Genomic DNA, 115343 nt, shown 5'->3' with positions numbered 1-115343 from the left:
ATACCTATATGATACTGGAATTTTTAGGCACTTTGCCCTGCCAGGAAGAACAGGAGTATGCAGCACACGGATTTATGCTATGGGGTAATAATAATTTTGTGTACAACCAATGTACTATGGGGTATACAGCCAATTCAGATATCTCCCCCGTAGTATACAGCGATGCAAAAAAAGCGTTTAACAATCCTGCCGAAGTGGGCTATATGGAAAGCCATGATGAGGAGCGTACCATGTATAAAAATCTGAATAACGGTAATTCATCCGGTAGTTATAATGTAAAAACATTAAATACAGCATTGGCCAGGGAAGAAGCTGCAGCAACAGTGTTCTTTACTGTGCCCGGCCCTAAAATGATCTGGCAGTTTGAAGAAAGGGGTTATGATATTCCACTAACTTTCGGAGGTTCGAACTTAGCTAATAAGCCCCCGCATTGGGAATATATGGATGATGTTAACCGCAAACATTTATATGATACTTACAAAAGTATCTTACAGCTAAGGTTAACCAATACTGCTATTTTCAATAATACCAGTTTTACGTACGATTTTAATGGAGGATTAGTGAAAGTGCTTCAGATTGCAGACCCCAATGCCGGAGGTAAAAAAATTACCATAGTGGCCAACTTGGATGTTGTGCAGCAAAATAAAACGATCACTTTTCAAACCACCGGCGACTGGACCAATTATATCAGCAATGGAACAACTACCGGCATCAATGGTGCAACCGGGGCTAATTTTACATTAACAACAGCCGCACAAACCATAACATTGCAGCCTGGCGAATACCACATTTATATAAGCGTTCCGGCATGCGCTACACTGGCGCCCACTGCAACCACTCCGGTAAACTATTGCCAGAATGCTGTTGCTGTGCCATTAACAGCAACCGGCACCAACCTGTTATGGTATACTGCTGCAACAGGAGGCACAGGGGCTGCTACTGCTCCAACACCATCTACTGCAACGGCCGGTACTATTACTTACTATGTTAGCCAGACCATAGGTTGTGAAAGTGTGCGTTTACCCGTAGTGGTAAGTGTAGCAGCTATATTAACTGCACCCACCGCAACCAGCCCGGTAAATTATTGCCAGAACTCACCGGCCACTGCATTAACAGCAACGGGTACTAATTTATCATGGTATACTACTGCAACAGGCGGTACTGCTAGCGCCACAGCACCTGTACCATCTACCACCGCAGCAGGTACGGTTACATATTACGTAAGCCAGAAAAACAATTGCGGCGAAAGTGTCAGAACACCAATTAACGTAGTGGTAACGGCGCCAACTGCTGCATCCGGCCTTAATGTTACAGGTATAACAACCAACTCTGCTATCCTGAACTGGACGGCTACTGCCGGTAATTATTACACTGTGGATTATAAAGATGCTGCCTCATCTTCATGGATAAATGTAGTGAGTGCTATTACAACAGGCACTATTACACTAAATAACCTTAGCTCAGGTATTGCATACGACTGGAGGGTGAGTGCTAATTGTTCCGCATTGCCTAATGCCAATTATGTAACTGCACAGTTTACAACAAACGCCCACAACAGCACTATTACCAGGGTTAAAGACGGTTTGGGAATCAAAATATCTCCTAACCCGGTTACCGGCAGTGCTTCTATTGATTACATTGTGCCGGGCAGTGGAAAAGTGGTAATTACTTTGATCAACTCTTTCGGTCAGCAGTTACAGATTTTATGCAATGCCAGTTTAAGCGCTGGGCAATACAGGATACCGGTTACCAGCCAGTTGAATACATTGGTTAAAGGCAGTTATTTTTTAAAGATTGAGCAAAACGGGAAGCGCAATTTTACCCAGTTTTTAAAACAATAAAATAGCTTTACATTTAAAACAATAAAACCGCCTCAAATGTCTGCTGAATTAAATACTGATAAGGGGAAGAATATTAAAACCCTCTTAGCCATCCAGTCTGAAGTAGAGAGCAGCAATAAGATTGCTTTATCTGTAGACTGTGTGATTTTTGGATTTGATGAAAACAAGCTGAAAGTATTACTGATCAGAAGTGATCTTAAAAAATACCTGGGTAAATGGTCCTTGTTAGGCGACCTGGTAAGGCCTAGTGAAGACCTGGATGCTGCTGCTTACAGAATATTAAAGCAACGTACAGGATTAAGCGATGTATACCTGGAACAGGTGCATACTTTTGGTTCTGTTAGCCGCCATCCGGCAGGCCGTGTGGTTACAGTAACCTATTGCTCACTGATAAATGTGCAGCATCATAAATTAAATATCCTGGATAATGAACTGCACTGGCACGATATTGTAAATGTTACCGACCTGGCCTTCGACCATCAGCAAATATTTGAAACCTGTTACAAACGTTTACAAAAAAGAATACAGGAACACCCATTGGGCTTTAATCTTTTACCCAAAAAATTCTCTTTACGGGATCTGCAGAATTTATACGAAGCTATACTGGACACTAAAATGGACAGAAGAAATTTTCGTAAAAAATTCTTTTCCATGGACTTTTTAATTGACATTGACGAAATGGAACAGGATGTGCCGCACCGGCCAGGTAAGCTCTATAAATTCAATTACGAAAAGTACGAGAAGAAAAAGAAAAAATGGGTGGGTATTGATTTTTAAAGCCGGGGATGCATAAAAAAGCGCCACTCCTGCAAGTACCCGTAAAATATCCTGCTACAGTTTATTAAAGCTGCCTGAAAACCGGCTGAAAAAATGATAAGAATCATATTTTTCGACCTTGAAAAATGATTGTAACACAAAACCAGCCTCATTTTGCTGCGCCATAATCTTTTATGCAGCACTTTCAATATGCCGGTTGCCTTTTAATGCAGCAATAAATTTTTTTACCCCAAAAAATTGCCAAAAAAATATTTAACAAAATGTTTGTAATATAAAATAAAGGCTTACTTTGCGTAATATTTACACATCTTGCTTTGTGTAAAAAATACACATTATAAGATTGCTTCTCAATTTTTTTAAAACGATACAAATTGCATGTATGAAAAAAGTCATCCCACATTTCTTACGGATCATCCCGCAAACGATTGCGTTACTGTGCTTATCAGTAGTGGCGTTTGCGCAAACCGCTGTTACAGGTAAAGTAACCGACAGCAAAGACGGCACTCCTGTCAGCGGAGTTACAGTAGCCGTTAGGGGAACAACTACGGCTACAAAAACAGCCGCCGATGGTACCTTTAAAATTAATGCAGCTTCAACTGCAACATTACTGTTTACATCAGTTGGTTTTGCAACGCTGGAAGTTCCGGTTGCCGGCAAAACTTCTTTAGAGATCAGCCTTGTACAGGCAGACCAGCGCTTAAACGAAGTGGTGGTAGTGGCTTATGGTACTAAAAGAAGAGGCGACCTTACCGGATCGGTAACAGCCATTACTGCCAAGGATTTTCAAAAAGGTAATATTAACTCATCAGAACAATTACTGGTGGGTAAAGTTGCCGGCCTGGAAGTTACAACAGGCGGTGGGTCTGCCGGCGGCGGAAGTAAGATCCGCATCCGTAGCGGCGCTTCCCTGAATGCCAGCAACGATCCGTTAATAGTAATTGATGGAGTACCTGTTGAAGGCAATGGTATTGCAGGATCGGGCAATTACCTCAACACTATTAACCCAAATGATATTGAATCTATAAGCGTATTAAAAGATGCTTCTGCAACTGCTTTATATGGTTCAAGGGCATCAAATGGTGTGGTGATCATTACCACTAAAAAAGGTTCCAAAGGAAAAGTAAAATATAATTTCAATACACAAAGTTCTGTAGCTAATGTAGCTCAGACGGTAGATGTGCTTTCCGGTGACCAGATCAGAAGTATCATCAATGCGGATGCAGCTGCTACCGGTAATAATACCTACAAAAATTTATTAGGTGCTGCTAACACCGATTGGCAGAAACAAATTTACAGGGCTGCTTTTGGCAATGATAATAATATCAGTGCCAGTGGCAATATCGCCGGTTTACCTTTCGACCTTCCTTTCAGGGCGTCATTAGGTTACCTTAACCAGGCAGGTATTTTAAAGACCAATAAATTTGGCAGGGTTTCCACCTCGTTAAATCTTTCACCTAAATTATGGAACGATCATTTATCTGTAAACGTTGCTTTTAAATACAGTCATACCAACAACCAGTGGGCAAATGAAGGCGCTATTGGTTCGGCTGTTTCATTTGATCCTACGCAACCGGTTTATGCCACAGGAGGCAAATATGGCGGCTATTACGAATGGTTGCAGGCTGATGGTAAACCCATTGATCTTGCCACAAGAAATCCATTGGCATTACTGGAATTAAGAGATAATACATCTGATGTAAACAGGGTGATTGGTAACGTGCAGATAGATTATAAAATGCACTTTTTACCCGACCTGCATTTATTAGTTAACCTGGGTATTGATAATGCCGGTGGTAAAGGCAATGATAATACAGATTCTTTATCTGCTACTGTTTACAAAACAGGCGGTTCAAAATCTTATTACGAACAAAAGAAAAAAAATACACTGGCTGATGTACAATTATTTTACAGCAAAGAAGTAAAAAGCATAAAAAGTAAAATAGATGTTTTGGTAGGTCATAGCTACCAGGATTTTGTTACAGAGGTAAAAAACTTTGCATCGTTTAGTTACAGGGCTATTGCAAATCCTGCAAAACCTGCATTAAAAGATACACTGGAAGGTTCTCAACCTACTTTCCTTACTGATAAACCGGAATACAGGTTAGAATCTTATATCGGAAGGCTGAACTACACTTTCAACAACAAATATTTATTAACGGCTTCTTTACGTCGTGATGCCAGTTCTAAATTTGCTAAAGAGAACAGGGTAGGTTATTTCCCTTCTGTAGCAGTGGCCTGGAAAATGAAAGAAGACTTTTTTGCACACAGCAACCTGGTAAGCGATTTAAAACTGCGTTTAAGCTGGGGTGAAACCGGTCAGCAGGATGGTATTCCTTATTATTCTTACCTGCCTTATTACTCTCAGAGTAATGCTTCGGCACAGTACCAGTTTGGTAATACCTATTATAGTTTCTTACGTCCTTCTGCTTATGATAAAGACAGAAGATGGGAAAGCACTACTACTTCTAACATCGGTATGGACTTCGGCTTCCTCAATAACAGGATCTCTGGTTCTGTTGATGTGTATCAAAAGAAAACAAAGGATTTGTTAAGTGTGATTCCTGTTGCTCCCGGTTCTAACTTCGATATTACCCTGTTTACAAACGTAGGTAATATGGAAAACAAAGGGATAGAGTTTTCTTTGAATACTATACCTATTGCTAAAAGAGACCTGAACTGGAGTTTTGGTTTCAACGTTACTTACAACCAGTCTAAAATTACCAACCTGCAAAAATTCCCTGATCCTAATTTTAAAGGAATTGACGTAAGCAGCATTGGTGGTGGTTTAACCAACTACATCGGCAAATTTGCGGTAGGTTATTCTCCTTATGTATTTAATGTATACAAACAAGTGTACGATAAAACAACCGGTGCACCAATAGAAAATCTTTTTGAAGATTTAAACCGTGACGGACAGATAACAGAAGCCGATCGTTATTTATACAAAAAACCTGCTGCTGATATTTTATTTGGTATCAACACACAGGTAACCTATAAAAAATGGAATTTTGGCCTGGCTTCTCATGGCGCTTTAGGCAATTACCTGTACAACCAGTTTAACTCTAACAATGGTGTACTAAGGGCTTTAAAAAACCCGATCAATTTTATTCAGAATGGAGCACCTGATTATATGGCCACTAAATTCAGCGGTACATCCACCAATGAATATTTATCTGACTATTATATTGAGAATGCTTCCTACCTGAAATTAGACAATATCAATATTGGCTACAATTTTGGAAAGATCATTCATAATAAAGCTTCATTACGTGTAAGCGGCAGCGTTCAAAACGTATTTACTATCACCAAATATTCCGGCCTTGACCCTGAAAATGCCAGCAGCTCTGGTGTAGATTATACCATCTACCCACGCCCGAGGATCTATTCAGTAGGTGCAAGTCTTGATTTTTAATTTAATAAAATAAGTTTTATGAAAAATAAAATGATCAATAAAATATTATTAGCAGTAGTTGTGGCTGTTGTTGCAACATCCTGCGCAAAAAAACTGGACCTGTATCCGGTAAATGATTTAACGCCGGAAAAAACATATTCCACAGCAGCAGGTTACAAAAGTGTGCTGGCAAAAATTTACGGTACATTATCTATCACCGGCAACTCAGGCCCTGCAGGTAGCCCCGATATCAGTGGCGGGCTGGACGAAGGATCGCAGGTGGCTTTTATACGTATGTTGTTTAACTGCGAAGAATTGCCAACCGATGAAGCAGTTGTAGCCTGGAATGACCAGACCATTAAAGACTTCCATAATTTAAAATGGACAGCCGATGATCCTTTTTTGAAAGGGATTTATGCAAGGCCTATTTATAACATTACTTTGATTAACGAATACCTGAGAGAAGCAACTGATGCAAAACTGGCAGAACGCAACATCACAGGTACTGCAGCCGATGATATTAAAAAATCAAGAGCAGAAGCAAGGTTTTTACGTGCTTACAATTATTGGGTAATGCTGGACCTTTTTGGTAAATCTACTTTTATTACTGAAGCCAATGCAGTAGGCACAGAGTTACCAGGTGAAAAAAGCAGGGCTGATTTGTTTGTCTATATTGAATCTGAATTAAAAGCAATTGAAACAGACCTGGCAACAGTAAAAACAATTGAGTATGGCAGGGTAGACCAGGGTGCAGCATGGGCTTTACTGGCAAGGTTATACTTAAATGCACAGGTATACACCGGTACCGCTAAATATACCGAAGCCATTACTTATGCTAAAAAAGTAATTGGCGGCGGCTACTCTTTATACCCCGATTACCGCAAAGTATTTATGGCCGATAATGATAAAGCCAAAGACGAATTTATGTTTGCCATCAATTGCGATGGCTTACGCACTCAGGCTTATGGTAATACCACTTTCTTTGTACACTGTGCCTCCGGCGATGACCATGATGAATATGGTGTTGGTGGCGGATGGTATGGTTACAGGGGTACAAAAGGGTTATCTGATCTGTTTAATGACCTGAGTGGCAATACAGATAAAAGAGCCATGTTCAGTACCACTAAATACGGCACAGCAGCCAGCCAGATAGCAATCAGCGATATCAGCAATTTTGATAATGGTTTACACATCAATAAATACAAGAACGTTCGCTCAGACGGTGGTGCAGTTTCTGATTCCAAGAAAGATTTTTCTGATGTTGATTTTCCTGTATTCCGTTTACCTGAAATGTACCTGATTTATGCAGAAGCAGTATTAAGAGGTGGTGCAGGTGGCGATGCAGCAACAGCATTAACTTATATCAACCTGATAAGAACAAGAGCAGGTGCAACCCCATTTTCAGCATCTGACCTTACACCGGTTGCCAATGGCTTACAAAACATTTTAAATGAAAGAGGCAGAGAGTTGTATTGGGAAGGACATCGCCGTACAGATCTGATCCGCTACGGATTATTAACTACCAACACTTATTTATGGCCATGGAAAGGTGGTGTGGCTTCAGGTACTGCAGTAGATAGCAAGTATAATATTTTCCCTGTTCCATCTACTAACAGAACCGCTAACCCTAATCTGACACAAAATACAGGCTATTAATTTTTAACTGCTAAAATCATTTAAAATGAAAAATATTGTAAAACAAATTTTCTTACTATCCTTACTGGTGGCAGTATTTGCTTCCTGTAAAAAAGATGAGAATAAAAACTATTTTGAAGGAGGTACGGCACCCGTACTTAAAGCTTCTTCCACCGCTGCAATGGTGCTGGACAGTACTAAGAAAAACAACACCGCTGTTGTTTTTACATGGACAAATCCTAACTACCAGTTTAATACCGGTAACAGCTCACAGGATGTGATATACATACTGCAGATCGACACCACCGGTGCTAATTTCAAAAATCCTAATATTCAGGAAGTAGCCATTCCAAAAGAATTAAGTGTTACGTATACTATTAAAGACATCAACACTTTCCTGTCTAAATTAGATGTACTTGAAAATATACCACACAATATAGAGTTCAGGATAAAATCTACCATCGCAGGTAATGCAGTGCCATTATATTCTAACGTAGTTAAAATTGTTATCACGCCTTACCTGGATGTTGCCGTACCAATTCCACCAACCGGCGATTTGTACATAACAGGTGACGGTACACCCAGCAGCTGGACCAACAATCCCCCTGCATCTCAAAAATGTATCAAGGTGAGTAAGGTAGAATATAATATCACCATGAGCTTTACACCAGGCTTCTATTATAAATTCTTATCTACATTAAACAACTGGCAGCCACAATATGGTGGTAAAGTTGCAACAGGTGGAGATATAGGTTTTAATATGGGAGGAGGATCAGATCCTGATGCTATTCCCACACCTTCAATTGCGGGCTCTTATAAAGTAACCGTGAATTTTAAAACCGGAAAATATACAGTTGTAAAACAATAACAAACAATTAAAATTTTAACAATGAAACATATTTTAAAAATATTTTTAGCTGCTGTTACGGTTGTTGGTTTGTTTACAGCATGTAATAAAATAGACAATCTTAAAAAGGTGGATGCCTTACCGGTTTACCAGCTAGGCGTTTCGCCGGTTTTAAGTGCATCGGGCACTACTGTTGCACCAACACTGGCAGATTCTAATAAAGCTGTGGTAACTTTTTCCTGGACCAACCCAAGGTATGCACAGGATTCGGCTGTATACAAATACATCCTTGAAATTGACAGCACCGGCAAAAATTTTGCCAACGAAAATACCAAAACAGTAGTTGGTTTATTAACCACTTCATTAACAGGAAGAGATTTAAATGCGATCCTGCTTAACCTTGGTTTTAAATTGAATACAGCGCAGAGTATCGATGTAAGGCTGATCTCTTCTTATAGTAATAACAACGAAAGGTACATGTCGAATGTATTGAAATTGACAGTTACTCCTTTTATGGATCCTTCTACATTGGTTACAGCCAATACATCAGTTACTTTAACCTTAGCCAATGCCGCTTTAGCTTCCAATACTTTCAGCTGGACAAATGCTTTTACCGGCTACCCCGGTATTGTAACCTACACATTGCAATACGATTCTGCAGGAAAGAATTTTGTAGCGCCGATTGAAATTGCAGTAGGGCCTTCTATTTTAACGAAGGGTTTAACCCAGGGTGAAATGAATGCTACTGCATTAAATTCGGGTATACCAGGTGGTAATACCGGAAAAGTAGAATACCGCTTAAAAGCTGTAACTGCATTAGGGGCCATCGTTTTTTCTAATGTGGTAAATGTAACCATTCAAAGTTATGTGCCCATTGTAAGAATGTATTTGCCAGGTAGCTACCAGGCATCCACAGGTAATGGTAACGACTGGGATCCGCCAACAGCACCTGAATTGATCAGGGATCTACGTGCAGGAGTGTTTAATGATATGTATTATATCTACATCTACTTACCTGCAGGTGCACAGTTTAAAGTTTCAGAAGGCCGCTCATGGAATATTGCTTATGGCACAGGTGCAGCGCCAGGTTCTATCACCAGCAATAATGGTGGAAATTTTTCTGTAACCAATGCTGGTTTTTACAGGATCACTGTTAACCGCACTACTTTAAAATATGATATCCGTGAAGGCAGGATGGGCTTTGTAGGTGGTGCTACCGCAGTAGGATGGAATCCTCCGGGAGTATTCCCCACTTATGCTATGGGAACTGCAGCAACCAATTTATTTGTGGGTATCAACACCTTCCCAAGCAATGGTGGCTGGAAGCTGATTGATAATAACGCCTGGGATAATGGCAGCAAAGCAGTAGATGAAACCAGGAGTTATGGCACACCTAACGGAGATGGCAGCACGCTGGAAGTAAATGGCGCTAACTTTGCCGACATCACTACTTCACCCGTAAGAAACAGGGTGATCTGGGATGGCCGTGATGTGAATAATGTAAAATACTTTATGAGCCCTGCAGCTGAAATGAGGGTAGTGGGAGACGGTATTAACCAGGCCGGTGTAAACGACTGGGATCCGCCAACATCTCCTCAAATGACTTACACGGGTAATGGCGTTTGGACCATCAGTATTACCTTAAAAGCAAATAAGGATATTAAATTTGTAGCCGGTAATGCCTGGGGCGCTTTTGATTACGAAGACAACAGTGGCCAGAGTCAGGCTGTAGGTACCAATAAAAAAATTAAATGGGAAGGCGGGGATAATTTTAAAACCCCTGCAACAGCGGGCACTTATACCATTACATTGAATGAAAATACCCAAACAATGCGTATCAACTAATTACCAGGTTTGCGGAATTTAATAAAAGGGCTGGCCGGAAGGGCAGCCCTTTTTACGTATCAATTTTTTTCTCTTTAGCCTCTGCTCCTCTCTGGGTGCAACTCCCCCATGCATTCATCATCCTTACAAAGTCGAAGAGTGTTACTCACGTCTCACTACTCACGCTTCTCACACACTCACTATCCCATTCTTAATAGCATAAATCACCAAACCCACCCTTGTTTTTACATGCAATTTGTCAAACAGGCCATCACGGTAGCCATCAATGGTACGTGGACTCACAAACATTTTATCGGCAATTTCTTTGTAGGTCATTTCGGTGCAGGCATATTTTAAAAAGTCAGTTTCCCTTTCGTTAAGATTGGCCAGCGTATTTACAGTACTGCCTTCATCCTCTATTTTATTAATGGCATGAATAAGTTTGCCACTCACCAGGTCGCTGTAATAATAACCTTTATTAACCAGGGCATCAATAGCCGCTTTTAATTCTGCCGGCTCACTGTCTTTTAAAATATAGCCTTTAGCGCCAGCTTTCAGCATTCGGATGATGGAGTTTTCGTTATCGTACATGCTTAGGGCTAGCACTTTGATATCGGGGTGGTTTTGTTTGAGCCATAAAGTAGCTTCAAATCCATCCATTACCGGCATATTAATATCCATCAGCACCACATCGGGCAAATTGCTTTTGGCAAGCTTTTCAATAAACTCTTTGCCATCATCAGCTTCAAAATTCACCGCATAGCCAAGGCTTTGCACAAGGCTTGCAAGCCCCATACGAAGGAGCGAATGGTCGTCGACTAGAACAATGGAGGTCATGGCTAAGGGGTGTTGGTTTTCTGTACTAAAATAAAAATAGTGCATTTGTGGCAAAAAAGGGTGAAAACACGGTGGGAGAGTTTTGATGCCGCTGTTAGTTTTGAATATTTGATAAAAGACTTGGTTTTTTCACAACGATGATATATAATTACAATGGAACCTATTTTACAACCTAATAAAATTTTAAATTATGGAATTCAAACCAAAAATTGAATCAAAAAACGAAATTATTTATGATTGCTCCATTGCAACAGGAATAAAAAAAAACTTAGCTGCAAATTCTGGCTCTGAGGAAGTTTTTATTGTTTATGAAAGTTTGACAGATGTTAATGCTACCCTCAAAGACAAACCAACCAATATTAGTTTGGTTGCAAAAAACAGCGCTGGCACCGAAGTAACAATTACGCTTAAATCGCCCAAAAAACCATGGGATACAGGCATTACTCCAGAAACTTTTAACCTAATAGGGAAGTTAATTACAGAAGGAAAGTATGATGATATAAACAAATTGTTTCTTATTCAAGAAAGATAGTGGCAATTAACTTATTGTAGCCGGTAAGATCACTAAAGCTGTTTTCAGGCTTTCTAAAAATGCTTCTTAAGTGCGATAAAAAAGTATAGCGGTGCTTATAAGGGAATAATATAGAAGGATAATCGTCAATGACAGGGTTATGTAATGGGAAAATACTCATTTTACATAACCCTTTTAAATTGTTTATTAAAATAACTGTATCACTATCATTATGCGCAAGCTCGGTTAATAATTCTATAAAATCATAGTGTTGTAACAAATCATCATTACTATTCGGTGAGATAAAATGTTCTTTTTCAGGAGAAAGCATATTTAACTTGTGAATATTAAATGAGCTGTTTTTTGTGTATAGCAAATTAAGTCGTGATATAATCCTAGTAAAGCAATCCATAATGGGTTTAAACTTTTCTGTTTTTACCATTAATATCTTGTATCCGGAGTTTCCTGTCTCCTTCAATGAGTTTGTTATGCTTTGCCTGACTGAATCAGTTATGTTTGTTAAGTTGCTGTTTAATTCAATTGAAGCATAAATACGTTTACAAGCATCTAATCCTTTTGAAATGTTGCCTGCCGAACCCATAATAACTTCACAAAAGCTATTAAAATGATAGATATTTTCAAGTAATAATGCTGCGCAATTGTGCAGAAAAATATATCTAAAAGTTATCTTTTTTTGCCTTAAATACTCCGCTAAATCGTATACTAATATTCCATTCGTACTGTTTGTATCAGGCCACTTTTTAATATGCAATTTTACCGGATGAAGTATTTCATAACTTTTATTTTTAAATGAAATGGTATGTGACAGTCCTTTGAAAAAAAATTTATTTTTCCGTTCATTACTAATTCTATAAAAATACTTCTTGAAGTCAGCTGGTTGATGAGCCGGGATATTATGTTTTCTATGCATAAGTCTCCCACTGCTGTTTAATACAAACCCGGTTTCTGCTGCGCCAATTTGAAAACCATTAGAATGGCTGTATGTATAAAGAATGTAATTATCGGCAGCGTAAGTTTTTAACACATAGTCAAACGCTTTTTGCCAATAATTGAATTTTTTATTTGAAGAGATAAATTTAATCTTGCCTACATCAGATTTTTCACCCGTGTATATTGTTGATATGCAAAGTCGTAGCGGAGTATTTTCTGATGCATTCGTTAAAATTGCTCTTTCAGACTCTGTCATTGTTCGTAAATCAGTAAACGAATTTTTTATTATTACAAGTTTTATTGAATCACAATGCTGGAAATCTAAAAAATTAGTTTCAATTAATGCAAAGCTTTCTTCTGCCGAAAGCTCTGTAAAAGCATGTACAAAAAGTATATATAGCCATGTATTTGTCATAAGTCAAAGTAAAAGCTAAGTTAATATTTGTTATATTTAAAATCAAAATATAAAATGGGCTTTAAATATTTAAGCAGTTTAATACTTTTTGCTGTTTTATGGCTTTCTGCAAAAAGTCAGCAAACCCATTTAATTAGACCAGTTTTTAATTCAGATGCTTATAAAATAACTAATATAAGGGAGATTACACAAGATCAATATGGGTTTATATGGATTGGTACACAGGATGGATTAGTGAGGAGTGGATCAAAAATTGTTGAAAGTTACACAGCGGGAATAAGCGAAAAACATAATCTGAAAACATCAGATATAAGAAGCGTTGTCATTGATAGCTCAAATGGAAAAGCCTGGGTGTCTGGCAGTAGCGGAGGTATTAATGTAATTAATTTGATTACAGGGCAAATTGAATATAGCAACTTACTTTACTCTAATGATAAAGCCATTTCTATTTCCAGGTTATGCAATTATGGCGAGTACATATTAATAGCTTCTTCAACGGGCGTTTTCTATATTAATAAAAAAAATTTTCAGCTAACTAAAATTAAAGAATTCGAGGCGGTAAATATTTTTAATGTTTTAATACAAAAGGATAAGCTCATAGCTTTTACACAAAGCAAGGGCATTGTGTTTTATGACTTAAGACGATCAAGAATAATTCAGCAAATTCCTGTAAAAGAATTTAGCAAATCTACAGATATTGTTTTTTACGAAACTGCAATAACTCAAAATGGATTTATTGTAGCGAGCACTGACGGGCTGAAGCCGTTTAAGATTTTAGAGAATAATATAGTGTACGACGGCAACCTACTTAATTTCATGCCTAACTCTCTAAAAGGTATTGTGTTTGGTATTTGTATTGATCAGCAACAAAATATTTGGTTTTCAACAGAAAATAATCTGGTAAAAACAAACCTATTTACAAAGCAGTATAGCATTATAAGAAATGCAGCTGTTGATAGAATTTCCGACTGGTTAAGCTCTGTTTATACACTTTTTTGTGATGGTGAAAATAACATATGGCTTGGTTGCCAGCAAGGTCTGGCATACCTAAAGAATTCTAACCCATCTATTAAAAGCATATCTTCAAAATTCAATACTTGTTCTGGTAAACTAACACAAGCATACTATATTTATCCGCAAAATGATAGTACTACTTATGTGTGCGCTGAAAATGGACTGTATAAAGCTAATTTTAAAAAAGGTGAAATGGCCGCCCTTTTTTCAGGTACCGCTTTTGATTATTATTACAATGATGAGCAGATTGGAACTCTGGTTTCAAATGCTAACGGGTTATTTACCTATGAGCAAAATAAATTAAGACCTATAACTTTCAGTTATCCTGAATTTAGGATTTTGGGAAAAGTAAGGATTAATAGTATTGTTAGATTTGGGGATAGATACATACTGGGAACCGAAAATTATAAGGGGATTATAGTATGGAATTTAAGAACTGGGATAATTAAAAACTTTGATGGAAAAAATGATGATACATTTAAGGAATCCATAATTAACAATGTTGTGCAAATTTCGAAGAATGAAGTAGCTATTTTAGGGGATACTTATTTTAGTGTTTTTAACATTGAAACTTTTGTAAACAAAACATATACAATAAGTAAAGGTTCTAAATCAAACTATTCAATTTATTTTGATTTAGCGAAACTAAAGCAGAAATATTATGTAGCATGTTACGGTAGTGGAGTAATTGTACTGGATTCAAGTTTTAAATTTGAAAAAGAAATATCAACTCAAAATGGCCTTAGTAACAACGGGGTGTACAAATTATTTTCATGGCATGACAGCTTACTTTTTATTACAACGAATAATGGATTAAATTGTTTAAACATAAGGAATAACAAAATAAAAACTTACTATGAAACTGACGGTTTGCATGACAATGTTTTTGAAGAAACAAGTGGAAATATTTTAAATGACGAAATTTACGCCGGAGGAAAAAGTGGTATTTCAACAATAATACCTGCAAATTTTTCAAATACAGTCTCTGTTCCGAAGGTATTTTTTTATAAACTTAGTACTACTTTAACTAACAATTTAATAACTGATACTGTAAATATAAATACATCATTGTTATATGTTTCAAATAATTCAATTCAAGCGAATATTAACTTTATCGGTATTAATTATTCAAATCCTGAGCGTACAGTTTATCAATACCGTATAACAGAGCAAAGTTCCAGTTGGATCAATCTCAGTACCCAAAATTTCATCACTCTTATAGGTCTTTCACCGGGTAAGTATCACCTTCAGGTAAAGGCCGCAAACGAAGACGGGAGTTGGAGTGAACCTAAAGAATTAATATTAGAGTTTCTTCCCAAATGGTATCAAACCTGGTGGTTCAAACTACTGGTGTTTTTAACAATAGTAGGTATTATCTATGCATTCTATAGGTATCGGATACGCCAAATAGAAAAGCAACATGCCATAAGAAAGAACATCGCCACCGATCTGCACGATGATTTGGGCAGCACACTTAACAGCGTAAAAGTTTTTACAAACCTTGCCATCAGTGGCGTAAAGCAGGAAGAAAGTTTACAACAGGTAAAAGATAATTTAACCGAAGCTACTATGAGCTTGCGGGATATGATTTGGGTATTGGATGACTCTTTGGATACAGTAGATGAATTAATAACCAGGCTTAAGCAATTTGCTATACCGGTGGCAAGTGCTAGTAATATAGAAGCAGTAATTAAAGCAGATAGTGAAGTGAACAGTCGTCAACTTACCAAAGAAGAAAAACGCAACCTGTTTTTAATTTGCAAAGAAGCTATTAATAATAGCATAAAATACTCCGGTGCAGGCCAGATAGATGTTGGCATTACTGCCAGCGGCAAAAAAATAAAGATTGTTGTTGCCGATAATGGCAATGGGTTTAATGTAGATGAAGTTAAAAAAGGTTATGGGCTTAAAAATATGCAGTACAGGGCAGGGCAAATAAAGTATAAAGTTGCACTTACATCGTCACCGGGCAAGGGTACTCAAATAAATATATTACCGGTGTAGCATTTTCTACAGTATTTTCACCTTCTTTTTTCACGTTATTACACCGTTGATCCGAAAGTAAATACTTATCACCTTTACATAACACTTATTTGATCTTTGCCGATTTTATTTAAGTTAATTTGAATTTATTACTAAATAACAACACAAGAAGCTTGTGGGTGTAAGAATAAGGTATTATGTTAGTGTTGTAATCTATTCCTGTGAATAATTTAATTGCTGCTATTAATAATTCTTATCGTCCGTCTTTAACAGAAAGCTCAATACAATGAATTACTGAATATATAAGTTCTGCCTTTTTATAGTAAAGGCTGTAGTGATGCATTCAAGTAATAAAAAATAAAATAGGCAATTCGGTATTTGGTATTGTTAATTCGGTAAGTAAATCCAGGTTTGTATGTTTAATAATATTGTTTTAGATGTTTTTATTGGAATGATATTTATCTTCCTTTTGTATAGCCTTTTGGCTAGCATTTTACAGGAAGTAATTGCAAGATGGTTCAATTTAAGAAGCAGGATGCTGCAAAAAGGCATACGTAGAATGCTGGAAGATGATAATAAATATTCTATATTCACAATAGTTAACGCTGCAATAGAAATCTGGTTTAGTTTCGTCCGTTTCTTCTATCCCGCTTATAAGTCCACCAATAATTTTACCAAAGTTTTCTTCGAATATCCTTCTATTAAATATTTAGCTGAAAGCAGCTGGAATAGTAAACCATCTTATATGGAAGCTGGTAATTTTTCTAAAACAATTATTTATTTATTACGGGGAGAAAATTTTGATGGCACAATGCCGCAGATAAACTTAATCAGAGAAGCATTGTTTACAACTAAACAATTTCAAGCTGCATCTGACGGGGCCAGGCTTATTGATCAAGAAACACTCAAGCGACTCCAAAAATTGTTTCTGGATTCAAACAACGATATCGACAGGTTTAAAAATCTTTTGGAAAATTGGTTTAATGATACAATGGATCGAACTACCGGGTGGTATAAACGTCAAAATAGGTTAATGCTTTTCTTACTTGGGCTTTTTCTGGCGTATAATTTTAATGTTGATACCATAGCTATCTATAATTTATTAGCAAAGGACAAAACTGCCAGGACAAATTTAGTGCAGCTGGCAATTCATTCTATACCTAAATACGACTCACTGGTAAAAAGTTTAAAAGATACTTCAGTCAACAGTAAACGAGATACTGTAAGGGTAAACGATTCAGTTATAAAAATTATCGATAAAGTTTTTATAGCCTTACCCGACAGCACCTTACTGGCAGCTCAAAAGCTTGTCCGGGAGGATATCGACAAAGCAAGTAATATTGCTGCATTAGGTTGGCCTGATAAGGATAGTTGTAAGATTTGCGATTCATTAAAACAACGGTTGGCTTGTTGTTGCGATAAGGATAGTGCGGCGGCCGCCAAACTGAAAACTACAATAAAAAGCTATGACGAAATTTATCACTGTAGTGGAAACCCGTATCAAAATAAAAGTAACAGGTGGATTGGATGGTTATTAACTGCCTTTGCCATTTCATTAGGTGCGCCTTTCTGGTTTGATCTGTTGAACAAATTTGTGGCATTAAGAAATACTGGCAATAAACCTGAAGTTTCAAATAGTGATATACAAAAAAGTAGCCCAGGTTCTTCACCAATAAACAGGGTTGGATAATGAAGGTTACAGTGAACAAATATTTAAATGCAAGAGCTGAGCAGGCGTCAACAAATGCAGCATGTTTTTTTTATAAAAGCCCTGGCGATACTATTGAAATAGATGATGTATTGATTGGTACCGAAATAGATGGGAATTCGATATGGTATCACTGTAAAGATGATGGATGCTTTTATTGGAGTGGTGGGATAGAAGAACAAGAGTTTGAAATCCCTGGTAAAGCGACAGCCAGCAATAAAGATTTAATAGCAATAATAAATACAATAAAAAACGACCGGTCCTTCTATTTAAGCAAGAGAGTTATTGGTTATAAAGGAATTGGCGTTGGATTAAAAAATGATAGTGGCAGTTTACCCTTATGCCTGGTAATATTTGTGATTGAAAAAATAAATTTAAACCAATTAGATGCCAGTAACAGTGTTCCAACGTCAATCAGTTATAAAGGCTTTCAAATAATGACCGATGTAAAACCTGTCAAAGAACCTGCTACGCATAATTTTATACAACATCAAAATCACGAAGAACTAAAACCAGATATAAATTTTAATCCAATTGCAATTGGTGCAAGTATATCAAACAACACACCGAATAAACCATCTTCAGGATACGGTACAAGAACGATGAGGGTAAAGAAAAACAGTAAGGATTATCTGTTGAGTTGCTTTCATGTACTTTTATATAACAGGATTTTTAGTGCTGGTGATTTTACTTACAATGGTTCAATTGATGAACAAGCCGTTTTTCCATCACCAATAAAAAACACAGCTTTTCCCCGGAATAGATTTACTCATCCGGTAGTGGAAGGAGAATTAAATGGATTTTATGACTATGGATTAGTTGAGTTGCAAAGCCCCTTTGAAATAGCTAATAATTTTGATGGCACAGCAATAACAGAATTTGTTAAAAGAGCGGAAGTGGATGAATATATTGATACACAGGTAACGATTATCGGAGCTACATCTTATAAGCAAACCGGAAAAATAACATCGATAAAAGCAGAAATAGAAGTTGAGTGTCGTGGATTTCAAAGAAAATATTTTGATGTGCTGGTTTCCGAAAAAATATCAATGGGCGGAGATTCAGGAGCGCCCGTTATTACTACAGACAATAAACTATTAGGCTATGTGATAGCAGGTAATGAACGTGATGTGTCTTTTATTTTACCTTTCTACTACTTATTTTTAAACAAAGGAATCACTATCTAAATTTATAAAAATGAAAAAAGGAATTATTTATTTGTGCATGTTAGCAACTATTTTATTAACTACCATAAAAACATTGGCAATAGGTCCGGGAGATACATTAAAGATACCGGTGAGTAGCTTTCCACAAATAAAAAATATTCTTGCTGCAGGTAATGATACTTTTAGATACTCAAAGGAAAAAACTGCCATCTTGCTTGTGGTAGATAGTATTCCGAAAAAGGATAGGGATAATTTTCTTAAATTTTCGGGAATTAAAACTAAAGACGGCTTTAAAAGCCTTGCAACTACTTTAGATAAGATTGCCGATACAGCGGCAAGAAGAAAATGGTTAAATAATTTTAATGCAACAGGAACTTACAATTATGATATACTGGATTTTTTAACCACCTTAAGAGAAGGAGACAGATCAACCATATACCTTGCAACACAAACAAGTGACACCGCCAAACAAAAGATACAATTAATTATGGTAGCAAAAAGTATCAATGCTGCAACTAATCCGCCAGGTAAAAACCCCACTGGCCCATCACTGGCGGAGTTAGTTGCAAAAATAAAAATAGATTTAAAAATACAATCGCCACCTGCCGGCAATTGCTGCGAAGATGACCTTAATCCATGTAACTGTAATATAGGTAAAGGCAATGATGATATTAATAGCCTTGTAACTAATAAGATCATTTACCTGGCAAATAAAAACCTGACTGTTTATTATGATGGTGGAGGAAGGGCTAATATAATTGGAAAGAAATCATATACAAAAGAACTGTATAAAAAATATTTCTTTAACACAAGAAAATTTGAAACATCCATACCGAAAGTGTCAAGTAAAGTTTTATTTAAACGGCACATAACAGTACCCTCGGGTTCACCTTTGTCATTAGAGATTGTAAACATAAACCCCACTGCATTTAAGGTGGAAATATCTGATACCGCAACAAGTTTTAACCTGGAAACAGATAACTTAATTGACTTTTTAGATCTGGGGAATAAACTGGCTGCTAATGCAAGCCAGGTAGGTGGCACAGAAGAAAAAGCTTACATCCCCAATAGGATTGATAGTATTCGTGTAGCCCTTTACAGAATTACCGAGGAGTTAAACGTTTTTTTCAGGAATGCAAGTAACGCCTGTATTTACCAACACTATGCACTTATTCAGAGTAAGATCAATGCGAAAAAAGCAATTGATATTTTTATGGAAAATAATTTCGGCAAAGCAAGTTTTGAAAGCCTTAACAATTTCATGAGAAATAATCTTGATTCTACGAAATTAGATACTACATTACTTACTGCTGTTAACAAATTATATAACGAATTGCCTGCTGCATTTTATCCTCTTGCCAGTTATATCCCGGAAGTATCAGGCAACTTTGATAGGGTAACTTTTAGGTTCAATATTCTTGCCCGGGAAAATACACCCTACATATCTTTGGTAAAAGCAAAGGAAATAAACACCTATCCTGTTGGTGGATTTAAAGTGGATATTAGTTCCGGATTATACTATTCCCCGGAATTGGCTAATGAAGATTATTCGATAAGAGCAGATAGTAATGTAGTGAAAAGTTCTACCGGCGCTGATTCAACAACCCGCCGCGGAAATAAATTATATAGAGAAAACAGCGAAAAGAAAGGCGAATTTGGTTTTGCAAGTTATCTTCACTTTTATCCCAAAATTTCACCAGACTTTAATGTCTCGGCAACAATTGGCGCAGGCGTGAATTTTAAAGAAAAACCTCAAATCAGGTATTTTCTTGGAGCTTCAGTATTGCTGGGACGTGAAAACAGGCTGGCAATTACCGGAGGATGGATTTTTGGTAATGTTAATCAATTGAGTAATCAATATGACAGTATTTCAAAACATGACTATTGGTTGCCTGGTTCTGAAACTTCTGTAACATATAAAAAATCTTTTGTTTCAAAACCTTTTATAGGGATAAGCTATAACATACCCTTCATTAAAAAGAAAAAAAATACGGAACAAGTTGTAACTCCGGATACTACCCCTAAACCTAAAAATCCGGGAACTGGAACTACTAAAACAGACAGTACTAAAACAGCTGGTTCAGCATCAACACAGTCAAGTAATTCTGGTATTGGAATAGTTAATGCAGCTGCTTTAAATAATGGGAATGTGCAAGAAAACCGGGTTCTTGCACAACCAGCAAAAAAGGAAAAAATCAAGAGAAAATTTCACTGATTAGTTCCACGAACTTAATATCTGTATTCCCGCAATAAGTCGTGGTAATTTTATAAATGAAAAATTTTACCAGACACATAATTTCTCCGATTTTGGAACTACTTTATTTTAGCAAAACGTAAGATATTCCCAGTGTTATCAAGTACTGTTGGGGCGCCCCGTCTTTTCCCCTCCCCATTCTCCGTTATAACACCCTTGTATCAAACAAATGCCTGCCCCATATTTGTACAACCAACAACGGTACACAAAAGGGGTATTGCCTCAACTAATGGTATCGTTTATTTTTAACTGTTATAGCATGGTGAAATCAACAAGGCTTTTAACTAAAAGAGAAGAAGAGGTACTGGCTGTACTGGCAAAAGGTCTTTTGTATAAAGAGATGGCTGTACAACTGGGCGTTTCACTTGATACCGTTAAAAAGCATTGTAAGAACATTTACCACAAACTAAAGGTCCGTAACCGAACAGAAGCCACCAATTATTTCAATACCCTGAAAGCTGCATAGCACCGCACCTGGTGTTGTGGCTAAATATTTTCAAAAACTTATCAGTATGAAAAGGACTCTACTTACCTTAATGGCAGGCGCATGCATGTACGCCGGCATCGCACAACCCACTGCAGGCCTGCAGGCTTATTTCCCCATGAATGGCAATTTTAATGATGCCGGCCCCAATGGTATTGTGGTAACCAATACCGGTGCTACAAGTTCTACTAACGGCAGCGGGGCAGCGAATACCGCGATGTTCTTTAACAATCCTACCAGCACGGTGGTGCAGTATGCCACACACCCGCCCGCCGCCAGCCTTAACTTTGGCACAGCACAGGATTTTAGTGTGGACTTTAATATGTTTATCACCGGCCCTTTTGTGCATTCCGCAGGTATTTATGATAATAATTTAAATTATGGCGGCTATGGCATCTGGCTATGGAACTCACCCGGTTACCTGCAGATCAATCTCAACTTTAAAAATGGTAATGTAGGTACTACCAATGGTGCATTAAATGTAAACACCTGGTATCATATCTGCTGCCAGAGGTCTGCGGGTACTTTAAAGATTTATATTAATGGCGTATTAAATGCTTCTGCCGCAGAAGGTACTACGGTACCGGCGTATACCTATGCAGCACGTTTTGGCACCATGTTTTTTAATGGTATTGTGCCACCCAATTATAACGGCCTGGTGGGTAAAATAGATGAAATGCGAACTTACAACAGGGCATTAACACAGGCAGAAATAACTGGGCTGGTGCTGCCCGTAAAACTAACCAGCTTTACCGCAACAAAAAACAATACCGATGTATTGCTGCAATGGCAAACCGAATTTGAACAAAACAGCAGTCACTTTAATCTTCAACGCAGTACCGATGGTACTAACTTTACTACAATTGCAAAAGTAAATGCAGCAGGCAATAGCTCAGTAAAAACAAACTACCAGTTTACCGATAACACGGCAAAAACTATTGCTGCAGGCAAAAATATCTTTTACCGGTTAGAAGAAAATGATATGGATGGCAGAAAAGATCTAAGTGCGATTGTACTGGTAAAATTTGGTATAGCTGCAAATGAATTGGTACTCTTACAAAATCCGGTTACCAACGAATTAAGGCTGCAGTTAAGTATGCTGGCAAAGCAAAATGCCAGTATACAGGTAACCAACGCACAGGGCCAGCAGGTAATGGTAAAAAACCTGCAACTGAATGCAGGCGAAACATTTACTGCTTTACCGGTAAGTACATTGGCTAAAGGAACCTATTATATCAGCCTGGTAAAAGCAGGTGGAGAAAAGCAAACCCTGTCATTTATAAAACAATAGGCAGCTACTGCACCCGAATAAAATCCAACACGATAATTCAACCGCCGGACTGAAAATGTCTGGCGGTTGAATTTAAATGAATAGAACATTTCTCTGGCGGCTCTGGCTTATGCTTCGCAGCAGTTTCATGTACCTGCCCTCTTTGGCTCCTGGTATATTTATATCAAAGGGAATGTTTGTAGCGCTGTATTATTTTATTGCCACATTTTAGTAAGGCCCGAAACTGTATAGTAAAACCAATACAATATTATCTGGATAGCTATTTAGGTCTGTCACAAGGCCAACACATATCCGGGTCAGCGCCATAGCAAAGTCGTAGCAACGTCATGGTTACTCCGTAGTGAAGCCTACATGAAGCCCACATGAAGCCTGTCTTGAAAGAGAGGCATCTTACTTGATAATAATGTAGCAACCTGCTGTATAAATAGAACCTCTTTAGGCTAAAAATAGTCCTATCGTGGCTAAATAAGACTGGTAAATAAAATTGTAGTCAAAATTTTTACTGAAAATCAACTACTTACAAAGGTACTGTGAAAAATACTGTTCCATTTTGTTGGAAATGCACCCTAAACGGCCTTACCTTCGCCGTCCCAAAAAAGCAACAGCAATTTTGCAGCTGCTTAAAGGGCGGAAGTACCGGGATGGCGATACTCCGAACGTTTATAAACCGCTTACTGACTGCAGCATAAAAACTGTGGCAGGGGCAAAAAAAGAAAAAAATGAGCAAATTACATTTCACCACCAAGCATGCTAACGAGGCTACCGTTACACACAACTGGTACGTTGTGGATGGTACTAATCAAACCGTAGGGCGCATGTGTGCAAAAATTGCAGCTGTTCTTCGTGGAAAGAACAAAGCCTATTACACCCCACACGTAGATTGTGGCGATTTTATTATTGTGATCAACTGCGAAAAAGTTAAGTTGACCGGTAACAAAATGGATGAGAAAATTTACGACAACTACACTGGTTACCCGGGTGGCCGTAAAGAAGAAGTGGCAAAAGATCTTCAGAAACGCAGACCGGAAGTACTTATCGAAAGAGCAGTAAAAGGGATGTTACCTAAAAACCGTTTAGGCCGCCAGTTATACAAAAAATTATTTGTGTACGCAGGTGCAGCACATCCGCATGGTGCTCAACAACCAAAAGAATTAAAATTTTAATTAGTAAACATCAGTTACGCAAGCGGCTAAACCCGTAACCCGTAACCCGAAACATAAATAAGAAATGGAAAAGCAAAAAAACGCAGTCGGCCGCAGAAAAGAAGCTGTAACACGTGTTTTCCTTAGCAAAGGAGAAGGCAAAATTACAATCAACGGCAAAGACTATAAAGCCTACTTTCCCCTGGTATATTTACAAAACCAGGTAGAAGCGCCTTTTAAAACTGTTGAAGCTACTGACAAATTTGATGTGGTTATTAATGCTACCGGTGGTGGTGTTAAAGGCCAGGCAGAAGCTGCTAAGCTGGGTATTTCCCGTGCTTTACTGGAAGTTAGTTTAGACTATCGTCCGGCTTTAAAAGCTGCTGGCTTGTTAAAACGTGACCCTCGTTCTGTTGAGCGTAAAAAACCAGGTCGCAAAAAAGCAAGAAGAAGCTTCCAGTTCAGCAAACGTTAAAAATGCAGCTTCAAGTTATCAGTTACAAGGGACAAGATTTTATACTCTCTCTTGCAGCTTGAAGCTTGCAGCTTGATAACAATAATAAATAACAACATTAATAATATACAATGGAAAATAATACTTCCTTACAACAACAGTTACTCGAAGCAGGTGTGCACTTTGGCCATTTAAAAAAGAAATGGAATCCAAAAATGTTGCCTTACATCTTTGCTGAAAAGAAAGGTATCCACATTATCGACCTTAACAAAACTGTTGAGGGTTTACAGGAGAGTGCAGCAGCATTAAAAGCTATTGCACGCAGCGGTAAAAAAATAATGTTTGTAGCTACTAAAAAACAAGCTAAAGAAATCGTAAGCGAATGTGCAAGAAAAGTGAACATGCCTTATGTTACCGAACGCTGGTTGGGTGGTATGTTAACTAACTTCAACACTGTTCGTAAAAGTGTTAAAAAAATGCAGAGCATCGAAAAAATGCTTGCTGACGGCAGTGCTGAAAGCCTGACTAAAAAAGAACGTTTAACATTAGCACGTGATAAAGATAAACTGGAAAAAGTATTAGGTGGTATTGCTGCAATAAGCCGTGTACCAGCTGCTTTATTCTTAGTAGATATTGGTCACGAACATATTGCATTAGCCGAAGCAAAAAAATTAGGCATCAGCACTTTTGGTATGGTAGATACCAACAGCGATCCTAACAAAGTTGACTTTGCTATTCCTGCAAATGATGATGCTACAAAATCTATTTCTATCATCGTTAATTATTTAACTGCTGCAATTGTAGAAGGTTTACAAGAGCGCCAGGCAGATAAAGACAGCGAAGATGATCATAACGATGTAGAAGAATCAGCAGAAGCAAAAGCCGCAAGGTTTGAGCAGAAAGTTGACGGTGGTGATGACAGGAACAAACGTGGTGGTGGAAGAGGTCCTGGTGGTCCGGGCGGTCAGCCAAAACGCAGAGTAGCTGGTCCTGGCCAGGGTGGCAGAAGGCCAGCAGGTGGTCCTGGTGGAGCAAGATAATACAACCCCTCAGTGCCCAACTTGTTGGGGAGAACTGTAGAGGAGATGAAAGCGAAGATGATGTTTGAAATTTTATGAAGTATGTTGTAACAAATGCACTTTAAGATCTAAAACATTATTCATTATTAATTTTTAATTATTCATTACAATGAGTGTTACTATAACAGCAGCAGACATTAATAAATTACGTCAGACTACCGGAGCAGGTATGTTAGACTGCCGTAAAGCTTTAACAGAAAGCAACGGCGATTTTGAAGCAGCTATTGATTGGTTGCGTAAACAAGGACAAAAGGTAGCGGCTAAACGCAGCGACCGTGAAGCTAAAGAAGGTGTGGTAATTGCACAAACTACCGCAGATAACAAAAGTGGTATTGTTCTTTGCATTAGTGCCGAAACTGATTTCGTAAGCAACAATGCAGATTTTGTAGCTTTTGTAAAAAGTATTGCAGATGCAGCTATCAGCAATAATGTAAATACAGCAGACGAATTATTAGCAGTATCTATCGGTAACGAAAAGGTTGCTGATATGATCAATGATAAACTGGCTTCTATCGGCGAAAAGATCGGTATCACCCGTTTTGAAAGAGTGAACGCTCCGTTTGTAGCTTCTTACATTCATGGTGCAAACCGTATGGGTGTTTTAGTAGGCCTTACAAAAGAAGCAGCTGAAGCTGGTAAAGATGTAGCGATGCAGATTGCTGCAATGAATCCTTTAGCAGTGGATGAATCTTCTATTGCTCCTGAAACAATTGCAAGAGAAAGAGAGATCGCTATCGACCAGATTAAAGCAGAAGGCAAACCAGCTGAAATGGCTGAAAAAATTGCCGTAGGCAAAGTGAACAAATTTTTAAAAGATAATACTCTGGTGCATCAGCCTTTTGTAAAAGACAATGGTAAATCTGTTGCTGATTACTTAAAGAGTGTAGATGCTGATTTGAAAGTTATCGAATTTAAAAGAGTAGCATTAGGTTAATTTTTTTAACCGGAATATTATACAGCGAAGCAATGAATAATTGCTTCGCTTTTTATTTATGAGTGTTTGCTCTTGTTAATCAGATCTGAAGTAAATGTTTTTACCGGATCTCTGCCATTAATAATATCATCAATTGAAGGAATGATTTCGTACGTTGGTACAATACCATGCCCATCATTATCCGCTGCCCTGATGCGGTATTTCCTGGTAGAAATTTCAGCAATGATCTTTGTATTGGGTAAAATAAAATCTCTAGGCTCGCCACTGATAATATTTTTATTGCCTGCCGTTTCTTCTCCAATAAAAACAGCTCTTTTGGTAAGCTCTACATAAGAACTTACAATACCTGAATTGGAAAAACTTCCACCATTCACCAGCATATATAAATTTCCTTTAAAAGCATTGGCATAAGGTGTTACTGTCCTTTCCTGTCCACTGCCTTCAAGAAAGACAACAGGTTGATTAAGCAGGTAAGACAATAATATAACACCGGGTTTAAAATCACCACCCTGGTTATCACGAAGGTCAACAATAAGATTACTGATATTATTGTCACGTATTGTGGCAAATGCTTTTGTAACAGCACTCTTAAATTCCTGTTTGTAAAGTGATCTTAAAATACCATTATCAAAACTTTTAATAGTAAGTGTTGCAGTATTCAGTTGTTTGTCTATAGTACAAACAATTCCCTCTCCTTCGGTTGCTGCTGCAGCTTTGTTAGGATAACGTAATTTTTTGTAAAAAAGAATACTGTCTTTTGTAAGCGCTGTAACATCGGCAAATTGTACGGTGTTATTTTTTTTATAAGCAATAGAAAATTTTGGAGAATGCCCGAATGAAAAACTATAATATGCGGCAAAATAATTGGTTAATATCCATGCAGGGTAAGTTTCATTGTTGCCATCTCTTATCTGCCTGGATGTAAGTTGCGTAAGAAGATCATTTGCTGTAATTCCATTAATGCTTACAATTTCTGCACCTTCTGGTATTGCTGTATCGCCGGAACAATTCATACGGACATACATTTTATTTTTTATAACAGCAATGTAAAAGGGAAAGAACCCGGCATGCTCATTATAGTAATTGGTTAATTGCTCACCGGGAAGAAACATAGTATGCCCGTCTTTTATTATGGAGTTAAGTAAACTGATATGCTGATAAAATTCCTGTGCTGTTAAAGGCACCGTAATAGTTTGATAAAGGCTATCTAAAAAAAGGGAAAGTTTTTCTTTAGCAGTATACAAGTATAATTGAGGATGTTTTTTTTCAAGCTTAGTTCTAAGAAAGTTAAAATCATTTTGTAATTGTTCAATAGAAAAACGTTGCTCAGGATTAAAATTATTATTCTGGCAAAACGCAGCAACATGGCAGCATATCAATAAAGAAAAAAACAGTATCCTCATAAACCTACAGAATTCTTTAATGGTAAGTTAAGTGAATGTGGCTTAAATAAAAAACCGTTGCTGATCATCGGCAACGGTTTTTATTAAAAAATGTAACATCATATCATCTTGCATATACACCATTAGGGCTCACCACACTTGCAGGCCCGCCGGTAATACCCACGGGAGGTACAATAATATTTACAGCTTCTCCATTTATTTTTAAAGAAACTTTTCGTGCATGAATTTCCACACCCTGCTGATGAAAGGGTGGCATAGCTGCAGGCTCACGGTTAATTAAATACGGCGCAGTAAAATCACTCATCTCCACTTCAAAAGTATAACCAGCCACAACACATTTGCTTACGGCTTTATCTGCACCAATCTCAATGTCGAATGTGGCATTTAATACAGGCGCCTGTTCAAATGGTGTGCCCGCAAAAATATTAGGGCCAAAATATTTTCCTACAGTTTCATCGGTACTTACAAAACCCATCACCGCAGGCATCGTTGCAGGATCTGGTTGCCAGAGTATCATACCACTTGCGGCATTGCCCACCGGCGTATTTACCATACGGCCTAAATGCACAATTACATTTGGCATCTGCAGGTCAGGAGAGGTAACTGCTACTAAATCAATACCACCTTCCCAGCTCATCCATTTTGAAACGTTGCTCATAAAATAGTTTTAAGTTGATATAATTTTAAGTGAAAGTAATATTGCTTATTAACTGCAGTAATACCCTGCAGTGGGTATTTTGCAACCTGGTGACTGGTTTACTTTCATTTATTTGGTTTTAAAATTTATCTTTCAGGCAATTAATAACCGGATGAGAAAAGTAGCATACCTTTTTTTTGTGCTGATGCTGTGCGGTAATCTTATAACTGCACAAACCGATACTATTCCCCAATTGATAGAAAGGCTTGAGGCCACAAGTGATAATAAGGCAGCAATAACAACCATCGGCCAGTTGCTTACAAACAAGGCATTAAACGAGGCCAGCCGGCTGGCTTTGCAAACCACCTTAATCCATAAATACCAGGAACTGCAACAATGGGATATATGCCTTAATTATTGCCAGCAACAGGTTACTGAGGCGCATGCACAAAACAGTTCATTTGCCGAAGCCACTTTTTATAAAATGATTGGTAATACTTATTATCATATCCCGGATAAGGATAAGGCAATAGCCTACTGGAAAAAGTGCATTGCTATAAGTGAGCCGGCCAGGTTTAATTTATTGCTGGAGCAATGCTATCACAACCTGGGCTCGGTTTACCTGGAACGTTCAGAACATTATGACTGGGCAGAAAAATATTTACAGCAATCGGTAAAGCTAAGTATTGCCAATAAAACAGACGAACAGGCATTGGGCCGGTTGCACTACAGGTTGCTGGCAACCTTATACGAACGTACCAATCAATTGGATAAAGCATTAAAAGCATATGCGGATGTAATTGCCAAAAGCAGGCAGTTAAAAGACTCTTCCAATCTTGCCGAAGCATTAATGTTTTCTTCGGATGTGCTGGTAAAGCAGAAAAAATTTACTGAAGCTTTGCAGGTAAGTAGTGAAGCACTTGCTATAGCAAGAACGGTTGCAAAACTTGATATGGTTCGTACCGCACTGGATTTTCATGCAATGAATTTATATGCCGCAGGAAAATATAAAGAGTCGTATGAGGTTAAAACCGAAGCAGCTAATATCATTATTACACGCTATAACAACGACCTTAATAATAAACTAAGCGAAGCTGAAGCAAAATTTAAAACTGCCGAAGCAGCACACGAACAGCAACTGGCACTTGTTAAAGAGCGCAAAGAAAAACAACTGTATATACTGGGTTTAATTGGCCTGTTTTTAGTAGCGGCATTATTATTTTATAATTTTTATCAAAAGCGTAGTGCCAGGCAAAAAAACCAAATGCAACAACAGCTGCAGGAAGAAAAAGAAAGGCTGAGCCGGGATTTGCATGATAATTTAGGGTCACAAATGGCCTTGCTGTCTAACAATATCGAAAACCTGGATAGTAATTTTAAAAAGCAGCAGCCGGTTGATGACAATATTGAAAAAATAAAAGGCACATCCAAACAATTACTGCAAACCTTAAGGGAAACCATCTGGATATTGAATAAAGAGCAGGTAACAGCCCAGGAATTTTTTGATAAACTGGTGGATTATACACATCGTTATCTGCAATCTTATCCTGATATACAATTGCAGATAAAAGAAGATTTTTCACTTCAGAAAACACTTAACTCTAATGAAGCGCTACAGCTTTTTCGTATTTGCCAGGAAGCTATTTCCAATGCCTGCAAATATTCAAAAAGCACAAGTTTATTATTGCAGGGAAATTCGCAACAAACATTTTTCGAAATTATCATCCGGGACTTTGGAAAAGGATTTGCCATAGCGCAAATACATGAAGAAGGGCATTACGGGTTAAAAAATATGCAACAGCGGGCAACAGCCATTAATGCAACGTTGGTAATAAATACAGCTGCAAATGAAGGCGTTACTGTTGCAATAAAAATATGAAATGCCTTACAGAGGGTATAGGTAAATTTAAATATCTTTTTAATTTTGTATGATGTTAATTGCCATTGTTGACGATAAACCATATTTGCGGCAGTCGCTTAAGGAAAAACTGGCTTCTATTGAAAATGAAGTAACGGTTATTATGGAAGCAAGTGATGGAACAGACTTTCTCAAAAAGATGAAAGTTGCCCAGCAAAAACCTGATGTGGTATTGATGGATATTGAGATGCATGAATTAAACGGGATAGAAACAGTGCAAAGGGCTGCGCCACTATACCCTTCGGTAAAGTTTATTATGCTTACGGTGTTTGATGACGATGAAAGAATTTTTAACGCCATTAAAGCCGGCGCACACGGGTATTTATTAAAAGAAGAAACAGCACAAAATATTATTGATGCCATTTACCAGGTACACCAGGATGAAGGTGCACCCATGAGCCCCGGAATTGCACGTAAAGCATGGAAATGGCTTACTGCAATAACATCACAGCCCTTTAGCGAAAAAAAAATGACCGCAACAAATACTATAGAACCACTGAGTGAGAGAGAAAAGGAAATTTTAAAATTCAGTATGGAGGGTAAAGAGTATACACAAATTGCAGAACAACTTTTTTTAAGTAAACATACGGTGCGCCAGCACATGAAAAATATTTACAGCAAACTCCACGTAAGCAGTAAAGTAGAAGCATTGCAAATAAGCTTGAAAAATAAATGGATCTAATGTAATCCTGTGCTTTTTGCCTGCTAAACATAAAGTATACATTCTTACCACAAAATCATCTGCTGCTAAAATGCCTCACAGAGGGTATAGTTTAAGAAATTAATAAGAAAGATTTTTATACCATAAAATCAATAAATATGGTAAGTACAGTTATCGAGGTAAATCCAGCAACAGTACAACAAGAATCTTATGCTGATTATTCTGCATTACTGCTTTTGCCGGTGGTAGCAGCATTGGCTTTTCATTACAGCAAAAAACAAATGCGAAAAGCAAAAAGAAAAATGTTTTGGCAGTTTGTGAAAGAAGAATGGAAATCAAAATTCTCATCTAAGAACGGAAAAAAAAGATCGCCACTGCTGAAAGCTCTATTAATTCTTATTGGTGTAACTGCAATTTTCGGATTAATATTCGGTACTACAACAGCAGCCATTGCTTTTGTGATCACACTGCTGTTTTTAGCTATATATGGTTCGGAATTGTAAGCAAAAAACTAATTCATTTGTATTGGTTAAAATGTGTGCAGTGTATAAAGAAAAACAGCAAATAAATTATGAAAAAAATAGTAACGTTTTTTGTAGCCATTGTTTTTAGTCCATTGCTATTTGCGCAGGTACCAAAAATTTCGCCGGAAGCTGAAATGCAAGCAAAGCAGCAACTGGAAAAAACACGCCAGGCAATTTTAAAATGTAAAGGGCTAAGCAAAGACAGTGTAGAAAAATTAGTGCAGCGATGTGCAAAAGCATTGGAGAAAGACCCGAAAACTAACGCTGTAAGTTTACAGGATTATATTGTGGCCCTCAATTATTACGGCAACAACAATGAAAATATTGGAGACATGCAATCATTGGTATTGCAAATAAATACACTGGACAATACTTTATCTACAAAAGCTGAACTGGAAGCAGCAGCAATAGCCTACAATAAAGCAGATTCATTTTATTTTAGTTTTGCCAGGAATGCTGAAATATCTGCCAATGTGTTAAGTAGTAATGACCCGATACCCGGGTATTACTATAATAAAAGCCTGTTTGATTATGCCCGTTGTTCATTCAAACAAAAACATTATAAAGCCGCATGGATATATTACGATGCTGCAGCAAAATATTATTTGCCCGATTCTTCTTACTACCTGGCTGCAAAAGCAATGATAAAAGATAATGAAAAGGCAGAGGCGTGGGCAATGGCTGGACTTAATAAACAAGTAATTGAAGAATTTAATAAAGCCATACAGCTAAACCCTGCTAATAAATTATATGTTGGCGACAGAGGCAAATTTTATTTGCTGAACCTTAAAGATACAGTCAGTGCTTTAGCAGATTTTGCCACAGCAGTTCAGCTTCATACAACTGATGATGAATTGTATTACCATCTGGCCTTACTAAATTATTTTAAACAAAAAAATTCACCCGAGGCAGTTAAAAATCTGAGCACCTGCATAAATCTGAAACCCGAAAATGCAGATTACTATTACATAAGGGCAGCACTTTATAAAGAGATAAAGAATTACGCAGCGGCATTACCGGATTTTAAGAATGCCATAAAATTTGGTAAGGCCAATCCTGACTATTACAATGGTAGTGCATTTTGTAACGCACAGCTGGATAATTACATAGCAGCTTACGACGATTATAGTGTGGCGTTGCTGCTAAACCCTAAAGATGATTATGCAAGAAAAAGCTTAAAAACATTAGACCCGGTTTTACAAACTGAATATGCCAAGATGGGATTTACACCACAAAATGCATTTCAGTTTTTTATGAAGATCGCTGATGATTATGTGAAGAATAACGACAAACTTCATGCGGCTTTAAATTATGTAAAATGTACCCAGGCAGATCCTAAAAATCCACAGCCCTTTAATAAAGCAGGTAAAATTTTCAGCAATTATAAAATGAATACTTATGCTGAACAATTTTTGCGATATGCGGCTTATGCCGATGGCAAAAACCCGGAATATTTTTCTGACCTCGGCAGTTTTTATTTAAGCAATCTGCAAGATTATAAAAAAGCATCTGGCGTTTTTGATACAGCTGCTTTGCTGGGTTCGAAAAATGCGGAGGTCTATTTTTTAAATGGAGTATGTAAACAGTATGCACTAAACAATATAGCGGCAGCTTTAAAAGATTATTCTACAGCACTAACGTTTAACCCAACTTTTATTGGTGCATTAAAAGCAAGAGGCAACTTATTTTTTGAAGAACAAAAAAATTACACAGCGGCATTGTCAGATTACGAGGCCTTACAAAAGCTGGATCCTGCTAATGAGCTGTATAAAGAATATATTAAAAAGGCTAAAGAAAAACTGAAACAATAAGTAGTTGTAGTTAAATAGTAAAAACAAAACGACAATACGAATAGTCCATGAAAATAAGATTGTTAATACTAATGATATGCACCTGCAACTTTTTGCATGCACAAGATACCACCCGTGTAAGAGTACTTTCTATAGATTCTCTAAAAAAATACCATATCGGTATTGCTAAAACAGATAGCAATACAATACCGCTTGCAAAGATCACTGAAAAAACCTGGCCGCAGATGAGTGTGGGAGAAAAGGCTGCTTACATTGTAAAACTTGTAGTTAATGATTATCGGAAAAACTATCCATTTACATTTTGGATATTGGTAACACTTTTAAGTTTATGGATACTCAAACAAATTTCCAGGGCAGTTAAAAAATTTAATCAATAGTGTAAAACTTATAGTATGAAAAAACTCCTTTTCTCCTTATTGTTTAGTTTATTGGCGATGGTGTCTTTGTCGCAACACCAGGGATATGATAAAATACGGAGAGATTATCCGGGAAGGGATAATAGAGAAATAAGAGAGGCGAAAATAGCCGAACTGGATAAACAATACAGGATAACAATAGGTACCAGCAAACTCAAAGCATCGTATGATCCGGATGGTATAGAATTAAAAGATGCTGATTTACGTCTTGTTGGTCTTTTATTCAGAGGAGGTAAACTGGATGTAGATGAATTATATATAGTAATTAGAAAAGATGGTGCAGTAGTTGATTCCTTAACTACATCCTGCAGATCAAATGCAAAATGGAAAGACTTTTATTTTCACCTGGATAATGTTGTGCAGGGTGACAATTATAAGATTGATGTTTATTCTAATAAAGACAGAGTGTTCCTGGGTAGCAAAAACTTTTATTTAAGAAAACCGAAAGAATAAATTTCTTCACCATACTAAAATTTTTTTACGCTAAAAATAAAATCAGAAAATGAAAAGAATATTTTTAACAGGCTTATTGTTCCTGGCTGCTGCTGTAGCATTTAGTCAAAAAAGCAAAAAAACTTCAATTGAAGCAAAAGCATTTAACATTGGTGCTTTTTATTTAAATCCTTCTCGTGCACAGTTTGATAAATACATCAACACAATTAGTACTACGCTTGGTTTAGCAAATACAATTAAACCTGCCACAAATGTAGGAGGAAGCTTTGCCTTTTCTATACGCAATAATAAAAATGAATTTGAAGTTGGCGGAGCCTTGGCTATTGGCTTAAGGCAAAAAAGCAGCAATGCGGCTAATACCGTTACTGCATCACTAAGTACTAAAACGATTGATATACATTTTGGCTACTGTAATTATGTTGGCGGTCCGTTGTTTATAGGCTTTGACTTGGGGGCAGTGAATAACGATGGCAAACTGGAACAGGTAGGCGCACCATCAAATTTATTTGAAGCCACACCCGGCAGCAGCAATCCTTTTAAAGGCTATATTTTTTCTGTAAAACCAAAAGCAGGATTATTTTTTCCATTTAAAAGCAAGGGATATTCCGGTTTTAAACTGACTGCTTTTTACGATCTTGGCATATCGAAGTACCAGTTTTATACCAATGATATTTTTGATATCAGGTTAAAAAATTATACCGGCGAGACAAAATCTTCTTACAATGCCTTTGGTGCACAGGCTGCAATTGTTGTAGGGTTGGATTAAGAAATGCGTATAAAAAATATTTGTCTTAAGTATTGCATTTAGTGATATAAACAACATACAAGCCCGTTGACTTTTACATTATCCTGCTTATTCTTATTGCAAAGCTTCCCATAAAATCTCTACCGGGTGTTTTGCTTTTGCACCAGTACCATCTTTTATTTGATGGCGGCAACTGGTGCCGGGTGCAGCAATAATTGTTTCGGCAGCGGCATTACGCACAGCAGGAAACAGAACGAGTTCGCCTATTTGCATGCTTAATTCATAATGTTCTTTTTCGTAACCGAAGCTACCGGCCATACCACAACAACCACTGGGTATGGTTTCTACAGCATAATTTTTTGGTATAGATAAGATTGATGCGGTATCGGCTAATGCACTCAGCGATTTTTGCTGGCAATGGCCATGCAACTTTATTTTTTTTGTTGCAGAAGAAAATATTGCAGCATCAATTTTACCGGCAGCAAATTCACGGGCAATAAATTCATCAATATAAAAAACATTTTTGCTTAAGGCTTTTGCTTTAGCCAGATTGTCATCTGTTGCCAGGTCAATATACTCATCACGGAAAGTTAATATCGCCGACGGTTCAATCCCAACCATTGGTGTTGCTTCACTAACAACCGGAGAAAGTAATTCAATATTTTTATTGATGATTTCTTTTGCCTTACGTACCAAACCTTTACTTAGCCAGGTGCGGCCGCTTTCTAAATGTGTAGGAATATTTACTTCGTAACCTAGTTTTTCTAATAACTGAATGGCTTTAATGCCAATTTCTGTATCGTTATAATTCGTAAACTCATCGCAAAATAAAAATATCTTTTTGCCCGACGTAAATGGATTTGCCTTTTTATGTTTTACAAACCAGCTGTGCAAAGTGGTTGTATACATTGTTGGCATGCTTCGTTTTGTTGCAAAGCCAGATAGTTTTTTTATTGCGCCGCCAATTACTGCATTGCTTACGGCAAAATTGTACAAGCCAGGCACCATTGCTCCTAATTTAGCAGATGCGGTAAAGTTGGCGATCAGTTTACTTCTAAACGGTACACCATTAGCATCATAATAATGTTGTAAGAATTCTGCTTTTAATTTGGCCACATCCACATTGCTGGGGCATTCACTTTTACAACCCTTGCAGCTTAAACACAGGTCCATCACTTCATAAATCTCCTTATGATCAAAACGATTGAGTTTATCACTATTGGTTAAAAACTCACGCAGAATATTTGCCCTTGCCCTTGTAGTATCTTTTTCATTTTTAGTGGCCATAAAGGATGGGCACATGGTGCCACCGCTTAATGCGGTCTTTCTGCAATCACCACTACCGTTGCATTGCTCAGCATGTTGCAATACATTTTGATTGTTGAAACGAAAATGCGTTTTAAATTCAGGTGTTTGCTGGCCGGGTATATAGCGGAGCATGGTGTTCATGCTGGGCGTATCTACAATTTTATTGGGATTGAAAATATTATTAGGATCCCAGGCTTTTTTTACTTCTTTTAAAAGCGCATAGTTTTTTTCACCCACCATTTGCTTAATAAATTCTCCACGTAACCTGCCATCGCCATGCTCACCACTTAATGAACCATCATATTTTTTTACCAACGTTGCAATCTCTTCTGCAATGGTTCTGAATAATTGGTTCCCTTCAACAGTTTTTAAATTGATGATGGGACGCAAATGTATTTCGCCGCTGCCTGCATGTGCATAGTGTACAGAGTATAGATCATGCTTTTTCAGTATCTCATTAAAATCACGGATATAGGCAGGCAGATCATTTACATCAACTGCGGTGTCTTCAATTACGGGAACAGCTTTTGCATCGCCGGGTAAATTACTCAATAAGCCTAAACCAGCTTTACGCAGTGTCCATATTTTTTTACTGTCAGCACCAAATAATAAGGGAAAGTGATAACCTAAACTGGAAGAACGCATATCTTCTTCCACCTGTTTTGCAATAGCAATAATTTCTTCCTTGGTCTCCCTGCAAAATTCAATTACTAAAATAGCGCCGGGATCTCCCTGTACAAAAAAACGATTCTTGCTTTGTTCAATATTATCTTTAGTGCATTCTAAAATATAATGATCGATTAATTCGCTGGCGCTGGGTTTGTATTTTAATGCAATTAAATTAGCTCTTAAACTTTCATCAATAGAATTAAAATGTACACAAAGTAAACCCACTTCTTTAGCCGGCAGTGGTACTACGTTTAATTTTATCTCTGTAATAAAAGCCAGGGTGCCTTCACTTCCGGCAATCAGTTTACAAAAATTAAAATCTTCTCCACCTGCATTAAAAGGAGCAGCATCTAATAAAATATCAACAGCATAACCTGTATTTCTTCTCTCCACAGATTTTTTAGGAAACTGTTTTTTTATTTCTACCTGGTTATCATAATTACTTAATAAACCTCTTACTGTTTTATAAATAGATGCTTCCAGATTATTGCCTTCGCATTTGTTGTGGAATTCATCTAAACTCAGGGTCTTAAATTCGGCTTCGCTGCCATCACTTAGTAATGCTTTTACTGATAGCAAATGTTCTCTTGTACTTCTGTACACAACAGAATTACTACCGCAACTATTATTACCCACCATACCACCAATCATGGCCCTGTTGGCAGTAGATGTTTCAGGGCCAAAAAATAAACCATGCGGTTTTAAAAACATATTCAGTTCGTCACGAATCACACCCGGTTGTACCCTTACCCAATTTTCTTTGGTATTTAATTCAATGATAGCAGTAAAATATTTTGATACATCCACTACAATACCATTGCCCACCACTTGCCCGGCCAAAGAAGTACCGGCAGTACGTGGAATTAGAGAAGTTTTATTGTGGAGTGCAAATGCAATTAATTTTTTCAGATCATCGGTGCTTTTGGGTATTGCAACTGCCAATGGCATTTCCCTGTAGGCGCTGGCATCGGTGGCATATAAAGTACGCATGGTAGTATCCAAAAATAAATCCCCTTCCAGTTGTTTGCCCAGTTGCAGTAACGCCTCAGTCATGCTTAAAATTTAAGAGTTGCAAAGATAGTTTACAAACAAATAAAATAGCAGACTGTTTCTAAAGTTTGACATGGGTGGGTCACCCCGTTAGGGTGGCTCACCCATGTCAAACTTTTCTTCAATAGGGTGAGCCACCCTTATGGGGTGACCCACCCTGGTTGAAGAAATTTAAGATAGATTTGCAACATGACACCAGGTTACCAACAATATTTTGACGCCAATAAAGATGGCTGGAATAAAAGAACGGCAGTACACAAAGCTTCTGAATTTTATGATCTGGATGCATTTAAAAAAGGCAAAACTTCTTTAAATAAAATTGAACTGGAAGAAGTTGGCGATGTAAAGGGTAAATCATTGCTGCACCTGCAATGCCATTTTGGTATGGATACATTGAGCTGGGCACGTGAAGGTGCAACAGTTACCGGTGTAGACCTGAGTGATGAAGCCATTGCTCTTGCCCGGCAAATAAATGATGAACTGCAATTGAACGCTTCATTTGTTTGTTGCAATGTGTATGATACAGCGGCGCATGTACAAGAGCAATTCGATATTATTTTTACTTCTTATGGTACTATTGGCTGGCTGCCTGATTTAATACCCTGGGCAAAAATGATTGCTGCAACATTAAAGCCCGGTGGCTTTTTTTATATCGCTGATTTTCACCCCACATTATGGATGCTGGATGATGCGATGGAAAAATTGTACTACAGTTATTTTAATGATGAAGTAATTGTAACCGAACAACAGGGTAGTTATACAGATAGAACTGCAGCAATAAAATATACCGAGTACGGATGGAATCATCCTTTTTCAGAAATTTTTGATGCCTTGATCAGCGAAGGATTACAGATTGAATTTTTACATGAGTATTGTTTTTCACCTTATAATTGTTTTGCCAATACTGAGCAGGGGGAAGATGGTATGTGGCGCCTTAAAGGCATGGGTAATAAATTCCCGATGATGTATTCTATAAAAGCGGTGAAAACACGGTAAAATACCTGCTGGTGGGTATGGCAGGTTGTATTTAAAAGATACATATTTACAGCTTACAAAACCACCGCAAAATGAATACCGTATTAAAATCTGCTGCTTCAATAAGCCTGCTATTTTTTTGTGCTGTAAGTATGGCACAACCTGCTAAGCCAAAACTTACAAAGCCCGCTGCCGCAAAACCTGCTGCTGCAAAAACAGCACCTGCAAAAAAAATAGATTACGATAAATTAAAATCAGAAATACGTAGTCTTTACCGTGACGAAAAACATGCGGAAGTAATTACCAAAGCTACACAGTACCTGCAAAAATATCCCAATGATACTACAGTGGTGTTTCAAAAAGCAATGAGCCATGTTTCTTTAAAGCAATACCAGTTGGGCTTTAACATGGTGCGTAAATTTTATCCCAATGCAGATTCTGCCGCAAAATATATTGCTGTAATGAGCTTCTCTGTTCCGCAGGAAGATCTTTTAACAACAGGCATTGCCTGTGCAGATGAAGCTATAACAATGGTAGCTACCAGCCCGTATGGTTATTTTGCAAAAGCCGGTATTTATTCTGATGGCGGCGATCATGAAAAAGCATTACCCTTAATGGAAAAAATGTTTAACACCTGCAGGGATGATTTTGAGAAAAGATCGTTCCGTCATTTTTACGCCAAAGAATTAGCGTTCAACAAACAATATGATAAAGCAATAAACGCTATTAATGATTTGTATATAAGTTATCCAAAAGATAAGGAGATCATTTACAGTTATGCGGCTATTTACCGATTGAATAAATCTTATGATAAAGCCATTGTAAAATATGACGAGTTAACCGCATTATTTCCTGGTGAAGGAGAATACCAGGCGCTAAAAGTGAGTGCATTGGATGCCTGGGGAAAACCAGCTGAAGCCTGTAGCGAAATAGAAACATTAGTTGCCATAGATAGCACTTATGATTTTATGCGCTTTCGCTATAAATGCCCTGCATACTTTGCCACACCTGCCATTGCCGGTTTTAAAACAGCTACCTGGGAAGTAAATGCCAACGGTGCTATCTACGACTTTTTAGTTAGCAATCCTAAAGGAAATGTGGACACCGATTTTGAATTTGATTGGGCAATGAGCAATAAGGATGATATGAAAGGCCATATCAAACTAACTAAAGACGCTATGGAAAAAGCGATAGCACAAAACAATTATTTTGGCTCCGCTTTAAAAAATGCGACACTTACAGATAAAACTACGGTTTGGGTAAGCAAGGCTGTATTCAACGATCTTACAAAAAACAACAGCGCTAAAATGGACGTAGGCAACGGAGAAGAAATTTTTACCGTTGTACCAGATGGGCAGGATAACAGGGATAAAGAATCATTTGAAGATAAAGTACTGGTGAAAGGCAGCGCTAAATATGTAAACACCCTGCATGTGAAAAATGAAGATGGCAGCCGGCAGTTGTGGATATTAAATGATGCTAAAAATCCCATGATCATTAAAATGGATCTGGACTGGAGCATCGTTTTAAAGAGTATTGAATAATTTGTAAAAAAGCCGGCTATTATTTTTGTTGTTATTAAATAAGAATGGTTAAACAACCATAAAAATATATCTTCGCAAAAATTTTAAGCAATGGCTTTAAAGTACAAACGTATTCTGCTAAAACTTTCCGGTGAGGCCTTAATGGGCAAAAGCAATGATGGTTACGAACCTTTGGATATCAGTATTATTGCACAGTATGCTAAGGATGTAAAGGAACTGGTTGCGGCAGGTGCAGAAGTAGCGATAGTAATTGGTGGCGGAAATATTTACCGTGGTATGAATGAAGCTGAAACAGGAATTGAAAGGGCACACGGAGATTATATGGGCATGTTGGCAACTGTAATAAATGCTATGGCATTACAGGCAGGATTTGAGAAAGCCGGTGTGTACACCAGGTTACAAAGTGCTATAAAAATGGAACAGATTGCTGAGCCATATATACGCCGTAAAGCAATAAGACATCTTGAAAAAGGCCGTGTGGTAATTTTTGGCGCAGGCACTGGCAACCCATATTTTACAACAGATACTGCAGGTTCGTTAAGGGCTATTGAAATTAAAGCAGATGTTATTTTAAAAGGAACAAGGGTAGATGGTATTTACACTGCTGACCCTGAAAAAGATCCCACAGCTACTAAATATGAAACTATTTCATTTGCTGAGTGTATACAAAAAAACCTGAAAGTGATGGATATGACAGCATTCACACTTTGCATGGAAAATAAATTACCCATTATTGTTTTTGATATGAACAAAACCGGTAACCTTTTAAAAGTAGTAAAGGGCGAACAGGTGGGTACATTAGTAAGTTAAGATACTACCAATGTTATATAATAAAATTGCCCCCAACTTGTTGGGGGCAATTTTTATGTGTAGTTTCTATAGAGTTTATAAGGTGGCCAGGTAGGCTCGTATATCTGCCAAAGAAGTTTTTACAGGGGTTACTGTTACCTTCTGCACATTGTTAGTATTAGCATTTACACCTGTTGTAATAGTTTCTTTTCCTAAGAAATAATCATTGCCTTGTTTTGAGATCACCACTACGACAGCTGCTTTACCATTGGGTACTTTACCTGTTATAAATCTTCTTTCCGGTACTTCGGCATTCATGCGTAACACCGAGCGAAAATCTTTGAATACTAAAAATGCGGTGGTATTGGCATTGGTATAATTAGAAGGCAGGCTTGCACTTACCTGGGAACGTGTGATAGTAGCTGTATCATAAAAATAATCGCAGTTGATCCAGCGCAGGTGGCTGATGGCCAATTCATAAAACTGAGAACCGATACCAAGTGTATCTGTAGAAGTATTGGGTATCCAGTTAAATTGCCCTGCAACAGATTCATCACCAAAAAATAATTTCATTTGCTGATTAGTAGGCGCATCAGCATAACGCACATAAATTTTTACATTAGGCGCTAATTGCAATGGCTGCCCGTTTTTACTGATGCTGATAAAAATTTCACCCCCGCTTACCAGCATACGGCCGTTTGAAGTAGTTGGTTTATTTAATAGAATCATGTCGCCTTTGGCTTTCACCAGGCGGGCTTCTACATATACCTTACCCGTTACCGGTAGCCCTGCAAGTGTTACACAACTTAATGGCGGAAAAGTTATTTGTAATCCGTTTGAAGCAGTTATGGTTACCGTATTGGCATTAATTTCAAAGCTATCTCTTACGGGTTCAGATAATAAACTGCTTTGTAAAGAAAAAACGGGTGCGGTAGTTGGTACTGTAGTATTCCAGGTGGTATCAGCACCATTAAGCTGCCCGGCATCCGGTACAAAAATGTCGGTATTTTTCTGGCAGGCATTTAATAAAAATGCCGTGCTGATTAATAATATGGTTACTATTTTTTTGTTCATTGTCTTTTTAATTGTGGTTAGTACTGTATAGATGCTTTAAGTTTTTGCTGCGCTGCCTGTTAATGCAAATCAACTCTTAAACCTAACCTTAAACCTGCTGAATTATATTTTTGTGTTAACGTTAATTTTTCTTTACTCATAGGTGATAAGTTGTAGCGGAAATATGGTTCAGCTAATACATGTATCTTATCGTTGAGTTTATAATAAAAAGATGCACCAGCCATAAACCCTATACCAATATTTGTTTTAAACTGGTATGGCGAACTGGTTTTTCCCGTGGTGATACTTACTGGCCTGAATGCAGTATCTAACACATCGCCTTTTTGCCAGCTGTATGCATTTACAATGATGCCTGCATTAATATTCGCATGCAATCTGCCGTTACCCATTTCATAACCTATCAGCACCGGCACATCAATCGTTCTGAATTTATTGATGGTGGTTTTATATCGGGTTCCAGTAGTGATGTAACTTCCGGTAGTATCGCCATTGGCATTAATGATATAAGTGATCTGCACTAAATTACCCTGTACAAAAGTGAATTTTTCGTTGATCTGGCTGTAGTTAATGCCGGTGCGAATGCTCATACCGTTGCCAAATACTTTGGTATAACGGATACCTGCGCTGTAAGCAGATGAAAACTTAGTGCTCTCTTTTCTTTTTTGCAGGTAAGCAGAGTTACCGGTATCGCTGAGGCTGCGGAAAGCAATATCGGGCCCGCCATACACTTCTATATATGATTTATTACCGGCAGCATCTTTTTCTATCGAAGGGCAATCAGGTAAAAATATATTGGGTAAAAAATTCTTTTTTAAAGTAGCGGTTTTCTTTTCGGTACTTATTCTTTGCATATCTGCAAAAATTAATCTTCTTAAATAAAAATCCTGTACTGCTTTATCCGCATTGTCATCAGGCGCATCAGTATCAGCAATAGCATAGTCTGTATTTGCTGTTACTGAATTTTTATTTTTCTTACCCGTAGTTGTTAAAGAGTTATCTTCTCCGCTTTGTGCAAATGGCGAACGTATTTTTATTTTAGCTGCACCGCCTGATGTAAAAGTATTTGAGCCTGTGGTTTTATTACTGTTACCAGGAGTTGTTGAAGCGTTATTATTATTTACCTCTTCGTCTGTATTAACACCTGTACCTGTTTTAGAGCCAGAACTTGTAACAGCGTTTTCAGTAGTTGCAATTGTTTCCGGGGTATTGTTTATTTTTTCACCTTCGCCTGTTGCAGCAATACCATTTGTTGCGGCAGGAGTATTTGTTTTTTTGTCGTTGCTGTTTAATGTTGATGCAGCAGTATTTGCAGCAATGGTTGTAGTATCTTCTTTTTTATCTGCATTTTTTAATAATAAATAAGCGCCACTGCCTGTAGCAATCAGCAATGCTGTAAGCAGTAAAATATTACGGCCATTAAAAAAGTTAAGCCAGAAACCTGCAGGCCTTCTCTTTTCTCTTTCCTTAACAATATTCTCCCAAATGCGTGGGTGCACATCAGGACTATAATCCTGAAACTGCTCTTTTATATTGTCGTCAAATCGCTGGTTATTACTCATACCGCAACCTTTTGTAATTGTAAAATTTGTTTCTGCAACATCGTCCGGGCTTTTACCAGCTGGCTACGACTGGTGCCTGGTTGTATGTGCAGCATTTCTGCTATTTCTTCGTGCTGAAAACCTTCAATCACATAAAGATTAAAGATCAGCCTGTACCCGTCAGGTAAATTATTGATCAGCTCCAATATTTCTTTTTGGGTAAGATGCCCATAAGCAGATGGCTCTGTGCCATCGTCTTCATCACGGTCCTTTACTTCATATCCTACCACTTCCTTCTCGTACCGGCGTAAAGAATATTTTTTCAACGCCGTATTTACCATGATCCTTCTTATCCAGCCTTCAAAAGAGCCTTCAAATTTAAACTGGTGTATTTTGTCAAAAATCTTAATAAACGCATCCTGTAAAATATCTTCCGCATCAGCTGCATTACGGGCATAGCGGTTACAAACCCCCAGCATACGGCTGGCGTAACGGTTAAAAACCTCCCGTTGACAGGCGGCTTCTTCCTTAATACATCCTCGTATGAGTTCCTCTTCCGTCAAAATTTTTTATACAGGTTTACACGGGGTGTTTGTTAAAGATACCCGGACAGTTGATTACGCTGCCCGGACTGTTTTATTGTACATAAGGTACAAAAAATGGGTGGTTTTTTTGTTTTTGGCTGGTAAATCGTATAATTTGAAGCTATTATCAGCTTTTACCGCAATTCCTTATGTTATCTGCAGCACAAATACAGCAATTAATGGCCGAAAATGAAAGCCTGCAGGTGCAGTTGGAAGAATTGAATTATATATTACTGCAGCGGGAGCAGGAAATTGCCGGCCTTAAAGAAAATAATGCCGCTGATGCCGAATTGCGGAGCATGCTGGATATGCAGCTGGAAGAGCTGCAACTGATGCAAAACCGCATTGGCAAACACCAGCAAAAGGCCGAAGGGGCCGAGGAAAGGGAATTTGAACTGCACCAGGAACTGAGCCAGGCGGTAAAAGTACAACAACAGTACAGCGATCTTTTTCAGCAGTATACTTATATTAATACACAGCTGGAAGATATACAGGCCGAGTTGGCAAAGGTTAAAAAACGCAATGTTATGCTGCAGCAGATTGCAGTAAAGATCGGCGAAATGGAAAGCACCCTGGAGAATATTACCATGGAAAGAGATGAGCTGAAAGCCCGGCTTACAGAATTAGAAAAATTGCAAGCCAGCTAACCTAACACTGTGTATTAATTGCTGAAACAGCCCATTGTTTAATTACTGTTCATAAAAAATGGCTGTAATTATTGCAAACCTGCAATCCTTTTTCTACATTACATATCTAAAACTTAAAACTTATGAATTTTCAGACAATGAACAAACAGCGGAAATTTATCTTGATTGCCGCAGCTGTAGGGATTATTGGAATGTTTTTGCCATGGGTAAAAATATCAATTTTCGGATTCGAAGGAGGAAGTGTAAATGGGATGCATGACAAAGGTATTTTGGTGTTCCTTTGTTTTATTGGAGCAGGTGCTGTAGCTTATCTGGGTGATCAAACTAAGAACCTGGATAAAACATTTTGGTTTATTGCTTTAGCATGTGGTGCATTAGCAACAGTTATGATGCTTTGGTTTTTTCTTGATATGACTGGTGGGGGTGTATCGTTTCTAAGTATTGGATTCTATTTGTCAGCATTAGCAGCTATTGGTGTATTGCTTGCCGCTTATTTATTCAGAAGCCCAACGGATAGCATAAAAGGCGGCTTTGATAGCTTGAAGCATGATATTGAAGAAAAAACAAAAAATACTAATCCTCCGCCACCTCCTCCATCTCAACCATAAAAAATAATATTTTATTACCAGCACCCGGATAAATTTATCCGGGTGTTTTTTTATGTGTATGAATTAGATGAATTTTGCAGTTAAATAAGTGTATATGAGTATTGCCGATATAAGAAAAGATTACCAGCTGCAAACATTATCTGAAGCTGATGTTGCTGCCGAACCCATTACACAATTTGGTAAATGGTGGGATGAAGCTGTGAAAAGTGATATTGTTGAAGTAAATGCCATGACGCTGGCTACGGCTGATAAAAATGGTATACCATCAGCAAGAATTGTTTTGCTCAAGGAATATGATGCCAAAGGCTTTGTTTTTTTTACCAATTACAATAGCAAAAAAGGCGAACAGCTTTTGCAAAATCCCAATGCCTGCCTGGTATTTTTTTGGAAAGAACTGGAAAGACAGGTGCGTATAACAGGCACCACAGAAAAGATAAGTATGGAAGAAAGTATTGCTTATTTTAATAAAAGGCCCGATGGCAGTAAGATTGGTGCCTGGGCATCGCCACAAAGCCTGGCAGTAGCGGGCAAAGCATGGCTTAAGGAAACATTTGATTATTACCGGGAACGTTTTAAGCACGGCGAAATTCCTAAACCACCACACTGGGGTGGCTACCGTGTAAAGCCATTTACAATAGAATTCTGGCAGGGCCGCCCCAGCCGCATGCACGACAGGATACAGTATACTTTAGATGCTGGCGGCAACTGGATGATTGAACGTTTAGCTCCTTAGTAATGGATAATGAAATAATGGATAATTAATAATGCCTTAATGATGAAATACTGTTACATAATCAGCAGGCACTATAAACCGAAAGAATTATCCATTATTCATTAATCAATTATCCATTAAAAAGCTTACGCTGTCTTTTTAGGCGCTACATTTTTCTTTTTAACTTTTGCAGGCCTTGATTTACCGAAAGAAGCTTTAGTAATTTTTCCTTTTTTAGTTTTTATATCACCACGTCCCATAATAAATAGATTTTATTTTTTTGATTAATAAGAAATTCAAAGGTATAAAGAAAAAGCAAGGTGCAAAGGCGCCTTGCTTTTTTAATGTGTTTACTTACAGCATTACATTTTAGCAGATAATTCTTTACCAGCTTTAAATTTAGCAACCTTCTTGGCTTTAATTTTGATAACAGCACCAGTTTGAGGGTTACGGCCATTACGGGCAGCTCTTTTTGATACCGAGAAAGTACCAAATCCAACCAATGTAACTTTGCCGCCTTTTTTTAAAGTAACAGTTACAGCTTCCACAAAAGAATCCAACGCTGCGTTTGCCTGTGTTTTTGTGATACCTGCATCATCCGCAAGTTTTGTAATTAATTCAGCTTTGTTCATGATAATTTTTTTTGAATTTTATTGAGCGACAAATATAAACGGTTTTTAATTGCAACAAAATTTTTTCTTCAAAATAATTTTTTGTAAAAATGGCTGTAAACCGCAAGGAATAAGGACTTGAGCCGATTGCAGATTTTAGATTTATGATTCAGGATTTGTGAAAAAGAGCTGAAAGTGTTGCTGGTAAAGGGTTTTAGCTTGAGGCCTTTGAAATCCTTTGCCAATGCGGATTGTGGCGGAATATACAAACGATTTGAATAGGACCAAATTAAAATTATTTTTTTGCACATTAGTGCACAACCTGCATTAAAGAACGGAATGCAATAAACTGGTTGCCCCATTTATCAAATGCTTTTTGACGCATTGTGGCGGCATGCTTTTCCATGTAATTATTGTATAAGGATTTGCTGTCTGCAAAATATTGCACCGCATAGGTTGGCCCTTCGCTGTCATCAATTTCTAACAATTGTAAAACGGTGGCGTGTGTAAAACAACCGGTGTTGATGATGTCGGGAATATGTTCTTCTTTTATCCATTGCAACCAATCGGTTTGTATTGCGGCGGCAACTTTTGTGGTAACGTTATATACAATCATGTTCTTTCTATTTGTTAATTTATCCGCCAAGTTACTTTATTTAATATATTAGGGTGTTAGACAAATCTGTATTTAATGAAAAGAACAATGATCCGGAAAATGGCTGCAGTAGTATTGCTGATTTATTCCTGTAGTTCGACAAAAATAAAAAAAAGTGAAAGTGCTGCTATAAGAGCCGTAAAGATTTCTCATAACTTTCCGTTTATAGATAAAAACGGAAAACTGTTAAGATATGACACTGGCTCCAATGTTAATGTTTATTACCTGAGAGACCAGGTTTTATACAGAGATTTTTATAGCTGGGATTCTTATGTGAATGATACATTGATTAAGTCAGAAATCAGGGAGAGTTTTTTTGTATATTCAAAAGGAAAAACTTATGGCTATTTCTATGACAAAAATAAAGCGGAATTTGACAGGAGACTTTTAATAGACTCAATGTTAAAAGAACAATGGTATAACCAGTCCGGTTTCTCAAATGTTGCTTTCTTCAAAGTATCTGAGCAATATAATTCAGGTTTGGGTACGCTGGATAAAACTTATTTAACCACGGGAAAAGTTGATACCACAATGAGAGGAACTACTACTTTTTTTTATACCAGTCATTTAAATTGGGTTGACTATAACCTCGTAAAAAAATCTGATACTATAAATAAAATGAAATTATGCAAGGTTAGAAGTGTTACATATGGAAGATACATGAAAGAATACAATATGACACTAGATACAATTGTGCAATTATCAGAAATGAAAGAGATTCCCGTGATCAATCCCCAGGAAATTTTATATTATTTTGATAGAGAGAAAAAATATAATTCGGGTAAATAAAAAAAACCTAACCAGGTACGCTCAGGCTGCAGTATCATGTTCTTTTCTTTTATTTACTTCTGTCATCATTTTCCTGGTAAACAAAAGCAGCACAATTAATACGGCAATGATGGCTGCCCATAGTATCCAGGTGTTGTTTTTTTGCGGTGTAACAATAACTGGTTTTTCTTCAAATCCAGCTATTTTTTTGAAAGCTAATATTGGAGTACTGTCAGAAAACTTTGTATTGATACTGGCCAGATCATAATTGGGCTTTATTGCTGAAATGTTACCCATTATTAATTTATACTTATTTCCCTTCTCTAAATAGGATGTGATATAGCGATAGTCAATCGATGTATTGATTGCTGCAACTTTCAAGGGCAGATTATCTTCATTGTGGATAAGCAGGTAAAATATGGTTGCATTTACAAGTGGTACATTAAATTGCAAAGTGCTGTTATTGGAAACGGTAAAATTTTGCAATCGCTGTCCGGGATTGGAAAAGGAATGATTAGAGGAAGAAGGAATATACAATTCAACATTTCTTGAAAAATATTTTACGCCATCTAATTTTAAACTGATGCCGGAGAAATGAAAAGCCTGCTGTTGGGTAATTTTTATGTAAGAAATTTTACCGCTATCTTTTTGCTGAATAGAAGTGGTTGGATTCTGAATGATTTTATCCTGATAAGGGGATTTGATAATTGCGGAAGTTTGATTTACTATTCTAATAATATCGAACGGGTCTTTATTATTATTCCGGATTATTATTTTGTAAAATTTATAATTGCAGGGTGGAAAGTTAATTAAAAAAGTATTGGCAATTCCTGTTTCTACGGGTTCAGGATTAATTAATATACTGTCATTAATAATAAACCAATTTTTACTGTCATTACTTCCACTTAGTGTACAAAACCTTTCGGCAAGTGTGTTATTAATTATAAGCCCGATGTTGGAAATAATATTTTGGCTATTTTCAATTATTAACGATGTACGTATTTTGTTGTTTTCAGGTTTGGTGTACTTTAAGTCAAAATGGAAAATATCATTACTCACTTCATTAAGGGGATAATGTAACACATGTGGTATCCACTTTCCCGAATCATTCACAATCCTCAGATCACTATAGTCTGTTTTTAAATGCGCTGATAATTCCGGTGTGATGGCAATATTGTAAAACCCGGAAGTTTTCACGCTATCCAGTTCACTATAAAATTTATAGCCTGCTGTTTGTGCAGTACAACAAACAGCGATCATACAAAACAATACAACACTAATCCACTTTTTTCTCATCGTCAATAATTATTTTTTTCAAACGCTGGTACATGAAGGAAACCACCAGTAATAAAATACCCAGGCAAAAGAAAGCTGCAATTTTACCACCCGGAGGAATATTCTGTATATCGAATATAAATAATTTCAATAAGGTTAAAGTAAACAAGCTTAACGAAATGATTCGCAGGCTGCGGTATTTAAAATGCATGCCCAGCCACATAAAGGCAAAAGAACACAGCCCCCACAAAATAGGCAGGCCGGTTTTAATGTAGATCCTTTGGATGTTTGACAATGGATTGTCGGCAGCATAAAAAATGTTATTGGAAAGCAAATGGAACTCGATGCTTAAATAAATTACAATAGCTGCACATGATACCCAGGTAAGAAAATTAAAGCTGTCTTTAAGTTCTGGTCTCTTGCTACGCAATAATTGTATCAATCTGTACAATACCGACAGTGCTAATAATGCACTGGCCCAATGTGCTAAGAAATGTTCATTGTTTTTATGCAGCTCCAGTACGTCTTTTTGTATGGCAATAGTTTGAGGGATACTTAAGAAATAAAATATGATACTACCTGCAAACATGATGGCAATAATTTGCCAATGCAATTGCAGAGGCTTTACTTTTTGTGTAATAAAAGTAAGCAGGCTTATAAATGCCAGGGTATACAAAAGCAAATAGAGAATGTGGAAGTTAGCAGCAGGGTAATAGAAATTAAATTGATAATTGATCTCCAAAGCACCGGCAGCAAATAATAAAATGATAGCTACAATCCTGAAAATATTTTTACCCGGTATAAAAGTTGCAGCAGCCGGATTTATATTTTCTGTTTCTTTATTCCTTAATACAAACAATAAATACGTGGCTATTGCAGCAAATACTGTAGTAATAAAACCTTTGTTGGCAATGATGGTAAGCGGTGTACTGTAATGAGTATACAATTGCATCCAGTCCATTACTAAACTAATCATCATTAAAGCCCACACCAGCAATGCCGAATATTGCATAATGCTGATTTTTGATTTAGTGAATAACCAATACAACAACACTGCTTCGCTTGCCCAGAACAAAGTGATGTAATTGCCATGTAATTGTATAGGAGCCGTGATGGAAATAAATGTAAGCGTAATACCAATGAGCAGGTATAAAATATTGGTGTCCACTTTTTGTTTGCGGAATAAGAAATAAGACACTATTAAATTAAATATACCCATTGATGCACTAAACAGGCCTTTAAATTCAGGCGCATTCATCTGAGCTAAACAAAAAATACCGGCACCAAAATACAGGGAGGTGTTGGCTAACAGAATACCAAAGTCTGACCCAATGAATTTCTTTTTCTCTTTAATGTTATGTGCAATGTTGATAATAAAGAACAAGAGGTAAAATGCTGTTGCAAATAAAAATCCGTTTTTATAAGTTACTGCAGGCACATCATACCGCAGGAAAAATAACCAGCTGCCAAAGATGAATATGGTAAAAATAAAGCTGAGGAAATTCAATATACGCCATGCTTTATTGTAGGCAATAATTAAAAGCCCGCTGTTTAAAATAATAAGATAAGTGAATAATACTTTGTAATTACCATCACCGGTACTTACTAAAAATGGTGCAGTAAAACCACCAACCAGTGCAACAATTGCCAATTCCTGTTTATTGTACAATAATGACAATATAACTGCAAAAGCTGTAATTACAACCATTATTATAAATGCAATAGCTTGCCCATTGGTTTGACCGAAGAGGTGAAATTTTTGAAATGCTAATGTGATCGTAAAATAAAAAACTGCCAATCCTCCACCTGCAAGTATTGAACTGAAGTTTTTGTAAGTGTTGCGTAGCTTGTGCGCTAATGCAATTAAAATTCCGCCGCATAATATGCCAATAGCCACACGGCCTACCGGCCCAATCCAGTTTTGATCGATAGCATAGTTTACAAAAAAGCCAATGGCTAAAACTAAGATACCAATACCGATTTTACTGATAAGATTTTCGCCGATAAATTTTTCAATATCAGGATTATTGCGGATCCATTTTTCACTCCAGCTTTCTTTTGGTGGTGCAGGTGGCGCCGCTGTTACTTTTATTTTGGGCGGCTCAATAGTTTCATTGATAGCAACCAATGTAGCAGGCTGTTGCAATAATTGCTTTTCTTCTTCCTCTTTTTTTCTTGCTTCACGTAGTAAGCGTAATTCTTCTATTGCTGCAATTTTTCGTTTGTATTCTTCCTGCGCCTGTAACTCGGCTGCGGCTTTTTCTTTTTGCTGCTGCTCTGTTGGTGCTGGTTTTACTTCGGGTGTTTTAAACTGAAGATTGATAAACTCATTTTTCAGCTCCTGCAGCTGGCGGTTTAGAGAAGAAAGGCTTTTATTAAGGTCATCAGCATTGCTGCGCTGACTGCTTTGAATATTTAGTACAATGATAAAGACGACAACCAGTGCAATAAAAATTAAAAATTCCATAGCAGTATATTAGTTAGTTACTGCAAAACAAGATACAATGCTATTTGATATCATTATGGAATAATTTGTTAAAGCAATACTTAGGAAAACTTTCGTTTAACATTTATTACTTGTACAAAACAGCCGGTTTTAACAAATTGCTTTAACGGCAACCATTAAATTTTTATCTCTACATAAATAGGGCAATGGTCGCTGTGTTTTACATCCGGAAAAATATCGGCATCTTTTAATTGCTTTTGCAATGGTTCGGTAACGGTAATGTAATCGATGCGCCAGCCTTTATTATTTAAACGTACACTGGGAAAACGCTGGCTCCACCAGCTGTAACGGTGCGGTTCTTTATGAAATTCCCGGAAAGTATCTATCCAGCCACTGGCTAAAAAATTAGTCATCCAGGCTCTTTCTTCAGGTAAAAAACCAGAAGAGTTTTTATTGCCCTTAGGATCGTGTATATCAATTTCGTTATGAGCAATATTATAATCACCTACTAAAACAATTTTAGGAAACTTCTTTTTTAACTTGGTAAGATAGCTGTGAAATTCATCCAGCCATACATATTTAAAAGCCTGCCGCTCTTCGCCACTGGTACCGCTTGGGAAATAAGCATTGATCAAACGGATATCTCCGAAATCCAATTGTATCACTCTTCCTTCATCATCGCTCGCTGTATGACCATTGCCATATACAACATTATCTGGCTTTGTTTTACTGAAAACAGCTACACCACTATAACCCTTTTTTTGTGCACTATACCAATGGTGATGAAAACCTAATGCTTCTAATTGTTTTATATCCACATCATCTTTAGTGGCTTTGGTTTCCTGCAGACAAATGATATCAGCAGGATTGGTTTTTAACCAATCAATAAAACCTTTTTTAAATGCAGCACGAATGCCGTTAACATTGTAGGAGATAATGCGTAGTGTACCCATTTTATTGTTTATTTTGCTGTTGCAATTTACTTTTAAATATTATATGCACAATAAGCAGGCGTTAATTTTATCTTTTGAAAAAAAAATGACGGTCATTGATCCGGAGGCCATCAGTGATTACCCTTACTGCAAAAGCTATTTTTTACACCTGCTGCAATACAAACGCTTTTACCTGAATATTTACAGCCATGTGCTGGAGCTTTTATTACAACACACCCGGCTGCCTATGGATGAATTAATAATAGTTGACTATGGAGCAGGTAATGGCTTACTGGGATTGTTTGCTAAACATTGCGGCTTTGGTAAAGTGTATATTAATGATGTAAACGAAAAATTTGTAAAGGCGGCTGAAAAAACGGCTCAGTTAATGAACATTTTTATCGATGGTTTTATTACCGGAGATATGGACAATGTAGCTGCTGCATTTCCATCAGCAAAACCAAATGCTGTCATTGGTACAGATGTGATAGAGCATATTTACGACCTGGATATTTTTTTTAAACAATTGCAGCGGTTGAATCCTGCAATGACTACAGTGTTTACTACCGCTGCCAATGCTGCTAACCCATTTAAAAAAAGGCGATTGCAGCAATTGCAATGGAATGATGAAAACAAAGGTGGATTACCAGGCGACTATGCTTTATTTGGAGAAGATGCGATTGAACCTTTTAGAATTACCAGGCAAAAAATTTTAGCGGAATATTTCCCTGCTTTAACCGGAGCAGAAACAGAATTGCTTACAATACATACCAGGGGATTAAATAAAAAAGATATTATTAATGCCGGAGAGAAATATATCGCTGAAAAAATCCTTCCCCCATTATTAGCACACCCAACCAATACCTGTGAACCTTTAAGTGGCAGCTGGACAGAGCATTTATTAACCATTAAAGAATACAAAGCGATTTACAACGAGGCAGGATTTCAGTTAACAGTATACAATGGATTTTATAATGCATTTTCAGGAGATGCTAAAAGTTTACTGATGAAATTTGCTAATTGGAGTATTTTAATTTTAGGAAAAAGATTGGCACCCTTTGTTAGTCTGATTGGAACGGCCATTAAAGAATAAGTGTCAGGTAAAATTATAAAAGTATGGATGAGATCAAAGACTTTGAAAGCTTTTATACCATTAAACTGCAACCGCTTATTGATAGTTTAAAAAAAGAAGCAGGTGCGGCAGGCAATTGGGGTATCATTGCTCCGGTTGTTGCAGTTTTATCCATTGTAGTTTTTGTGGGATACCAGTCTGGTTACCTGGAAGGGTATGGTGGCTGGGCAATTTTTTGCTGCATTGCAGCCATTGCGATCAGCGTATATTTTTATGCCAATAAAAATGACCGTTACACCAAAGATTTTAAAGAAACGATCATTAAAGAAATTATAACTTACCTGCATTCCGGCATTACTTATAAGCCTGATGAAGTAATTGCAAAGGAAGACTATAAATACAGTGGCCTTTTCAGGCACAAGTTTGATTATTATGATGGCGATGATTATATGGAAGGTGTTTACAAAAACGTGCCTTTCCGTTGTTCAGAATTACATACAAAATATGAAAGATTAGGTACCGGAATTATGGGTAGCAGGCTGATAACAATTTTTAAGGGATTATTTTTTGTTGCAGAGATCAGTAAAAATTTTTCATCAGGAACTTATTTATGGTCTTCGGGAGCGGCACAAACAGGAGGTAGCTCCATTCATCAACCCAATGTATACAAAATTAAATTACAGGATGCCAATGCAGGGTTTGACGATCATTTTTCGGTATACAGTACCAATCCATCAGAAGCCGGCACCATTCTTACCAACACCATGACAGAAAGAATGGTAAAATTTCAACAACAGGTTAAACGGGATATAGCCATTTCTTTTGTGGCAGGCCGTTGCTATGTAGCCATTGGTATTAATGAAGACCTGCTAGAACCCAGTGGTTTTGATACCGATGACAGGGAAGAAGTAAAAAAATATTTTTTCACCGTCTTGCTTGTACTAAGTATTATTAACCAACTGCATTTAAATGAGCTGGTATAACTTACTCCAGTATCGGCCTCAACCATCTTGTGGCATCATCTAAACTCATTCCTTTTCTTGCTGCATAATCATTCAGTTGATCGGTTTCTATCTTACCTACGCCAAAATATTTACTTTCAGGGTTAGCAAAATACCAACCTGCAACAGATGATGCCGGATACATCGCTAATGATTCGGTGAGTTCAATACCTGTAGCATCTTTGCCGCCCAGGAGATCAAACAATTTATATTTTTCAGTATGATCAGGACAAGCGGGATAACCCGGTGCCGGACGAATACCTAAATATTCTTCTTTAATTAATTGCTCATTGGTTAAATGCTCGTCAGTGGCATAACCCCAATACTCCTGTCGTGTTTTTTTATGCAACAATTCTGCGAAGGCTTCTGCCAAACGATCGGCTAAAGCCTGTAAAATAATTTTATTGTAATCGTCTAAAGCCGCTTCAAACTTTTTAATGTGCGGCTCAATACCTTCAATAGTTACAGCAAATGCACCGATATGATCCTGGTAATTTTTTTCTGCAGGTGCAATAAAATCTGCCAGGGAAAGATTAGGCTGTCCTTCTGCTTTTTTTATTTGCTGGCGCAGGAATTGTAACTGTACTACTTCTTTGTTTGCCAGTACATCAACAGCATCAGCACTAACTTTGTTGGCTGGCCAAAAACCAATAGCACCTCTTGCGTTCAGCCATTTTTCATCGATGATCTGTTTCAATAATTTTTGAGCATCGTTGTAAAGATTGGTTGCTGCAACCCCAATAACACTATCGGTTAAGATAGCAGGAAACTTACCATGCATTTCCCATGCAATAAAGAAGGGCTGCCAATCGATATAGGTTGCTATTTCTCCCAGGTCGTAATTATTAAAAACTTTTGTACCGGTAAAAGTTGGCGTTACCGGTGTGAATGTATCCCAGTTAATAGCAGCACCATTTTTTTGAGCATCTGCAAAAGATAAATATTGTTTGGTAGATTTCTTATTCCCGAAATCTTCTTTCAGTTTATCGTATTCTTTTTTTACACCCGATAAAAATTCAGGCTTTTGTTCTTTACTTAATAAACTACCTGCCACAGTTACGCTGCGGCTGGCATCTAATACGTGAATTACACCTTCGTCATATTGCGGTGCAATTTTTACAGCAGTATGCATACGGCTTGTGGTAGCACCACCAATTAATAATGGTTGCGTCATGCCACGGCGTTTCATTTCGTGTGCCACATGCACCATTTCATCAAGAGAAGGAGTAATTAAACCACTCAGGCCAATGATATCAACATTTTCTCTTACTGCTGTTTCTAAAATTTTATCTGTTGCCACCATCACACCAAGGTCAATAATGTCATAACCATTACAACCTAATACCACACCTACAATATTTTTACCAATATCATGTACATCACCTTTTACGGTGGCTAATAAAATTTTTGCAGCACCTGCAGATTCTTCATTGATAGTACCCGCAGTAATATGCGCTTGCTTTCTGTCTTCTTTTTCCTGTTCAATATACGGAGTAAGAACAGCCACTGCTTTTTTCATTACTCTTGCGCTTTTTACCACCTGGGGCAAGAACATTTTTCCTGCTCCAAATAAATCACCCACGATGTTCATCCCATCCATCAACGGGCCTTCAATTACATCTAATGGCTTAGGGTATTTTTGCCTGGCTTCTTCTGTATCCGCATCAATATAATCGGTAATGCCATTTACTAAAGAGTGCGACAATCTTTTTTCCACTGGTTCATTTCTCCACTTCTCATCTTTTACAATTTCTTTTCCTTTGGCTTTAACGGTATCTGCAAAAACAATCAGTTTTTCTGTAGCACCGTTATCGTCGTTATTTCTGTTGAGTAAAACATCTTCACAAAGCTCTCTTAGTGTGGGTTCAATTTCATCGTACACTACCAACTGTCCGGCATTTACAATACCCATATCCATTCCTGCTTTAATGGCATAGTATAAGAATACGCTGTGTATAGCTTCTCTCACATGATCATTACCACGAAAAGAAAAAGACACATTACTTACACCACCACTTACTTTGGTAAGCGGCATCAATGCTTTTATTTCTCTTGTTGCTTCAATAAAATCAACGGCATAATTATTATGTTCCTCAATACCTGTTGCCACAGCAAAAATATTGGGATCAAAAATTATATCCTGGGGTGCATAGCCCACCTGTTCAGTTAATATTTTATAAGCCCGGTGACAAATTTCTACTTTACGTTGTTTGGTATCTGCCTGTCCTACTTCATCAAAGGCCATTACAATTACAGCCGCACCATAGCTTTTACAAATATGCGCCTGTTCAATAAATTTAGCTTCGCCTTCCTTCATCGAAATAGAATTCACAATACATTTTCCCTGCACACATTTTAATCCGGCTTCTATAATTTCAAATTTAGAAGAATCGATCATGATGGGTATCTTGGCAATATCGGGTTCTGCCTGCACCAAATTTAAAAACGTGGTCATAGCCTGTACACCATCCAGCAAGGCATCATCCATGTTTACGTCAATTACCTGTGCACCACTTTCTACCTGTTGCCTTGCAACAGATAAAGCTTCTTCATATTGGCCATCCCTGATCAGCCTTGCAAATTTTTTACTGCCGGTTACATTAGTACGCTCACCAACATTCACAAAATTAGTTTCCGGACGAACGACTAATGGTTCTAATCCGCTAAGGCGTAAAAAAGGTTTTATTATTGTACTCATTATGTTTTTATTGCTCTCTTATTAATTTTAAAATTTGTTTTTCAGGAAAAAATACTCTGTATTTACTGGCAAATATTTGTTTGTTGCCTTTTCCCAGGGTGTATTTTATAGTGCTTTCTTTTTTGTTTTTACAAAGAATGATACCAATAGTTTTATTTTCTTCTTCTGCTTTTATCTCTTCGTCGTAATAATTTACGTACATCTGCATCTGTCCTAGGTCTTTATGTTGTAATGTTCCTATTTTTAGGTCTATCAATACAAAGCACCGTAAAATCCTGTGATAAAAAACCAGGTCAATTTTATAATCATCGCCATCCATTTTTATTCTTTTTTGCCTATCTACAAATAAAAACCCCTTACCCAATTCCAATAAAAAATGTTCTAACTTATTGATAATGGCTTTTTCTAAATCACTTTCAGAGTAAAAATCCTGTTCATGCAGATCTAAAAATTCCAATATGTAAGGATCCTTTACTGCATCAGAAGGTTTTTCAATCACCTGCCCTTTCTTACTAAGCTCTTTAACCTTTGCCTTATTCCTGCTTAAAGCAAGGCGTTCGAATAAGGCGCTTTCATATTGTCTCTTTAGTTCTCTGAAACTCCAATTTTCGGTATTTGCTTCTATTGTATAAAATTTTCTTTCAATCGTATTCTCAATATTAGAAAGAAAAATATAATGCGACCAGGAAAGCTTAAATGGAGATAAGCTCAATTTCCGAGACACTGTCTCGGATTTTTGATTTTTACCGATGTGCTTTAAGTAGTCATCTTTATACACTACATAAAACTTACGCATATTCTCTAAATTATCTACCGAAAAGCCTTTGCCCAGAGCAGCAGTAAGTTTTGCAGATAAGTTAATCAATGTTTCTTTTGCATATTCAGCCCTGTTGTTGCCTTGTTGTTCATATTCCACAATTAATCTTCCTATATGAAAATAGGTTTCGGTTAATGTGGTGTTGGCAATAACATATAATTCCCGCTTGCTTTGTTCTACAAGGGTTTTTATATTTTTAAAAAGCTGTGCAGTCGTTACTTTACTCATTAATTCTGCATGTGCAATTTCCGAGACACTGTCTCGGAAATTTATTTTATAATGCTTCTTCCAATACCGGCAATTCCCTCGGCTTAAATTTTCTTACTTCATCTGCAATATGCTTGATATGATCCGGCGTGGTACCACAGCAACCACCCACAATATTCAACCAGCCATTGGCAGCCCACTCTTCAATGATATGTGCTGTTTCATGCGGTTGCTCATCATACTCACCAAATGCATTAGGTAAACCTGCATTAGGGTAAGCTGATGTATAACAAGCAGCGATCTGCGAAAGTTCTTCAATATGCGGCCTCATTTCCTGTGCACCCAATGCACAATTCAATCCCACGCTTAATGGATTGGCATGCGCTACGGATGTGTAGAATGCTTCTAAAGTTTGTCCGCTCAAGGTTCTGCCGCTGGCATCGGTGATAGTACCGCTGATCATGATGGGTAATTCAGGTAAATTATTTTTTCTGAAATAATTCTTAATAGCATAGATGGCAGCTTTTGCATTCAATGTATCAAAAATTGTTTCCACTAATAAGATATCTACACCGCCATCCACCAAACCTTTTATCTGTTCGGTGTATGCAGCAGCAACCTCGTCGAAAGTAACAGCACGGTAGCCGGGGTTATTTACGTCTGGTGATAAGGATAATGTTTTATTAAGCGGGCCAATTGCTCCGGCTACCCATGCTGTTTTACCATTTTGTTTAATTGCCTCTTTAGCACATTTTGCAGATGCCACATTCATTTCATACGCCAGCGATTGCATATCATAATCGGCTTGTGCAATAGATGTACTGCTGAAAGTATTGGTTTCAATAATGTCAGCTCCGGCTTCTAAATATTTTTTGTGTATACCGATAATAATTTCAGGTTGAGTGATACTCAACAAATCGTTGTTGCCTTTTACATCGGTATGCCAGTCTTTAAAACGTTCACCACGGTAGTCGGCTTCCTCCAGTTTATGGAGTTGTATCATGGTGCCCATGGCACCATCAATAATTAATATTTTTTCCTGTAATGCTTTTTTAATTGAGCTCATAATGTTATGAATTTAAGGCAGCAGATACTGGGATGCTGTATAAGTTGAATACACAATGATTAACATTGGTATACATTTCTTCAGATAAAAACTTATAAACGCTGGAAAACTAGTGGAGTTTTGTGGACGTTTATTAGTTCTGTTGAAGGCTGAACAATAAACAAATCTGCCTGTTTTACAGTGCAAAGATACAATACAAAAGCCGTAACACAAAAATGTTACGGCTTTTCTTTGGAACTCATGCCTGGGATATATTTAATAAGTACTTAGCCTTTCAATAGATATGTAGTAATAATTTAAAACCAATAAGAAGGACCTGGATATTAAGCGGAACGGGAATTAATTTATAACGAACTGCACTTTCTCATCACTGGAAGGATTGTCGTCTTTCAGGTTGATGGCAGTAGCTGTTTTTTGTTCAATCAGCCAGCTTTTGTTAAGGTTGCCTAAGGTTGCATTGGCACCAAAACTAATGGTAAATTTGCTGCTGCTCTGGCTCCAGGTACCCTTGATGGTAGTGCCGCCATTAGTAGCGGTGGCAAGGCCGCCGGAAGTAAAAGAAAAAGTATAACCACTGAATTTACTGGTCTCATCTTTTTTATCCCAATACAAACTTACACGCCAGGTACCCGGAACAGCGGTACTAACTGTTGCCACATCGTCGTTTTTTGAGCAGGAGGAAGATTGCAATGTGGTGAAAAAAGTTACCAGCAACAATGCCAGTATAAGATTAAAGCCTTTTGTTTTTGCGGATAGTAGCATAGCTGTAAATTTTTGCGGTTAAATAATTGATACCGTAAAAATGCAGCAACCCGTTGGCGTATAAAACTAAACATTACCGAACAGGTATTTTAGTATGCTGAACGGGGAATAATATTATTTTTCATCGCCCAGCCATAGTTTAAAATCGGCAGAACGCTCAGTACTCACAATGGTTTCGTGTTTTGCAGGTGGATTTAATTTTACCAGCACCCTGCTTTTGGAATACGCAAACATTTCGGCAATAGAATTTATACTGATGATGTATTGACGATTAATACGGAAGAATGTTTTGGGATCCAGCATTGATTCCAGTGCATCTAAATTAAAATCTATTGTAAAACGGCGGTTTTCTTTGGTGGTTAAAAAATTCACTTTGTCTTCAGTATAAAAAAATGCCACTTCTTCAATAGTAATGGTTTTAATATGTTCGCCATAGCGAACTACAAAACGTTGCTTATAAGCAGAAGCAGGGTTAGCAAAACTTTTTAATAACTGGTTAATATCTATTGAAGGTGGAACAATTTTTGTTTTTTTATACTTGGCAATAGCATTTGCCAGTTCTTCTTTTTTAATGGGCTTTAAAAGATAATCAATGCTGTTTACTTTGAATGCTTCAATGGCATATTGATCGTAGGCTGTAGTAAAAATAACCGGGCATGATATTTCTACCGCCTTAAATATTTCAAAACTTAAGCCATCGGATAATTGAATATCGGAGATGATAAGATCGGGCAGCTCATTTCCTGCAAACCATTTTACAGCAGAAGAAATGCTTACAATATTATCTTCCACTACAGCACCAGGCTCCAGTTCTGCCAGCATTTTTTGCAGGCGTTTTGCTGCAGGTTCTTCATCTTCTATCAATAAAATTTTCATCAGTTTTGTTTTAAAGCGGGTAATGAAACAGTGAAATATTTTTTATCGTTATTAACTACAACGGGCTCTTTACTTAAAATGTTGTACCGGTTAATAATGTTTTGCAAACCCATTCCAGTTCCGGCCTGTGCCGAAATTTTGGGATTGATATTATTGTGTACCACCAGGTATTCATCCTGCAAAAATAATTCAATTATCAAAATGGTTTCTTTTGAAACGGCATTGTGTTTTATGGCATTTTCTATAAGCAATTGTAAAGTAAGTGGCGGAATGAAGATATGTTTTTTCGCTTCTTTATCAATGTTGATATGGAGTTGTAAATTATCACCGTATCTTTTTTGCTGCAGGTAAAAATAAGTTCTTAAGATGTGTGTTTCTTCCGTTAAACTGATCACATCTTTATCACGGTAGTTTACAATATTGCGAAAAAATTCTGACAGCTGTTCTACATAATCCACGGCTGTTTTTGGATTTTCTTCAATAGCAGAGATCAATGTATTAAAACTGTTGAATAAAAAATGCGGATTTACCTGGTTGCGTAATACCTGGAACTGAAATTCAATTTTTTCCTGTTGCAGCTGTTGCATTTTGGTAATGCTTTTCTCTCGCCATTTTACATACCAGAACAGCAGTGAAGCACCTGTTGCAATACAAAGTATAATGAACCACCATCGTTTCCAGAAAGGGCTGGTGATAACAAAACTATAAGTTGCTTCACTTGTATTATCAAAATTTTCATTGAGCGAAGAGCGTACATGAAAAGTATATTTGCCAGGCCTGAGGTTAGGGAAGGGAATACTTTGATCTTTAGTGGCCACCCAGGAAGTGTCCCAGCCATCTAACTTATATTGATAGTGTACTTCGGCAGGATTGGTATAGTATAAACCGGTATAATTAAAAGTAAAACCGTTCTCATCATATTTAAATTCATGCGTAGCATCTTTGTCAATCGCTTGTAAAAATAATTGCACACTATTAATGATAGTTTTGGGTTGTTGTATTGTATTTATCACCGGCGAATAAGATACAATACCGTCTTCAGTAGATAACATTACATTGCCTTGCAGATCTGTCGTCACACTTTCTATGGCAGTATTGATTGCCCCGATACCCTGTGCATTATTTAAATAAGACACTGATCCGTTTTCCGGGTTTAAGATATCTATTCCTCTTTCGTTTACAATAATGATATTACCTAACCGGTCTGTTTTAAGTGAAGTGATCTTTAAATCACTTATACCTTGTGCAGTAGAATAATTTTTAAATTTTGCTCCGTGAAAACAATACACGCCGGCATCTTTTGTGTTAAACCATATCCTGCCTTTAGTATCTTCTGTAAAAGAAAATACATGATCATCCTTTAACCCACTGGTTTTATCATAATGCGTAAAATTGCCGTTTTGTAAAACAGTGATACCTTTTCCATCAGTACCAAACCATAGCCGCCCGCTTTTATCTTTATATACCGAATGAATATAGTTGTTACCTACATTGGGAATATTATTATAGTTAGTGAACTGGTAATTGGTATGAATATCTTTATTAAGATCTGAAAGCTCAAAGATGGTGGCCACGCCTTCTAAGCCTCCTGCACAAACAGTATTACCACTACCTGTAATGGAAAGAATACTTGCCTTTTTCAGGAGAGCATTTTCTGTGATGTTACGGTATTGCCCTGTGGCAGGATCTGCAACAAAAATTCCTTCACCCATGGTACTTACCCAGATATTATGATACGGGTCCTGGTATAAACCGGTAATATCAGTTTTACTGGTGAGTTCTTTAATGCGGAAAAATTTATTTTCTGTGGGATTGTTTTTAAGATTGTATTTTATCAGTCCGCCATCTGTGCCTACCCAGATATTATTCTCATAATCAGACAAGATAGTATGAATGGTTTCATAAGTTGCTTTATTGTATAAGGGTAGCAGGTGCAGTTTATTGCCGGCAGTACAAATCAGTTCTTCATTGCCGGTCATCCAGATATTACCTTCATTATCCTGTAATAAGTTATTGATATTACCCTTACTTTCTTCTTTTGTAAAGGCAGGTGTTATCAACTGATTGGTATAAGATAATTTTAGTACACTATTTTCCTGTGTGGCAATCCATAAACTGTTTTCTACAGAAAGTAATGCATTTACCTGGCCGTAATTCCGGGTATTAACTGAAGGAGGGATAGTAATTTGTTTGTTAGTATGATTATATAAACAAAATCCTTTTTCTTGTGTGCCTATCCAGAAGCTGTTATTGCCTGCCGGCACAATGGCTGTAATATAATAATCAGGCAAACCATTTTTTGGGCCGATTACTTCTATCATTTTTTTTGAACCTTCAATTCTACAGATATTAATACCCTGGTCGGTAGCAGCTAACACATCGCCATTATTTGCAAGCGCTAAAGCATGTACATATTTATCGCTTAAGCCTTCTTCTTCATTAATTAAATACAAATGCTTATTGGTAAAATAATAAATGCCTTCACCATTGGTGGCAAACCAGATATTGTTTTTTTTATCCTGTAAAAAAGCAGTGATGGCTACTTTGGGTGTTCCTTCTTCTGGTTCAAAATATTGTAAAATGCCTTTTATTTTTTTTGCGATCTTACCATTTTTAAAGCCAACCCATAATTGCCGGGTATTATCCTGGAAGATAGCAGTAACGGTATCTTTTATTGCGGCATTTAAAAAATTAATAGCCGTGAAATTCTTACCATCAAAAGTATAGAGACCGTTAGTAGTGCCGGCATAAATATATCCTTCATCATTTTTGTAAAGGATATTGATTTTAAAACTGCGGTTATCTTCTGTAAGCTTAAAAGATTTATAGCCCAAAAATTGTTGTGCAGAGCTTTTTTGTAAAAGTGCAGTAAGTATAATAAGCGCTGTAATTCGTTTCAGCAGTAACATTAATGAGATAGTTATTTTTTAATCAGGTCTGCTTTGATATCTACTTTTATTTCCGAAGCTAATTTTTCGTGTACTACTTTTGGAATGGGGATATTATGATCGGCCAGTAAAACAGTAAAATTTGATTTGATACTGATATTGCCATCTTTCACAGTGAGCTCACTTTTAATGATCCGTTCCTGCACCACACCATGAATAGATAAATTTCCTTTTGCCCTTACAGCATATACTCCATCTTTGGAAACATCAACATCTTCAATAATTTTTCCTTCAAAAGAAGCAGTCGGGTATTTATTGGTTTCCAAATAATTTTCATTAAAATGTTCCTGCTGCAAAGGGCTGTTAAAACCTTTAAAGGATTTAATATTTACAATAAAGGCAAATTGTTTTTTATCTGCCAGGAACAAACCTTTTAATTCATTACTCTGCGCTTTTATTAATTCCAGTGACGCATCAGACCTGAAAGCAATACTGCCTGTACTTACTTTAAAATCCTGCTGTGGCGAAAATGCCAGCAACAGGAATAAGGGGAGCAATATGGCAAGCCTTTTTAACATGGTGTAAATTTACGCAATACTTTGCCCTCTTCATCTTTACCTAAAATACAAATTTTAAACTAGTGGTGTTTGCCAATAGTAAACACCCTTGAAATATTGAATCCGAAAAGTACATCTCCTTTTTCCCAATGGCCTTTTGTTTCAGTTATAAAAGATCTCTCACTCATGCCCTGTGAGTTGGTAAAATGTAATTGAAACACATGACCTCCTGTTTCTATGTCAAAACCAACAGAAAGCGAATTGGTGGTGTTTTGTAATTTATAATCGGGCAACTGGTAATAGTATTCAAAATTCAGGCTGATACGCTTACTTAATTTTTGCCTTCCTCCAATACCTATTGCAATAAGATCGTTAGGGTCTGCAGCTAATTGCACCAGGTTTTGATGCGTATAGGTAGGCATCAACTGTAGAGAAGTGCCTTCAGAAAATTTTCTGCCAATGATGAGCTGGTGCGTATAAAATAAACGGGAGGTAAAATAATTTTTTCGTGCAGGGTCTTCAAACTTTAATGTTTTTAATGCAATGGTAGGTACATAACTTAAGGTGACAGGCATTACACGTTTGCCTTTGGATTGCCGCAACAACTTTACTTTAAAAAAGGCATCGTAGGTTTTTTCAAAAGTACTGCGGCCAATACCTACCATTAAATAATTGGTGATACCAAAATCAAATCCCAGCCGCATAGTAGCATTATCCAATCCAAATAATTCGTAGCCGCCGCCATTTACTTTTCCAAAGCGATGAGAAATTTTTACATCCATCACACCTTTACCTGCATTCTCAACCGTATGGCCATTAATTAAACGGGTGGTTTTAAAAGTGGCCGTGGTGTAGTCGGTTGTTTTTTCAATATCGTTCTCCAGCATTTTCATGATATCAGTTGTATCCTGTGCAGCAGCTACAAAATGCGATGCTGAAAAAATTATACCGGCAAACAATATTTTTTTAAAAAGCGTCATGTTGGTTTATTAGGGGCTGAATTACATTTTTTGATCGAGGTTACACTTTACTGTTATTTCGATGCTTTCTGAAATATTACTTTTAACAGCACCCGGTATGGAAATATTATAATCAGCCAGCTTTATTATAAATTTTGATGAAGTAGCTACTTTACCATCTTTAATAACAATACTGCCCGGGGCAGTAATGCTTTTGGTTACACCATGTATCACCAGGTCGCCTTTTACTGATACAGGATAAGTGCCATCCTGTGTAAAATTTACTTTGCTGATATCGGCCACGGTGCCTTTGAAGGTTGATTTTGGGAATTTATTGCTTTCAATATAGTTCTCATTAAAATGTTCTTCCATCAACGCTTTGGGAAAATGAAAACCTTTATTGAGCACAGAAAATTGCAGTTCGCCGGTTTGGGTATTTAATACACACAACACCTGGTTATTATCTGCTTTTATGTCTTCCATTTTGGTAGAAGAGAAAAAAGAGATGAGGCCATTTTTTGTATATACTCTTTGAGCATTGGCGGCAACAGAAGATAGTATCAATAGGGTAACAATAAAAAAGAAACGTTTCATGACTAGAATTTTATTGGTGTTATGTATTAATTATTCGGTGCACCGGCATCGATCCATTTTTTTATTTTGGTTAAATTACAGGTACTCATTTTAGCCGCATTCTTTGGCATAGGCGAATAACTTGTCGCCTGTGATACTGCGCCCCATAACCTGCCGTTGGTCACCTGTATCTTTACATCTGCATAAGTATCCAGTTTAATACCGGCAGATGGTGTATTGCCTCCATGGCAAACAGTACAGTTGGAAATCAATATCGGTAATACAGAACTGCTGTAAGTAACATTAGCTGTATCACAAACTGTTTGCGGATACAATATTTCTTCTTTATCGTAATAACAACCAGTGGTGGATAGGATTACAATAAACAAACCGGCAGCAAGCAGTGCAACAATATTTTTTGGTTTATTAATTGGTTGAGGTGTCATTGCTTACTACTGTTTTAGTTATTAGGTGCCCCGGCAGCAACCCATTTTTTTACCTGGGTGATCTGGCAATCTTTTAATTTATTGGCATCTTTTGGCATTGCGGCATAACCTGCAGCTTGTGTAACAGCACCTACCAGCCTGCCGTTATCAACCTGTATTTTTACTTTTGCATAAGTGGTAAGGTCAATATTGCCCGAAGGTGCCGTACCGCTATGGCAACCGGTACAAAATGTACTCATGATAACACTGATGGTAGCGCCATATTTAAACTGTGTGGTATCGCAGGTAACGTTACAGTTCACTGTATTTTTTGCCCCTTCATTGATCCATTTACCAATCAATGCTTTTTGTGCAGCAGTTAAATCGGCATTGGGAGCCGGCGGCATTTTATCTTTTCCGGTTTCAAACAGTACCCTGTAAATTTTACTGTTATCAGCCCTGCCCGGTACAATATCTTTTCGCATGATATTAGCATAGCTGTCTAAGATCAGATCTTCGGAATGTGTTGCAGCATCATGGCAACCCGATTTAGCACAGTTGCTTTGGAACAGTGGTAAAATTTCACTCTCAAAACAAACGCCGTTGTTGGCAACAGGCCCTGTTTGCGGAGTGGTATCAACTGTAAGGATGGGCACTTCATGCTTGCAGGAATTGATAAGTACTACAACTGTACTGATCAGCAAAAGGAAGGCAATTGTTTTTTTCATAAATTAAATGCGTTATTTAGCAATGATACACCTTGTTAAAATAACATCACCGGGTATGCCCAGGTCTGCCTCAAATAAATAGCCGCTGCAAATACCTTTAAGTACAATTTTATTACCAACAATGATGCCGTCTGCCTTTCCTTCCATTTCGCAATTTATAAAGGCCCCATCGGTTGCAGTTTTTAACTTTATTACAACATGTTGCAGCTGGTCTTTATTGATATCGCTTACTTCACCACTTACCTGTATCACTTTCTGATTAGCTTCGTCTCCGATAAATTTGTTTTTGGCAATTGTAGTATCTGTTGAAAATGCTTTGTGTAAATCGATGGCTGATATTTCTGCTGCAGGTGATGCAGACTCCACGCTGAAATGCTTTTTATTGTACATTTTGTAGCCGATAACAGCGCCAATAAGTACGATACCTGCAATAGAAAGCAGGATTATTTTTTTTGTTTTGCGTGCCATAAGTAGTTCTTAAAGTGAAAATAAAGCCATAAACCTGCATCACGATACATTTGTTGCTGAACAGGAATTTATAGCTACTGAACGGGAATAATAAAGGCTTAGTTGCTTGCAGTAATGTAATTTTCAACCGGAATGCGGTTGCTGATACTCTTGGCAAGCGTCATTTCATCGGCATATTCCAGCTCGCCGCCAAAAGCAATACCACGGGCAATAGTGGTGATTTTTACGGGGAAGGATTTAAGTTTTTTGCCGATGTAATAAATGGTGGTATCGCCCTGTATATTGGGATTGAGGGCAAAAATAATTTCACTGATATTTTCTTTACTGATACGGCTGATAAGAGAGTCAATTTGTAATTGCTCGGGCCCAACTCCATCAAGAGGAGAGATGATGCCTCCTAAAACATGGTATATCCCATTGAATTGCTGGGTGCTTTCAATAGCAATTACATCACGGATAGTTTCCACCACGCAGATCATCTCCTGTTTACGCATGGTATTGCTGCAGATATTGCAAAGTTCCTTATCAGAAATATTATGGCAACGGCGGCAGAATCTGATCTCTTCCCTTAATGTGGCAATAGCATTGCTGAAACCAATAACATCATTCACATCTTGTTTAATAAGATGCAGCACCAAACGCAGGGCAGTTTTTTTGCCAATGCCAGGCAATTTGGCAAATTCGTTCACCGCATTTTCTAAAAGAGAAGAAGAAAAAATCATGGTGTAAAGTTAATGGATAATGGAATAATGTATAATTGATAATGTTTTAAAAAGAAATAGCTTGTTAAAAATGCAGCAACCTCAAAGTGAAAAAATTATCCATTATTAATTAACCAATTATCCATTACAAATTGATGTCGCTTTCATTATCCCAGTTTGCCTTAACAGCAAATTTCTTAGGCAGGGCAATTACTTTTTCGGGCTGTAATTTTTTAATGTAGCTGCCGGGGTCCCATTTCCCATTGTTGTTGTCATCGTATAAAATCCTTATTTCGTATTCACCCGGCGGAAATAATTTGTTGCTCCATTCATTACCAGTTATGGAAAATGATTCTTTTACCACATCATCCTGTACAAACTGTAGTACAGGATGTTGGGTGAGTATAATATTTTTAAAGCGCAGCACTACATTACCATAATCAGCAGAACCCATAGTTTTAATGCGGATAGTATCTGTTTTTGCAAGAGTACTGTCGGTACTGTCCCTAACCGCACCTTTCTGTATCACAATTTTGTAGTCAGCATCTTCTATCCATTTTGTTTTAAGGATAACTTTGTTGCTATCTACTAAATAACTAACACCAGGTACGGCAACAAAATTGGTATCTGTAAGTGTGATCTTTGTAGTGTCGAGTTTTTTTATAGGGTTATTAAAATCCAGTACAAGATTTCCCCTGAGGTCTTGCTTTTGTCCGCCTGATCCTAAAGTGTACTTTAATTTTTTTTGTGCTGCTGTCTTAGGTTTTACTGTGCTTGTACTTACAGGGGTTTTGTTAGCCTTTTCTTCTGCATAAGCAAACAGTGCAACAGGTTTATTATTTTCCGTAACTGTAATGGGGGCATCGGCAAATGCAAACTCTTCTGTTTTAGAATTGTAGGTTTTGCCTCCATCACCATCTTTTAAGGCATAGATATTAAATTTGCCGGGAGGAAGATTAGTAAAAGTAAAACTGCCATCTGCTTTTAAAAAAGCAATGTATGCAGGCTTTATTTGCTGTACAGATGAATCGTTAGCGTTGCGGTACAACATTACTATCATGGTACTATCTGCTTTACCCGTTTCTGCCAGCTGTACTTTTCCGGTTAAGCTTAAAGAATCAATGGTATTGCCGGTAGAAAAAACATAGGTAAAATTTTTCAGCACATTGCCTTCGTTTACATCTCTTATAGCATTACCAAAATTAATAGCATAGGTAGTGTTAGGCTGTAAAGTGTCTTTTAGTTTTACAGAAATGGTTTTTAGTTTGCTCTTAAATTCAGGGAAGTTTTTTGGATAAGGTGAAACCAAAACATTCGTTTGTACCTCCTGCAGCTCATCAACATATTCATCAAACGTGAGGGTTATTTTATTATCGGTAATATTAGTGCTCAGTAATTTAGGACTGGCAGTTAACAGTGCCGGCGGCAATGTATCTTTCAGTCCCCCGGAGATAGCTCCGATCTGTCCACAGCCGCTGTTACCGGCTATAGCAAGACTACCCAGGGTGATTATAAGCAGCAGATTTAAAAAGTGTGATACTTTCATTAATTGGTATTGAGGTGCAAACTTAATCTCTTTAACTGTTAGCAGAGATGCAAAATCTATATTTAAAATTTATTTAGCTTTTTTGGGATTTTGCCAGGTATTAAAAACAGCAACTATTTCAATATGATTTCTTTTATTTTTATAAATCACTAGGTTTCTCTTATAAAAAGTGTATTTCCTTAACCCTTTTCGTTTATCAAGGTATGGGAAAATGGCTGGCTGCAAAGAAATCAGATCTAAAAAGGCGCCCCATTTTATATGAAAATTTTGAAGAGTAGGTTTACCAAATTTGTAAAGTATCCATTCGTAAGTTTGGTCCAGATCTTTTAAAGCTCCTGGTGAAATAATTACAGGTTTAGGAGAGGCCATACTTTTTTGTCAGATGAGCTAAAGCTTTTTTTGCAGTAATACCTTTGCCTTCTTTTAATTCCTGAATTCCTGTTTCAATTTTAATTTTTTGTATATCAGTTAGCGCCGACCAATTGAGCCCATTATTTTTTTCTTCTTTAACCAATGAATGTAATTTGTACAACTCTTTAATTGTACTTTCAGGAGCATTGTTAATTTCTTCAAGTAGCTTTTTTCTTATTGCTGTCATATTGAAAATTCTATATCCAAATATACAAAATATGTGGTTAACTATATGGTGTCTTCCTCTTCAATATCGTGCAGTGCCACCGCCAGCTGATTATCTTTTACAAAATTGCACCAGTGGCAATCTTCCTTGCCACAGCCGGTATAAAAATCCCGGTCCTGAATTTTTTGCCAGGTTTCGGTAATTTGTTGTTTTACGGTTTCGGTATCGGCAGAGGTAATTATAATTTTTTCTTTTCGGTATTCTTTCTTTTTGTCCGGCTCTACAAAATCAAATTCAGTACTGATCACTTTCCAGTCTTTTTGTTCGTAATTATCTACCAGTATTTTGTAAAAGACAGCCTGCCTCCAGTAATCGCCGCCATTGGGGTCTTTATCATGCGGAGCTTTTAATTTGGGCATCGCTTTATCAATATCACCACTTTTGTAATCGACCACATTTACATTTTTACCATCAAATTCCAGTTTATCTAATTTACCTTTTAGTGGCACACCGTTTACCACAACACCTCTGATGTTTCTCTCTACCGCCACCACTTTATTCCAGGTATTGATGTATTTATCGTAGTAATTACGCAACACTTCATCGCCATATTCTATGCGCCTGTCAAAAGCTTCTTTGGTAAAATTTTCCCTGTGGCGATGCATATACCAGTTAAAGTCGGCCATCATTTCATCTTTACCAGGAAATTTATCCTGCTTGCCATCCTGCATCTTTCTGAATAGTTTTTCCAATGCATAATGTATTGCACTACCAAATTCGGTGGCTTCGCTTTTGCCGGAGGGAATGCGGATCAGATTCTGATAATAGAATTGTAAAGGACATTTTAAATAATTATTCAAAGCCGTTACATTCATTACAAACTTATCAAGAATGGTATTTATAAAATCTTCTTCTGCCTTTTCAATTTCGGGAGCCTGTGCATTGAATTGCAATAATTCAAATTCGGCGATGGTTTCATTAGATAAACTTATTTTTTCTATTGGTATAGTATGCTGCTCTAAAATTTCGGCAATAAACATAGACGGTTCCATTTCTTTACCGTCATTCTTAAATTTGGCGTAAGAGATGTACAAATGTTTTTCGGCTCTTGTTAATGCCACATACACCAGCCGCCTTAATTCTTCTTCATCAGATGAAACGGGTTGTGAAGAGAACATGGTATCCGGAAATTTATAACCGCCACCGGGTTTTCTTTTCTTTTCCCACGAAGAGGCATTTACACCGGTAAAGAAAACATATTCAAATTCCAAACCTTTACTGCCGTGTGCGGTAAGCAGGTTAACACCTTTATCATTACCTGCCACCTGTACCATGGGTAAAGGCAGGTTTTCTTTTTCCATCAATTCAATGATCGATACTAATCCTTCTAAATCCAATAATGGATTGCGGCTGCATTCTTCTTTAATAAAATCAAACAGTGCACTTAGTAACTGCATCAAGGTGATTTTATCCTTGCTCTGCATGATATAAGGTAACACGCCGGCATGCTGAATGATATTGGAAAACAATTCCTGTAAGGTAACATTACTTACATCTGCAATTAATTGTTCAATAACGGCACTTATCTTTTTCAAACGGTCGTTAATACCGGTATCAAATAAATCTTTTGCAGGCTTATTAGCTTTATCAAACAATAATTTACGGATTGAGGTAGGCTCGCCGCCATATCTTTTACTATTGACTTCTACTGTAAGCTTTGCAATTTCAATCGGGGGGATACTATAAAAATCGAAATGTAAAATTTCAAATAACATTTCATCACCGCCATAAGGAATATCATGTTCTGCATTTAAGTAACGCAACAGCTGCAGCAACTTTCTTACAAAAGCATTTTCTAAAATATTAGTACTTCGTTTGCTGTAAACAGGAATACCTTTTAAACGAAAATACTTAGCCAGTTCTTCACCGTATTTATTTTCTTTATAGATCACTGCAATTTTGCCTGCTTCAACCTGTTGTTGCAGCAATTCAAAAACCTGGTTGGTGATGCCGGCCATTTCTTCTTTAACAGAATTATACTCGTTAATTACCGGCTGGTTGGTAAGGTCTTTTATTTTTATATTGGAAGCAATTAATTCTTTGCTTAGCCCATTAATTTTTTTAACTAAACGTTCCTCGTTTTTATTGATGAGTGTTTTTGAAATATCAAGAATGGGTTGTGTGCTACGGTAATTGTTGGTTAATACTACCGTCATTAATTCTTTGGTATAAGTATTGGCAAAGCCCAGCATATTTTCAACATTCGCTCCCTGGAAACGGTAGATGCTCTGGTCATCATCTCCCACTACAAATACATTCGGCTTATCCCAGTAACTGATGAGTAATTGCACCAGCCTGTTTTGTATACCACTCGTATCCTGGTATTCATCCACTAAAACGTATTGAAATTTTTCCTGGTAGCCCGACAATACATTGGCATTTTCTTCAAATACTTTTATCACCCAGTTTATCATATCATCAAAATCGTAGCGGTTTTTTTTACGCATCAGGTTTTGATAATTATCAAATTCATTTACTGCCGCTCTCAGCTTTTCTGTTTTTTCTTTTTCTTCAGCGATCTTATCAGTGCGTACATCGCCTTTTTTAAAATCTTTTACAGCACGTTTGGCAATGTATTCGTCTCTTGTTGGCAGATCAGCAATGTACTCATCTATTTTTTGGTTGATGAATACAGGTGTCCAGCCTTCTCTTTTCATGGCAGAGAATAAGCTTTTTAAATTATTGATCTCGTAATACACATCACCACGGTATCTTTTTAAAGGATGATTTTTAGGAAAGGAATCGATGAGTGTTTTAAATAACTGGATACTTTCTAATTCTGACACTGCATCCAAAGAAGTTTTTTCAAACAACGATAAATTATCCTGTATCACATCATTACAAAAAGCATGAAAGGTGTAGATGTTTACTTTGTAGGCATCGGCACCAATAAACTGCACCAGTCTTTTACGCATGGCAATGGTACCTGCATCAGTATACGTGAGGCATAAAATATTTTCGGGCAGTACATCAGTATCTAATAAAATTTTGCCGATACGTGCGGCCAATATTTGTGTTTTGCCTGTGCCGGGCCCGGCAATAACCATTACGGGGCCTTCAATGGTATCAACAGCATTGCGCTGTTGTGCATTAAGCTTTTGATACTCCTGTTCAAATTTATTCTGTAAAATACTTCTGTAAGTAGACATCTCTCAAAGATAAACACCAAAGCCATCCCGAAAAAATCAGGAACATAATTCAATTGTAAAGGATGACTTATCTCACAAAGCCACTAAGAACACAAAGTAATTAAGCAAGTGTTATCTTTCTGTCTTTGTGTTTTCGTGCCTTTGGGGGAGAACAAATTTATATTGGCATATAGGCATCGGTTAGTGAAATGCTGTTTTAAATATTTTATCTTCCTTTCGTAAACAAAATGGCAGATTTGCTGTTTTATAAAAAACCACTAAATGAGCAAAGTCTATTCTATCAAAACCGTCCAGAAAATCCCTGTTTCTTTAGCTACTGCCTGGGATTTTTTCAGCAGCCCTGCTAATTTAAAAGAAATTACACCTGGTAATCTCGGTTTCAATATCATCTCTAAATACCATGGCGATAAAATGTATGCAGGTCAAATTATTGAATACAAAGTGAGCCCCGTTTTAAATATCCCATTATACTGGATGACTGAGATCACCCATGTGGAAGACCAACAATATTTTGTAGACGAACAGCGTTATGGTCCGTATAGTATGTGGCACCACCAGCATCACTTTAAAGCTGTTGAAGGCGGTGTGGAAATGACCGATATTGTACATTACAAACTGCCCTTTTGGTTTTTGGGCGACATAGCACAGGGGCTATTTGTAAGGAAACAGTTGCAGCATATTTTTGATTTCAGGTATAAAGTGGTGGAACAAAGATTTGGATCCATGCCAAATAGCTGAAATTTATGCCAAAAAGCAACCGTTAACCCTTAAATGCTGTCAATCGGTATCATTATTGCAGTACCAATCGCAATATCACCTGAATGTGTACCGAATGAAAAAATTCCTATACCTGTTTATATTAGTTTTCATCACCAATATTGTGGCAGCTAATGCTGCTTTGCTTAACAGTTTGGAGGAGCAGCAAAACCCGGTATCTACCAAAAAACCTTTCGCTGATTCTGCTGTAATACTTATTCCTTTCGATTATAAACAATCTGCATTATACCATGCTTACACTTACGAGGTTATTGACAGCGTGGTTAACCTGTTGCTGAAAGACAGCAGTATTACACTTTCTATCAATGGCTATGCCCACCAGGATGAAGGCAGCGATACCATTTGCAAATACCTTTCTTTAAACAGAGCTTTATTTGTCAGAGATTATATTTTAGGGCGTGGGGTGCAGCCTTTTCGCCTGATTTTTGTAAGAGGCATGGGTAAAAAACGTTCTGAAAAAACGAATGTAAATAAAGATGGCCATGCATTGAATTGCCGTGCCGAACTGGTATTAAACTATCCGCCACCACCGGCACCGCCGCAAATAGAAGACAAAGATGGAGATGGTATTGCTGACGCCGATGATGGCTGCGCAGATGTATATGGTTACAAAGAAAATAATGGTTGCCCTGATAAAGATGCTATTGTGATACCTTTCGATTACCAGCAATCCTGGTTATCGCCGGTAACTTATAAAGCACTGGATAGTGTAATTGTAGTATTAAAAGAAAATCCTGCGCTTAAACTTTCTGTTCAGGGACATGCTTATCCTGCAGAAGGTATTAATTCGCTTTGCGAAAGACTAGCGAATGAAAGGGCCGAGATTGTAAAAAATTATTTACTCTCCCGTAATATTGCCAACAACCGTATTCTTTCAGTAAAAGGTTATGGTAACAGCCGCCCATACAATGCCGGTAAAAATCCGCAGGAAATGGCGTTAAATTCCAGGGCACAGATCATGATAGAAAAATAATAACTCTTATTTTATACCTGCCCGCTTTTTCAATTCTGTAACAGGTATTACTATCATTCTTCCGATTGGTTTGTTATCACGATAAGTAATCAGTTTCATAAACGAAGCGTCTTTGGGAACAGTAAGTGGTGTTGTATATGCCGGGTAAAAATTATCCGGGAAAGAATTATCGAAACTGTAATGGATCTTTAAGCCTTCTACTTCTGTGCTCAGCGCAACAATTATTGTGGAAGTATCTTTTTTACTTACATTGAAAACAGGGTCATACATACTGGGTGCATACTTTACTTCAGCAACATCCAATCTTTTAAACTGGCCCTCCACCCGTTGTACAAAATCATTCCAGTCTCTTTTTTCTTTAGGGCTCCACAATACTTCTGCAATGGCAAAAGCGCGGGGCCATGTCATGTATTGGGCATGGCGCATGTTGTACACCTGTTCTGTCCATAAGTTGGCCTGCCCGCCTTTAACAAATTTTGCATCTATGCCATCGGGTACCGGTTCAAACTGGTAGGCCTTTTTTAGTCGTAAGCTGGCGTATACCGGAGGTTCTATACTGGCATCACCCTGCATGTAATCAATATAACAAAATTCTGTTGGGGTCATCACTATATCGTGGCCTTGCCTGGCAGCTTCAATACCATCTTTGATGCCACGCCAATTCATTACGGCTGCATTGGGTGCTAAACCGCCTTGTAAAATCTCATCCCAGCCAATCATTTTTTTTCCTTTAGAGGCAATGATCTTTTCTACCCGTTTTACAAAATAGCTTTGCACTTCATCCAGGTTTTTCAGGTGCTCTTTTTTCATCAGTGTTTTTATGGCGTTGCTCTTCTCCCAGAAATTGCGTGCCGTTTCATCACCACCCATATGGATATACGCAAATGGAAACAGTTCTGCCACTTCGGTAAAAACCTTATCTAAAAAATCGTATACTTTTTCGTTGGCAGGGCAAAGGGTGTTGTCAAGTGTGCCATAAAAATGCTGGCCGCCACCGGGCCATATCATAAACTGTTCGCCGGAGTTAACCGCATAAGTACCAGGAGTACAGGTCAATTCGGGATAAGAAGCCAGTGCCGCTAAGCTATGCCCCGGCATATCAATTTCAGGAAGAATACTGATGTACTTTTCGCCGGCATATTTCACCAGTTCCTTAATGTCTTCCTGGGTGTAAAAGCCGCCATAGGTTTTGGGTTCATTGGGTTCGGGTTTAGAAAGTCTGCCGAAAGTTCCTGTTTTATCTACACGCCAGGCACCCACTTCAGTTAACCTGGGCAGACTTTTGATCTGGATACGCCAGCCCTGGTCATCCGTTAAATGCAGGTGTAAAAGGTTGAATTTATATTTCGCCATCTGGTCAATATAATCCTTAACCTCTGCTACCGTAAAAAAATGACGGGATACGTCCAGCATTAAACCACGCCAGCCAAAACGCGGCGCATCTTCAATAGTAATTACAGGAACGTTCCATTCGTCAACAGGCTTTTGTTTTTCCTTACTTTCTATGGCAGAAGGTAATAATTGCAAGAGGGTTTGTACACCGTAAAAAATTCCGGCGGGTGCTTTAGCTGCAATAATAATACCGCTGTCACTTACTTTTAAACGGTAACCTTCAGCAGGTATGGAATTATCATTGGTAAGCGATAAAAAGATAGCGTTGGTTGCAGCCGTTTTGCTTTCTGTAATGGTTATTTTATTGGATGCGGTATTCAGTTGCTGTGATAATTGTACAGCGATCTTTTTAAGTTCTTCATTTTTTGTTATAAGAATAGACAGCTCATAAGGCAAGGTAAAAAAACCTTCACCCCTGGTGAGGGAAACTGGTTTAGGAACAATATTGTTATGCCAGACACTGGTTCGTTTTGGCGCAGTGTTTCTTTGCGCCACTGCAATAGCAACAATTGTAAACAGGACGCTTAAAAGAAAAAGCTTTTTCATACCAACAAATTATAGCACAAGTTAATTATTTGAAACCACCTGGTAGTTTTTGTTGTCACTGAACCGAAAAAATATTTTCAGTATACTAAAAGAGGTTGACAAGTATTACTTATCAACCTCTTTAAAATTTATTTACAAAAATTATCCCGGCATACGGCCGATATATTTTTCAATTTGTTTTATCTGATCTACAATTTGCGGCGTGGTAGGCTTAAAACTTTTTGCTTTTCTGAAATAATCTTTAGCGGCACGGAACTCTCTTTTGTTCATCATTATTGAACATAATTGCAAATAAGCAGCAGCATTATTTTCACTATCGGGTAAGCCGGCACGAATAGCCTGGCGGATATAACTTTCGCCCTGTTTCATATCGCCTCTTTGAATACAAAGCATACCCAGTTGTAATTTATTGGGGCCTTCAGCCTGTTTGGTCATGGTACCACCAAGCGACAAACTTTTTTTCATCAGTTCTTCTGCGCCGGCGTAATCCTGGTCAACCATGGCCAGGTTGCCTTTAATGGTATAGTAAACCGAACGAACTGGTTTAATTAAAAGTGCAGGAAACCAGATGGAATTCACTACTTTTTTAGCGCCTTCAATATCACCATCTTCCATGTAACCCTGTATCAGGCGCATGGGCCCAAACAGAAAATGACCTGCAATGGCTATAACAGCTATAAAGTATAAAATAAACGAAGGCCAGAAACTTGTTTGAATTTGGGTAAAAATTGCCAGGGCTAAAAATACGATACCCAGCCAAAGGCGGTATTTAATTAAGATGTTCAACCACTTCATGATCACTAAAATTTAGGAGCGCAAAGATAAGGTTTGCAGCCTGAAAAGGCCTTAGTCTTTTGCATCATTTATTTCCACCCAGTAGCCGTCGGGGTCCTGCAGCCAGATCTGCTTTACACCATCCACCCTGGTAGTGATGGTATTGAGGCTGCCTTTTACATCTTCAAAAGCTATTTTTTTATCCAGCAACATTTTTGCAAAAGCATCTACCGAGCCCACGCTGAAACAGGTATGCTGGTTTTTATAATAGGTTTTGGCTTCGGGGGCGCCTTGTATAATGTGCATTTGGGTGTGCGGCGAAGTCTGCAGCCAGATATGCTTGCCATCATGAAAAGGTTCGGGGATGGTATCCAGGCCAACCACATTCATATAAAAATCACCTGACTTTTTAAGGTCTACCACAAAAATGGCAGTATGGTTAATATGGGCTTTGGCAGGATTATTATTTTGCGAAAAGGAAGCATAAGGTATTGAAAGCAGTATGGCTAAGGTTAAAATAAGCCTGTATTTTTTCATATTTAAGCTGTTTAAGCCTCAATGTAATTAAATTAATGCTGATTTTTATAATCGGGTACGTAGAAATAATTACTTTTGCCATCCGAAATTCTAAAGCGCCGAAATGAATGGTCATTTGGAGCCTGATGAAAAATGGTCCTGTAGTTCAATGGATAGAATAGAAGTTTCCTAAACTTTAGATACAAGTTCGATTCTTGTCAGGACTACAAAAATAAAATGGCAACTTTTTAAAGTTGCCATTTTTTATACCTGCAACTAAAGCGCCCTTCTTTCAATCTATATGTTATCTCCCAAGGTTGTGAATTTTAGTGACCGGGGGAGGCTCATTTTTACCAACCTGATTTTTTACGTTTCATTAAGGACAGATAAACGATAGTTGAACGAAGGATGGACGTAAGAAAATAGAGCTTTTTATGAAGTTGCCCCGTTTTTGGCAGGGAGCAGGTATTAACAGCAGCACAGTAATTTTCAATGATGACCAGCAATAATACAATTTATGGCCAGGGTAAAAAGTAACCCTCTTTTGCAGGGTGTAAGTGGTAAAATAGGGGATAGTTTTGTGGTTAAGCAATACCGTTATGGTACAGTTATAAGTGCTGTACCTGATATGCGCAGGGTAAAAAAGAGTGCATTGCAAAAATTAAAACAAAATAGGTTTGCTGATGCTATAGCTTATGCACAAAGCATTATCCGGGATCCTGAAAAGAAGGCTGCCTATGCTAAAAAATTGCCGGAGGGTAAAACGGTTTATCATACGGCTATACAGGAATATTTGAAAAAACACTGCTGAAAAGTGTAGCAGGCCTGGCGGCGTGCCGGAGAGAAAGTTGCTGAGCTTTGAAGTATAGATCGGGATACCTGCAATCATTAGATGGCAAACAGCCGGGCAAGCTTGCATACGATTTTTAAAAAAACAAGCATGTAAATAAAATCAAGTATTGCATCTGCTTCACTGGCGGGCTTCAAGTTTTCCTTGTTTAAGTATTTGCTGCGCTTGTTGATTGTAACTCCCTGATTGAACTGCTGTGCATGGTTTTAAGCTACATAACAATTCATAAGGATAAATACAGGTATTTACCCAACAAACTAAATTATTTGTTTGATATTTAATTAGTTAATTCATATTATGCACACTAACCTTTTTTTTGTTAGTGTGCATTTTTTTTGCACTTTATTGCAGTTAGTTGGTAACAGCACCATATCGCAAACGAAGTACTTTACAACTGGTAGTAGTATGATGATTTATTTTTTCTTTTTGCAGGATAACCAGGAACAGGTTATCAAACTGTGTATCAGGAATAACCGGAAACGGCGGCGTACATCCGCATTGCTGTATCAGCTCGGGTACGGTATCTGAATGACCGGCCACTAAAAGCGTTTTTCCCTTACTGTTGTTTAATATTCTCGTGAGTAATAAAGTATTGTTTGAATACAGTATTACTGGCAAATGAAGCTGATCGGCAATGGGTTGCACTGTTTTTGTAGTGCGTACAAAATCTGTTGAAAAAATACTATCGATACCGGCATTTCCTAACACTCTTTTGAGTTCTTCTGCCCTTACTATTCCTTCTGGTTTTAAACCATCTGTTGGCAGTCTGTCGGCATGGCGGACTATAAAAATCCTGGTGGTTTTGGCTACCTGGCAAGATGTAACTACTGTTGCCAGTAACCAAGCAAAAAATATTTTTCTTATTAACATAACATCATTGTTTTATAATGTTTACCTGCAAGGCAATACCCCCGGTTATTTTTTTTGTTTTGCTGTCCCGTTGTACCAGGTCAAATTCCAGCTTTTCGCCAATTTTTATATCAGCAGGTACCTGCACTTTTACATGCAGGAGCAACTGATCGTTTTCTTTAACCGCTATGGCGATAGCTGCAGCACTACCAGGTTTAAAATACATTTCCTGTAAAGGAGTATTAACCAGGTGATACGCTTCTTTTATGGTACTATCGGTAATGGCTACAGCAGGTTTAAGTTGTTCGCCGATGTATCCGCTGCAATCCAGCAGGTCATCTTTATTTGCATTTTTTACATGGCCGGTGATAATAAAGGGCTGAACTTTTTCAAAACCGCTGAACAATACAGGTTTTGGGTGCAGTAAAGTAACCGGTACAGCTGTATATTTCAGTGGCCGGAAAACTTCAAGACTGAAGGTTCTTTTCTGGCTATAGGCATAATTGGAAATCACAAACGGGATTATTATAAAGCCGTTGGGACTAAGATCGACGATGGTAAGGTTTTTCTGTGCCAGGTTATTACTTTCCCATACAAATTTATTAGTTGCAGGATGTTCGCCCCGTGTTATTACTGCTGCTATTAAACAGGCATGCGTACCTGCTGCAGGCACCAGGTTTTTGGGCCAGCGGGCTTTTACAATCATGCTACTGCCTGCTGCAAGGTCAAAGCCGGATGCTGCAGCAATACCCGGCAAAAAATCGGCAGGGTAATTGAATTGCGTACCGGCAAATTGCTTTACATTAAATGCAACTACAAAATGTTTTACAGCCACAGTGGCACTTTTATTTCTTACCCGTGCATATATCCAGTTGTCCTGGCCATATTCGGCATTTTGATGCGTTGTGCCGTCATCATCATTATTCCTTATCCATATATCCGGTGAATTCCAGAATTTTCCTGCCCAGTTATCATTGCCTGCTATATCAGTGGTATCATCTTTCATCCATAGATCGGGTGTTGCAGATGGATTGGAAAACCCGTACACAAAACGGTGAAAAGCATCAACCACCTGCACATTACCGGAACGGCACAACAGGTATTCTTCTATATAGTTGGTTTTTATCAGCTTGTTTTTATAACTATTGTAAAAATCTTTCATGTATGCCTTAAGGTTAGTATTCCCGATAAGAGATGACATACCTTCCCAAAAGCGATTACCATCCGTATAAGCTCCGCCGGCTGTAATGCGTGACCATTGATTCTGAGTACACAATTGCACAGGAGATGCAGTAAAATCAAAGGGCGTGGAAGTTGTACCACCCATATCATTAAAATAAGTGGTCCATGCCTCATCCCACCAGCCATCGGGCTGGCTGGCTGGCTTTATACCCCGTGCCCACCAGCTGTGAAATGTTTCGTGTTTTACTGTGCCGGTAGTTGCAGTAGCAGCTCCTTCATATTCCATACCACCCATATTAAAAAATACAGTGAACCGAGTACCATGTAAATAAGCGCCTATGTTATTTTCATTATTTACCAGGAAGTTTTTAATTAAGTTGATTTGTACAGTAAGATCAGTTGCAGTATCTGTAACAAGCTTCCATGCGTCAACTGTAACAGTCTGGCCGCTTACAGGCAATAAGACTGTGCCGGATTGATGTTGTAGGGTATCTGCAGCCCTGATTTCAAGAAGGGTAGACAGCGCTGTACACCGGGCAGGGAAATTCAGTTTCCAGTGATTAGTGCCAAGTGAAGTAACTGTGGCATTTGTAATTACAGCATGCTGTATAGCGGTATTGCTTACCTGCAGATCTAACTCAATATCAAACTGATCGTAAATAAGATTGGCAGGAAACCATGACTCCAGGTACCTGGCCGGAGCCAGGTCAGTAAATCCGAAATTAAATTTTAATCTTGGCCCCGGAAGCCATGCAATAGCGGGAGGATAACCACCACCAGCTGCAGCCTGCGGAAGGCCGATGGCATAGTTTACCTGCAATGTGTGCGTAGTACCTGCAGGGAGTACCCGGTTAATAATCCGCATCTGTGCATCAGGGCCACCTCCAAAATCATGGACGGCAAGGTCTGCTATGGCAATTGCTACCCCGTCCAGCAAAGCCGTGCTGATGGTTTGCCTGAGGTCGAATACCGGGCAACCGTCCTGTACGCCTGTTATAAAAGTTATGGCTGCTGTAGCAGTTGCTGTTGAAGCAGCGCCATCAAATATAACAGTGGCCTGTAAGTGCTGTATATCCATTGGCACGGCCACCAACCCGTTTACAGTTTTGGGGGGCGGTGCCAGTTTTAAATTATCCGTAGCCATAAAGCTATTTGTTTTTAATTGCAGATAGAAACCTGGCATAAAGTGCACCGGGCAGCTGACGGGATGCCCGGTACACTTTGATTATTACTATTGGTATAGGGTGAGTGTTGTTGTTTTACTTCTTTTTTATTCTTACCTGCACAGTAAAACCTCCGATAACAACATTTTTAGGGTCCCGTTGAAGAAGGTTCAATTGGAAACTGTCGCCGGGTTTAACATTAGGCGGCGCCGTAACTTTCAGATTGAATGTTTGCACCTGGCCGGGCTTTAATACAACCGGAAAACCTGCCACCAATCCTTCTTTAAAAACTACAGAAGCCGGATTGGCGCCTGCCGCTTTTGCAAATACCGCTTCAGTAGTTTCACTGAATTTTACTTTGATGCGGTTTACCTTCGCTTTGATGTCCTTATCGATCAATGCTTCTTTTTCGGAGTTAAAGAAAGTGGCCAATTCCAGTTCTTTGGGATGAGTAAGCGATACCGGCACTGCGGCAAAGCCTTTTGGCCTTACAATTTCCACACGGAAACGATCTATTTCCCTGATGAGGAAATTATTAAACTGGATAGGCAGTACAAATGAATCACCGGGAATCAGATCAACAATGTGCAGGTTTTTTTGAGCAAGGTTATTGTATTCCCACACATGTTTTCCGGAAGGAGTGGTATCAGTTGGCATGTATACAGAAGATATCCAGCAGGAATGCGTACCCGAAGGTGGTATGAGTGCCTTTGGCCATTTGGCATGTACAATAGTGGAAGCGCCTGGTGCCAGGTTAAAACCAACTGCAGCACTGATGAAAGGGATAAAGTCGCCGGGATATACAAACTGAGTACCCGCCCATGTTTTTACATTAAAGGTTACGACAAAAGCTCTTGCTGCCTGCGTTCCCCTGTTGGTTACCCTTGCATGAAAATAATTATCCTGTCCTTTCTCAGGATTTTCGTGTTCTGCCGGGTTAGTGCTAATGGGTGTTTTGGTGATCCAAAGGTCTGGTGAATTCCAGAATACAGATGCCCCCGAAATATTATTGCCGGTATCTGCGGCATCATCACGAATATAGAGATCGGCACTGGCATTGCATTTTAGTATTCCCCTGGCGTGAAAACTGTCGAGCATTTGCATCAGGTATTTGCCCCTGTAATCAGAGGAATCTGCATGTGTTTTCATAATTGCTTCGGCACCATCGGGCATACTGGCACTTGGTAATAAAAGATGGTGAGACAGTATGACTGTTTTCAGCAGTGCGTCTCTTGCTGCATTCCTGTCGGCAAGATTTAATGAATCTCCTCCGATCGTTCTGTATATATTCCATAAAGCTGCAGACCATATTTCACCATCATTATGTACTTCACTACTCCAGCTGGTAGGATATACTTTGGTGCCATCCACACGCCTCAATGCCGACGCACCATTTTCTACATAGGCCCAGTCTTCAAAGCTTTCTCTCTGGAACTGGTTGCCAAAACTTGCAAAGAATACACAGGCCAGTATATCGCCCCATCCTTCTCCCATGGCGCCGGCTTCATCTCTTCCTGTTACCGGGTTGGTGGTTCCCCATCCGGGCACCTGGTTGTCTTGTATGGCATGGCCATATTCATGAATGATGGCATCACCTTCCTGCGATTTATCGGGGTGGCAGGGCCTTGAAGTACCCATATGAAGGCTTTTATTTCCCGGACTGTAGTAGGCAGAAAATCCACTTACTGCAGGGTCAGCGGCTGTTTGGCGGTTATTCGCTGTAGTTATGCCAAGGCTTTGAATATACCGTTGTATGGTATCAATATGATAATACAGGTTAACAGCACCCAAACGCTCATCAGAAGAAGAGTAATTAAAAGCAGTAGGTGATGTTTCTGTGGGAATGGTGGAAGTGGGAGAGGTGATATTAATGATCTTGGCAAATGCTCCTTCCAGGGAATAAACCCCGCCGGAAAGTTTCAGGTCTTTAAGTACACGGGTTACCCTTTGTGCATCGATAGTTGCCAGGGCGGTACCTGCATAACCGCATCCTGCTGCTGTGGTGGCAGTTGGTTGCCGTAATGTATTGTTATTGGCTGTAACCACGGGATTGGGGTCAAATACGAAGCCTGATCCATCGGGCAAGTGTTTTATGATATCCTTTTTTTCCAATATTTTGCCGTTGGTGGCATCAATAAAATAATTCCAGTCGCAAAGCGGATTCTCTGTCATGATCAGCACATTGTATGAAAGCGTAAGTTTGTTACTGGCATTAAAATACATTTTTGAAGTAATGATCTTACTGTCGCCTCTCATAGTAAATTCTTTAAGATCAGCAGTTGCTATCTTTTCTGCCTGGGCGGGGGTAATAACCGGCGCATCGCCTCTTGATGTATCAACTTTACCTTTTGCATAATTAAGGTCGATCTGCTTTATACTGTTGTCATCTGTTTGTACCAATACATAGGCATCATGTACGGGTATATTATCTACTGTTTGCTGGTAGCGTTTTACCTTTGCATCTGGTAATACAGCAGTATGTACCAATGACAGATCTGAATTTTTAAAATCCAGTTCCAGTTCTCCTGCATTATCCTTTAAAAATGATAATACTGCATCACCCCCATCTCTATTGCTATCGCTTTGTGACAGATCAAAAGACCCTCTTAGTTTTAATAAAGATTTTGTTTTTGAATTGCGTTGTACCTCAGTAGTTTGAGGGTTAATTAATTTAGGCATGTTATAATTTTTTAATGATGAGAAATTTAGTCAATCAAATTGCTGCATGGCAAGCAACCTCAATTCTTCGGGAGCAGTTTCCAGTATCAATCGTTCAAACCGGCGTTCTTCATCTGGTTTTATAATGATGGCATCTGCATTCCTGATCTCCAGCCTGCCTTTATATGCGGTAATTGTGTAACTCCCGTTATGGATTAAGGCACCACGATAACCTAAGGGTGGCTGAAAATCCGATGTATCTGCTGAAGCAGGTATTTCATTGGCATACACCAGCAATTTTTCAATTACCTGCAGGCCGGGCTGCCACTCGGGATCAGGCCGTCCTGAGAACAGCAGTAATTTGCACTTCCAGTGCTTATTTGATTTTAATATGTCCATGTAATACCTGCATAAAAGTACAGAATTGGGTGTATGGCCCACGATTAGCAGTTCTGGGGTCTGCAATAGGGTTGCCTGAATTATCTACCAATGTTGCCTGTGTACCTCCGGGCTTGTGTGACCATTTTCCATCCGGCCCTTTGCGGTACCAATGAAAATCGTAACCGGGTGCCACTACCAATGCTACAAGGTGGCCTTTGCCGGGGCAAACATTATTGGCAGCAGGAGTATCTATTAAACAATCTGCAACTGCACCATCTTTAGCACTTCGCTGGCCGGCTGCTACTGCGCAACCCGATAGCGACGTGTATTGCAGGCCCGCAGCTTTACCTGGCTGGGCAAAAGTATCAGTACGGTAATTTGACGCATAGTTGTAACAATTGTTATTGAACTGCCGCTGGCCTCCGTCATTCCACCAGGCGATATCGGCATCGGGTGCACAGCTGCAGGGATTTAATACCGGCCATTTAATAATATCAATCGGCCATTTTAATAACAAATCTTTTCGTTCGGCCCTAAATGTTTTTACCTGGTCTTCCAGTAATGTTCTGAATTCTTTTTTGCTGCCGGTGTCCTTAAATTGAGTTATCAGATCAAAAATAATTTTTTCAAATTCATTGTCTGTTGCTGTAGCAGAGCTGTTGTCTCCATAGGCACGGTCAGGTGTTACACGCATTATCTTTGGCATATCGGATGCAGCAGCATCCAGTTGCTCAATAATTACCCCCCGGTATCCAAGGCCAAATGGCTCGGGTGCAGTTTTATCAGAATTCTTTTTAAACCCGGATTTCAGACTTACCTGGTCCAGGATCTTTTTTGCATCACGACCATCTAATGTTAATGTTGGATTAGGGCGGCCGCTAAAAACGTCGATCGTTAATTTGATTTTCATAAATTTTTATTTTTTTTAAAACTGATATAATAATTATGCAACAACCTGTTACAGTTGTTCATTAATATTTTGCATATTAAATAATGCGGCTAAAGGTATGCGTTAGATACTGGTGTAACCCCGGTTGCAATAAACGGTTAAATAAACATCCTGATAAATTAAGTGCAGTATTGTAATGCAGTATATCGTTATTGCAATTACTGGTACTTAAATTCCCGGTAAAAAGAATAAGGGTTTAAGGCTGTGAATTATATTGTAGATTGATCCAAAACTTTTAATACCATAAAATTAATGGCTTGCTTTTTAAACTGCAATACCCTGTTAGTAGTATTTTTAAATGCAGGGATATAACAAATGTATGCCTGTATTAATCAGCTGTATCAATGTTGCCACCACTTAATTTTCATAACTTATTTATAATAGTAAATTAAATGAGCATGGCCGGTTTTAAAACCGGCCATGCTCATTCAAATAATATGTTTCAATAAAAGCCCGCAGGCTTTGCATTAAAGTGCTATTGCTGTATACTTTCCGTAGCGTTACTATCTCCGCCACTGCTTTTACGTTTAAAAAGTGATGCATCCAGTTTACCAAAGCGATACGCAAAATTCAGTTTAAACATTTGCGGGTCACGCAGGCGGCTGTACGTTTGCGTAAAATAATCACTGGAAGAATATTGGCTGTTGATACGTGTTTTGAAAATGTCTGTAACACTTAATGATACCGAAGCTGCATTATTTTTCAGGAAACTTTTTTTAACTGCAAGATCCATTCCCCATGATGGTTTGATATAACCTTGTGAAGAACTCTGGCTTTGCATCATTGGCGGGCCACCCATACCACCGCCCTGGCTTACCGGCAAATTGGTTTTAGATTGATAAGTAGTAGTAAGCTGCACTGCAAAGTTAGAAGGCAGTTTAAAGTTACTGTTGAACTTGCCAAACAAACTCCATAAAGCAGCTTGCTGAGTAGTAGTTACATTGCTGGTATTTACTTTAGAATTATACACATTTACATTGGTGCTGATGTCCCACCATTTGGTAAGCGTATTCAGTACAGTTGCTTCTGCACCCGCAGCATAACTTGAGTTGGCATTGATATAAGTATTGATCAATTCTGTGTTGCCGCTTACTGCATCAGTTTCTGATGATAAATAACGGGTGATTAAATTATCAGTGTGTTTGTAGTATAAAGAGCCTAAGAAAGTACTGCTCTTCTGAAAAGTTTTTAAATAAGACAATTCTACTGATTGTGTAAACTCCGGTACCAGGTTAGGATTACCACGGGTAATATTTAATTTATCGGTGTAATCAGTAAAAGGAATCAGCTGAAAAAAATTAGGCCTGTTAACGCGACGGCTGTAACTGAATTGCAGTTCCTGCCTGTTGGCTAATTTCTGGCTTAAAAAAACTGAAGGGAACAAACTTACCGGATAACTGTTTTTAAATGTTTCGCCGGTGTTGGTTAATGTACCGGTATAGTTAGAACTTTCTGCACGAACACCTACTTTGTAACTAAAATCTTTAATGCTGTTGCTGTAAGTAGCATAAGCTGCATACACATTATCAGTATTCTTATAGTTGCTTGTTGCAGATGGAATGATCAGGTATTGTTTTGCGCTATCATTATACAAATAGTTATCGTTAACGTTTACCCTGCTGCGAATAGCTGCTCTTACACCGGTTTCTAATTTAGCGGTTTTGCTAAGTGGTAAAGTATAATCAGATTGTATCACAAAATTTTTATCGCTGCCATAACCTAATGCTGTTTGCAATGCAGTGCTGCTTGTAGCACCTGTTGAGGTTAAGTAATTTGTAGTGTATAAAGAATTATTGCTGTTCTTGCCACCAAAGTAATTGGCATCTACAGTAAGCTCTTCACCTGGTTTGGCGAATGTGTGTTTTAAACCGAAAACTAAACCTTGCCCGTTAAACTCTCTTGTGCCTGTGGTTAATCTTTGGCTTGCGGCACTTATTTTTCCGCTGTTGTATAAACTATCGGTTGATACGCCGATCAATTCGTAAGGATTAAATTCCCCATGCACTTTTATACCCGATAAAGACAAAGTTGTTTTGTTGGTAGCAAAATAATCAACACCCAGTTTTGCAAAAAGAAAACCGCCTGTTGTTTTATTAAAATTATTTTGAGCGGTGATGGTTTGTGGCGTCGTCAATTGACTGATACGTTCAGTGGTTCCTGTGGTTTGTCCTTTGTTCTGGTTACCATTAACTGCAGCACTGATGTTGATCTTATTTTGGCGCACATTAAAATCCAGGCCACCATTTACTGCACCTCTTTTATCTACACCGGCTCTTACATTACCATTGTAACCGGTTTTTTTATTTTTCTTCAATACAATATTTAAAATGCCTGCACCACCGCCGGAGGCATCATATTTTGCAGAAGGATTAGAGATCACTTCCACGCTTTCAATAGCATCGGCTGGTATCTGGTCTAATGTTAATGTTGTTGGCCTGCCATCCACTAATAATTGCGGCGCTGCATTACGCATGGTAATATTGCCATCAATATCTACATTAACCGAAGGCACATTACGCATTACATCCACACCGGTACCACCGGCACTCATGATATTTTTTTCTACATTAAATATTTTTTTATCGGCATTTAGTTTTATGGTAGGGGTAGAAGAAACTACAGTGACTACCTGCAGGTCTTTTGCATCGGGAGTGAGTTTGATCTTACCCAGGTCTTTATCAGTTGATGGGGGCTGCATGGCACCATCGGTGGGTTTAGTAAAAAAACTAACCGGCAGTTCGTATGCTTTAAAACCAACACTGCTGATCTTTAAAGTGTACCTGCTTTTTAAGGATACGTCTTCAAAACTAAAATCGCCGTTAGCTTGTGTGATGACAGATTTGTACAGCAACTGCTTTGTCTTTTTTGTAACAGAGTCTATTTTGTTCTCCATTAATAATACCGTGGCTTCTCCAATGGCTTTGCCATCATTGTCGGTAAGCTTGCCATATAAATGAGCACTCAGGTTACCGGCCGGCCTCATTCCTGCAGGCGGCATTTGTGCAAACAAACCTGTTGCGCCCAGTACTATTGTAATCAGTAATAATAATTTTTTCATTGTTTTAATATTTATGATGTAAAAGTAATTCGCTGCAACAGCGTGTTTGCGGTAAATGAGATAAGAAAGGGAAATGTTGCGACGAAAGGGGAGATGCAGGAACACGGATGGGATGGATTGAACGGATGAACACGGATAATTGCTATTAGGATTAAAAGTTTAATGAAGTAAATAAATCACCCTAAGATTGGATGACCACTGATGATTCTGCGAAGCAGAATGCCTGATAGCGGAAAGAATCTAAATATTCTGCAAAGCAGAAAAAAATCCGTGAGCATCCGTTCAACCCGTTCAATCCGTGTTCTATTTCGCTGTCAATGCAGCAATAGCATCACGATAATGATCGCTTACAGGAAGTTCCAGGGTGTCGATAAATACACTGGTTTTGCGGATAGAAGTGATGAAAGCAACGCCAACAATATAAGATTTATGAATGCGGATAAATTGTTTGGCTGGCAGCTGGTCTTCAATCGTTTTCATGGGCATACGTGTTACCACGGGTTTGGAAGAACTCTTTAAATGTATCTTGATATAATCTTTCAATCCTTCTACATACATTATATCAGCGATGGTTATTTTTACGAGGCTGTATTCAACATTCACAAAAAAATATTCCGCAGTTGCAGGGGCGGTATTTTCTTTGGCAGCATGCTTCAGCTCAAATAATTCTTTGGCTTTGTAACAGGCTTTTATAAAGCGCTCTAATGCAACGGGCTTTACAAGGTAATCGGTAACATCTAAGTTGTACCCTTCCAAAGCATATTTTTCATAAGCCGTAATTAAGATGAACATAGGTTTCACCGTCATGCTTTGTATTAGTTGCAGGCCGGTAAGTCCCGGCATTTGAATATCTAAAAATATAAGATCAACAGGTTGCTTTTCTATTATCTGCAAGGCTTCCATTGCATTATCACAGGCAGCCACCAATTGCAAAAAAGGAACTTTGCTGATATTATCCTGCAATAATTCCAGTGCAAGTGGTTCATCATCTATGGCGATGCAGCGTATCATTAATTTAAATGTATTTGAAGTGAGATGCTAAAGGTATTATTATCGCTGTTGATTATCAGCTCATGTTTGTGATTGCCGTATAGTAATTCCAGCCTGCGTTGCACATTAGTTAAACCAATACCGCTTGCTGAGTCTTTTATTTCCTGCGATGCAGGGTCGTATTTATTTTGTACTGTAAAATATAAAATATTATTCAGTGCTTTTAAACTGATATCAATTTGCGGATGATCGATCATACCGGTACCGTGTTTAAAAGCATTTTCCACAAAAGGTATCAGTAACATGGGTTCGATATCATATTGTTTATCTGCCGGCAGCACATCTACATTTACCACTAATTTTTTCCCAAAGCGTTGCAGTTGCAGGTCGATATAACTTTGCAGGTATTCAGTTTCTTTTTCTAAAGATACTTTTTGTTCGCCTGTTTCGTACAGCATGTAACGCATCAGGGAAGAAAGTTTGATCAGGGAAGGTTCCAGCAGATCAGATTGTTTACGTGCCAATGCCACCATATTATTCAATACATTAAACATGAAGTGCGGACTCACCTGTGAACGCAATAAGGATAATTCTGTTTTTAAATTTTCGTTCAGCCTTTCCCGGGCAAGGTTTTCAAAAACAATTTTGTCTTTGATGGTTTTATAAGCAATGCTGCAGGCCAGTATAAATAAGAATACAAAAACGCAAAAAGGTAAATGTTTTCTGAAGCTAAAAGAAGCATCAGTAAAAACAAATGTTTTTACCATATTAAAAGAAAGGAAAGTGAAAATTGCAAAACAAGCAATAACCGAAACGATATACCAAAAGTATTTTTTCCTGTAAAACAACCGTACAATTAAAACGCCTGCATTCAGGTAAAAGAAACCGATCAGCATCAGGTCGTTAAGACGGGAAGTAATAAAACTCGCCGTTTCATTTACCGGTTGCGAATGTCTTTGTTCATTCGGATTGTAAGAAGGGCGCAATAAATAGGGCAAAGAAAAAAGCAGGATCCATGCGGCGGCATGTATTACAATGATCAATCCTTTTTTATACCTTATTGGTTTCATGCTGCTAAATTAGGCATACAAATATACAATGCGAAAAATTGGGTCAGTAATGCGACGTAACGGGTAAATGTTGAGACGAAAGGCTCATAAAAAAGCCACTTGATTTACAAATGGCTTATTTGGGTACAGCAGAATTGTTTTTTGCTTTATATAATTTACAACGATTCGATATAAATTTTCAGCCCCATTTCAATCAGGCAGTATTCTTCAATGGTATCTTTAAGCAGCTCAGTAAGTACAGTTACGCTGCCGCCATTTTTTCCTGTTAGTTCAATACTACTTAATAATGTGGTTAATTTTTCTGCCTGTATTACGCCGGCGCTGCTTTTAAGTTTATGTGCTTTTTTACAAACTGTATCTATCTTACCCGATTGAAGGGCCTCTTTCATTTCTTTAATGTCTTTAGGCGTATCCTGCAATACAAGGGTAAGTACTTCCAGCAGGTACCCGGTGTCATCCATTTCTTCCAGCATGCTTAAATCATATAAGCCTTCTGTTGTGGTGATAGTGTGTGTTTCTGAATTTTCCATAACGGTATTTTTAGGGTATTATAATTTATCAGGCTCTTTTTTCGCTTGGTGTTTTTTGATTTCCAATATCCGACCATTTGGCCAGCATGTTCACCAGCTCTTCCAGTTTTACAGGCTTACTTAAAAAATCATCCATACCTGCTCTCAGGCATTCATCCCTGTCTTCTTTCATAGCATTAGCAGTCATGGCAATAATTGTTGGTTGTATTTCCATACCCTGTCTTATGATACGGGTAGCTTCCAGTCCGTCTATTTCGGGCATTTGCACATCCATCAGTATCACATCGTAAGGTTGCTGGTTGGCCATTTCAACTGCTACTTTACCATTTTCTGCAAGGGCAGCATCAAAGCCAAGTTTGCTTAATATTTTAAGTGTTAATTTCTGGTTTACCAGGTTGTCTTCGGCTACCAGTATACGCAATGGATGCTCTTTTACAAAGTCGATGGATAATTTTTGTTTAACCGGTTGTATTTCTGCAGCATGTTTCGATTTACCTCTCAGCTCATTAATAATAAGCTTACACAGCATTTCCTGTTTGATCGGTTTGGTCAATATCGATTTAAATAAGCCTGCATATTCTTTATTCCTTTCATCACCAACAGAACTCAGTAAAATAACAGGAAGTTCGGGATACAACCGTTGCATGTTTTGTGCTAATTCACAACCATCCATATCGGGCATCTGCATATCAGTAAGTACCAGGTCAAACTGTGCTCCTTTTGCCAGTATTTGCAAAGCCTCGGCACCACTGCAAGCCAAGGTAGGTACCAGCTTCCATATTTCCAGTTGGTTTTTAAGAATGCAACGGTTGGTTAAATTATCATCTACCACCAGTACCTGCTTACCTTCAATACCTGCAATATGGTTGGTTACATAAGTACGCACCGACTGAGAACTTGCTGCAGATTGCATAGTAAAAGTAAATGTGGTACCAACAGCTTCTTTACTGGTTACATTGATCTGTCCACCCATGAGGCCAATTAATTTTTCACAAATGATCAAGCCTAAGCCGGTGCCACCATACTTGCGGCTGGTAGATGAATCCACCTGCGAAAAAGCTTTGAACAGACGTTCCATTTTATCTGCAGGAATACCAATACCGGTATCACGTACTTCAAATTGCAATTCTACCTGTCCATCATCTTTTGTTTTGCTTAAATGCACACCAACAAATATCTCTCCCTGTTCGGTAAATTTAATGGCATTGCTTACGAGGTTCACCAATACCTGGCGCAGCCTTAAACTATCGCCGATAATCTGAGCAGGTACATTATAATCAATTTCATACACCAGGTCCAGCCCCAGTTTACCTGCCCTGTTTGCAAATACGTCCAATACTTCTTCAATGCAGGTACGCAGGTCAAAGTCACGATCTTCTAATTCCATATTACCCGATTCTATTTTAGAGAAATCAAGGATATCATTGATCACTGTTAACAGCGCTTCGCCGCAGGTGCTGATGGTTTTTGCATATTCCTGTTGCTCGGGTGTAAGATTGGTTTCATTTAATAGTGAGGCCATTCCTATTACACCGTTCATGGGTGTACGAATTTCGTGGCTCATGGTGGCTAAGAAAACACTCTTTGCTTTATTGGCGGCATCAGCTTCGTGGCGTGCCTGTTCAGCTTTTTGATAAGCTACTTTTAATGCCTCTTCATTTATAATTCTTTCTTTATGAATCTGGGATTCTCTCTCCAGCCTGCCCATTTCACGGGTTTGTTCTACCTGTATCTTACTATATTTTTTTAACAGATAAGCCCACAGTCCGCAGATAAAAAATATTAATGCTGCAAGTACAATATGTATAACAAAAGCGACCAGTTCAACAGAATCAACCTGGGTAAAATAAACGCCTTTTACGCCGGAGTTTTGCAGGTAAGCTAATCCTGCATGATGAATCAGTACAAATAGTACTAAAGGAATCTGCAGTTTCCAGTTTTGGTAAGTGATGAGTATTGCGCTGGCAACAAATGCAGCAAAATGCATTTCAAAAAGGCCATGCATCTGGTAAATGCCCTGCGCCATAAAAATACCCAGCACTACACTTAAAACATACTGGTACAAATTTGAATCGGGCATACTGAACTTAATATAATAGTAGGCAAAAAGTGAAAATCCGCCTACACCAAAAGCTATCAGCCAGGTATCGTAAAAAGGTGCTATTATTAAGCCGCATAAAAAAAAGCAGATGAGAAAATAATTCATCAACTTATCCGACCGCTCTTTTACCTGCTGTGCAAACGAAATATGTCCGGCTTGCTTAATTGGGTTTACATTTTCCATTATTCAATTTTGGTTTTAGGGTTTTATCAGGTTTATTTTTTGCAGCTCTGGCCCGGTAGTGAGCATCCATAAGCTGTTAATGCATAAGTATTAAAAACGGGTTGTTGACTGTTGGTTAGTAAGGCTTCAATTGCAGTTTGTGCGTAATTGGTTTTTTTATCTGCGCAATAGCGACTTTTATTATAATTGCCCCTGTAATACAATGATTGGTCTGCAGTTAATAAAACTGCTTGTGGTGTGGAGTATACACCACAGTCACGTGCAATAGAGGTGTCGAATAAAATGGGTACTGTGATCCCGAATTTTTTTCTGATTTCTTCTTCGGTATATTCTTTATCCTTCATCATCACCACCACAGCAAAGCTGATCTGCTTACCATAAGTTTCAGCTAATTCTTTAAAATGCGGTACATTAAAACGGGAGCAAGGGCAATCAGGGTTAAAGAAATGCAGGAAGACAGGTTCATTTTTTTTAGCAGTAAACTTTGCGCTGATATCGATATGTTCTCCCACGGCAACAGCGTGGTATGCATCCGGCACCGGCGTTGGCAAGGCATAACGCCATTCGCTATACCAGAATAAAAATCCAATACAACTGAATGTTGTTAAGAGTACAGTAATTGCAATTACTTTTTTTAAAAATGCGGGCATGGTTGGTTTTTGAGGATATATTGGTTCTACAATAGAACGTAATAAACGCAACAGTGGTGTGAGATAAGTTACCAATCTGTTGTAGAAAAACAACTACTAATAGTGTATTAGCGATAATTTCTGTTAGTGCTATACAATTTCTGATCTTATAAATAGTTCTACAATATATTACCCGGCAAACAAATTAAATAAACCTTACAAGATTTAAAGAGACTGTTACAATTTCACACCTAATGAAAAATGTTTTACCAGAAAAGATCGATATTTTTCTCGTTGTAAACCCTGAGGCTATCGAAGAACATTTTAATAAGAATGATCCATCCCCTTTTTACAAGCGGCAACTGAGCCATGAGTTTGAAGAATACATTAACCGCATTAAAGCGCCGGCAAGAAGGTTTACTGTAATTGAATATAAGGTTACCTGTAAAACTGAAGAAGACAAACAATACACTGAGCCACTGATATATGCTATCAAGCGGCATTTTGCCAATGTGATGCTGGCCAAACAGGGAGAATTTGAACGGTTTAAGCGCCGCAATTATATTGTACTTTTTATTGGTCTTGCCATTATACTATTATCGCATATACTGATACCGATGATCATTAAAGATGGCGGTGGTGTGGAATCGGCCATACTTACCGGCATTGATATTTTTAGCTGGGTAATGATGTGGCAACCGATCGATAATTTATTATTTCACTGGAACAGTCATTTAAAGGAGATCAGTACGGTTAAAAAGCTTACTGATGCACCAGTAGTGTATACTGAAGAAGCAAAATAATAATCGTTTAAAAAAATTAAAACCCTAACGAAAACCAAACACTTTGTATGGAAATAGTTGAACACATTTTATTGAAAGGATACCTGCCGCTTTTTGTGCTGTCCACTTTTAGTGCCTGTATTTTTATAGGGGTTATTATTGCCATGGCATTGGTGTTATTTGGTTTTTATAAATCCAACGTTACCAGTTATCATAATAAAATAACAGGGTTGGGGCAACAGGTGGAAGCTATGCAAAAACATTTGGATTATGCCAACCGTGAAGAAACCAAAGCAAGAAGCGATGCAAAAAGAGCCGCCGCAGCCAGGGATACACTACTCAATTCTTTAAGCCATGAAATACGTACGCCTATGAATGGTATATTGGGCATGGCAATATTGCTGGAAGAAACTAATCTTAACAACGAACAAAAAGATTATATCGATACCATCATCAGTTCGGGCAAAATTTTGCTGAATAAGGTGGATGAAGTGATGGCAAATGATTTGCTGGAACAATCAAAAATTAACCGCACCATTACCAGTACACAACAAAAAAATACCGACCTGCGTAATTGTGTGGAAGAAGTGATAGACACATTTGCTGTAAAAGCTTCGCAAATGGGAATGGAATTATTGTACGACCTGGATGCTGCTGTACCTGCACAGGTATTAACCGATAATAAACGCCTGCAACAAATATTGACCAACCTTGTAGAGAAGGTAATGGAAGATAAACCGCAACAGGTTTGCATTGGTGTGTACATTATCAAACATGATAACATAGATACGCCTCCTGCACTAGGGTTTACAGTAACTGCAAAACCTTTGGGCAATACTGCTGCAATAGCATTGCTGCAGGCCGAGGGCAAAACCTTGCCGGGTGGTAATGCTGAAGAAGAACAAAGCCTGCAATATCTTGGCCTTAGCATTAGTAAACAACTGGTGGAAGAAATGAATGGAGAAATAAAAGCGGTGAACGAAGACAATGCCGGCTTTATTATTAGTATACCATTGCATAAAGCTACCATGCTTACAGGTAATAGCACTGGTTATAACCTGAAAGACTTTGAAGGCAAATCCGTATTGGTTGTAAACAGTAATGTAATTGCAGCAGGTATTTTATTAAAACAACTGCGGCACTGGCAACTGTTACCTGTTGTGGTAAGCACAGCAAAAGAAGCATTACAACTGGCCGGGGAAAATAATTTTAACCTGGTAATAACTGAGATGGATCTGCCGGATATGACAGGGATGCAACTGGCGGGTAACATGAAGGGTATACAGCCGCAATTGCCGGTAATATTGTTTAATCCGCTGAACGATAAACGGTATAAAGAACAGGAAACTATTGCGGGTGCCATTACGGTATTAAGCAAGCCGATCAAGCAACATACTTTGTTTGATCATATCCTCAGCAATATAAGAACGGATAAAAAAGCAGGCCAGATGCAGGATATGCAGGCGAAAAAATTATCTGCCGACTTTGCAAAAGAATATCCGTTACGTATACTGGTAGCCGAAGATAATCCCGTAAACCAGAAATGGGCTACTAAGATATTGGAAAGGCTGGGATACGAAGCAGATATTGCTGCTAACGGGCATATTGTATTAGACATGGTGGGTAAAACAACCTACGACCTGATATTGATGGATGTGCAAATGCCAGAGATGGATGGACTGGAAGCCACTAAAATGATAAGGGTTTGCCTGAATAAACAACCGACAATTATTGCAATGACGGCCAACGTAATGCACGGCGACAGGATGGCTTGTATGCAGGCGGGTATGGATGATTACATCAGCAAGCCGGTGCAATTGGGCGAACTGGTGAATATGCTGGAGAAATGGGCATTGGTAATAACGGATAAAAAAATGGCTTAACTACAGTATAAAAAATTTTCCTGTGAATAAGACCAGTAACGTATCCGAAAGCCATCAGAAAAGATCAGTACAACTATTTTTTTTGCACAACATTTTTTTTGTGATTGCGATTTTTTTTTGTCTGCAATTAAAAGCACAGCAACATAGCTGGGTGATTGATTCTGCTGTAAATTTATTGGATGGAACAAGTGCAGCATACAACAAAGTGCATCCAGGCGATACTATTTATTTAAAACCAGGCAACAGGAATAAATTACTGATCAGAAATTTTAAAGGTACTGCCGATAGTGCTATAATTTTCATGAATGCCAACGGCATTGTTACATTAAGTACCAATGATTATTATGGTATTTCAATCAGTAATTGCAGGTACATTAGGTTTTCGGGAAATGGCAACAGCAATAATTTTTATGGGATACAAATAAAAAAAGTAGCAGCCGGTGCAGGCGTTGGCATTGGTGCTATGAGCTCGGATGTGGAGATAGATCATGTATCAATAGAAAACTGCAGTACCGAAGGAATATTTGCGAAGACCGATCCCGATTGCACATTACAATCGTTCCGTGATAACTTTACACAATTCAATACTAACCTTCACGATAATTATATTGCTAATACCGGTACCGAAGGAATGTATATTGGCAGTTCTTTTTATTCGGGGATGAAAATTACATGTAACGGAAAAGATACGATAGTAATGCCACCTGTTTTGGATGGGGTTAAGATTTACAACAACATTGTTACCAACACCGGATGGGATGGAATACAGGTAAGTTCGGCTCCATTGCATTGTTATATATTCGACAACAAAGTTTCTAACGACAGCCAATCCGAAACACCTAATCAAATGTCGGGCATTATTATGGGCGGGGGTTCCAAATGTGATTGCAATAATAATTTAATCACCAACGGAAAAGGAGATGGAATAGAAAATCACGGATTAGGCGGCAACCGAATTTTTAATAATATTATTGTAAATGCCGGCCGCACTTATTTGCCCAATGATGCTACACAGATGAAACATGGTATATTGGTTTCTGATGTGTCTGTGGTAAATGATTCTGCTGTATGTATTTTTTTTAATGATATCATTAATCCAAAATCTGATGGTATAAGATTTCAGAGTGTAAAAAGTAAACATAACCTTATTGCTTCTAATTGTATTGTTAACCCCGGTAATTACAATTTGTATGAGCTGGATAACACTTCCTTTACTGGCAATGATGCTTACGTAATGATCCCGAATGCGATAGCAGATATTCAACTAAAGAATAATTATTTTTCAAGAACGATTGCGGAAGCAGGAATATCACCAACAGATTATTCTATTTTACCCGGATCACCACTTATTAACCAGGGTTATCCAGCTAATGGTGCTATCACTTTTGATTTCAACAATCACAGAAGGCCTGTTGGCGGTTTGTACGACATAGGTGCAATAGAATATAGTGGTGGCGTAGATACCATGCTGCACACATTCAGTGATAAGCCTTTGCTGTTTCCCAATCCTGTAAATAGCACATTAACTATTAAATATTTATCAATTGCCATTACAAAAACAATTTTGCATGTGTATGCATTGAGCGGAGCACAGGTAATGGAAAAATACAGCCAGGTAATTACACCGGGCATCCAGGAATTGCATGTTGGTGTTGATCATTTACCCGGTGGTGTTTACGTTTATGCAATTCAAAATGGTATGAATATTACTTACGGGAAATTTATAAAATTTTAATTGCAGAAGTTTGTGGTGGTATTAATCCGCTCTTTTCGCTCTTTCCCAATTTACTGATTGTGTTTTTTTCATGTAACGGAAAAACCCGAGCACTACTGACAAGTTCATAATGAAAAAGTAGTAGGGTACAAATAATGCTTTTATCCTTGTTGACCTGTTTTCCATAAACCAACCTGTTAATGCAGCAATATAAAATAATAACTGTAGGCCAAATAATGTGGCATACATACCAAAGCTTAACAGCCCTTCATTATAAGCCAGCATAAATCCAACCGGTATTAATACCAACAGGCAAAGCGGTGTTAAGGTCCAGCGTAATACCCGGTGAGAAATATACTGGAAAGAAAGTGTGCCGTATTTAAAAATATTCAACAAAGATCTTAATCTTACTACCGCCTGTATACCGCCTGCAGAAATTCTTATTTTTCTTTTCAATTCTTCTTTTACATTGGCAGATGCATTTTCAACAGCATAAGCTTCCGGATCGTACTGGATAGTATAACCATCCTGCGCCACTCTTAACGAAATTACAAAATCATCCAGTAAGGTATCTTTTTCAACATCTCTGTACAATTCAGTTCTGATAGCAAATAATTCACCGGCAGCACCCACAACAGAATATAATTCGGCATCCCATTTTTTTAAAGCCGATTCATATTTCCAATACAAACCTTCGCCTGCACCTGATGCTACATCGCTTTCTTTATTGATAATTCTTTTTTCTCCGGATACACAGCCGGTGGTTGGATTTGCAAAAAGACGAACGATACGTTGTATAGATTCTTTACCCAGCATGGTATTGGCATCGCTGAATATTACAATTGGAGTAGTAACAAATTTCATTCCCCTGTTCATGGCACTTATTTTTCCATTGCGTTCAGGTAAATGATGCACCGTAACATTATTATATTTTTTTAAAAGTTCCGGTGTGCCATCATCAGAGCCATCGGTAACCCAAACAACCTGTAATTTATCTTTTGGATAATCAAGGCTCAGGGTATTATTTATTTTGTCTGCCACATAATCTTTCTCATTATACGCTGCAATAAATAAAGTAACCTCAGGTTGATAGGCGCCATTAAAACCATGCGTTTTAGCCGGCTTAAAAATTCTTTTCAATTTAATGATAAAGTACAACACAATACCATAGCCAACATAAGTGTACACCACAATAAATGCCAGTATCCAGAATAAAATTTTTAAGATCAACATATCAATTTGGTTTTAACAGGGTTAAGTTTTACGGGTTATTGTTTTGCTATTTCGTCATATATCTTCAATACATCTTCTGCCATTGCCTTCCACGAAAATTTTGCAGCCTGTACTAATCCGGATTCCACCAATTGTGCACTAGTATGTGCATCATTGCAGAGATTGATCATGGCTGCGGTAATTTCTCCTGGTTTAAAAGGGTTGATGATGATGGCTGCATCTCCTGCTACTTCCGGCATGGAGGAGGTATTGGAAGTAATTACCGGTACACCACAAGCCATTGCTTCCAGCATAGGAATACCAAAGCTTTCACGAAGCGATGGGTACAGAAATATTTTGCTTTGACAATAAATGGCCGGCAGATCGGTATTGATCACGTACCCGGTCAATACAATTTTATTAATCAGGTTTTTATCACCGATCTCATTCAGTATTTTTTCCAATTCATTGCTATCGTAATCCAGCATCACTAATTTATAGTTACTGCCGGTAAGCTTTAAAAAATCTGAGAAGGCCTTTAATGTTCCTTTAGTATTTTTTTTGGGATCGGTGTTTCCAAGAAAGAAGAAGAAATTATCCGGTAGCTGGTATTTTTCTTTTACTCTTTTTAATTCCGCTTCGTCGGTAACAGGTTTAAAATGTTTGCTTACTCCATTGTAGACTGCTGCAAGACGGTTATCATTTTTCATTCCGAAAAATTCTCCTATGCGTTTCTTTTCGAAATGCGATACGGTAATTATTTTACTGCTTTTTTTAACCACCCGTGGCACTACCAGTTTCCTGTATGCATTACCAAATTTTTGATAGGGTGTTGCGCTGCCGGCAAGAATTTTTAAATAACTGCTTTCCATATAAATGATATCATGCAGTGTTGTCACCAATGGAATATCAGAATTTATGGGGGCAGTGTTGCTGGTGCAATGCAAAATATCGCAACCATATTTTTTTGCAGCTTTAGGCAAGGCAAATTGTTCCCACATAGGATAAGAACCTCCTTCAAGCGGTATAATTTTGAAATTGGCGGTTGCTTTTAAAGCACTGCTGTCTTCATCGGGTTTCACAAAAATGAAATACTCGTTTACATGATCAATTTCCTGCAGGTTGCGGATCAATTCCAGCGCCACCATGTCCATGCCGTGTTTTTTTTGGCGAAACAATCTTTGTCCTTCAATTCCTATTTTCATAATTTTTCTTTCTTAATAATTAACCGATCAAAACTTTTCTTATCCTGTTATAGATCACCACTTCCACTATGTAAGAGAAAATGATCATGATGAGAATATACAATCCGTATTCAATTACTTTGTTGTTAATAAAATTCAGATAGGTAGCTTCTACTACCAGGTAATGATGTGAAATGTAGATGACATAAGAACATGGTGCCAGGTATTTAAATATTCCAAATATGGAATTGAAACCCACCCATTTTAAATTTTGCCAGGCGATGGCCCCAAACATTACCATGATAGCAAAAACAAAATGCCGTAATTCGATAAATGGATAAGCCACCAGCGGGTAGCTGTAAATTTTGGTGTAGGAGTAATGAATGTACAGATTGAATACCAATATTGCAGTAATGATAAACAATACATAAGCATAAGGCAGTATTGATTTGATACTGTATTTTTCTCCTTTGATATACGTATCTGCAAAGCGGACACCGATCCACCAGATGGCAAAATACATAGCCAGCCGGTTTACAATGAAGGGATAGATAACGTAAGAAGCTGCGGCAACTATTACTATTATGCTCACCCATTTATTCAGTTTATCACTACTTATATTTTTAGACAGAAAAAAGAACAGCATATAAAACCACCACTCGTAAGATAGTGACCATAACACGCCATTGCCCATATAAGCAGCGGAGATGACATTAGGTTTTTGGGAGATCACATCCTGCAGCATAAAAATATTTCCCAATAAAGTTTTCCAGTCAGGATCAGCCAATGCACCTTCGCTGTAACATTTTAGACCATAACCTAAAATAAATATGAAGAATAAGGGAATGTATAACCTGATAAAACGGCGGATGAAATAATATTTGAAAGTTTTATTGGCCGATCTTTCAAAAGTATATTTAATTACAAAACCACTCAATACAAAAAATACAATTACAGCCTCGGGGCCAAAGCGGAAAATGGCACCCACATTTATACCAAGCAAATAGATTTTTTGCGGAAGTGTATGAAAAAATACCACATACAGCGCTGCAAATCCACGCAGTGCTTCAAGTTTTTCTAATCGGTTTTTTTTCATAGGGTTTTGGTTAGGATTTAATATTTTACTGTTTTAGTAATGCTTTACAGCTATTGCGAACTTGCAGTATGTTTGGTATGAATGAATTTTTTATTAGCGCCTTTTATTTTTAGCAAGGATAGCAACATCATCAACATCCCTTTTGGTAAGCTAATTAGGGCATGTAGTGTTTTAGAATTATAAAACGACCCCGGGATTGAAAATAAAAATGACAGTAAGCATGCGATGCCAATAGCTATCCAGCTTGTTGAAAACACCTCAGTGTTGTGCAACACATAATTTGCAGTAACAAATGATACACCAAAGAGAATCACTGACCCCAATAATAAAACCCTTGGTGGTTGAATAAACTGGATGGCTTTATCGAAGTAATCAATATTACCTTTGATAAAAAGATCTTTAAGAGCAGATAAAAAATCTTTTCTGAAATAATGTAATTGTGCCGAAAGCCAGCGGCGGCGCTGGTTGCCGAATACATCTGCCTTCTGTATCTTTTCATCAAAAACCAGGGCATCATCAAGGTATAGAATTTTATGGCCGGCTTTTAACATTTTTAATTCTATCTCTTTATCAAAACCACCTACAGCAGTAACAGTGCTCATCAGGGATTTAAAATAATCGTATTTAAAAGCCATGCCCGATCCAATGATAGCCGAGGAAAGCCCCATAACCCTGTGGCCTTTTCTGAAAATATTATTATTGATCTCTTCACTCACCGCATCCAGTATTGCCCAGGAATTATTGGTATTCTTTGCAGTGCGGTGGCCCTGTACTGCTATACAACCATCTTCAAAAGCAGCATTTACTTTGCCCAGAAAATCACGGGCCATTAAATTATCTGCATCCAGTACAACAGCAATATCATAGGCATCGGTAAGTGTTGCCATTGCTTTGTTTAGTGCTTTTGATTTGGTGCTTTTATCAAAACTCACTTCAATCAGTTTTACAGGCAATGCTTTTAAACTATCTAAAGTTTTCTGCTGAAAGGAATCGGCGATGATCACTACATCAAAAAATTCTTTTGGATAGCTTTGCAATAAAGCAGATTGGGCTACTTCCAGTATCACTTCATCTTCCTGGTAACCGGGAATGAGTACAGCAACCTTTCTGAAGGTACCGGGATTTTTATATGGCCGTTGTTTATAAAACAAACCTGCAAAAGAAAATACAAAAATGTATACCGTTGCCAGGCTTAGTAAAACCAGGATAACTGTTTGTATTGAATTATAAGTTAGCATAAAATATAAATAGGTTTTAATACACCCGGTTGCTCACACATTCCGGCCAGTAACTGATGTAATAATTGTAAAAGCATAGTAATATTTTTATTTTTTTACGGCCTTTTTTTGTTTGATCTTGTTCCTTACTTTCAATGCATACTTACGCAGGAAGGGCAGGTATTTACCACTCTTTAAATTGTACAGTACCGATTCGGAATCAAATATCATTTCGAAATTAGCAGTACATAACACAGGTTTTTTTGCGATCTTATTAATCTGTATAGCTTGTGTAAGTTCACTCTCTACAAACAGCACATAAGGTTTTGCCATATATGCTTTGGCTTTATGGCCTCCGTGGTTATTGGCTTTTTGCCTTGCTTCCATATCGGGTAAGTCAAGCATTACAAGGTCATTATATTTTACATTGTTAGCTTTCAGCCAGGTTTCAGTTTCTTTGCGGTATTTTTCTAAACGAGAGGTAACGATAGTACCTATTTTACTGCCGGGAATAAATAATGGCGGAGCATTCAAAATAAAATCGATGTATTTTTCTCCATCATCATTTTGTTCGGGTAAAGGATCGGCACATAAAACGCCATCAATATCAAAGCAGGCTTTTTCTAATGTGGTATGATTAAGAATATTCCATTGAAAATACCTTGGTAAAGGAACAGTTTCAAAAAAATAGTCCACGGTTTTTTCTTTTCCCGGAATTACATACACTGCACAGTACTTAATGTCGAATTGCGAAGCAAGCTCTTTCAGATTTTCTTTGCATTCCTGCAATGCTGCACCAGAAGCAACGCTATCATCTACCACCAGTATTTTTTTAAATTGTTTAATATCAAAAAACTGGCCTCTTGCACCGGCTTTATAAATATGGCCATTCATAAAAGAATGTATATCGGTGTATGGCCTGTTAAGATATAATGATAACAGGTTTGCAGGCAACATGCCACTCCTGGGCACACCCACTATCAAATCAAAATCACGGGGAATAATACTTAGTCTTTTAAGTATGATGTTATTCAGGTCACGGATATTTCTGTAATTCATAGGATTTAGTTTATAATTTTTTCAATCTGGTTGTATATCTCCTGCACATTATTGTGCCATGAATGTGACCTGGCAAAAATGATGCGTTGATTTTTTTTCTCTTCACTATTTTCAATCAATGCTTTTTCAACAGCTGTCTTATATTCATTTACATCAGCACATAAATACACATGGTCTTTAAATAATTCCATGGTGTGTGTGGTGGTGGCGATAACTGGTTTGCCCAATGCCAGGTATTCATCTACTTTACGGGGATAATTACCAATGGTGATTTCATTTATCAATTGTGGATTTAAGCAAACATCTAACGCATTCATATATTCGGGCACCTGTTGTTTGGCAATGCTTCCGGTGAAGTGTACATTTTTTAAATTGTGCAATGCATGAGCTGCAAATACCTTGTCTTCATTGCCAATCATCACAAAAGAATAACCAGGTTTGCTTTTTGCCAATTCGTAAATAAGGTCAGCATCTAAGCGCATGCTGTTAATATCGCCGATGTATCCAATTCTTGGTTGTGGTATTGCCTGCAATGCTGCAGGAACCGGAAAATCCATTTCTGTGTTGTAAGCCGAAAGGTCAACACCCTGTCCAACATCATAACTTTTGTTGTTGAAATTTTTTGCATAGTCAGCCAGTTGCGGCGAGTTGCAAACTACAAGATCACTCTTGTGTATCAGCTTTGGCTCTAAACGAACCGCATGTTTTTTCCAATAGGCATAAGGCTGTACATTATCTCTGCGATAGTATACCGAAAGCTTTGGGTCTAATATTTGCTTTGCATAAAAACTGCGGTAGATGTCGTTATCAATAAAATGAATAGGATTAATAAAACCTAATTTGTCTGCTACTTTTTTGGTGTAGCGAAATATCTTCCTGTTATTAGCTTTATTAAAAAAATCAAAAAGAAATCCATCGGGTAATCCGTTGATAGACCACACATAAAATGGAAAATCAAGCACCCATAGATTTTTAGAAATTTTCCTGATGGGCTTTTTTCGTTTTTTTAAAACTTCCAGGCGGCGGCTGGTTTCTGCAGTAGGTTTATTCCTGTACATGGTCATCATGTCTAATGGACTATTTACATACAACACCCTGTTATCAATGGCTATTTCTTTTGCAATATCAATAGCATTGGAACCGATGGGGATATCCCATGATTGAAGCCCGGTGATGATAAAATCTTTGCCTTTCATAGATTAGGTTTTAATTTTTTATTTTTATTGGGTTGGGTTGTATTTCTTCTTTTGGTATATCCAGCATTTCTGAATTCAACATTACTGCCATGGAGATATAGATCAATATACCCGTAGGCATTCCACCTAACACTGCATTACCATAAGATGCCGCCATTACTCCCACCATGCCGGAAATGAGTGCCGCTATTTTTAATTTTAAGAGCGGATCCCGTATTTTAAACATCACTTTGTAAGAAGCTTTTCCAACGGTATAAAAAAGAATAAATAAGTGCAATAGCAAACCAACAATTCCCTGCTCTACCCAAACCAATACATACCAGCTATCAGTTGCCACTTGTGAAAGAAATGCATTAGGTAAATATCTTTGTGCCTTTACACCACCGTGCCCGATGCCACCACCGAATGGGCGTGAGGCAAGGTATTTTTTCAATAGTTTCTGATTATCCAGTCTTACCTGCAATGAAGCGTCATTAGGGTCAAATGCAGTACGCATTCTTCGTATCTGGTCGTTGCCTTGTCCAATAGTAGTAAAACGGAAGAAAATAAAAACAAGGGCTAATAATGCAACACCATAACTTAATACCTTGATATTTTTACGCAATACAAAAAAAGTCATGAAGCCAGCTAACGGGATACTGATTGCACCACGTGTACCCGAGATGATCATTCCGTAAAAACCTAAAATTGCCACTGCAACAAAGAATAATTTTTTTGGCTTGTTATTTTTTATCGCCATCGAATAAATAGTAGCCACTACCGCGGTGTAAGCCTGGTTACCACCAAACTGGCCGGCATCGCTTAAAAAAGAAAATACCCTTAGCTTACCAAATAAAATATGCGTTTTATAATTGCCTTCGTTCAGCCATGCCTGCTCTGCATAATCCACACCAAATTTTAATTGCATGATACCTTTTAATGAAGCCAGTATGGAGAAGGTTCCCCATACGTAAAGAAAGAAATCTAATTTGCGGTTACTGTTGATAAACATTAATGTTAAGGGCACTAACAAAAACATGTATACTGATACACCACGGCCCGAAAACCATGCCGCCATACTGTGTGCTTCGGGATTCACTATTTCAAAGAGTGAGTAACACAGCCAGATGAATGCTAAAAAGGTAATGTCTTTTGCTGCAGGAGCCCAGTTTACTCTTTCCCTGAACTTATTCATAATCAAAGCCAGGTAGGTGAGGATAAGGATAGCATCCATACCCAAACCCACCTGCACATCTTTTACATATCGCCCCATACCAATCAATATAAAACTCAATGCAACGCTGGTATATAATCCGATAATTGGTTTTGTGAAAAGAAGGTATAAATACACAACACCCAAAAACAATCCGAATAATACACCGATACCCAGTAACTGCATTTTGGCAGCAATCAATGCAAATACGCTTACTACTACCAGTAACAATACCACGAAGCCGGGCTTTGCCAGGCGTGATGATCCGGAATAATTTTCAAACGGGTGTATGTTACTTTCTAAGGTCATTTATAAAAAGTGTTTTATCATAGCTTTGCAACTCTGACATAACGGTAATTAGTGAGTTTATTAAAAATTGATCTGTAAAATTTAGCACCATGCGTAAAAATCTCACCGTAGTGCAAACTCAATTCTTTGTTTAAGAAGATCATTCCTATCCAGATGCCCAGCAGTGTGAAAAGTATAGACGCCACTGCCACCAGAATTAAAGATTTGAATATAAAAATGGCGATGAGGTCTCCTGCAATATTGGCGATAACCATAAACAATACTTTCAGTGCATTGATGTTGGGTTTGTTGATACTGTCTAATCCAATTCCTGTCATCCTGTCGATTGGGAGTAATAATCCGTATAAAGAAAATACACGAACAATATTTACTGCATTGAACCCTGTGGCGGGATCTGTTTGTACATATTGTTTTCCTGCAAGAAAAAGAACAAACAAATCGGCAAATGCAAAAGTGAACAGGCTAACGAAAATGAATAAATAAGTAAGTGCGCCGGAATAGGTATAAAATAATTCTTTTACTTCAGCAACTTTTCCCTGTAAACTTGCTTTGGACATTTTTGGAAAAGCCGTTGCAGCAAAACTGCGTAATGGTATTTGCTGTAGTTCTGTAAGCTTAAGCGGAATGCTGTACAATGCAACTGCTGCATTTCCTAAAGGGCTTAAGCTGATAATTAATGTATCGGCACTACGTAAAAGATTGGTGCCCACCAGTGTGAAGGTGGTATATTTTCCAAAGTGCAGTAAAGTTTTATTAGTAGCCACAGTTGCTTTTTTAATATGCTTTAACCCGTCCCAGCCTGCAATGATGCTTACTAAAGAGGTGAGTACATTAATGATAATATTTGCTATTACAATCTGAAGCAGCGTCATTTTTAAAAAATAAAAATTTACTACCAGTATAATAAAGAAGCCACCACTGTTGATTGCTTTCAACGCTAATATTTTACCATAATTTCTATCCGCCTGCAAAACAACTAAAGCATTATTCCAGGGAAGATTTACGACAGCCAATAATGGATACCAGGTAAAAAACAGCCCGTATCCCGAATGCTGTATGGATTGGTAAAAGAAAATATTGCAGCCAATAATAATAATGGCAATAATGATTGTTGCTGCAGCACCAATCAAAGCATTGGAACCAATTAGTTTAATGCGGGCTTCTTCCGTTGCTCCTGATAAATACCTTATTAAACCGGTATTGGTAATTCCAAACCTGAACATTTCTATAAATGATCCTGCTGCAATTAGTAATACCCATTGGCCAAACATATCTACAGATAAACTTCTTGCCAATATTGCAAAACCGGATATACCAAATAATGCAATAACAAGATTCCCTGTTAAGGAAAGAAAATTATCTTCTCGTACAATCTTGTTAAGCTTCTTTTTCAAAGGATGTTTTTTTATATCTGGTTTTTAGAAAAGAATTGAAAGCGGAAAAAGTTTTTTATTTTTTTTCTGAATGTGCTGCTTTTTTTAGGCAGATCACCCAACACTGATTCTACTTCTTTCAGTTCAACACCATTGATGATGAAATTCATTTTTGTTCCGGCAAGTGGTAACAGGTTATTCAATGCTGCCTGGTCTGCTTCTGACCATAACCTGTTAGAACGGCAAACCACAATAGACATATCAGCGGCCGCCACCAGGTCAGCAGGGTAGTTATTATATATCAATGCCGGCAATTCTATTAAAACATAATCGGGCACAAAATCTATGGTGATATTATTTTCCTGAAGAATTGTTGTATAGTCTTTGGCCTTATAAAACTGTTCGTTGATGTTATAAGTAAAATATTCTGAAGCCTGCAGGTAATCTGAAGGGTCTGCTAAAAAGGAATTATTAAAATCTATCCTTGGGTCCTGGTAACCCAAAAGCCGGTTGAGCAGCGGAAATTTTCTTTGCAGCTTAAGCGGTTGCTGTTTTTTTGTGTAAGTCAGTAATAATACTTTTTTTCCTTCCTCGATTAATTTTTTAGCGACATTACCGGCAACAACAGATTTGCCTTCTTTCTCCATGGTGCTTAAAAGCAAAATTGTTTTTACTGCATTCGCTGAGTTATGTGTGCTTAAAAACTGTTCGATATTTTGTGTACTTATCTCCAGCAAACGATTTTGAATAAAAGGAAGATTAATGGATCCCGGATTCAGTAATATTTTTGGCAACATTCCGGCAGCTGGTAGTTGTAAGGTCTTCGCTGCTCTTTTTAAATTCTTTAAAGTATCATCTAAATATTCCATGGTTAAAATGATACCCAACACTAAAATAAAACCAAGAAAGGCGGCTGCAATTACAAGTACTGCTCTTTTGGTAGCAATGGGTTGTAAAGGAAAATAAGGCGGATCAACAGCTTTTAAATTGGAAGTTAATTCGTTATCCTGCAATTTAAGTTTGGCTAAATTTAAACCGTGCAGGATTTCAAGGTAGCCTTGTTCTGAAACAGAGATCTCTCTTTCAATCCTTTTAATGTTGGCGCCTGCGGGTGCATAGATAGCGTACTGCTGCTGAAAATCTTTATTGCGCTGGTCCATTACCTTGATCTTTGCCTTCAGGTTTTCCGATTCAATAACATTGGCGATCCAGTTATTAAGCACTGTACCAACAGGTAACCCTTCTACAGAATTCTGATAAGAATATAATTCACCTACACTTTTCTTAATGTCGTTTTTAAGGTTCTCCGATTGATTTTTTAAGGCGGTTAATTTCTTAGTGTTATTATCATCTGGTACGGCATCACTTTCCACAGTTGCAATTTCAAAATTGATATCTCCTAATTGTTTTCTTTTTTCAAGTACCGCATTGCTTTTTAATTGTACCAGTTGCTGAATATTCAATTTTTCTTCCAGTCTTTTTGTAGCAGCTTCTGTACCCGCCAGCTGTGCTTTTTTATTATTGTAGTCCACCTCCATATCTTCTTTTACTACCGCTACTGCCTTGCTTTGCTCGTAATAGTTAATAATGTTGTTGGATTTATTAAAACCCAGCAATTTATCTTCTGCAATTTTTAATTGTACATTGGCCTGGGATAGTTGCGATTCAAAATATTTTACCACAGCATCAGAGCGATTCTCTTTAATGTGTTTATAATTTTTTATGCACACTTCATTAAAGATGGCTAATGTTTGCTGGCAAATACCAGGGTCATTAACCTCATAAGTGAGTTTTATCAGATCGCTGTTGGCAATCCTTTCTGCTTTTATAGTTGATATCGCTTTTATAGAATAATGCTCATCAGCATAGTTCAATAATTTGTATACGTAATTGGTATCGCTGCTTTTCATGAGTGCAGTTAGTTGTGCCACTGTTTTTTCATAGTCTGCATGATCTACAGCTGCAGGAAATAAACTTGCAGTATCACGGGTATCAGCTGATGAAGAATCGTCGATGCTGTTTTGTGTAGAATCTGTTGGCACTCTTCCTGTATTTTTATTGTTTACAACATAGGCATACAGGTAAGCAGGAATTTTTTTCTTTAACTCGGCATATAGTTTAGGTGAAATATATTTAGGATCAGCCTTTGGTAACAATAAATGCTGGCTCAATAACCTGATGGCTACTTCTTCCTGTGTTTCTCTTGATTTAATGATATTGATCAAATTGTCGAAGGCAGTGTTGGTAGCAAAATAATTAAAGGTCTTCTCCATTTCGATAGAAGAGCCGGTAGCAAGGCCGGTATATAATACTGTTGATGAAGTATAACTAAGTTTGGGTTCTTTTGTAAGCATTATTACCAGCCCTGCAAGTAATAGCGGCGCAACGAGTAACAATACCCAATGCTTGATCATTAATCTTATCAGTCCAACAATTTTCATTAGTTACCTTTTGAATTGGTGTTAGCGAATGTGAATCCAACTGTGTCTTCCAGCAATTGCTTAGCTAATATGAAATCTGATTTGGCCAACTCGTAATCGGACTGGATTCTTGCGGTCATATCAGAAAGGCGGACGTATTCTGTAACAGGGATCACGCCATTGCGGAATTCTTTTTCTACCATTTCCATATTTACGGTAGCACTACCAAGGTTTAAAGATTTTATGGTTAGCAATTTTTGTTTCAGTATTACATCCTGGTATTGTTTTATTACTATTTGCCTTATTTCCGCTTCCTGTGATTCCGCTAAACGTTTTGCTTCTTCCACTTCAGTCTTTGCCTGTTTAACCTGGTTTTTACGGTTTACCAGGTCAAAAATTGGAATCTTTACATACACACCTGCTGCGTAGTTCAATTGCTTGCTGGTGGTATTTGAAAAATTTGAAGACACACCATTTGCATTGGTGGAAAAAGCATCTATTGTTCCATAACGGGAGTCGCCTTGTACGCCAAGGTTTCTTAACCAGCCATTACGCTGTGTGGTCACATTAGATTCACGTACCTCAATTTCAAGCCTGCGGTACTGTACAGCAGCATTGTGTTTAATAGCAGAATCTATAAGGCTTGGTAACGGAGGAAAAACCATTTCTTTTTTATTTACGATACTGTCCTGTGCTGTTACAGTAACACAAATGCAACAGGTGATGCTGTAAATAAGAATGAATTTTAAAAGAGATTTCATGGTGTTGGATTTTATCAGGGTATTTTTAAACAGAACCTTTTTGTAATAATGCCGGTATGGTGCGTAAAATAAGTTTGATGTCGTACCAGAAAGAAAAATTGTTGCCTTTAAAATGATCTGCGTATTCATTATCCAAACGCTTTCTTTCATCTTCAGACATCTTACCGCCTTTGCCTCTCAGCTCAACCTGCCATAAGCCGGTAATGCCTGCGGGGGCAAGAAATCTTTTTGATAAAATATCGCCGGTTAATAATTCAGCTTCGTACACTGGTAAAGGCCGGTTGCCTACAATCGACATATCGCCTTTGATCACATTGATCAGCTGCGGTAATTCATCGATGCTGGTGTTTCTTATAAATTTGCCTACTCTTGTAATGCGTGGATCATCAACAATCTTTACAAAAGTGGAATTGTTTTTTGCAGCTTCTTTCTTTTGCACATTGTACCAGTAGTCGCATACCTGGTGTGTATCTACATACATCACAGGCGAACAGGTTTCACCCGCAGGCAACTTACTGCACCTTGGGCATGGGGCATTTAATATGTCGTCTGATTGCTTTGATGAATTATTGTATTGATTTTTTTCCTTCGCCAGTTTTTTCAACAGGTCATCCGAACCGGTTCTCATGGAACGCAGTTTGTAAAAATCAAAAGTTTTACGGCCTACTCTTTTTGCAATGTAATATACTTTGCCTTTAGACTCCAGCCTGATGGCTAATATGATCAGCAATAAAAATGGTGATGCTATTAAGAGCACAGCAGAAGCTACAACAATATCAAAAATGCGTTTTGATAAAGGCATTTTATACACTTCAGTAATTTTTGCCGGTGCAGCAGTTGTGTTGTCTATATTTTTCCTGAAATTATACAGGTATTCTATCCTGTTGATCACATCATCCGGTGGGGTAACAGGGGTTACAAAAAAATCATCTACACGTTTAGTAAATGCTAATTTAAAAACTTCACTGTTGAATTCATTTGCTAAAAGAACGAAAGGGGTGGCATTGTATGTAGGGCGTTCTCTTATCCAGTCAAATAAATATAAACCATTTTGCCCTGTAAGATTGTAATTGCAGATGATAGCATCAGGCTGCCTGCTTGAGTTAAGATAGTTTACAGCTTCCAGCGCATTTTCTACAACAGAAATTGAAAACTGTTCTTTCTGGTTTATTCTTTCGAAATACTCTCTTGATTTACCAATGTATAGTATGTGAAGAAGTGGGTTCATGTTGATCAGTAGGATATTTAAATTGTGGCGTAATATTATTTTTCAAAAAACTACCAGGCCAGTGAAAAGTGAATAGGGAAAAGATTCTTTTTTACAAGCTCTTCCAGCTCTTCGGGATTAAATGGTTTAGTGAGGTAATCCTGTGCACCGAGTTTGTAACATTTTATCCGCTCTTTACTTTCTGATTTTGCTGATAACATTACAAATGGCGTATGCTTTGTAAAGCCACGTTCACGTACTTTAGCTAAAAAAGTATAGCCGTCCATTTTACTCATTTGAATATCGCTGATAATAAGATCCGGAAGGTTGCCTTCCAGCCATTCAAGTGCTTCTTCGCCATCATTAATAGTAACTACATCGTAATCTTGCGAAAGAAAGTTTTCCAATAAAAGGCAGATGCTTATTTCATCATCTACTACCAAAATTTTTTTCTTCATAGGGTGGGTTTTATTAGTATTTACAAATAGTCTTTTTTCATTTGCGCTGCCACTGCAGTGATCACTTCGTCTAATTTTTTTATTTTTATGGCTAATTCATTTGCTGATTCTGTTTCTGCCAATGCCTCAATAAAGCGAATATCTTTTTCCAGTAACGCAATGCCGTAATAAGTTAATGTTGGTTTTATTTTGTGTGCTGTTTTTTTAATGGCCAAAAAATCCCGTTTACCGTATGCTATCTTTATCTCTTCTACCGATGGCGGAACCTGATCAATAAAAACACTGATC

At 37.9% G+C, this 115343-nt stretch carries 97 protein-coding genes and 1 tRNA gene (2 of these 98 only partly in view); 40 read left to right on the top strand and 58 right to left on the bottom strand.

Going from position 1 to position 115343, the window contains the following annotated elements:
- The 6 genes from ACQ334_RS10560 to ACQ334_RS10535 form a co-directional block, all read left to right on the top strand.
- A protein-coding gene (locus tag ACQ334_RS10560; protein WP_430988171.1) for an alpha-amylase family glycosyl hydrolase crosses the window boundary here: on the top strand, window positions 1–1841 show its 3' portion. 1783 nt of this gene lie to the left of the window's left edge; 1841 of the gene's 3624 nt are visible here — the last part of the coding sequence; its start codon lies off the left edge, out of view; the stop codon is at window positions 1839–1841.
- Between the two features lie 36 nt (window positions 1842–1877).
- On the top strand, window positions 1878–2618 hold the full coding sequence (locus tag ACQ334_RS10555) for an NUDIX hydrolase (RefSeq protein ID WP_430988170.1): 741 nt from the start codon (window positions 1878–1880) through the stop codon (window positions 2616–2618).
- A 379-nt stretch (window positions 2619–2997) separates the two neighbouring features.
- Window positions 2998–6030 (top strand): SusC/RagA family TonB-linked outer membrane protein, encoded by a 3033-nt coding sequence (locus tag ACQ334_RS10550; protein ID WP_430988169.1) that lies wholly within the window; start codon window positions 2998–3000, stop codon window positions 6028–6030.
- An 18-nt stretch (window positions 6031–6048) separates the two neighbouring features.
- Entirely contained in the window at window positions 6049–7665 is a 1617-nt protein-coding gene (locus ACQ334_RS10545) for a RagB/SusD family nutrient uptake outer membrane protein (RefSeq protein ID WP_430988168.1), read from the top strand.
- Between the two features lie 25 nt (window positions 7666–7690).
- Window positions 7691–8512 (top strand): SusE domain-containing protein, encoded by an 822-nt coding sequence (locus ACQ334_RS10540; RefSeq protein WP_430988167.1) that lies wholly within the window; start codon window positions 7691–7693, stop codon window positions 8510–8512.
- 21 nt (window positions 8513–8533) lie between these two features.
- On the top strand, window positions 8534–10336 hold the full coding sequence (locus tag ACQ334_RS10535; protein ID WP_430988166.1) for a SusE domain-containing protein: 1803 nt from the start codon (window positions 8534–8536) through the stop codon (window positions 10334–10336).
- A gap of 168 nt (window positions 10337–10504) precedes the next feature.
- Here ACQ334_RS10535 and ACQ334_RS10530 read toward each other — a convergent pair whose 3' ends face one another.
- Complete coding sequence (locus ACQ334_RS10530) at window positions 10505–11152, bottom strand: response regulator (RefSeq protein ID WP_430988165.1); 648 nt, start codon at window positions 11150–11152, stop codon at window positions 10505–10507.
- 190 nt (window positions 11153–11342) lie between these two features.
- Between ACQ334_RS10530 and ACQ334_RS10525 the strand changes: the two genes are divergently transcribed.
- Entirely contained in the window at window positions 11343–11684 is a 342-nt protein-coding gene (locus tag ACQ334_RS10525) for a hypothetical protein (protein ID WP_430988164.1), read from the top strand.
- Here ACQ334_RS10525 and ACQ334_RS10520 read toward each other — a convergent pair.
- The gene (locus ACQ334_RS10520; protein ID WP_430988163.1) at window positions 11668–13029 is read right to left on the bottom strand and encodes a hypothetical protein; all 1362 of its coding nucleotides are present in this window, start codon (window positions 13027–13029) and stop codon (window positions 11668–11670) included. The two genes, ACQ334_RS10525 and ACQ334_RS10520, sit on opposite strands and share 17 nt — an antisense overlap.
- Window positions 13030–13083: 54 nt before the next feature.
- Between ACQ334_RS10520 and ACQ334_RS10515 the strand changes: the two genes are divergently transcribed.
- From ACQ334_RS10515 to tsf, 10 genes are all read left to right on the top strand, one after another.
- Window positions 13084–16047, top strand: a complete 2964-nt coding sequence (locus tag ACQ334_RS10515; protein WP_430988162.1) for an ATP-binding protein — start codon at window positions 13084–13086, stop codon at window positions 16045–16047.
- Window positions 16048–16585: 538 nt separating this feature from the next.
- The gene (locus ACQ334_RS10510; protein ID WP_430988161.1) at window positions 16586–17716 is read left to right on the top strand and encodes a hypothetical protein; all 1131 of its coding nucleotides are present in this window, start codon (window positions 16586–16588) and stop codon (window positions 17714–17716) included.
- Window positions 17716–18921 (top strand): hypothetical protein, encoded by a 1206-nt coding sequence (locus tag ACQ334_RS10505; protein ID WP_430988160.1) that lies wholly within the window; start codon window positions 17716–17718, stop codon window positions 18919–18921. Before ACQ334_RS10510 ends, ACQ334_RS10505 begins: the two co-directional genes overlap by 1 nt.
- Before the next feature lie 10 nt (window positions 18922–18931).
- Entirely contained in the window at window positions 18932–21115 is a 2184-nt protein-coding gene (locus tag ACQ334_RS10500; RefSeq protein WP_430988159.1) for a hypothetical protein, read from the top strand.
- Window positions 21116–21413: 298 nt separating this feature from the next.
- Window positions 21414–21620, top strand: a complete 207-nt coding sequence (locus tag ACQ334_RS10495) for a response regulator transcription factor (RefSeq protein WP_430988158.1) — start codon at window positions 21414–21416, stop codon at window positions 21618–21620.
- A 46-nt stretch (window positions 21621–21666) separates the two neighbouring features.
- A complete protein-coding gene (locus ACQ334_RS10490; protein ID WP_430988157.1) occupies window positions 21667–22929 on the top strand; it encodes a LamG-like jellyroll fold domain-containing protein in 1263 nt (420 codons plus the stop codon).
- 719 nt (window positions 22930–23648) lie between these two features.
- A complete protein-coding gene (rplM, locus tag ACQ334_RS10485) occupies window positions 23649–24092 on the top strand; it encodes a 50S ribosomal protein L13 (RefSeq protein ID WP_430988156.1) in 444 nt (147 codons plus the stop codon).
- 64 nt (window positions 24093–24156) lie between these two features.
- A complete protein-coding gene (rpsI, locus tag ACQ334_RS10480; RefSeq protein WP_430988155.1) occupies window positions 24157–24546 on the top strand; it encodes a 30S ribosomal protein S9 in 390 nt (129 codons plus the stop codon).
- 110 nt (window positions 24547–24656) lie between these two features.
- Entirely contained in the window at window positions 24657–25565 is a 909-nt protein-coding gene (gene rpsB, locus ACQ334_RS10475) for a 30S ribosomal protein S2 (RefSeq protein WP_430988154.1), read from the top strand.
- Window positions 25566–25713: 148 nt separating this feature from the next.
- Window positions 25714–26538 (top strand): translation elongation factor Ts, encoded by an 825-nt coding sequence (gene tsf, locus ACQ334_RS10470; RefSeq protein ID WP_430988153.1) that lies wholly within the window; start codon window positions 25714–25716, stop codon window positions 26536–26538.
- 56 nt (window positions 26539–26594) lie between these two features.
- Here tsf and ACQ334_RS10465 read toward each other — a convergent pair whose 3' ends face one another.
- Both ACQ334_RS10465 and ACQ334_RS10460 read right to left on the bottom strand, forming a co-directional pair.
- Window positions 26595–27941 (bottom strand): S41 family peptidase, encoded by a 1347-nt coding sequence (locus ACQ334_RS10465; RefSeq protein ID WP_430988152.1) that lies wholly within the window; start codon window positions 27939–27941, stop codon window positions 26595–26597.
- A 103-nt stretch (window positions 27942–28044) separates the two neighbouring features.
- On the bottom strand, window positions 28045–28599 hold the full coding sequence (locus ACQ334_RS10460; RefSeq protein ID WP_430988151.1) for a hypothetical protein: 555 nt from the start codon (window positions 28597–28599) through the stop codon (window positions 28045–28047).
- A gap of 151 nt (window positions 28600–28750) precedes the next feature.
- On the opposite strand from ACQ334_RS10460, the gene ACQ334_RS10455 reads away from it, so the two are divergent.
- The 7 genes from ACQ334_RS10455 to ACQ334_RS10425 all read left to right on the top strand — a co-directional run bounded on the left by ACQ334_RS10455 (window position 28751) and on the right by ACQ334_RS10425 (window position 35127).
- The gene (locus tag ACQ334_RS10455) at window positions 28751–30457 is read left to right on the top strand and encodes a tetratricopeptide repeat-containing sensor histidine kinase (RefSeq protein ID WP_430988150.1); all 1707 of its coding nucleotides are present in this window, start codon (window positions 28751–28753) and stop codon (window positions 30455–30457) included.
- A 49-nt stretch (window positions 30458–30506) separates the two neighbouring features.
- Window positions 30507–31178 carry a response regulator gene (locus tag ACQ334_RS10450; protein WP_430988149.1) on the top strand — a complete coding sequence of 224 codons (672 nt, stop codon included), beginning with the start codon at window positions 30507–30509 and terminating at the stop codon, window positions 31176–31178.
- Window positions 31179–31315: 137 nt separating this feature from the next.
- Window positions 31316–31660, top strand: a complete 345-nt coding sequence (locus ACQ334_RS10445; RefSeq protein WP_430988148.1) for a hypothetical protein — start codon at window positions 31316–31318, stop codon at window positions 31658–31660.
- Window positions 31661–31728: 68 nt separating this feature from the next.
- Window positions 31729–33492 carry a hypothetical protein gene (locus ACQ334_RS10440; RefSeq protein ID WP_430988147.1) on the top strand — a complete coding sequence of 588 codons (1764 nt, stop codon included), beginning with the start codon at window positions 31729–31731 and terminating at the stop codon, window positions 33490–33492.
- A 47-nt stretch (window positions 33493–33539) separates the two neighbouring features.
- On the top strand, window positions 33540–33869 hold the full coding sequence (locus ACQ334_RS10435) for a hypothetical protein (protein WP_430988146.1): 330 nt from the start codon (window positions 33540–33542) through the stop codon (window positions 33867–33869).
- Between the two features lie 15 nt (window positions 33870–33884).
- Window positions 33885–34361 carry a hypothetical protein gene (locus tag ACQ334_RS10430; RefSeq protein ID WP_430988145.1) on the top strand — a complete coding sequence of 159 codons (477 nt, stop codon included), beginning with the start codon at window positions 33885–33887 and terminating at the stop codon, window positions 34359–34361.
- A gap of 49 nt (window positions 34362–34410) precedes the next feature.
- Window positions 34411–35127 carry a hypothetical protein gene (locus ACQ334_RS10425; RefSeq protein WP_430988144.1) on the top strand — a complete coding sequence of 239 codons (717 nt, stop codon included), beginning with the start codon at window positions 34411–34413 and terminating at the stop codon, window positions 35125–35127.
- A gap of 93 nt (window positions 35128–35220) precedes the next feature.
- On the opposite strand, the gene ACQ334_RS10420 is transcribed toward ACQ334_RS10425, so the two are convergent.
- Entirely contained in the window at window positions 35221–38136 is a 2916-nt protein-coding gene (locus ACQ334_RS10420; RefSeq protein ID WP_430988143.1) for an FAD-binding and (Fe-S)-binding domain-containing protein, read from the bottom strand.
- Between the two features lie 186 nt (window positions 38137–38322).
- Between ACQ334_RS10420 and ACQ334_RS10415 the strand changes: the two genes are divergently transcribed.
- The 3 genes from ACQ334_RS10415 to pyrH all read left to right on the top strand — a co-directional run bounded on the left by ACQ334_RS10415 (window position 38323) and on the right by pyrH (window position 41462).
- Window positions 38323–39129 carry a class I SAM-dependent methyltransferase gene (locus ACQ334_RS10415; protein ID WP_430988142.1) on the top strand — a complete coding sequence of 269 codons (807 nt, stop codon included), beginning with the start codon at window positions 38323–38325 and terminating at the stop codon, window positions 39127–39129.
- A gap of 71 nt (window positions 39130–39200) precedes the next feature.
- Window positions 39201–40652, top strand: coding sequence for a tetratricopeptide repeat protein (locus ACQ334_RS10410; protein ID WP_430988141.1), 1452 nt, complete (start codon window positions 39201–39203; stop codon window positions 40650–40652).
- Window positions 40653–40742: 90 nt separating this feature from the next.
- The gene (gene pyrH, locus ACQ334_RS10405) at window positions 40743–41462 is read left to right on the top strand and encodes a UMP kinase (protein WP_430988140.1); all 720 of its coding nucleotides are present in this window, start codon (window positions 40743–40745) and stop codon (window positions 41460–41462) included.
- 75 nt (window positions 41463–41537) lie between these two features.
- On the opposite strand, the gene ACQ334_RS10400 is transcribed toward pyrH, so the two are convergent.
- From ACQ334_RS10400 to ACQ334_RS10390, 3 genes are read right to left on the bottom strand one after another with little or no spacing between them, the layout of a single operon-like run.
- Window positions 41538–42515, bottom strand: coding sequence for a hypothetical protein (locus tag ACQ334_RS10400; protein WP_430988139.1), 978 nt, complete (start codon window positions 42513–42515; stop codon window positions 41538–41540).
- A gap of 59 nt (window positions 42516–42574) precedes the next feature.
- Complete coding sequence (locus ACQ334_RS10395) at window positions 42575–44074, bottom strand: hypothetical protein (protein WP_430988138.1); 1500 nt, start codon at window positions 44072–44074, stop codon at window positions 42575–42577.
- The gene (locus ACQ334_RS10390) at window positions 44071–44616 is read right to left on the bottom strand and encodes an RNA polymerase sigma factor (protein WP_430988137.1); all 546 of its coding nucleotides are present in this window, start codon (window positions 44614–44616) and stop codon (window positions 44071–44073) included. The genes ACQ334_RS10395 and ACQ334_RS10390 overlap by 4 nt, the downstream gene beginning before the upstream one ends.
- Window positions 44617–44816: 200 nt before the next feature.
- Between ACQ334_RS10390 and ACQ334_RS10385 the strand changes: the two genes are divergently transcribed.
- From ACQ334_RS10385 to pdxH, 3 genes are all read left to right on the top strand, one after another.
- Window positions 44817–45284 carry a hypothetical protein gene (locus ACQ334_RS10385; RefSeq protein WP_430988136.1) on the top strand — a complete coding sequence of 156 codons (468 nt, stop codon included), beginning with the start codon at window positions 44817–44819 and terminating at the stop codon, window positions 45282–45284.
- A 122-nt stretch (window positions 45285–45406) separates the two neighbouring features.
- Complete coding sequence (locus ACQ334_RS10380; protein WP_430988135.1) at window positions 45407–45892, top strand: hypothetical protein; 486 nt, start codon at window positions 45407–45409, stop codon at window positions 45890–45892.
- Between the two features lie 94 nt (window positions 45893–45986).
- Entirely contained in the window at window positions 45987–46625 is a 639-nt protein-coding gene (gene pdxH, locus ACQ334_RS10375) for a pyridoxamine 5'-phosphate oxidase (RefSeq protein ID WP_430988134.1), read from the top strand.
- A 125-nt stretch (window positions 46626–46750) separates the two neighbouring features.
- On the opposite strand, the gene ACQ334_RS10370 is transcribed toward pdxH, so the two are convergent.
- From ACQ334_RS10370 to ACQ334_RS10360, 3 genes are all read right to left on the bottom strand, one after another.
- On the bottom strand, window positions 46751–46864 hold the full coding sequence (locus tag ACQ334_RS10370) for a 30S ribosomal protein THX (protein WP_430988133.1): 114 nt from the start codon (window positions 46862–46864) through the stop codon (window positions 46751–46753).
- Between the two features lie 102 nt (window positions 46865–46966).
- Window positions 46967–47236, bottom strand: a complete 270-nt coding sequence (locus ACQ334_RS10365; RefSeq protein ID WP_430988132.1) for an HU family DNA-binding protein — start codon at window positions 47234–47236, stop codon at window positions 46967–46969.
- Between the two features lie 289 nt (window positions 47237–47525).
- Window positions 47526–47831, bottom strand: coding sequence for a DUF4286 family protein (locus tag ACQ334_RS10360; protein WP_430988131.1), 306 nt, complete (start codon window positions 47829–47831; stop codon window positions 47526–47528).
- A gap of 75 nt (window positions 47832–47906) precedes the next feature.
- On the opposite strand from ACQ334_RS10360, the gene ACQ334_RS10355 reads away from it, so the two are divergent.
- The gene (locus tag ACQ334_RS10355; protein WP_430988130.1) at window positions 47907–48659 is read left to right on the top strand and encodes a hypothetical protein; all 753 of its coding nucleotides are present in this window, start codon (window positions 47907–47909) and stop codon (window positions 48657–48659) included.
- Between the two features lie 21 nt (window positions 48660–48680).
- On the opposite strand, the gene ACQ334_RS10350 is transcribed toward ACQ334_RS10355, so the two are convergent.
- The 3 genes from ACQ334_RS10350 to ACQ334_RS10340 all read right to left on the bottom strand — a co-directional run bounded on the left by ACQ334_RS10350 (window position 48681) and on the right by ACQ334_RS10340 (window position 53312).
- A complete protein-coding gene (locus ACQ334_RS10350; RefSeq protein WP_430988129.1) occupies window positions 48681–49934 on the bottom strand; it encodes a hypothetical protein in 1254 nt (417 codons plus the stop codon).
- The gene (locus ACQ334_RS10345; protein ID WP_430988128.1) at window positions 49915–52380 is read right to left on the bottom strand and encodes a DUF2339 domain-containing protein; all 2466 of its coding nucleotides are present in this window, start codon (window positions 52378–52380) and stop codon (window positions 49915–49917) included. The genes ACQ334_RS10350 and ACQ334_RS10345 overlap by 20 nt, the downstream gene beginning before the upstream one ends.
- 155 nt (window positions 52381–52535) lie before the next feature.
- A complete protein-coding gene (locus ACQ334_RS10340) occupies window positions 52536–53312 on the bottom strand; it encodes an exodeoxyribonuclease III (protein WP_430988127.1) in 777 nt (258 codons plus the stop codon).
- 85 nt (window positions 53313–53397) lie between these two features.
- On the opposite strand from ACQ334_RS10340, the gene ACQ334_RS10335 reads away from it, so the two are divergent.
- Together ACQ334_RS10335 and ACQ334_RS10330 are read left to right on the top strand one after the other, a co-directional pair.
- The gene (locus ACQ334_RS10335; protein WP_430988126.1) at window positions 53398–54384 is read left to right on the top strand and encodes a class I SAM-dependent methyltransferase; all 987 of its coding nucleotides are present in this window, start codon (window positions 53398–53400) and stop codon (window positions 54382–54384) included.
- Window positions 54385–54407: 23 nt separating this feature from the next.
- Window positions 54408–55346, top strand: a complete 939-nt coding sequence (locus tag ACQ334_RS10330) for a DUF3137 domain-containing protein (protein ID WP_430988125.1) — start codon at window positions 54408–54410, stop codon at window positions 55344–55346.
- A 1-nt stretch (window position 55347) separates the two neighbouring features.
- Here the strand turns inward: ACQ334_RS10330 and metH are convergent, their stop codons facing one another.
- The 17 genes from metH to ACQ334_RS10245 all read right to left on the bottom strand — a co-directional run bounded on the left by metH (window position 55348) and on the right by ACQ334_RS10245 (window position 74421).
- Entirely contained in the window at window positions 55348–58062 is a 2715-nt protein-coding gene (gene metH / locus ACQ334_RS10325; protein WP_430988124.1) for a methionine synthase, read from the bottom strand.
- Window positions 58063–58069: 7 nt separating this feature from the next.
- Window positions 58070–59107: a PDDEXK nuclease domain-containing protein gene (locus ACQ334_RS10320; protein WP_430988123.1), complete on the bottom strand. Its 1038-nt coding sequence runs from the start codon at window positions 59105–59107 to the stop codon at window positions 58070–58072.
- Window positions 59108–59153: 46 nt separating this feature from the next.
- Window positions 59154–60152 (bottom strand): homocysteine S-methyltransferase family protein, encoded by a 999-nt coding sequence (locus ACQ334_RS10315; protein ID WP_430988122.1) that lies wholly within the window; start codon window positions 60150–60152, stop codon window positions 59154–59156.
- Between the two features lie 339 nt (window positions 60153–60491).
- Window positions 60492–60914 (bottom strand): hypothetical protein, encoded by a 423-nt coding sequence (locus ACQ334_RS10310; RefSeq protein ID WP_430988121.1) that lies wholly within the window; start codon window positions 60912–60914, stop codon window positions 60492–60494.
- A 114-nt stretch (window positions 60915–61028) separates the two neighbouring features.
- Window positions 61029–61790 carry a LytR/AlgR family response regulator transcription factor gene (locus ACQ334_RS10305; protein WP_430988120.1) on the bottom strand — a complete coding sequence of 254 codons (762 nt, stop codon included), beginning with the start codon at window positions 61788–61790 and terminating at the stop codon, window positions 61029–61031.
- On the bottom strand, window positions 61790–64699 hold the full coding sequence (locus ACQ334_RS10300) for a two-component regulator propeller domain-containing protein (protein WP_430988119.1): 2910 nt from the start codon (window positions 64697–64699) through the stop codon (window positions 61790–61792). Before ACQ334_RS10300 ends, ACQ334_RS10305 begins: the two co-directional genes overlap by 1 nt.
- An 11-nt stretch (window positions 64700–64710) precedes the next feature.
- Window positions 64711–65256: a YceI family protein gene (locus ACQ334_RS10295; protein ID WP_430988118.1), complete on the bottom strand. Its 546-nt coding sequence runs from the start codon at window positions 65254–65256 to the stop codon at window positions 64711–64713.
- A 59-nt stretch (window positions 65257–65315) separates the two neighbouring features.
- Window positions 65316–66215 (bottom strand): DUF5777 family beta-barrel protein, encoded by a 900-nt coding sequence (locus tag ACQ334_RS10290; RefSeq protein ID WP_430988117.1) that lies wholly within the window; start codon window positions 66213–66215, stop codon window positions 65316–65318.
- Window positions 66216–66236: 21 nt separating this feature from the next.
- Window positions 66237–66788 carry a YceI family protein gene (locus ACQ334_RS10285; RefSeq protein ID WP_430988116.1) on the bottom strand — a complete coding sequence of 184 codons (552 nt, stop codon included), beginning with the start codon at window positions 66786–66788 and terminating at the stop codon, window positions 66237–66239.
- 26 nt (window positions 66789–66814) lie between these two features.
- Window positions 66815–67213 carry a hypothetical protein gene (locus ACQ334_RS10280; protein ID WP_430988115.1) on the bottom strand — a complete coding sequence of 133 codons (399 nt, stop codon included), beginning with the start codon at window positions 67211–67213 and terminating at the stop codon, window positions 66815–66817.
- A 14-nt stretch (window positions 67214–67227) separates the two neighbouring features.
- A complete protein-coding gene (locus tag ACQ334_RS10275) occupies window positions 67228–67920 on the bottom strand; it encodes a c-type cytochrome domain-containing protein (protein WP_430988114.1) in 693 nt (230 codons plus the stop codon).
- A 12-nt stretch (window positions 67921–67932) separates the two neighbouring features.
- Entirely contained in the window at window positions 67933–68388 is a 456-nt protein-coding gene (locus tag ACQ334_RS10270) for an OB-fold protein (protein WP_430988113.1), read from the bottom strand.
- Window positions 68389–68486: 98 nt separating this feature from the next.
- Window positions 68487–69110, bottom strand: coding sequence for a recombination mediator RecR (gene recR / locus ACQ334_RS10265; protein WP_430988112.1), 624 nt, complete (start codon window positions 69108–69110; stop codon window positions 68487–68489).
- A 124-nt stretch (window positions 69111–69234) separates the two neighbouring features.
- Window positions 69235–70635, bottom strand: coding sequence for an Ig-like domain-containing protein (locus ACQ334_RS10260; RefSeq protein ID WP_430988111.1), 1401 nt, complete (start codon window positions 70633–70635; stop codon window positions 69235–69237).
- A gap of 69 nt (window positions 70636–70704) precedes the next feature.
- On the bottom strand, window positions 70705–71004 hold the full coding sequence (locus ACQ334_RS10255) for a type II toxin-antitoxin system RelE/ParE family toxin (protein WP_430988110.1): 300 nt from the start codon (window positions 71002–71004) through the stop codon (window positions 70705–70707).
- Window positions 70991–71233 (bottom strand): hypothetical protein, encoded by a 243-nt coding sequence (locus ACQ334_RS10250; RefSeq protein ID WP_430988109.1) that lies wholly within the window; start codon window positions 71231–71233, stop codon window positions 70991–70993. The genes ACQ334_RS10255 and ACQ334_RS10250 overlap by 14 nt, the downstream gene beginning before the upstream one ends.
- Before the next feature lie 41 nt (window positions 71234–71274).
- Window positions 71275–74421 carry an ATP-dependent helicase gene (locus ACQ334_RS10245; RefSeq protein ID WP_430988108.1) on the bottom strand — a complete coding sequence of 1049 codons (3147 nt, stop codon included), beginning with the start codon at window positions 74419–74421 and terminating at the stop codon, window positions 71275–71277.
- A gap of 261 nt (window positions 74422–74682) precedes the next feature.
- Here ACQ334_RS10245 and ACQ334_RS10240 point away from each other — a divergent pair, with 261 nt between their 5' ends.
- Together ACQ334_RS10240 and ACQ334_RS10235 are read left to right on the top strand one after the other, a co-directional pair.
- The gene (locus tag ACQ334_RS10240) at window positions 74683–75159 is read left to right on the top strand and encodes an SRPBCC family protein (RefSeq protein ID WP_430988107.1); all 477 of its coding nucleotides are present in this window, start codon (window positions 74683–74685) and stop codon (window positions 75157–75159) included.
- Window positions 75160–75253: 94 nt separating this feature from the next.
- A complete protein-coding gene (locus ACQ334_RS10235) occupies window positions 75254–76171 on the top strand; it encodes an OmpA family protein (protein WP_430988106.1) in 918 nt (305 codons plus the stop codon).
- A gap of 6 nt (window positions 76172–76177) precedes the next feature.
- On the opposite strand, the gene ACQ334_RS10230 is transcribed toward ACQ334_RS10235, so the two are convergent.
- The 3 genes from ACQ334_RS10230 to ACQ334_RS10220 all read right to left on the bottom strand — a co-directional run bounded on the left by ACQ334_RS10230 (window position 76178) and on the right by ACQ334_RS10220 (window position 79420).
- Window positions 76178–78109: a beta-N-acetylhexosaminidase gene (locus tag ACQ334_RS10230; protein WP_430988105.1), complete on the bottom strand. Its 1932-nt coding sequence runs from the start codon at window positions 78107–78109 to the stop codon at window positions 76178–76180.
- A gap of 141 nt (window positions 78110–78250) precedes the next feature.
- Window positions 78251–78904, bottom strand: coding sequence for a tetratricopeptide repeat protein (locus tag ACQ334_RS10225; RefSeq protein ID WP_430988104.1), 654 nt, complete (start codon window positions 78902–78904; stop codon window positions 78251–78253).
- 51 nt (window positions 78905–78955) lie between these two features.
- On the bottom strand, window positions 78956–79420 hold the full coding sequence (locus tag ACQ334_RS10220; protein ID WP_430988103.1) for a VOC family protein: 465 nt from the start codon (window positions 79418–79420) through the stop codon (window positions 78956–78958).
- Window positions 79421–79554: 134 nt separating this feature from the next.
- Between ACQ334_RS10220 and ACQ334_RS10215 the strand changes: the two genes are divergently transcribed.
- Window positions 79555–79626, top strand: a tRNA-Arg gene (locus ACQ334_RS10215).
- A gap of 290 nt (window positions 79627–79916) precedes the next feature.
- Window positions 79917–80210: a hypothetical protein gene (locus ACQ334_RS10210; protein WP_430988102.1), complete on the top strand. Its 294-nt coding sequence runs from the start codon at window positions 79917–79919 to the stop codon at window positions 80208–80210.
- 390 nt (window positions 80211–80600) lie between these two features.
- On the opposite strand, the gene ACQ334_RS10205 is transcribed toward ACQ334_RS10210, so the two are convergent.
- The 11 genes from ACQ334_RS10205 to ACQ334_RS10155 all read right to left on the bottom strand — a co-directional run bounded on the left by ACQ334_RS10205 (window position 80601) and on the right by ACQ334_RS10155 (window position 96013).
- The gene (locus ACQ334_RS10205) at window positions 80601–81119 is read right to left on the bottom strand and encodes a histidine phosphatase family protein (RefSeq protein ID WP_430988101.1); all 519 of its coding nucleotides are present in this window, start codon (window positions 81117–81119) and stop codon (window positions 80601–80603) included.
- A gap of 4 nt (window positions 81120–81123) precedes the next feature.
- Window positions 81124–83424 carry a hypothetical protein gene (locus tag ACQ334_RS10200; protein ID WP_430988100.1) on the bottom strand — a complete coding sequence of 767 codons (2301 nt, stop codon included), beginning with the start codon at window positions 83422–83424 and terminating at the stop codon, window positions 81124–81126.
- Window positions 83425–83539: 115 nt separating this feature from the next.
- Complete coding sequence (locus ACQ334_RS10195; protein WP_430988099.1) at window positions 83540–86122, bottom strand: M36 family metallopeptidase; 2583 nt, start codon at window positions 86120–86122, stop codon at window positions 83540–83542.
- 30 nt (window positions 86123–86152) lie between these two features.
- On the bottom strand, window positions 86153–86500 hold the full coding sequence (locus ACQ334_RS10190) for a hypothetical protein (RefSeq protein ID WP_430988098.1): 348 nt from the start codon (window positions 86498–86500) through the stop codon (window positions 86153–86155).
- Entirely contained in the window at window positions 86478–87392 is a 915-nt protein-coding gene (locus ACQ334_RS10185; RefSeq protein ID WP_430988097.1) for a hypothetical protein, read from the bottom strand. Before ACQ334_RS10185 ends, ACQ334_RS10190 begins: the two co-directional genes overlap by 23 nt.
- 514 nt (window positions 87393–87906) lie before the next feature.
- The gene (locus ACQ334_RS10180) at window positions 87907–90489 is read right to left on the bottom strand and encodes an outer membrane beta-barrel protein (RefSeq protein WP_430988096.1); all 2583 of its coding nucleotides are present in this window, start codon (window positions 90487–90489) and stop codon (window positions 87907–87909) included.
- Window positions 90490–90792: 303 nt separating this feature from the next.
- Window positions 90793–91500: a LytR/AlgR family response regulator transcription factor gene (locus ACQ334_RS10175; RefSeq protein WP_430988095.1), complete on the bottom strand. Its 708-nt coding sequence runs from the start codon at window positions 91498–91500 to the stop codon at window positions 90793–90795.
- Window positions 91500–92549, bottom strand: coding sequence for a sensor histidine kinase (locus tag ACQ334_RS10170; protein WP_430988094.1), 1050 nt, complete (start codon window positions 92547–92549; stop codon window positions 91500–91502). The genes ACQ334_RS10175 and ACQ334_RS10170 overlap by 1 nt, the downstream gene beginning before the upstream one ends.
- Before the next feature lie 155 nt (window positions 92550–92704).
- The gene (locus ACQ334_RS10165; RefSeq protein ID WP_430988093.1) at window positions 92705–93079 is read right to left on the bottom strand and encodes an Hpt domain-containing protein; all 375 of its coding nucleotides are present in this window, start codon (window positions 93077–93079) and stop codon (window positions 92705–92707) included.
- A 28-nt stretch (window positions 93080–93107) separates the two neighbouring features.
- A complete protein-coding gene (locus ACQ334_RS10160; protein ID WP_430988092.1) occupies window positions 93108–95363 on the bottom strand; it encodes a response regulator in 2256 nt (751 codons plus the stop codon).
- A gap of 32 nt (window positions 95364–95395) precedes the next feature.
- Window positions 95396–96013, bottom strand: a complete 618-nt coding sequence (locus ACQ334_RS10155) for a hypothetical protein (protein WP_430988091.1) — start codon at window positions 96011–96013, stop codon at window positions 95396–95398.
- A gap of 233 nt (window positions 96014–96246) precedes the next feature.
- On the opposite strand from ACQ334_RS10155, the gene ACQ334_RS10150 reads away from it, so the two are divergent.
- From ACQ334_RS10150 to ACQ334_RS10140, 3 genes are all read left to right on the top strand, one after another.
- Window positions 96247–96795, top strand: coding sequence for a hypothetical protein (locus ACQ334_RS10150; protein ID WP_430988090.1), 549 nt, complete (start codon window positions 96247–96249; stop codon window positions 96793–96795).
- 47 nt (window positions 96796–96842) lie between these two features.
- Window positions 96843–98657 carry a response regulator gene (locus tag ACQ334_RS10145; RefSeq protein WP_430988089.1) on the top strand — a complete coding sequence of 605 codons (1815 nt, stop codon included), beginning with the start codon at window positions 96843–96845 and terminating at the stop codon, window positions 98655–98657.
- 100 nt (window positions 98658–98757) lie between these two features.
- Window positions 98758–100392 (top strand): choice-of-anchor Q domain-containing protein, encoded by a 1635-nt coding sequence (locus tag ACQ334_RS10140; RefSeq protein ID WP_430988088.1) that lies wholly within the window; start codon window positions 98758–98760, stop codon window positions 100390–100392.
- A 21-nt stretch (window positions 100393–100413) separates the two neighbouring features.
- On the opposite strand, the gene ACQ334_RS10135 is transcribed toward ACQ334_RS10140, so the two are convergent.
- From ACQ334_RS10135 to ACQ334_RS10075, 13 genes are all read right to left on the bottom strand, one after another.
- The gene (locus ACQ334_RS10135) at window positions 100414–101604 is read right to left on the bottom strand and encodes a glycosyltransferase family 2 protein (protein WP_430988087.1); all 1191 of its coding nucleotides are present in this window, start codon (window positions 101602–101604) and stop codon (window positions 100414–100416) included.
- Between the two features lie 35 nt (window positions 101605–101639).
- Window positions 101640–102788 carry a glycosyltransferase family 4 protein gene (locus tag ACQ334_RS10130; RefSeq protein ID WP_430988086.1) on the bottom strand — a complete coding sequence of 383 codons (1149 nt, stop codon included), beginning with the start codon at window positions 102786–102788 and terminating at the stop codon, window positions 101640–101642.
- Window positions 102789–102807: 19 nt separating this feature from the next.
- The gene (locus tag ACQ334_RS10125; protein WP_430988085.1) at window positions 102808–103863 is read right to left on the bottom strand and encodes an acyltransferase family protein; all 1056 of its coding nucleotides are present in this window, start codon (window positions 103861–103863) and stop codon (window positions 102808–102810) included.
- A 50-nt stretch (window positions 103864–103913) separates the two neighbouring features.
- Complete coding sequence (locus tag ACQ334_RS10120; protein ID WP_430988084.1) at window positions 103914–105101, bottom strand: glycosyltransferase; 1188 nt, start codon at window positions 105099–105101, stop codon at window positions 103914–103916.
- Between the two features lie 87 nt (window positions 105102–105188).
- On the bottom strand, window positions 105189–106139 hold the full coding sequence (locus ACQ334_RS10115) for a phosphoribosyltransferase (protein WP_430988083.1): 951 nt from the start codon (window positions 106137–106139) through the stop codon (window positions 105189–105191).
- Between the two features lie 5 nt (window positions 106140–106144).
- Window positions 106145–107335, bottom strand: coding sequence for a glycosyltransferase (locus ACQ334_RS10110; RefSeq protein ID WP_430988082.1), 1191 nt, complete (start codon window positions 107333–107335; stop codon window positions 106145–106147).
- Window positions 107336–107345: 10 nt separating this feature from the next.
- Window positions 107346–108836 (bottom strand): O-antigen ligase family protein, encoded by a 1491-nt coding sequence (locus ACQ334_RS10105; RefSeq protein WP_430988081.1) that lies wholly within the window; start codon window positions 108834–108836, stop codon window positions 107346–107348.
- Window positions 108837–108853: 17 nt separating this feature from the next.
- Window positions 108854–110230: a lipopolysaccharide biosynthesis protein gene (locus tag ACQ334_RS10100; protein WP_430988080.1), complete on the bottom strand. Its 1377-nt coding sequence runs from the start codon at window positions 110228–110230 to the stop codon at window positions 108854–108856.
- Between the two features lie 11 nt (window positions 110231–110241).
- Window positions 110242–112650, bottom strand: a complete 2409-nt coding sequence (locus ACQ334_RS10095; protein ID WP_430988079.1) for a hypothetical protein — start codon at window positions 112648–112650, stop codon at window positions 110242–110244.
- On the bottom strand, window positions 112650–113390 hold the full coding sequence (locus tag ACQ334_RS10090) for a TolC family protein (RefSeq protein WP_430988078.1): 741 nt from the start codon (window positions 113388–113390) through the stop codon (window positions 112650–112652). The genes ACQ334_RS10095 and ACQ334_RS10090 overlap by 1 nt, the downstream gene beginning before the upstream one ends.
- Before the next feature lie 25 nt (window positions 113391–113415).
- Complete coding sequence (locus ACQ334_RS10085; RefSeq protein WP_430988077.1) at window positions 113416–114618, bottom strand: sugar transferase; 1203 nt, start codon at window positions 114616–114618, stop codon at window positions 113416–113418.
- A gap of 50 nt (window positions 114619–114668) precedes the next feature.
- The gene (locus ACQ334_RS10080) at window positions 114669–115055 is read right to left on the bottom strand and encodes a response regulator (RefSeq protein WP_430988076.1); all 387 of its coding nucleotides are present in this window, start codon (window positions 115053–115055) and stop codon (window positions 114669–114671) included.
- Window positions 115056–115075: 20 nt separating this feature from the next.
- A protein-coding gene (locus ACQ334_RS10075) for an Hpt domain-containing protein (RefSeq protein WP_430988075.1) crosses the window boundary here: on the bottom strand, window positions 115076–115343 show its 3' portion. It continues 116 nt past the right edge of the window; only the last 268 of its 384 coding nucleotides appear in the window; its start codon lies beyond the right edge, outside the window; its stop codon occupies window positions 115076–115078.

The sequence above is a fragment of the Ferruginibacter sp. SUN106 genome (genome assembly GCF_050611765.1).
In the GTDB taxonomy this organism is placed as follows: domain Bacteria; phylum Bacteroidota; class Bacteroidia; order Chitinophagales; family Chitinophagaceae; genus Ferruginibacter.
Note: the sequence above shows the minus strand (reverse complement) of the source record. Positions and strands in the feature narration are given on the sequence as shown.

Coding starts and splice junctions, on each gene's coding strand:
- ACQ334_RS10555 (WP_430988170.1), top strand. CDS start 1,878: ATGTCTGCTGAATTAAATACTGATAAGGGGAAGAATATTAAAACCCTC.
- ACQ334_RS10550 (WP_430988169.1), top strand. CDS start 2,998: ATGAAAAAAGTCATCCCACATTTCTTACGGATCATCCCGCAAACGATT.
- ACQ334_RS10545 (WP_430988168.1), top strand. CDS start 6,049: ATGAAAAATAAAATGATCAATAAAATATTATTAGCAGTAGTTGTGGCT.
- ACQ334_RS10540 (WP_430988167.1), top strand. CDS start 7,691: ATGAAAAATATTGTAAAACAAATTTTCTTACTATCCTTACTGGTGGCA.
- ACQ334_RS10535 (WP_430988166.1), top strand. CDS start 8,534: ATGAAACATATTTTAAAAATATTTTTAGCTGCTGTTACGGTTGTTGGT.
- ACQ334_RS10530 (WP_430988165.1), bottom strand. CDS start 11,152: ATGACCTCCATTGTTCTAGTCGACGACCATTCGCTCCTTCGTATGGGG.
- ACQ334_RS10525 (WP_430988164.1), top strand. CDS start 11,343: ATGGAATTCAAACCAAAAATTGAATCAAAAAACGAAATTATTTATGAT.
- ACQ334_RS10520 (WP_430988163.1), bottom strand. CDS start 13,029: ATGACAAATACATGGCTATATATACTTTTTGTACATGCTTTTACAGAG.
- ACQ334_RS10515 (WP_430988162.1), top strand. CDS start 13,084: ATGGGCTTTAAATATTTAAGCAGTTTAATACTTTTTGCTGTTTTATGG.
- ACQ334_RS10510 (WP_430988161.1), top strand. CDS start 16,586: ATGCTGGAAGATGATAATAAATATTCTATATTCACAATAGTTAACGCT.
- ACQ334_RS10505 (WP_430988160.1), top strand. CDS start 17,716: ATGAAGGTTACAGTGAACAAATATTTAAATGCAAGAGCTGAGCAGGCG.
- ACQ334_RS10500 (WP_430988159.1), top strand. CDS start 18,932: ATGAAAAAAGGAATTATTTATTTGTGCATGTTAGCAACTATTTTATTA.
- ACQ334_RS10495 (WP_430988158.1), top strand. CDS start 21,414: ATGGTGAAATCAACAAGGCTTTTAACTAAAAGAGAAGAAGAGGTACTG.
- ACQ334_RS10490 (WP_430988157.1), top strand. CDS start 21,667: ATGAAAAGGACTCTACTTACCTTAATGGCAGGCGCATGCATGTACGCC.
- rplM (WP_430988156.1), top strand. CDS start 23,649: ATGAGCAAATTACATTTCACCACCAAGCATGCTAACGAGGCTACCGTT.
- rpsI (WP_430988155.1), top strand. CDS start 24,157: ATGGAAAAGCAAAAAAACGCAGTCGGCCGCAGAAAAGAAGCTGTAACA.
- rpsB (WP_430988154.1), top strand. CDS start 24,657: ATGGAAAATAATACTTCCTTACAACAACAGTTACTCGAAGCAGGTGTG.
- tsf (WP_430988153.1), top strand. CDS start 25,714: ATGAGTGTTACTATAACAGCAGCAGACATTAATAAATTACGTCAGACT.
- ACQ334_RS10465 (WP_430988152.1), bottom strand. CDS start 27,941: ATGAGGATACTGTTTTTTTCTTTATTGATATGCTGCCATGTTGCTGCG.
- ACQ334_RS10460 (WP_430988151.1), bottom strand. CDS start 28,599: ATGAGCAACGTTTCAAAATGGATGAGCTGGGAAGGTGGTATTGATTTA.
- ACQ334_RS10455 (WP_430988150.1), top strand. CDS start 28,751: ATGAGAAAAGTAGCATACCTTTTTTTTGTGCTGATGCTGTGCGGTAAT.
- ACQ334_RS10450 (WP_430988149.1), top strand. CDS start 30,507: ATGATGTTAATTGCCATTGTTGACGATAAACCATATTTGCGGCAGTCG.
- ACQ334_RS10445 (WP_430988148.1), top strand. CDS start 31,316: ATGGTAAGTACAGTTATCGAGGTAAATCCAGCAACAGTACAACAAGAA.
- ACQ334_RS10440 (WP_430988147.1), top strand. CDS start 31,729: ATGAAAAAAATAGTAACGTTTTTTGTAGCCATTGTTTTTAGTCCATTG.
- ACQ334_RS10435 (WP_430988146.1), top strand. CDS start 33,540: ATGAAAATAAGATTGTTAATACTAATGATATGCACCTGCAACTTTTTG.
- ACQ334_RS10430 (WP_430988145.1), top strand. CDS start 33,885: ATGAAAAAACTCCTTTTCTCCTTATTGTTTAGTTTATTGGCGATGGTG.
- ACQ334_RS10425 (WP_430988144.1), top strand. CDS start 34,411: ATGAAAAGAATATTTTTAACAGGCTTATTGTTCCTGGCTGCTGCTGTA.
- ACQ334_RS10420 (WP_430988143.1), bottom strand. CDS start 38,136: ATGACTGAGGCGTTACTGCAACTGGGCAAACAACTGGAAGGGGATTTA.
- ACQ334_RS10415 (WP_430988142.1), top strand. CDS start 38,323: ATGACACCAGGTTACCAACAATATTTTGACGCCAATAAAGATGGCTGG.
- ACQ334_RS10410 (WP_430988141.1), top strand. CDS start 39,201: ATGAATACCGTATTAAAATCTGCTGCTTCAATAAGCCTGCTATTTTTT.
- pyrH (WP_430988140.1), top strand. CDS start 40,743: ATGGCTTTAAAGTACAAACGTATTCTGCTAAAACTTTCCGGTGAGGCC.
- ACQ334_RS10400 (WP_430988139.1), bottom strand. CDS start 42,515: ATGAACAAAAAAATAGTAACCATATTATTAATCAGCACGGCATTTTTA.
- ACQ334_RS10395 (WP_430988138.1), bottom strand. CDS start 44,074: ATGAGTAATAACCAGCGATTTGACGACAATATAAAAGAGCAGTTTCAG.
- ACQ334_RS10385 (WP_430988136.1), top strand. CDS start 44,817: ATGGCCGAAAATGAAAGCCTGCAGGTGCAGTTGGAAGAATTGAATTAT.
- ACQ334_RS10380 (WP_430988135.1), top strand. CDS start 45,407: ATGAATTTTCAGACAATGAACAAACAGCGGAAATTTATCTTGATTGCC.
- pdxH (WP_430988134.1), top strand. CDS start 45,987: ATGAGTATTGCCGATATAAGAAAAGATTACCAGCTGCAAACATTATCT.
- ACQ334_RS10370 (WP_430988133.1), bottom strand. CDS start 46,864: ATGGGACGTGGTGATATAAAAACTAAAAAAGGAAAAATTACTAAAGCT.
- ACQ334_RS10365 (WP_430988132.1), bottom strand. CDS start 47,236: ATGAACAAAGCTGAATTAATTACAAAACTTGCGGATGATGCAGGTATC.
- ACQ334_RS10360 (WP_430988131.1), bottom strand. CDS start 47,831: ATGATTGTATATAACGTTACCACAAAAGTTGCCGCCGCAATACAAACC.
- ACQ334_RS10355 (WP_430988130.1), top strand. CDS start 47,907: ATGAAAAGAACAATGATCCGGAAAATGGCTGCAGTAGTATTGCTGATT.
- ACQ334_RS10350 (WP_430988129.1), bottom strand. CDS start 49,934: ATGAGAAAAAAGTGGATTAGTGTTGTATTGTTTTGTATGATCGCTGTT.
- ACQ334_RS10345 (WP_430988128.1), bottom strand. CDS start 52,380: ATGGAATTTTTAATTTTTATTGCACTGGTTGTCGTCTTTATCATTGTA.
- ACQ334_RS10340 (WP_430988127.1), bottom strand. CDS start 53,312: ATGGGTACACTACGCATTATCTCCTACAATGTTAACGGCATTCGTGCT.
- ACQ334_RS10335 (WP_430988126.1), top strand. CDS start 53,398: ATGACGGTCATTGATCCGGAGGCCATCAGTGATTACCCTTACTGCAAA.
- ACQ334_RS10330 (WP_430988125.1), top strand. CDS start 54,408: ATGGATGAGATCAAAGACTTTGAAAGCTTTTATACCATTAAACTGCAA.
- metH (WP_430988124.1), bottom strand. CDS start 58,062: ATGAGTACAATAATAAAACCTTTTTTACGCCTTAGCGGATTAGAACCA.
- ACQ334_RS10320 (WP_430988123.1), bottom strand. CDS start 59,107: ATGAGTAAAGTAACGACTGCACAGCTTTTTAAAAATATAAAAACCCTT.
- ACQ334_RS10315 (WP_430988122.1), bottom strand. CDS start 60,152: ATGAGCTCAATTAAAAAAGCATTACAGGAAAAAATATTAATTATTGAT.
- ACQ334_RS10310 (WP_430988121.1), bottom strand. CDS start 60,914: ATGCTACTATCCGCAAAAACAAAAGGCTTTAATCTTATACTGGCATTG.
- ACQ334_RS10305 (WP_430988120.1), bottom strand. CDS start 61,790: ATGAAAATTTTATTGATAGAAGATGAAGAACCTGCAGCAAAACGCCTG.
- ACQ334_RS10300 (WP_430988119.1), bottom strand. CDS start 64,699: ATGTTACTGCTGAAACGAATTACAGCGCTTATTATACTTACTGCACTT.
- ACQ334_RS10295 (WP_430988118.1), bottom strand. CDS start 65,256: ATGTTAAAAAGGCTTGCCATATTGCTCCCCTTATTCCTGTTGCTGGCA.
- ACQ334_RS10290 (WP_430988117.1), bottom strand. CDS start 66,215: ATGACGCTTTTTAAAAAAATATTGTTTGCCGGTATAATTTTTTCAGCA.
- ACQ334_RS10285 (WP_430988116.1), bottom strand. CDS start 66,788: ATGAAACGTTTCTTTTTTATTGTTACCCTATTGATACTATCTTCTGTT.
- ACQ334_RS10280 (WP_430988115.1), bottom strand. CDS start 67,213: ATGACACCTCAACCAATTAATAAACCAAAAAATATTGTTGCACTGCTT.
- ACQ334_RS10275 (WP_430988114.1), bottom strand. CDS start 67,920: ATGAAAAAAACAATTGCCTTCCTTTTGCTGATCAGTACAGTTGTAGTA.
- ACQ334_RS10270 (WP_430988113.1), bottom strand. CDS start 68,388: ATGGCACGCAAAACAAAAAAAATAATCCTGCTTTCTATTGCAGGTATC.
- recR (WP_430988112.1), bottom strand. CDS start 69,110: ATGATTTTTTCTTCTTCTCTTTTAGAAAATGCGGTGAACGAATTTGCC.
- ACQ334_RS10260 (WP_430988111.1), bottom strand. CDS start 70,635: ATGAAAGTATCACACTTTTTAAATCTGCTGCTTATAATCACCCTGGGT.
- ACQ334_RS10255 (WP_430988110.1), bottom strand. CDS start 71,004: ATGGCCTCTCCTAAACCTGTAATTATTTCACCAGGAGCTTTAAAAGAT.
- ACQ334_RS10250 (WP_430988109.1), bottom strand. CDS start 71,233: ATGACAGCAATAAGAAAAAAGCTACTTGAAGAAATTAACAATGCTCCT.
- ACQ334_RS10245 (WP_430988108.1), bottom strand. CDS start 74,421: ATGTCTACTTACAGAAGTATTTTACAGAATAAATTTGAACAGGAGTAT.
- ACQ334_RS10240 (WP_430988107.1), top strand. CDS start 74,683: ATGAGCAAAGTCTATTCTATCAAAACCGTCCAGAAAATCCCTGTTTCT.
- ACQ334_RS10235 (WP_430988106.1), top strand. CDS start 75,254: ATGAAAAAATTCCTATACCTGTTTATATTAGTTTTCATCACCAATATT.
- ACQ334_RS10230 (WP_430988105.1), bottom strand. CDS start 78,109: ATGAAAAAGCTTTTTCTTTTAAGCGTCCTGTTTACAATTGTTGCTATT.
- ACQ334_RS10225 (WP_430988104.1), bottom strand. CDS start 78,904: ATGAAGTGGTTGAACATCTTAATTAAATACCGCCTTTGGCTGGGTATC.
- ACQ334_RS10220 (WP_430988103.1), bottom strand. CDS start 79,420: ATGAAAAAATACAGGCTTATTTTAACCTTAGCCATACTGCTTTCAATA.
- ACQ334_RS10210 (WP_430988102.1), top strand. CDS start 79,917: ATGGCCAGGGTAAAAAGTAACCCTCTTTTGCAGGGTGTAAGTGGTAAA.
- ACQ334_RS10205 (WP_430988101.1), bottom strand. CDS start 81,119: ATGTTAATAAGAAAAATATTTTTTGCTTGGTTACTGGCAACAGTAGTT.
- ACQ334_RS10200 (WP_430988100.1), bottom strand. CDS start 83,424: ATGGCTACGGATAATTTAAAACTGGCACCGCCCCCCAAAACTGTAAAC.
- ACQ334_RS10195 (WP_430988099.1), bottom strand. CDS start 86,122: ATGCCTAAATTAATTAACCCTCAAACTACTGAGGTACAACGCAATTCA.
- ACQ334_RS10190 (WP_430988098.1), bottom strand. CDS start 86,500: ATGGACATATTAAAATCAAATAAGCACTGGAAGTGCAAATTACTGCTG.
- ACQ334_RS10185 (WP_430988097.1), bottom strand. CDS start 87,392: ATGAAAATCAAATTAACGATCGACGTTTTTAGCGGCCGCCCTAATCCA.
- ACQ334_RS10180 (WP_430988096.1), bottom strand. CDS start 90,489: ATGAAAAAATTATTATTACTGATTACAATAGTACTGGGCGCAACAGGT.
- ACQ334_RS10175 (WP_430988095.1), bottom strand. CDS start 91,500: ATGATACGCTGCATCGCCATAGATGATGAACCACTTGCACTGGAATTA.
- ACQ334_RS10170 (WP_430988094.1), bottom strand. CDS start 92,549: ATGAAACCAATAAGGTATAAAAAAGGATTGATCATTGTAATACATGCC.
- ACQ334_RS10165 (WP_430988093.1), bottom strand. CDS start 93,079: ATGGAAAATTCAGAAACACACACTATCACCACAACAGAAGGCTTATAT.
- ACQ334_RS10160 (WP_430988092.1), bottom strand. CDS start 95,363: ATGGAAAATGTAAACCCAATTAAGCAAGCCGGACATATTTCGTTTGCA.
- ACQ334_RS10155 (WP_430988091.1), bottom strand. CDS start 96,013: ATGCCCGCATTTTTAAAAAAAGTAATTGCAATTACTGTACTCTTAACA.
- ACQ334_RS10150 (WP_430988090.1), top strand. CDS start 96,247: ATGAAAAATGTTTTACCAGAAAAGATCGATATTTTTCTCGTTGTAAAC.
- ACQ334_RS10145 (WP_430988089.1), top strand. CDS start 96,843: ATGGAAATAGTTGAACACATTTTATTGAAAGGATACCTGCCGCTTTTT.
- ACQ334_RS10135 (WP_430988087.1), bottom strand. CDS start 101,604: ATGTTGATCTTAAAAATTTTATTCTGGATACTGGCATTTATTGTGGTG.
- ACQ334_RS10130 (WP_430988086.1), bottom strand. CDS start 102,788: ATGAAAATAGGAATTGAAGGACAAAGATTGTTTCGCCAAAAAAAACAC.
- ACQ334_RS10125 (WP_430988085.1), bottom strand. CDS start 103,863: ATGAAAAAAAACCGATTAGAAAAACTTGAAGCACTGCGTGGATTTGCA.
- ACQ334_RS10120 (WP_430988084.1), bottom strand. CDS start 105,101: ATGCTAACTTATAATTCAATACAAACAGTTATCCTGGTTTTACTAAGC.
- ACQ334_RS10115 (WP_430988083.1), bottom strand. CDS start 106,139: ATGAATTACAGAAATATCCGTGACCTGAATAACATCATACTTAAAAGA.
- ACQ334_RS10110 (WP_430988082.1), bottom strand. CDS start 107,335: ATGAAAGGCAAAGATTTTATCATCACCGGGCTTCAATCATGGGATATC.
- ACQ334_RS10105 (WP_430988081.1), bottom strand. CDS start 108,836: ATGACCTTAGAAAGTAACATACACCCGTTTGAAAATTATTCCGGATCA.
- ACQ334_RS10095 (WP_430988079.1), bottom strand. CDS start 112,650: ATGAAAATTGTTGGACTGATAAGATTAATGATCAAGCATTGGGTATTG.
- ACQ334_RS10090 (WP_430988078.1), bottom strand. CDS start 113,390: ATGAAATCTCTTTTAAAATTCATTCTTATTTACAGCATCACCTGTTGC.
- ACQ334_RS10085 (WP_430988077.1), bottom strand. CDS start 114,618: ATGAACCCACTTCTTCACATACTATACATTGGTAAATCAAGAGAGTAT.
- ACQ334_RS10080 (WP_430988076.1), bottom strand. CDS start 115,055: ATGAAGAAAAAAATTTTGGTAGTAGATGATGAAATAAGCATCTGCCTT.